Source organism: Cohnella laeviribosi DSM 21336, assembly GCF_000378425.1.
GTDB classification, from domain to species: Bacteria; Bacillota; Bacilli; order Paenibacillales; family Paenibacillaceae; genus Cohnella; species Cohnella laeviribosi.
In genome coordinates, this window is record NZ_KB899814.1 from 54,463 (window position 1) to 139,198 (window position 84,736).

Below are 84,736 nucleotides of genomic sequence, written 5' to 3' on the forward strand. Positions count from 1 at the left end.
CAAACTTGAGCAAACGCCTCCATGCCAAGTACACCCGCCCATATCTGCTTCGCGGCTTAAAAATTGACCGTCCGAATCAGGTCTGGGGTATCGACATTACGTATCTGCGGATGGGCAAGGAATTCATGTACCTATTCAATATCATCGACTGGTACAGCCGCAAAGTGATCGACTATGAGCTGTCCAGCACGCTCGAGAAAAGCTTTGTGCTGAAGTGCCTCAAACGCGCATTCAGCCGCTGCAAGCCGGAAATCATAAACAGCGACCCTCGCTCATGCCGATCTCAAATCCAAGAACTTCCCGGTCACCGGTTTTCCGGATGCCGATGGCCACGACAAGCGCCATGCTGCGTACCCGGCCGCCCTCGCGTACTTTCGGGAACGTGGCATCCAACCAGACATACGGAAATTGTCCCTCGAGCGGGCGTTCCTTAAAGCCCACTACGACATCATCGAGCTCTTTGCAAATTCGGGAGACTTCGCTTTTACTTGTCAAGACCGATTGAAAATTCCTCAAAATAAACGGTTGAAAATTCCTCAGTAAGAGCGAGAGAGGGCGTCCCCCTAGGGGACGGCGCGGCAATCGAATTAACCGGTTTGTGCCGGTTTTTCACTTGCGGTTCAGGTCTGAAGAAGCCGGCTTTTTTCTTTTCCTTAATGCGGTAGCTCTCCCCATTAATGTTGTTCGTGGTCGAATGATGAAGCAGACGGTCCAGAATGGCAGTTGCCAGCACGGAGTCTCCAAATATCTCACCCCACGAACCGTAAGATTTGTTGGAGGTGAGAATGATGGAACCCGTTTCATAGCGTTCCGAGATGATTGGGAAGAAAAAATGCGCTGCAGTATCCTCCATCTTCCGGTACCCGATCTCATCGATGATGAGCAGATTCGGCTTGGTGAAGATCTTCATTTTCTGTTTAATCGTGTGGTTCTGGTGCGCCTGTTGCTGCGTCGTCTGGATCATGTCATGGGAAGTGATGAAATAAACGGTGTACCGCTGCTTAATCGCCTCCAGCGCCAAGGCAACGGCCAGATGGGTTTTCCCGACTCCAAGCGGTCCTAGAAAGATCAAATTCTCCTGATGCTCGATAAACAGCAGGGTGGCCAGATCCCGAATACGGCGTTCATCGATGGACGGCTGGAATCCGAAATCGAATTGGTCCAGCGTCTTATGGAAAGGCAGATGGGCCATTCGCGTTTTCATCCGGATAAACCGTTCCCGTTTGGCCGCAAGCTCCTCCTGCAGCAGCTTGTCCAAAAACTCCAGATACGTTATATTGTGTTTAGCCGCTTCTTCAGCGTGGGTATGGAGGATTTCCGGTATCCGGCTTCCATCCGAACTGCTGGAAAGCGTCCTGGAGGCGTTCCTGCAGGATCATTGCACGGTCACCGCCTCATTCAGGAGCTGCTCATAGACGGACAAGTCTTAGTTCCCAAGTTCTAACGCTGGATCCGAGCAGACCATGGCGGACGAGACCGCCGGCGTGACGATCTTCCCCCGAGGCCCCCCCTCACTCGACCAGTTCCATGGGAGGGGGCGGTTCCGCGCTTGCATAAACTTCGCGAAAGGTTCCCAAATACAAACATTTACGATTAATAAAGCAACACCAAGGGATTAAGCTTCATTGTTAACCCCCAAAATACACTGAAAAAGTTTTACCCATACTCCTATTGTCGATTCGTCAATTTGTTTAGACGCTCTCTCTCGAAGCAATTGTGTTTTAGTACGTTGTGCAAGCTCTACCTTCCAACCTTTTTGCAATTCTATATTATTTGACGAAACATATGCCTCAATCTGCTGTACTATCGGAATACCTGGTCGAACAACATCAATGAATTCTTCTTCCAAATCTGCTGGTCTCGGTAACATTCGTGTAACGACGTTAGCCAAGAAATCAAGGGGTATAAAATCCTCAATTTCCGCATTTTCCAATTCAACATAATCGTTCACAACAATGACGTTGTTAGGACTTGATTCGAATATGCCTTCTTTTAACTTCTTAGCCCCACTCAATCCTTGAGCATCGCCGTCAAGCAACACGAAAGGTAGTGTTTGCTCTCTCCCGGTAATAATGGATACTACTGCTGTAATACCCTTGACACCTCCAGCAGGTATAAAGACAATTTCTCGATTGGGGAGAATCAACCCTTTACCTATAAGAAAGTTTTTAATAGCGCTTAAATAATATTGATCTGAGGTTCCCTCAACGATAACGCTTATACAACCTTGCAATAAAGTATCTGATACCGAAAGCCCTAACGCAGCATGAACTGGATAAATAGATTGCGTCTGCTTAATTTGCCCTTCTGCCGCCCGCAGGTTAGCAGAAACAGCAGTTGAACCAGTCGAATCTATGTAAACCGCCTTCACTCTGTCTAAATGATTTGGATCAACCATAAACGGTGAGTGTGTTGTATATAAAATTTGATTTGTTTTTGAGAGGTTATCAAAGAAAGCAAACAAGTCTCTCTGTGCAATTGGATGCAATGAATGTCCTGGTTCGTCGAGGAGTAGAATAGCTCCTTTGTGTGACGATTGACTTTCTACTAAGAATACAAGATAAAAACTAAGAAACCATTGCAGTCCAGTACTCCTGCTCTCCAACTCTATATCCTCTGGTCTCTTGTCATCCGATACCCATATACGAAAATGGTTACCGTCAGCTTGAAATCTAAAACGATAATCTCCTTGTTTCCACCATTCTCGAAATCTTGATGTTAATTCTGTAGAGGCAGATTGGAGTAAAACATCTCTTTCCTTCTTCTTCTCTGCTACTGCTTCTATTTGCTCCTGTGTAGGAGATGACCCTTGTGGAAAGTCTTGTCCCAAATCCAATATTTCTTGGGGCTTTAACTTTACAAAATTGAAAAGAACTTTCAAGGTTCTGGCTTTCGCAGCTTCCTTTACACCAAGGTCACTCCGATTCATGTTTTGAATTACGTGCGGTAAATATATCTCAGAATCAAGATTCCCATAGTTAGAATAATATACGAAAGTGGGCAAATTATCTAAGATCAGATTAATTACTTCTTCGTTGTCCGTCGGCTCCGGTATATTAACCGCTTCAATAAACTCATCAATTTCATCTATTAACTGCCCAAACCTAGGTGATATTGAAGAACGCCTTGCAGCCTTAGTTAAATCAATCTCATTAAAAATTGTCTTAATTTGAGTGAGCACTGTTAGACCAATTGATGGCTCCGTAATGCCCTCCAGTAATGTAAGTGCAGTAGATAGTACATGTAAAATGCTTTCCTTCAGCGGCTCATCAGCCTTAATTGTGGTCGGGATTTCATTAATATTTTGTATGGTCTGTACAATCAAATCACGGATAGTCTGAGTTTTAGGTTCCGTTGGTCCCTTCGCTTCTGGAAACCCTACGTAGTACTCTCCATCAAAATCTCTTTTCACAATGACCTGATTAATTTGCTCTCTTGGCAATCTTGTAATCGCTGAGATGGTCCCACTTAATTCGTCCGAGAGTTGAAATCTAGCCTGAATAAACACTGGCTTCTTTTTTTGCGCACGAATGATGTGATATTTGTCGCGTGGATAATCTTGAATTGGGTTAATCTCACCGTCTTTTGCCGGATTTAGCTTCCATAATGGTACAAGCAAATTTGTTTTTCCTGATTCATTAGTGCCTATAAATGCTGTGACATCATTGGTATTTATCCACCCGCTATCCTCAACTGATCGAAATTGTGTTACACGGAAACTTATTAGCTTCATTTGTACGCCCCCTTTAATAACACAAAGGAAGTTATTGAAATATCTTAATTTTACACAATTTCCTTTTATTTAACTAGAATTAATAGCAAAAACCTCAAATAAACATTACACGTTGAAACATGATTCATATTCATAGTTACAATCGATTTTCACGAGTCTGTCTGCGCGACGATCTTTCAACGAAATAGCTCCCACGAACTTTCCGCTCCCCGTGCGCGGTTAATGCCAAAAATTTCGCCTCATTTATGATACGGTTCACCGTATCTATTGATAGGGTAAACTAAACAGAAAAGGAGGGGCAAAATTTCCGCCTCTCCTTAAATTATGTGTATGTGTTAATTTGTCGCTGTGATTACTCTCCAAGGCTAGCATTTAGCTTACGGAGCATTTCAAATGTGTTCATATAATCAACCCCCATAGCTCTACAGGCATTAGGGATCAAAATTCTTCTCCTAGCATCCCTGCTATACTGTTCTTGAGTAACTACAACACAATTATACGCTTTAGCAAAAGCAACTACCCAGCTGTCCGCAACATCTGCAAACTCTGTTTTGGCATAGTCATGATATTGATTTTCTCCCATAGACCAGTCAATTAACTGACGATATGCTTCGAATACTTCTTCATTTTCAGTCGAGGCAAACCAGTGATCAAATTCCGAGAGTGCCCACTTATTTAAGGCATCTTCTTGGCCTGAATTCATCAGCTCATCCTTAACTCTATCAATACTTACTATATGACCTCTATCTGCTAACTCCAACAGGACACGCCAAAAACAAGGTGCGATGTCAAAGGCATAGTACCTCCTGTGTGCTTCGACTAGAACATTAGTATCTAAAACAAATCTTAATGATTCTGTCATGAATACACCTCAATTCCAAGGTGTTTCGCATACTCCGCAAAGGTATCTCCTTTAAGGCCTGTCAGTCTATATGCTTCGTTATATTGCAAACGCCCTTCCTTTGCACTTGTAAATACAGCTTCCGCAAAACGCCGGCCAATTCGGAAGTGTTGGTTGAAATAGAAGTTACCCCCACCTTCACCATCTTGAGCTTGTTTACGCTCAATTTCCATCCATGCACGATAAAAATCAAAAAACTCATCTCTAGATATTAACATCAAGTCTAATGCTCTTCGAGCTGTTACAATGCTGCTCACCTTGAAATGTCTTGCCAAAAGGTTGAACCGATCAGGGGCATTATTGATACCCTCCCATACCGATCTCAACTCATCTTCTGGCACGAGAAATTCTGCTGCTGTTTGATTACAAGCTTGCTCAATCTCTTTATCAGAAGGCTGTAAGTTAGAAAGATCAAAGGCTGCACTTGCCCCGAACCAGATGTGAGCTAATTCATGAGCAATCGTAAACATCTGAGCAGCCTTGCCATCAGCTCCGTTAATAAATATTAGCGGGGCATATTCGTCCACAAGTACAAAACCCCTGAATTCATTCACATCCAGCTTCCTGTGAGTGTTATTCCCTACTATTCCATTTCTAACAACCAAGATACCTATATTTTCGATTTTAGTCAGTAACATTTGGAGAGCTTCCTGCCAACTTCTACAGTCTGCTGCCCAACCATTTTCAATTTCCAGAGTCCTTCTAATATCTTGGGCCACGTCCTTGGTTTTATCCGTCAATTGGCAGGATCCAACATAGGATAGCGGCTCTTGACCCATATCCAATAAATAATCACGCATCCATGCTTGCCGTCGCTGCATCATCTGAACCGTTTCCAACAAGTCAGGACTTGGTTTAGAAGCATAAGTATCGTCAATTGTTCTGTAATGTGGAATAGGCAACTGTATTTGTGGTGGTTTAGATAAAAAGAAAAACCCGAGTGGTGTGGAAGTGGCTTTAGCAAGCTGTTCCAGCTGTTTTAATGTTGGTTGTGTTTCATTGTTCATCCAACTCATCAACTTCGGGAACTTCTTTTCAATCGTCTCAGCTATATCTGCACGTTGTAAAGCCCATCGAATCACTTCCGGGTTCACTGCAACTCTTGCCACTTCCGCCACCTCCTTTTTAGTTCATTTTATGCTATTTCATTGGTATTTGGAATTACAATTTTTAGCTGTAGCTATTCAACCAATATCACCGATTAACAAATTCCAGCAATATTATGCCCAAAGATTAATTCAAGCCTTCACAATTTCCAACAACTTCTCATAGCTATTCACAATATCGTACTTCAGCTGTCCTGTATTCAGCTTAGCAAAGTGTTTCCGGGCACATTCAATCTTCGCCTTTTCCACTTCCCGTAGTTCCATGGATTCCATGGAGCCTTTCGTCTCCGCGATGAAGTAAATGTACTTCACATCGCCTTCTCTGAACACAATCGCCCAGTCCGGGTTGTAATTGCCCATCGGTGTCGGGATAAAAAATCCCCGCGGCAGCTTGGCATACACTCGAACTTCATTGCTGACATCAAGCTCTTTAGCAAATGCACGCTCGATCTTGGAATCCGTCACGACATAGTCGTAAACGTGCTTCTCAACCGGAATCGCATTTTCCCCTAGTTTCCCTGATAATGTATTTTTCGTAAATACGTCCGCTTCGAATTTATCATTGAGAACATCATAAGTGATGGACTCAATGATTGTCGTCGCTTTCTGCTCGTTGATCAGCTTGGCAGCTCGAAGCATGAATTCTTCGGGGTTTACGCGGAACTGTAAGAATGTCGCTTCTTTGATTCCCGTTAAAATGGCTACGATCGTCTTTCTCGTCAGCCGCGTTTCGTCCATGAGCTTTCCGACCAGATCATATTGCACCCGGAAATCCGGTTTCACTTCCACAACCTCAGTCTTGGTTTCACGCGTTTGAAAGGCTTCCCCCGATTTTAACTGTTGTTGGGACTCAATTCGATTCATTTCGCCATGCCTGATTGCATATCGGATCGCAGGCACTTGTAAATGGTTGTCCAACGCCCACACACACTTTTTCACAAGTTCTTCGGAGTCAAATTTGACGGTATACACGGATTTGCGATTAATTTGGTTCCAAAGCTCTTGAAATTCCTTTTTATAAAAATTGTTATTGACCATAACGGAAGCAATATTACGGTTCCGTTCATTATCCGCCAGATTCGATTTGCCCTCTACATAAATCGACTTAACCAATTCGACCAACGGTTCCTGAAAGTCCGTCAATTCCTCAGGAAGTTTGAGCCCCTGATTTTCTACAGCGTTAAAATAAACATCCGTCAAATTGTACTGATCATCCACATAATCATTTTTAATAAACGTGTACAGTAACTTGCTTGCTAAGGTATCTTCTAATTTCAATTGCTCGCCGCGTGCATTGTTCAACACTTTATCCAAGAAGAAGTCGCGATCTGCTTTGCGTGGACGATCGGACAACGTTTCAGCGATTTCGTTTTGCAGCTGTTTCGCAAACTGCTCGTACGATTCACTGGCGATGACGGTCAGCACATTAATTTCATGAACATCGATACCCGATACACTCGAATCCATCCGTTCACCATTCTGATTGACACAAAGCCGGAGTCCCCGCCCGACTTCCTGACGTTTCTTAATGGTGGAATCGCTATGTTTCAGCGTGCAAATCTGAAACACATTCGGATTATCCCAACCTTCTTTAAGAGCAGAGTGGGAGAAGATAAACCGGGTTGGTTCCGCAAAACTTAGCAATCGTTCTTTATCCCGCATAATCAGGTCATACGCATCTGCATCATCGGAGTCGGTCTCTCTAGCCGATACCTTCGGATCGACATAACGATTGCTTTTCTTATCGATCGAAAAGTACCCTTTATGCGTTTCTTTCACTCGTATCCGATTCAAATATTGGATGTATGGATCATCGGTAAACAGCGACAATTGCTCATTGAGCAAAGCGGTGTATTCTTCCTCAAACATATCTGCATAGATGCCGTTTAATTCCGAACCATCCTTGTCATATTGGCGGTATTTCGCAACTTCATCGATGAAAAAGAGCGATAATACTTTAATCCCTTGATGAAACATCGCCCGTTCCTTCTCGAAATGCGACTTAATCGTTTCCCGAATCTGAATCCGACGGAAATGCAGTTCTCCTACATCTCCCTGAACGTCACCAGCGTATAAAGTTACACCGTTAATGAAGCTAATGCTGTTGTTTTGTCCGTTAATTTCGGACACTTTGTATCCCTTGTACTGCTCAAGTTCACCGGACAATTGGTACAGATCATCGTTCTGACTGATTTTTTGCGTTTTTCTTGCAAGGCCCGTTTTTGTCTTCACTTCGAATTCCAGCCGGGCCACCGGAGCCTGCTTCGTGCTCACATCGATGCCTTCCAGATACAGATAGCTGTCCGTGCCGGTTGTTCCTTTGGCCGAAATCCCCTTCACGCTGATTTTTTTCACCAGCTTTTTGTTGTATGCATCCAGAGCGTCGAGCCGATACACTTTGTTATAATCTTCACGATGCGTCGCCGAATAACGCAAGGTAAACAACGGATTGAATGCCTTCAGGGATTCTTTCGTCTGCTTGCCTTCAACCGATTGCGGCTCGTCAATGATCAGGATCGGATTCGTGCTCGCCAGAACGTCAATCGGTTTACGGCTGTTGAAGTCATCCAGTTCCATGTAAATCCGCCTTGCATCTTTTCCTCTCGCATTAAAGGCTTGCGAGTTGATAATCATGACATTGATCCCGGCGTCGCTGGCAAATTTCTCGATATGATGCAATTGCTTCGAATTATACACAAAGTATCGTGCCTTCGTGCCGTATTCGGACATGAAGTGATCTTCCGTGATCTGGAACGTCTTGAGCACACCTTCACGAATGGCGATAGAAGGAACAACGACAATAAACTTGCTCCATCCGTACTTTTGATACAGTTCAAACATGGTACGGATGTAAGTGTAGGTTTTGCCTGTCCCGGTTTCCATTTCGATCGTCAGATTATATTTGCCCTCAAGCTTTTCGGAGATTTTCAGACCGTTCTTCCGTTGCACCGTTTGGATGTTTTTCAAGATTTCTTGATCAATCAATTGAATGGTGTTGTTCTTGAATCCGATATTTGCTTGTTCGGCATTCGCGAGATCATCCATGACCATTTGTTCCGGCTTTTGTCTTCTGCCTCGGTCAAGTGTAAATCGGGACAACTCATTAGGCTGCCCCTCAAAGCAATCCACGATACTTTTTACGGCGTCCAACTGAAACTGCTGATGTTTGAATTTGATCTTCAATTTGAGCTCACCGCCTTACAGCACTTGGATTTCTGTGCCCGGAGAGAGCATTTTGAACAATTCTTCCACATTGATGCGTGCGGAATCATTTTCAAAGGAACTATCGCGGAATACAACCCGAAGCGGTTTTTCCGCTGCAATTTGTTTAATGACGGATTCCGATACGTTGTCATCAAAACATGCAATTAAAGAGTTTCCGGCGACGTAATGGACGGTCTTCCCTTCAATCTGTTTCGTTTCCATAGGCAACGAAAGCTCAAGGCCGAGTTCCAGCATGACCTGGATGAGCAAATCTTCCCCGGTACGATCTTCTTTGATATTGGAGGTGAGATCGAATATGTCCCCCTGCTTCAGCTTGTCCGGTGCATAGTAAACGTCCTTCATGTTCGAAGAGTCCACCCGGAACACCCGGAAGCCGTAATCGATGTCGGCACCGGTTTCCTCCTTGATCTTTTTCGCGGCACGGCGGATGCGTTCTTTGCCGATGTCACAGATATTTTTGTAACCTGCTTTATAAGCTTCGGAAGTTTCGTTTGTTTCTTCGGGTAATTGAACCATAATAAATTTACGATTCCCCTGATCTTCTGCATTAAGTTGCATTACTGCGTGAGCGGTTGTTGCCGAGCCAGAGAAAAAGTCGAGAACAATGTCATCTTTCTGGGGTGCAGTAGTTATTTCTAATATCTTTTTAATCAATCTTGTTGGTTTCGGGGTATCAAAAAAAGAGAACCCATCAAATAGTTTTTGCTGCTCCTTAGTACCTTCAGTTGTAGTACCACATCTAGTACCATCAAACCATGTGTTTTCTACTGACCCAAATTGTCGTTTCTCATTATAAAAAACCTTCAATTGCGGTCTGCTCTCACCGTTTTTTCCAAATATGATTCTATTGTCCGCCAGTAATTTTTTATAATTCTCTTCTTCAGTCCTCCAACATCTTCCGCTCGGTGGCCAAAATTCCTGCCCCGTGTTTGGATTAACTATCTTATAAGTTAGATTAGGCCTTACATTCGGTGCATCAAAAGGATCTGCCTTCCATTTGCCTCGCGGGTCATTATCTGGATTTTCAAACTTGCTTTCATCCAACGGGAGAGGATAAAATGCAAACGTCTTTTCCTTAAACCATGAATTTATATTTGATTCCTTGAGTCTTCTATTTTCTTGCCTACGTACCTTTGCGTAAACGATGATATACTCATGACTAGTACTCAAGTCAGTGTCATTTTGAATTGATTGCCTTGATTGCCAAGGAATTGCTGTAATAAAGTTGTTCGTTCCAAAAATTTCATCACAAATTTTTTTCACATTATCGAATTCATTATCATCGATACTGATAAATATTGCTCCATCATCTTTTAAGAGATTCCTTGCAATTTTTAATCTAGAATAAATCATAGTCAACCAATCACTATGGAACCGCCCATTGGACGATGGATTGGGAACCAACCGCATACCTTCTTCATTGATTTGTCCCGACTCTTCAAGATACTCTTTCGTATTCTTTTTGAAATCATCTTTATAAATGAAATCGTTTCCCGTATTGTATGGGGGGTCTATATAGATAATTTTAACTTTGTTCAGATACGACTCTTGCAACAGCTTTAATACTTCAAGATTATCACCCTCGATGTAAAGATTTTTAGTATTTTCCCAATCGACACTATCCTCTTTAATCGGTCGCAATGTTTTGTCGATAGGCGAATTAGCAGTAAGGATTGCCTCTTTCTTCCCCGGCCACGTCAATTGATACCGTTCCTTTTCACCTTCAACCAGGACATCGGAAAGTTCCTGCTTCAACAAATCAAAATCGACCGCACGCTTGATTTTTCCTTTTTCATCTCTGGCTTCGGTAATCACGTTGGGGAACAACTCTGCAATCTTGTCGATATTGACTTGAGTCAAATCGACTGACTTCATCGTCAATTTTTTCATAAGTACGCCTCCGATTACTCATCGAGTAGTTGTTTCAGTTCTTTTCGTTTCCGTTGTAGTTCCATGTTCAATTCAACCTTCTTGTTGAATTGTTTTTCAGCCCGCAGTTTGGACTCTAGCCGTTGGCATTCTTGCGTAAGCTTATCAATATGGGCTTGTCGCTCCAAAACCGCTGAAAGTTCAATTTCCGGCTTCATCTTAATGGGAAGCAGTTGACGGATGATGTTCTCGTAAACAGCCTTCAGATCAAGTCCTTGAAAGATGTTCAGCTCGATACTCTCCACCGGCTGCCAGTCCGTCTCATGGTAGGAACGAATGACAGACCGATTGTCGTCGGTCTGATTTCGCTCTTTATATGCGATGGCGAGCTTGGCCTGACCATCATATATCAAAACATGCAGAATGGGATAAGGGATCGCCTTATCTATACTCCGCAGCAAGTCAAGGGAGTATGTTTGCTCCTTCAAATGAATCTCGAATATCTGAAATTCTTCAATATCTTCTTTCGGTTCAAGTCGAATCGTGTCTTTGGAGAGCTTGTGCTTCCAGATGATCGATTCGACTTGTTCAGTAAACAGTTCCTTAAGATGATGATTTGCTCGCAGCTTCTCATAAAATTTGTTCTTCGGAATTTTACGGTTTACAAGCGTGCTTGATGGCAATTGAAACATCACGCATTCACCTGCCTGATAACGACAAAGGTGATGAGTTCAAAGTCCTCAAGCCCTTTAATCGAGTCTATAAGTGCTGTCGTGCCTCCCGAACTGAACAAGCTATCCAGATCGTTTTCTTCTTTCACCTGTACAATCGAGCGGATGGTCTCTTCCAACAGCATGGAATACATGTCCATCTTTTTGCCGTCTTTCGTCGCTTGATTGAAGCTGCGGCAAGCATCCATCATTGGTTCGGATTGGCCTCTGCACAGAGCTCGCAGGATATCAAGTGTCTTTTTGACATCCATATGATTGGTGACGACTTCACCATCTTCGCTCATGTAGACGAGATAGAAGGGATGTAACCGGTTCTGCTTGTCGGGATTCAGTTCCTCATTAACGTTGCGAAGAACAAAGATGACGCCGGGCTTTGCTCCCTTCTCTTCGTCAGCAGCCACAACCGCATGCAGTCCGCTCGGAACGGTATCAAGTTCTCCGTTCTCCTTTACATAGTTCACCAAGTCCATGCGAAAATCGTTCAGGCCCAAATCGGTGATGGAGACGCCCGTGTTCATATCATCCAGATCGACGACTTCCTTCTGTAAACGATGAAGTTGCTGCTTCCGATATTCCAGATCGCTGGATTGATTGAACAGAACGTTATCATCGCCGGTTGCCGTCATATCCATGATGACCATGCGATTCTCGACCCTTTCTTTCAACTGTATGTATTCATCCAGCGTCATGTTGGGCCAGAAGTTCACCAATTGAATTTCCTTGTTCTGCGAACCGATCCGGTCTATTCGGCCAAATCGTTGAATAATCCGCACTGGATTCCAGTGAATGTCATAGTTGATAAGATAGTCGCAATCTTGCAAGTTTTGCCCCTCAGAAATACAATCGGAAGCAATGAGCAGATCAATCTCGCCTTTGACATCCGGCATGGTCAGATTCTTCTCCTTGGATCGAGGCGAGAAGCAAGTCAGCAATGTGCTGATGTCATTCCGCAAACCAGCGGTGTTTTTGTTCTCATCGCTGCCGACGATTTTGGCCGTGTCGATATTGTACTTCGCCTTCATGTACGCAGATAAATGCGTGTACAAGTACGCCGCGGTATCCGTGAACGCACTGAAAATGATGACTTTGCGGTTGCCGGGATTGATCGGATGATTGATTTTATGATCAATCACCTGCTTCAACGTGTTTAGCTTAGCATCATGTTCAGGCGTTACTTTCTGCATTTCGGTCAGCAAGGCGGAAAGAATGTTGTGATCATTCATCAAATCTTCTTTCCAGCGAAGAACATCCATATCGGACAAATTGATCTTGATTGTATCCCCGATGCTGAAATCATCGTCCAACCAGTCGTCATCGTCAAGATTGGCATCCTCAATATCGGTATAACCTACAGCATCGGACTTCCCGCTTCGCTCGAATGCTTCGATTTGCTGAAGCGTCTGATCGATTTTGGAGACAATCTTGGAAAGGGTCAATCGGAACGACTCCACCGAACTTTCCAGGCGTTTCAGCAGGTTGATCCGCATCAAAATCTGCAGACTGCCTTCGCGATCCATCTGCCTGAAGTTCCCGCTCCCGCCCCTTACGCTGGTGTCATACAACTCTTCATAGAAACGCAGTCGGCTCGGTTGAATATATTTGAATGGTGCATAGATGCCGAGATTGATTCTGGACAATTCTATAAAAATTTCATTATACCCGATAACATCCGCTCTGTCGGTCAAATCGCAAAACTTCGAGAGAGGCGGCAGCCGTCTGGGGAACTCGCCGATCTCCTCCGCTTTGTAATACTTCTGGATATGCTTGCGTGACCGGGCGATCGTCAAGCTGTCCAACAGTTCAAAAAAGTCGAAGTCGAGCATACCAAGAAGCGTCTCCGTTGTACGTTCAGCAACATCCATCTTAGACCACTGGTTAAACGCGGACTGGGCTCGTTTGAAGATGTCGTTAATCCCCCGCTCCGTGCCCAACTTGCTGTTGATTTCCTCTGGATTTCCTTCATAAGCCAAGGCAAGCTGGTTGCGAAGATCCATGAACTTGTTGTTCACCGGAGTAGCGGAGAGCATGAGCACTTTCGTTTTCACGCCGCTTTTTAACACTTTCCGCATCAACTTCTGATACCGCGTCTCTTTATCTTTCTTGGCTTCGTTGTTGCGGAAGTTATGCGACTCATCAATGACGAGCAGATCGTAATTACCCCAGTTCAACCGGTCAAGCGGGATATCGTTTGATTTGCCTCTTTCCCGCGATATGTCCGTATGGTAGAGTACATCGTAACGGAATCTGTCGGCATACAGGATGTTGTTGGTTACATTCTGTTTATAGGTAAGCCAGTTGTCGCCGAGTTTCTTGGGACATAGCAACAATACGGACTTGTTGCGAAGTTCATAGTATTTGATGACACCAAGTGCCGTGAATGTTTTTCCTAGACCGACGCTGTCTGCCAGGATGCATCCATTATACTTTTCCAGTTTATTAATCGCACCAAGAACCGCGTCTTTCTGGAAGTGATAGAGACGTTTCCAGATTTCCGTCTCTTTGAATCCAGTTGCTTCGTTGGGCAATATGTCTTCTGTGATGTCCGATAGGAACTCGTTGAAGATATTGTACAAAATGACGTAGTAAATGAACTCCGGAGAGTTCTCTTTATACACCGATGAAATATGCTCCACAACTTGGTTCGTGACATCTTCAAGCTTGCTTTTGTCATTCCATACCTGATCGAACAGATCGAAATACATTTTGGTAAACGGAGCTTCTGTGAACTTGTTCACCATCTTGGAGAGAGCATTGCCCTTTTCATAACCAAGATCAACGGTTGTAAAGCCATCAATCGGCATATAGGTGATCGACTCGTCAGCAGTCTGCACATTCAACATGCCCTGCATCGAACCTGAAGTTCGATTCGATTTGAACGTGACTTTTCTGCGAATCCAGTCGCTGCACTCTTTTGCAATTGCTTTGAGCGTCAATTCGTTTTTGAGCCGGATTTCAAATTCGGTGCCATACAAGCTTTTTTCCCGGTTCCGTTTCGGGATGTAAAATTCCCGCTTCTCCTTTTTTATGCTATCCGCAATAAAAGTGGGAGAGGTGAAAATGAACCGGACTTCTTCCACCTGATTCAGTTCTTTCATTAAGGCTTCATATGCATAAATGGAGAAGCATGATGCAGCAATCGATACTTTGCTGCCTTTGCGAACCTCAAGTTTCAAATTTTCACCGAGAAGATTGTCGATATTATTGATGATTTCCATGGTTCACCTCTTGTTCCACCCGAAACCACACAACCACAATTCGATATCTTTCATTGAAATTCCTTGTTAAAAGTAGTTCGTAATTCCTATTCAGGAAAACTTCTTTTCGCTAATGTCTATAGTAACTTGAATTGGGTGTTGATATCGAAAAAATGATTTTTCCGGTTCGGCATCGCCTGACATGGGCAATAATACCAATGAAATAAGCCAAAAGTCCGTAAAACCAACATTAAGTGATCCTGATTTGGCTGTTATTTTCAAAGATGACCTGAAGGAAACGCACGCCAAGCAGGAACAGCTTCAAAAGCGGTTGGAAGCTATTGAAGCTGAACTGGATGGGCAAAACAAAAAGCCGGTTGACCCTGACTCTTTGCAAAATCTGCTTAGTCTAATCAAAGACGCATTGCTAAAAGCAGATGCGGATGAACAAAAGGCATTACTTCGATTGATGGTTGAAAGTATCCGTATAACCAAGGATGCCCCCAAGCGAGTCGGTCGGCAGATTACCCAAATCAACCTTCTATTCGACTTTACTATCGAAACATTACAGAAGGATTCCTCGATACTCCTTACCCGCCTAGCGGCGATCCAAGAATGTGACTTTATTTCCCCGCTTGAACCTTATGTGCTGGACAATCTGAACAGCACCCATACCGAAAGCCTGAGGGACTTGATGAAGTCCCTTAATATTTTACCTTTAGCGATGATACGGTTCCCCCCGATTAATCCGAAACGCCCTATAAACCTGTTCCACCAGAATAAGCCGCATCAACTGGTGCGGGTAGGTGAGCCGGCCGAAGGAGAGCTTCTTGTCGGCGCGCTTCAGTACGGCGTCGGACAAGCCCAAGGAACCCCCGATGACGAAGGCGACGTGACTGGTGCCGTAGGTGCCGAGCTTGTCGAGGTGGGCGGCGAGATCTTCGGAGGACCAGAGTTCGCCGTCGATGGCGAGGGCGATGACATGGGCGTCGTCTTTCAGGTGGGAGAGGATGCGTTCGCCCTCTTTGTCCTTGACCTGACGTTCCTCGGCGGGACTGAGGATTTCGGGAGCTTTCTCGTCGGAAACTTCGGTGATGGTGATGCGGGCGTAAGGCCCGAGGCGCTTGACGTATTCGGCGATACCTTGAACGAGATATTTCTCTTTGAGCTTGCCGACGGCTACGATTTGAATATGCAAGATGAGTTCATCCTTTCCAGCCAAGCTGCGGCTTGTGACATGTGTACGAGTTATGTAACGGAACGGTTAGGCGCAGATTGCAACGCAGACACCGACGCGCCGCAAGCGACGTTTAGCGAGTGTAATCAATTGCGGCTGTTGGAAGGGAAAGGTTTCCAAGCCGGATCTAGAGTTTCTCCAACGCCAGTTCGCCCGTGCTTGGGTTGATCAGTTTCAGACGGGCCTCGTAAGCTTCGCCGGCGGTATTCTTGAACTTAAGCCTGCCCGTTTTGCCTTTTTCGATCAGGCTGCGGACCATGGCGTCGGTGAGCGTGCGTCCGAAGCTTTCCTTCCAGATGACGAAGGAGCAGCCGCTTCTGTAATGGCTGCAGCCGTAACCTTTGCGGCCCATGAAGATGTGACCGCCGCAGCCCGGGCGCGGGCAAGCCGCGATAAATGCGGGGGCAGAAGCCGTAAGAGCGGAAGCGGCAGTAACGGTGGTACTGCTTCTGCGCGCGGATGCAGTTGCAGGAAACATTGAGGTTTCAGCCGAGTTCGCGATGCCTCTTGCAGCCGAAGAAGAGCCTGCGGCTGAAGTTGTTCCCGCAGCTATAGCCGAAGTTTTGGCCGCAATTGCTGCGGTTACGGTCGAAGCTGCGGACGCGGACGGGCTCCCGCTTCGGCTTCCGGCCCCGCTTCTGCGCCCAGCCCGGTCCGTTGCCGCGCCCGTATCGCTTGCAGCGCCATGCACGCTGCCGCCCGCGGTCCGCCCGCGCCGGGAAGAAGCCGCAGCATCGCCGGCAGGCGCAGTGGTCCCGGCGCGGCGGCGGGAAGCGCTCGAAGCGGCGCTGCCCGAGCCGGACTTGCCCGCCCGCCGCGCCTTGCCGCGGGTGGGCGCGGGTCCGTCGCCGCGCCCGAACGCAGTGCGGACGGCGGGCGGCTGGGCGCGCACCTTGTCCACGATCTGCACCGCGAACCGCTTCACCTGGTTCATGAACGCCTCCGCCGACGCCTGGCCGCGGGCGATCTCGTTCAGGCGCTTCTCCCAATGGCCGGTCATCTCCGGCGAGGTGAGCAGCTCAACCCCGGCGCCGCGGATGAGCTCGACCGCCGTGCGCCCCTTGGGCGTGATGACGATCTTCTTTCCCTGCATCTCGATGTACCCGACCTGCTTCAGCCGCTCGATCGTCGCCGCTCTCGTGGCCGGGGTGCCCAGCCCCGAGTCCTTCATCGCTTCCCGCAGCTCGTCGTCCTCGATCTGCTTGCCCGCGCTTTCCATCGCCTTGAGCAGCGTCCCCTCCGTAAAAGGCTTCGGAGGCTGCGTCTCCTTCTCCTTCGCCTCGGCGCTCGCGCAGACGACCGGCTGCGACGCATCCAACGCAAACGGCGCCTCCGTCTCTTCCAGCAGCGACTCCGCCGGCTCCCGGTCACCGCCAGAGGCGCCCGCCGGATCATCTCCGCCGGACCGCCGCCCGCGCCGGCCGCCCTTCGCTCCGTCGCCGTCCTTACCAACGCCGTCCCCCGCCAACAGCACCTTCCAGCCGAGCGACAGCAGCTGCTTGACCGTCGTCTTAAACCGCTCCTGCTCGACTACGGTCACCACCGTATGCACCTTGTACTCTGCCGCCGGATAGAAGTGCGACAGGAACCGCCGCACGATCAAATCATAGATTTTCCGCTCGTCCGGGCTCAGCGCCCCCGCCCGCTTCATCGTCGGCATGATCGCGTGATGATCCTCGACCTTGGCCGGGTTGCAGACGCCCCGGTTGCCCTTGTGCACGAGCCGCTTGTCCGCCTTCTCCGCAAACGCCCGGTACGCTTCCGTCCCCCGCAGCGAGTCGAGAACGCGGTGCATTTCCGGAATGTTTTCCTCGTTCACATAGTTGGAGTTCGTGCGCGGGTACGAGATCACCTTGTGCTTTTCATAGAGCGCCTGCGCGATGTCGAGCGTCTTTTTCGCCGAAAAACCGAACTTGCCGTTCGCATCCCGCTGCAGCAGCGTCAGATCGTACAGCTTGTACGGATACTCCTTCGTATCCTTAACCTCATAGCTCTCGACCGCGCCCGTCTTGCCCTTTACCTTGGCCGCGATCGCCTCCGCCTTCGCCGGGTCGGCGATCCTGTCGCCCTGCCACAGGCCGCGGTACGCCGTCGCCCCCTGCTCGAAGAACCCCGTCACCTCGTAAAACTTCTCCGACCGAAACGACTCGATCTGCTTTTGCCGATCGTAGATCAGCGCCAGCACCGGCGTCTGCACCCGGCCCACCGACAGCAGCTCGTTGTGCCTTGTCGTAAACGCGCGCGAACCGTTCATCCCGATCAGCCAGTCCGCCTCGCTCCGCGCCCGCGCCGCCTCGGTTAAGCTGTCGTACGCCGACTCGTCCTTCAACTCCGCAAACCCGCGCCGTATCGTCTCCGCCGTCAGGTCCGAAATCCACAGCCGCCGCACCGGCTGCTTCAACCGCAAATACCGCCGGATCAGCGAAAAAATGAGCTGCCCCTCCCGCCCGGCGTCGCACGCGTTCACCAGCAAGTCGCAGCGCGAAGCCAGCTCGCGGATGACCGCCAGCTGATCCTTCGTCCGGGGATTCGGCAGCAGCTTGAACGTCTCCGGAATAATCGGCAAATCGTCGAAATTCCACTTTTTATACTTGTCGTCGTAACGATCCGGCTCCGCCAGCCCGACCAGGTGGCCGATCGCCCACGTAATGATGTACCGCTCCCCCTCCAGATACGTGCGCCTATTCGCCGCCTTCGGCTCGATGACCGCCGCGATGCTGCGACCCATATCGGGTTTTTCCGCGATAACCAGCGTTTTCACAAGGCATGTCCCTTTCCGGATTCATGTCGACCGCCGCGTCCGGTCTTTCACTCTTGCTCCTATTCTAACACATCTCTCCCCGCCCCCGGTTAGCGGCAGTCCGAAGCGGTCCCTGACTCAACGGAAGTGCGGCGGCATGCGGCTTGTTATATACTGATTCCATTGGGGAAAAAGAAAACCTCGCGCGAAGGAGCCGCAAAGCATGAACGACGATACGTTATCCTGGCCCGATACGATGCGGATTGTCGATCGGACGGACGACCTCTCCGAGCCCGATCCTTTATATTCGTTTGCCCTGGACGAGCTGCTCTGCCGAAAGGCGGGCGCAAGCGGGGCGGCGTTCTGCCACCTGTGGCGCCATCCGGCCGCCTTTGTCATGGGACAGCGCGACATCCGCCTGCCCCATGCCGCGGACGCGGCCCGCTGGGTCGAATCGCAGGGCTATCGGGTCGCCGTCCGCAATTCCGGCGGGGCGGCCGTCCCGCTCGACCCCGGCACCGTCAACCTCTCGTTCATCCTGCCGAAGGAAGACGGGGCGGACGCGCACTTCCGCCGCGACTTCGAACGGATGTACGCCCTCATCCGCGAAGCCCTCGCCTTCACCGGCTGCACCGTCGACAAAGGCGAGATCCGCGGCGCCTACTGCCCCGGCGACTACGATCTGAGCATCGCCGGGCGCAAATTCTGCGGCATCGCGCAGCGGCGGCAACTGCGCGCCTATGCCGTGCAGGCGTTCGTCGTCGCGGCGGGCCGGGGGGCCGACCGGACGCGGCTTGTGCGCGCGTTCTACGAGCGCGCCGCCTTAGGCGCGGACCCGTCCGCTTACCCGCAGGTGACGGACGGCAGCACCGCCAGCCTCGAGGAGCTGGCGGGCCTCGGCCCGGACGCGGCGCACACCTTCGCCGATGCGGTCAAGCGGACGATCGGCCGCCTGCAGAGCGCGGCGGGTACGCCCCTCTCCGCCAGCGACGCGGAGCTGCCGCCTCCCGCCGAAGTCCGTACCGTAGCCGCCTCGCTTCGGGCTCGCTACCCGTTGCGGGCCTGACGGAAACGGCCCGCCGGGCAGCCCTTGCGGAAGCAACGGGCAAGCGGGCGGCGGCCAAAAAAGGAACCGCCTACGGGGATTAGGCGAATGTTTTCCCGATCAAAATCGTCAGCTCCACGGTAATCTTCGCCGAATCCATGTCCAGCATCTTTTGCAGCCGTTCCTCTGTCGCTCCCCAAGACAAGGGAGTCATCCGGACCAAGTGTCCGATAAGCGCGCGATCCAGCGCTACGCGGTAACGAACATGCTCCATGTCCAGAAGGTCAAAGTGATCGGCAAAATGCTTCACCGTGCCTTCATTCGAATATTCCCGTCTTGGGGTGTGCCCGTAGAAAACCTCCCTTACTTCTTTGAGATAGTTTTTCTCCGGAATCACCTTGATGACGGTTCCGTCGTTCGCAAGCATTCGGTTAAATTCGGAATAGTTGGATGGAGACAAGGTGTTCAGTATGAAATCGAATTGTTGGTTTGCAAACGGACACTTCGCAAGATCCGCAACGCACCAAATCGAATCCGAATAAGCTTTTGAGGCGGCCAGAATTCCCTCTTTGGAAATATCCACGCCTACGCTCAAAAGGCCGTTTGCCGTATGCGGGCTCACCTTTTCCCTTATGCCGGATAAAAGCGATCCTTCCCCGCACCCGGCGTCCAGAATGCGAATGCGCTGCTTTTTCGTACCGGATTCTTGCTTGATCCTGCGGCTTATTCGTTCGATCAACGGCTCGAAAAAGCCGTTTTGGCACATCGTCTGCCGGGCCTGGAACAGGCGTTTATCGTATTTCGTTTTGGGGGAACGGTTTAGAAAATTTAGGTATCCTTTCCTGGATACATCGAAACAGTGGTGGTTCGTACAGATTAGACTCTTCAGTTGGTCCATCTTCATCGGCATGAAACAGATCGGACATCTGAACATGCCTTCACATTCGGACATAAGCTTTGCCTGTATCGTCTTTTTGCTGTCGGACACAAAAAAGCACCCCAATTCATTCGTAGTCGGTGAATGAAAAAAGGCGCAGCCAAATAAACCCGTGCCGCTCCAAAAAAATCGGCAGGGCTCAACATGGTCTGCACCTTACATTACCGCAAACGAATGAACGAGATGCCCATTTGAACGACTTTCTCCTCTGATAAAAATAAAGGATCTACTTTGATTATATCAAAACCAAGAATCATTTCGACAGGAATGTGCTTATAAATTTGGTGATGTTTTTCGCTTTAAGCACTTTAACGTTTCTTGTTAATAGATGGTTATCGCTGACAATCCAAGTATGGCCTTTCGAGTTTCTCCTGCGGATCGCAAGGAAGTTGTATGGGCTTCCCGAATAAATCTTAAAGCCTTTCGCCCGGCTGTTAGAACAAAACTTCACGTATTCCCCCCGGTTTCGATCCGGAAAACCGACCTTGTCGAACACGCTCCGTTTGATGAGAAGGGTCGCGCCTTGAACAAGGGAAGCATACCGGTTTCGGATGGCGCTGTCTGGCGTAATTGGCAAACAGATTCCGCAAGTAGTTTTGGCGATTCGTTCAGGTAATATGGAAACTCCCTGTTTGGTGATCGCATGTTTGGGGCCGGCTTCCATTACATCGCTCCCCTTGCTGTGATGGATCAATTCTACCTCACGTTACCATATGTAAACGGAAGGTATGAGTAACGGCATATCCACATGGAGAACAAGCACAAAAACTTGCGGTTTCCAACCCCGGCTATTCCGCGGGCAATTCAACGATGAAGGCCGTCCCCCGCCCCGGGCTGCTCGCCGCTTCAATGGAGCCGCTATGAGCAAGCACGAACTGCTTCGCAATGGCAAGGCCGAGACCCATTCCGCCGCTGTTTCGCGTGCGCGCCGCTTCCGTCCGATAGAACCGGTCGAAGATAAACGGGAGATGCTCGGGTTCAATGCCCGGTCCCGTGTCGGCAATCGTAATCCGCATGCGCGCGGGTTTTCCGTTCCCCGCTTCCACCCTCTCGGCCGTTACGGTGATTTCTCCGCCGGAAGGGGTGTAGCGGACAGCATTGATCAGCAAGTTTAAAAAGACTTGGGTCATCCGGTGCGGATCCATCACGATCACGGTTTGATCGGTCCGAACGTTCAGCGTAACGGCAATGGATTTGGCGTCCGCATCCGGTCTTATCCGGTCAACGGTCCTTTCCAGCAGCGCGGCGGCATCGGCCGGTTTTCGCTCCAGCGGCAGCTTCCCCGCTTCGGCCAGCGACAGCTGGTGGAGGTCGTCGACAAGACGGGACAGGCGGATCAATTCATCCTGCAGAGGCAGCAAGCTTTCCGGCTCAACGGCCCGTCCGCTCTGCTGGATCAGTTCCATATGGCCGCGAAGGACGGTGAGCGGCGTTCGCAGCTCGTGAGCGATGTCTGCGGTCAGATTTTTGCGGACAGCCTCGGCCCGCTCCAGCTGAGCGGACATCTCATTAAAAGCCCTCGCGACTGTGCCGTACTCGTCTTTGGAAACCACCGGCACCTTGATTCCGAATTCCCCTTTGCCGAGCCGATCGATGGCGGGAAGGAGCCGCATGAACGGATCGGTAAGCCGTTTCGACAGCCAGAACGCGATCAAGAGAGACAGGATGGCAAAAACAATCGTGCTTGCGAACAAAAGAAACGTAACCGAGTCGCGGATTCCGAACCTCAGCTTGGAGACGTTGGCTACCTCCGAATCATAATAGTATAAGAAGGCAATGGTTTTCCCCGCCATCTGCAGGTTTTTCCGAATGCCTAATCGGATCACCTCTTCATCGGAGGCATTTCCGGCCGCATAAAGCGGGGTTCGTTCGGGCGACAATAAGCGAATACTGGCATCCCACCGCCCGCGGTTCCAATCTTCTCCGATCCGGAATTGCTCCACCCCGTTCCAAGAGCCTCCGTTTTTTTCGTAAAAGCCTTGAAATTGCCGCGACAGAACCCCGATTTCCCGCGTTCGGTCGGCTAGATCCATATGCTCCAGCACGCCCCTTACGACGAACTGGGTGACCAGAATAAAGAGCAGACTCATCGCCATAATCAGGGAGGCCATCGCCAAAAACAGCTTCGTTCTCACTTTCATAACCGGTCACCAAACCGGTAACCGAACCCGTAAACCGTTTGAATGTATACCGGATTCGACGGGTCGTCTTCAATCTTCTTGCGCAGCCGGCTGATATGGGCGTCGATGGTTCGTTCGTCGTTCAACACATCGTCTTCGAGCGCGGCTTGCAGCAGCTGGAGTCTGCTGTACACGATGCCCGGCTTGGCGGCAAGCGTAAGCAGCAGCTTGAACTCCGTCGGGGTCAGCGGAATCTCTTCTCCCCTTTTCCAGACGCGGCACTGCGTCTCCGATATCGTCAGTTCTCCGCGCTCCAGGGTTTCCCGCGCGATGTCGCGACCGTCCATCCGGCGAAGCAAAGAGCGAATGCGGGCAACGAGCTCCCGCAAAGCGAAAGGCTTGGTCAAATAATCGTCGGCGCCGACTTCAAGACCGATAATTCGGTCGGTGACGTCCGTTCGGGCCGTAACCATAATAATGCCCATACGGCTGATTTTGCGAAGCTCCCGGCACACGTCGATCCCGCTCATTTCCGGCAGCATCCAGTCCAGCACCACGATCGAGGGCTTTTTCAATTTGGCTATATGCAGCGCTTCGGTTCCGGTTTTTGCCGTAATAATCTCAAATCCTTCCGCTTGCAGGTACGGCTTCATGAATTCGATGACCTTCTCTTCGTCATCCACGAGCAGCAAAGTATGCGGCAACGCTGATCACGGTCCTTTACACTCGGGTATGGGTATGGTTCATGTCCATATTATACAGGGGATTGCGGAAGGCGCCGAAATTTCACGGAAACCGTAAAGCTTCGTCACAAGTTCACAACATCTTCTTGTTAGTATGGGTTTGGTTGTTCCAGATCAAAGCGCTGCGCTCAAAAAACATTCGGGGGGACTTCATGAGATCATGATGAAGAGAAAGATCGGGCTAAAAGGCATGAAATGGTTAAAGATCATCCATCTTGTTTTGGTGGTGCTCATGCTGGGGGGAATCGTCAGCTCCGTGGCGATCCGGCTCGGGGTTCATCCGGAAAGCTATGAGGAAACGGTTCTCGTGTATCGCGTTTTACAGACCGTCAGCGATCAAATCATACGGTATGGAGGCTTCGGCATTTTATTGATCGGTCTCGTCTATAGCATTTGGACGAACTGGGGGTTTTTCAAGCACAAATGGATTCTTGTGAAATGGATCGTTTTTATTGCCCAAACCGTGTTTGGCATCCAATTTATCGACCGGTGGATGGTCGAGAACCTCTCTTTACTGGAAACGGAAAAAGCCGCCGCTTTAAGCAATCCGGTTTTCCTTCACAACGAGACGCTGATCCGGTATGGAGCCATGACTCAAACCGGGCTGCTTCTCTTCTTGATTGCCATATCGGTTTTTAAGCCGTGGCGGAAGAAATCGGACAGTGGGGTTCGTGAAAAGGCGGCGAGACGCTCGGCATGAGGCCCGGTTTGAACGAAAAGGGAAAGCCGCTCAAGGGGCTTTCCCGTTGGGTTTGTTCTTGACAATCGTGTTCGTCATTGCGTCCAGCAGCCAATTGAGCGTCACGGGATCCGTGAAGCCCCATTTGCTATCGACGACAAAGGCTTAGGGGAAGCCTGCCGAACTTGCGATGCTCCCACTGTTGAAGATGAGATCGGATCGGAGTCGGGCTTTGACTTGGATCCAGATTGGTTCCGTTGCGGGTCCTACAGCTGCTGTGCCTTCCGTCGCTCTGCGATCTGCCAACTTTCAAGTGCTCGGTAGTGGTCAAGGTTCGGTCACAACTGCTGGGTATGTTGCCGAATTTCCAGCGTTAATCGACGCCATTGCCACTGGAAAGCTTAAAGTGAACGCGGTACCTTTCCCGCTTTCCAGAGTGGAGGAGGTTTGGAATGCACCTTCTGGCCCCGGGCAACGAGTTGTGTTCGTCCCGACGGAACTCTCAATTTTTACCAGGTCCAAATAGTTTATATAAATAGTAGATATTTTAATCTATCCATACTTATAATAGACTATAATAAGATTAGAATAGAGACAGAAAACGTGTGTTCAAAGGTGGCGCCTTGCTTATCGACATCTAAGCAGGAGCGCCTACTCCTTTTTGTAAATATAAGGATAAGGAAGGTTGTCATGAGCAACATACAGAACAAAACAGACGTGATCTTAATCGGTGCCGGCATCATGAGCGCGACTCTGGGATCCTTGCTGAAAGAGTTGGCGCCCGAATGGGAAATCAAAGTGTTTGAGAAACTTGCGAACGCGGGAGAAGAAAGCTCCAACGAATGGAACAACGCAGGTACGGGCCATTCCGCTCTGTGCGAGCTTAACTATACACCCGAAAAATCCGACGGATCCATCGATATTAGCAAAGCAATCAAAATTAATGAACAATTTCAGCTTTCCAGACAGTTCTGGTCTTATCTTGTAAACAGCAATCTGCTCCGCAATCCGCAGGACTTTATCATGCCCATTCCTCATATGAGTTTCGTGCAAGGGGAAAAAAACGTCGCCTTTTTGAAAAAGCGCTATGAAGCCTTGTCAACCAATCCCCTGTTTCAAGGGATGGAATTTTCCGACGACCCTGAAAAACTGAAGGAATGGATTCCGCTGATCATGGAAGGCCGCACATCGAACGAACCGATCGCGGCAACCCGAATCGACTCGGGAACGGATGTCAACTTCGGCGCGTTAACCCGCATGTTGTTCGACCACTTAAAGGGTCAAAACGTCGAGATCCGCTACAAGCATCATGTTAAGGATATTAAGCGCGCCCGCGACGGCTCATGGGAAGTGAAAGTGCGCGATCTCGAAAACGGCAAAATCGAATACCATACGGCCAAATTCGTCTTTATCGGCGGCGGCGGCGGGAGTCTGCCTTTATTGCAAAAAACCGGGATTCCGGAGTCGAAACATATCGGCGGATTCCCGGTTAGCGGACTGTTTATGGTATGCAACAATCCGGAGGTTGTCGCGAAGCATCATGCAAAAGTCTACGGCAAGGCCAAGGTCGGCGCGCCTCCCATGTCCGTTCCGCATCTTGACACAAGATACATCGACAACAAAAAAACGTTGCTGTTCGGACCGTTTGCCGGCTTCTCGCCGAAGTTCCTAAAAACGGGTTCCAATCTCGACTTGATCCGTTCCGTAAAACCGGACAATATTCTCACGATGCTGGCGGCCGGCATAAAAGAGATGAAATTGACAAAATACCTGATCCAGCAAGTGCTGTTGTCGAATGAAAAGCGCATGGAAGAATTGCGCGAGTTTGTTCCGAACGCCAAAAGCGAGGATTGGAGTATCGTGGTGGCGGGCCAACGCGTGCAAGTAATCAAAGATACGGAGACCGGCGGCAAAGGCACGCTTCAATTCGGTACGGAAGTAATCAGCGCCGCCGACGGCTCGATCGCTGCGCTGCTCGGCGCTTCTCCGGGCGCTTCGACTGCCGTTCACGTTATGCTTGAGGTATTGGAAAAATGCTTCCCGCACCGCATGAAAGAGTGGGAACCGAAAATAAAAGAAATGATTCCTACGTATGGCGTGTCGCTGGCGAAAAATCCGGAGCTTTTCCAAGAAATCCAAACGTCAACCGCGCAAACGCTTGGTCTGATTGAAAAAGAAGTCGTCTATAGTTAAGATAAGCAGAATCGAACATAGAACCTTTGATCCGTCTTTGGATTGAAGGTTCTTTTTTTCAAAATTCGCAGTTCGAGAGGCGGCGAACCGTATCGTAAATAACGGCAATTTTTAGGTCAGACTCCTTGCAGGCGCGGATTTGAATATATATGAGTGAAGCGGCTAATTTTCATTTTGAGAGGCAAGAACGGAAGGGCGCCCGATTAGCAAATTCACTCAAAAAGGAGAGTTGACCCATGTCGGTTAACGAGCAATTGGAACAAGCCGAAGTACGGCGGCCAGCTGATTGCGGTCTCTCCGCAAAGCCCGGACAACTCGCTTTCGCAACAGGAGAAAGAAGAACTGACTTTCCAGGTGCTGAGCGATCCGAACGGTCGTGTCGCCGACAGATACAACGTTTTGTTTGAACTGCCTGATTATCTTCAGAATACCTTCAAAAATATACTTAAGCGGGATCTCGCCGAGTTCAATAAAACCGACCGCTGGATACTGCCGGTTCCGGCGACGTACATGATCGACAGGGAAGGAATTATTCGCTTTGCTCACGTCAACCCGGACTTCATGAAGCGGTTGGAGCCTCAGGAAATGATCGACCAATTGAAGAAGCTCTGATGCAACACCATTTGTTAGCGAACGCATTTCGCTTTTGCTGGTGCCACCGTAGGGCGAATTTTTTTGTAGTGGAACGACGGAGAGCCCTAGGGGGCTTGGTTAAGCGGGGAGGTGCGGCTATCCTTTCCAACCGCAGCTCGCTGCTCCTTGACTTGCTTCAACGCGGCGACGATCAGAAAGCTGACGATGACGAGTAGAAGCCAGGAGCTGATCTTACCGACATGGACGAGACGCCAGGTGTCGGATTGATTCGGGTATCTCCACGCGCTAAAGAAGGTGGCGATATTCTCCGCAATCCAAATAAAGAATCCGATCAGCACGAAGGAGAGGACTAGCGGCATCCGGTAGCGATGACGACCGACCTCATAAGTAACCCATGTTCGCCAAAATACGATCAGCACCAAGGCCGACAGCCACCAGCGAATGTCGATCCAATAATGGTGGGTGAAAAAATTCAGGTAGATGGAAGCGGCAAGCGGGGTGACCAGCCAGAGTGGAGGCCAACGAACAAGCTCGACCTTCAGGCGCCGCCAGGCCTGGCACAGGTAGCTGGCCACGCTGGCATACATAAATCCGCTGTAGAGGGGGACGCCGTTAACCTTCGTCCAGCCTTCTTCCGGGTACGACCAGGATCCCATGTGAACCTTGAACATTTCCAGAGCCAAGCCGATCAGGTGGAAGACGGTGATCACCTTCAGTTCGTCGCGGGATTCAAGTCCTGAACGTACCATCCATACCTGCATGGCCAGGCAGATGATCAGCAGCCAGTCGTAACGGTGCAGCCAGGGAAGGGGGATGAGCTGCGTCAGAGCCAGCGAAGCAAAGATGACCACGGGAAATATACAGGACAAAGCTTGCTGCCAACCGAAGCGTACCAACTGCTGCAGAGCATGCCATAAGCGTTTTTCCATAAACGTCCCCCCTTTTATCCATTTGATCCTTAAGTGTCTTCGTCGCTTCTGTATTCTAAAATATCTCCGGGCTGACATTCTAAAGCCTTACAAATCGCCTCTAAAGTTGAAAATCTAATCGCTTTTGCCTTTCCGTTTTTCAATATGGAGAGATTAGCCATCGTGATTCCAACCTTCTCCGCAAGTTCTGTGACACTCATTTTCCTTTTAGCTAGCATCACATCAATATGGATTATCAAGGCCATGTTATTCACCTCAGATCGTTAAATCATTTTCTGATTTTATATCTATGGCATTTTTTAATAGCTTTTGAAGAACAGCAGCAAAGACTGCTATCACAATTGAAGCAAAAATAAAGACCAATCCGAGTGCTACGATCCCTGGGGCGTCGTCTTCCTGCGCCATGAGATATAAGAGTGGCATGACGGCCACATACAAGATACTGATTGTGATGGCACAGTTTTTTATATTTTTTAAAGCCTTAACAGATGAGTCCGAGAAAGCCTTGTTCTTGTCGATATAGTTTAAAAGTTTTAAAGTCTGATGCAGAGCAAAGAAAAACGGTATCGCCGCTGCATACACAACTATTAGAACGGGCAAATAAACCAACTCCGGATAATGTTCCGCTGCTTCATTGGCTATCCCAGGCAGCCCAAATATGCACAAAGCAAGTACCGCAATTCCCATAAGGAAAACAACACCCTTTAAGAAAATCGTTGAACCTTGTTCACGTTTCATAAAAAGCACCTCACGTATTTATCGTCCACTCAAATTTAACACGAAGTTTATCGTTTTACAATAAATTTTTATCGATATATATTATATAAATATTGTTAAATCCGGTGGCACATTTGATGACGGCGGCCAATTGCGGATTTGGAAGCCGTTATGATTACCGTTGGCGTAATCAGCGTACTGTCCCTATTGACCTTAAGCCGGGAATTCGTAGCGGCAGGAGTCCCGGGTATCGCCTCTTATCTAGTTTCAGGACTTATGATAAAGCGGAGTATACAAGGGGGAATTGAAGTCCGGACGGAACGAGCGGATTGACGAAGAATTGGACTTGCAGCGGTTCTTCATTGGAGCGAAGGTATGCTATACTCGGGGTATGATCAACGATACGCATCAACAGGAGCCGGAAGCGGCGGGCAAAATGTGCCGGCAATGCCGCACGTTCAAGCCGCTTGCGGAGTTTCCCGCCAGGAGCGGCAGAAGAGCAGGACGCAAAAGGCGCAGAGGCACGTGCCGGTCATGCCGGCAGAAAGCGCGCAAGCTCGAAGCCCCGGCCGGCGGGACCGTTGCCGAGACGGAGGCGGATAAGCCGAAGCGGCGCAGAGGCCCGCAGCCGCCCGCGGCGCGTGCCGCGTCAGACCCGATACAGGCTAAGCCAAAGCCGAATAGAGCGAAAACCGATCCCCGCGATCCGTCCGGTCTGAGACCGACAAGACAGGGCTTCATTCGCATGCTCGGCAAGAGCGATAACGGCCGCCGCTGGTATCAGGAGATCGAGCCGGATTTGGCGGTTACCCTCGTGCGGGAAGGCGCCGCCGTCGTCGCGGGCCGCCATACGATCCGGCGCCTTTACAGCAATAAGGAGTTTCGCCGCCTCATTCTGATGCGGGACAACTACACGTGCCGTTACTGCGGACAATATGGCGATACGATCGACCATTTGCTCCCTCGCGCCAAAGGCGGCCATACGACTCCGGCCAACTGCGTCTGCGCCTGCAACGAATGCAACCAATCCAAGGCGGACCGCGATCTCGACGAGTTCATGCGCGCCCTGGATTGATCGCCGTGCAACGCCGCCGAAGAAGTGCGGACCGAGGTTGGAACGAATCGAGCCTCGCCCCTCTTCCCACGTTCAAGATCCCGGACGCGACGGCTCCTGTTTCGGCTCCGCCACGATATTTTGTACCCGACCCACCTGGCCGTCCGTCAGCCTGACCTTGATTCCGTGCGGATGAAACGCGGATTTGGTCAGCAGCTCCTTGACGATGCCGCGCGTCGTCTTGCCCGTTCGCTGGTCCTGCTTAAGCACGATGTCCACTTCCAGCCCCGGCCGGACGTCGCTGCGGTTTTTTCCGTTTCCCGGCATATATGGTTCCCTCCGAACGAGATCAATGTCTAACTTTTGCATTTTACCATAACCGCGGGGCGGTCTTGAAATTTCAGCAAGCCCAAACCGCGCCCGCACCGCCGCAAGGCTTTGCAATCGAAATTCGGCTGCCGGATCAGCTCAAATACCGGTCGGGCACGTATTCGATCTTGGATTGGGCTTCGATGGTCAGTTCCTGCTTTTCATCGTCGTACGCAACCGGCCCTTCGTTGACATAGAACCAGGTCTTTACGGTCGGCTCGTTCTCCTCCGAGCAGTCGCGGAACACGAACACATTCAGCTCGTGCGCAAGCTTCAGCAGCTCCTCGATTTCCGGACCGCGGGGCGTCGAAACCGTAAACCGGTAGCCGCCGTCCGCCTTTTCCTCGAGCTTGTAAGGGACCGCCCGCTTGCCCGTGTCGATAAAGATTTTGCCGCCTACGGCGTGCTTAACGACAAACGTCTCCTTCATGTCCAACCCCTCCTCTCGTTATAACGAAATCACCGGACCGCGCTTCATCGCCCCTTCCGGGTTGCCGCCTGACCGGGCGCTTTCCTCTCCTCTCCGGCCTTACGGCAGATCGATCAGCATGAAAAAAGCCTGCTCCCCGCCTGCCTTAAGCGCAAGCTCCGGCTCGTCCGTAATCCGCGCCTCATCGAGGGCGCCCAGTGTCACCCCGTTGACCGTCAGGCTTCCTTCGATCACGAACAGGAACACCCGCCGCCCGGCCTCCTGCCGGAACGCAAGCTCCCGCCCCGACTCCAGCCGGCTCAAATAAATCGTCATGTCTTGTTCGACCTTGACGACGCCCTCCGAAGGAACGGCGGCCGCGACCGGCAGCAGCGCATTGACCAGCTTCGCCCGATCGTACCGGGCCGTCTCGTACGAAGGCGGCAGCCCGCGCTCCCGCGGCATGAACCAGAGCTGAAGCAGATGAAGCCCTTCGGTATCGGAAGGATTGTATTCCGCATGAATGACGCCGCTGCCCGCCGTAATCCGCTGCACTTCACCCGCCGAGGCGATCTCGATATTGCCGAGATTGTCCTCATGGCGGATTTGCCCCGACAAAATGATGGTAACGATCTCCATGTCGCTGTGCGGATGCGCGCCGAAGCCGCGGCCCGGGGCGATGTAATCGTCATTGCACACGCGCATCACGCCGAAGGCGCTGTTGTCCGGATCGACATATTCCCCGAACTGAAAGCTCGGCCGGCTTTTCAGCCAGCCCAAATCCACCTTATAGCGCGTTTTCTCCGGATAAACCTGAATCACGTGAACCCCTCCTTTTCTTTCCGTTAGAAAGATACTAACCAAATTGTAGTCTATCGGGCGTCGGACCACAACTCCCCGCTCCGCCGGGCGCGCAAACTTCGATTCCCGATTCATCAACGCGTCCCGCTTATCGAAAACACACGCAGCAATCCGTAAATCAGGCCGCTGTAATCAACCCGGCGCCGGCAAAACCTTGAATCCGGACCTATAGCGCCTATCGATCCGGCGGCAGCGCGGCGGTTGCGGCGTCCATCGCTGAGTTTCGCTTGCCTCTATGTCCGTTCTCTTTCGGCCCCAATAAAACGGCTGTCCGCAAAGAGCCTGTAAAGTAAAGACTCTTTAGGGACAGCCGTTTGTTTTTTTCGGCTGCGCGCTCCACCGGTGCGCAAGCCCGCCTTGCCCGCCGGTCCGCTCGGCCGGTTGCCCCGCGCGCATTCCCGCGGTTCGTGCGCTCATGCTTTCCGGCCGCCTTGCCCCCGCGGCCCATGCGGGCGCCCGCCCGGGCCCGCGCCAGCGCCTGCGGTCCGCCCGCGAGCGCCGGACCGGTGCGGGCACGTCCGGAACACGCAGCGCTCGTGTCCTCGGTCGCGCATCAAGCGCTCACGACCGAAGCCGAAGCGCCTTGCTGCAGCTGGTACATTGCGTAATATTTGCCCCCGAGCTCCATCAGCGATTCGTGGTTGCCCCGCTCCACGATTTCCCCGTGGTCGAGCACGAGGATTTGGTCCGCCTGGCGGATCGTCGACAGCCGGTGGGCGATGACGAACGTCGTCCGCCCCTTCTTCACCACATCGAGCGCCTGCTGGATGATCGCTTCCGTCTCGGTGTCGATGCTGGCCGTCGCTTCGTCCAGAATCAGAATCGCCGGATCGTAAGCAAGCGCCCTGGCGAACGAGATCAACTGCCGCTGGCCGGCCGACAGCGTGCTGCCCTTCTCCAGCACCGGCTCGTCGATGCCGCCGGGCAGGCTCATGAACATGTCGTACGCGCCGACGTCCTTGAGCGCCTGAACGACCTTTTCCCGGCTGATCTTCGGATTGTTCAGGCTGACGTTCGAAGCGATCGTGCCGGTGAACAGGTACGGGTCCTGCAGCACAATGCCCATATGCTGGCGAAGCAGCTGCTTCGGAATGTCCCGCACGTCGACGCCGTCCACCTTGATGCTGCCGTGCTCGATGTCGTAGAACCGGAACAGAAGGTTCAGAATCGAGCTTTTGCCCGAGCCGGTATGGCCGACCAGCGCCACCGTTTCGCCTTGCTTGGCTTCGAACGAGATGTTTTTCAGCACGTAATCGTCATTCTTGTAGGCGAAGGTGACGTTCTCGAACCGAACCTCCCCTTTGTAGCGTTCCATTTCCCCCGTGGCCACGTCGACGCCCGGTTCGTCCAGCAGCCGGAATACCCGCTCCGCCGACACGCGCGCCGTCTCCAGATTGGCAAGCTGGTTGACGATGCCGACGATCGGCTGGAACATCCGGTTCATATAATCGATAAACGCGTACAAGACGCCGACCGTCACGATCGAGCCGAGCCAATCGCCCCAGAACAGCCAGACGACCACGATAAACAGCACATTGCGCACGACATTCACCAAGTTGTGCGAAGTGAGCGAGTTCAGGTTCAGCAGCTTGTTCTGGTACGTGAAGAACTCCCGGTTGAGCTCCTCGAATTCCTGCATCGTTTTCTCTCTGCGGCGGAACGCCTGGATGATCGGCATTCCTTGAATCGATTCGTTGATCATCGCATTGATGTCGCTCAGCTTGTTGCGGATGACCTGGTTATAACGCGCGGCGAATTTGCGGTACACGACGATCCACACAAGGAGAATAGGAACGAGCGGAAGCGAGATCAGCGCAAGCCTCGGCTCCAGCAGGAACAGCGCGCCGTAAATGGCGGCCATGTACACGACGCCGGAGAAAAAGTTCGCCAGCACCGCCACGAACAGTTCCCGCACCGCCTCCGTGTCGTTCGTGATGCGCGAGACGACCTTGCCCGCCGGCAAGTTGTCGAAATACTGCACCGGCAGACGCTGCGTATGCGCGAACACGTCCTCCCGCATCCGCTGCACGATGCGGTTGGCCGACTTCTGCAGCAGCAGGCGCTGGCCGTAGGTGAAGCCGGCCGCCAGCACCAGAAGGCCGAAATAAGCGGCCGCCATCGCAAGCAGGCCCGGAATCTCCGGCTTGTAAAACCGGTACAGCTCGGACACGGAAAGCTCCGTCACCGGGTAGGTCGCCGTTTGCCCGTCACTTGCGGTAACCGTCAGCTTGCCGTTTGCCGCCTCGCGCTTGCCGTCAAACGCAAGATCGCCTTCGAGAAAATAATATTTTCGTTCAACCTGCAGCACCCGGGCGGTTTCGCCCCTGGTCTCGCCATCGGCAAAATGGTCCTCTCGTTTGTACCGCTTTCCGTTGTACGTTACGGTATATTTGCCGTCGGATAAGACCTCGTGCCATTTCTTTTCAATGCCCAAAATGTTGTTGTCGATCATCCGCTTCGCGATGAACGGACCGGCCAGCTCCACGCAAACCGCCAGCATCAGCAGCCCGAGCGCCGCGGCGATCGGCTTTTTGTACAGCAGGGCGTAGCGGAATAACCGTTTGCCCGTACTCCCCATAAACCATTCACCTTCCTTGGTTGTTGGCGTTTCGACTTCGGCGTTTCAAAAATTTCAATGACGCTCCTGCTTTTCGTTCGCCCCCGATTTGGGCGTCTGTGACGTCCCTTTGACCGCTCGTAGCCTTATGACGCCTCGACAAACGCCTCCAGCTGCTGGCGATCGTACTGCTCCCTGTACCAGCCGCCGCGCCGCAGCAGCTCCTCGTGCGTTCCTTCTTCCACGATCCGCCCTTCGTCAAGCACGATGATCCAGTCCGCATGCTGAACCGCCGACAGCCGGTGCGTCGCAATGAGCGTCGTCTTGCCCGCCCGTTCCTTGCGGATGCCGTCGATGATTTCGGCTTCCGTCTTCGCGTCGACCGCGGACAGCGCGTCGTCCAAAATCAGAATTTCCGGGTTGGCGATAAGCGCCCGCGCGATGCTGACCCGCTGCTTCTGCCCGCCGGACAGCGCCACGCCCTTCTCGCCGACCAGCGTCTCCAGCCCATCCGGCAAAAACGCGATGTCCTTGGCGAACGAAGCGCGCTCCAGCGCACGTTTCAGTTCCTCCTCCGTCGCGTTGTCGCGGCCGAACAAAATATTTTCGCGGATTGAACGCGAGAACAGAATCGGCTGCTGCGGAACGTAGCCGATCCAGCCGATCAGCCTGTCGATGGCGATCTGTTCGAGCGGCACGCCCGAAACCGAGATTTCGCCGCGGCCGAGCGGGTATTCGCGCAGAAGCTGCTTCAGCAGCGTCGTCTTCCCGCTTCCGGTCCGCCCTACGATGCCCAGCGTCTTTCCCCGTTCCAACGTGAGCGAGACGTCGACCAGATTGTCGACGGCGGAGCTGGGATAACGGAAGGAAACGCCGCGGAACGCGATCGCCCCGGGCTTCTCCAGCTCGACAAGACGCTCTCCGTCCTCCACGTCCGGCCGGTATCCGAGCGTCTCGTTCACCCGGTCGAGCGAAGCGTTGCCCCGCTGCATGACGTTGATCAGCTCCCCGATCGCAAACATCGGCCAGATCAGCATGCCGAGAAAGACGTTGAAGGACACCAGCTCGCCAAGCGTAATCTCGTTGCGGAACACCAGGTACCCACCATAGCACAGGCCGATCAGATAACTCAGATTGACCAGAATTTTGTTCGTCGGCTCGAACAGCGCGTCGATCTTCGCGACCTCGATGTTTTTGGCGAGCACCTCGCTTGTTTTCGCATGGAACCTCTCCCGGTCCGCTTCCTCCTGCACATACGCCCGGATCACGCGTACGCCGGACACCGATTCCAGCACCTGGTCGTTCAGTTCGCCGAACGCGTTCTGGGCGCGCGTAAAGCGCTCGTGAATCTTTTTGCCGAACGTCTGCATGAGCACCGCCAAGAGCGGCAGCGGCAGCAGCGCCGCCAGCGTCAGCTTCCAGCTGATCAGCACCGCCATCATGAACAGAACCGTCAGCATGAACAGCGTCGAATCGATCAAGGTCAAAATGCCGAAGCCCGCGGTGTTCGAAATCGCCCACAGGTCGTTGGTCGCGCGGGCCATCAAGTCTCCCGTCCGGTTCCGCTCGTAGAAGGTCGGCGTCATTTTCAGAAAATGGCGCATGAGCCGCTTGCGCAGCAGCCTCTCCAGCAGGAACGCCCCGCCGAAAAGCTTGCGCATCCAGATGTAATTGATGACGTAGCCGAGCGCCGTCAAGCCCGCCAGCAGAAGCAGCGTCTCGTAAAACCGCGCCTGCCCGATCGTGCCCTGATGGATGCCGTCAATGATCGAGCCCAGCATCTTGGGCGGAATGACGTCGATGACGCCGGCCAGCGTCAGCAGAACGACGGCCACCAAATACCGGCGCCAATGCAGACGGAAAAACCATCCCAGCTTTCGCAATACCGTAAACATCTATTCTCCTCGCCTCTCTTTCTTGCCTTGCCTTTTTTGCCGAACGGCCGCGCCGGTCGGTCCAGAGTGCATCCGCCTTAACGGAGAAACAAAAAAACGTACCGCTCGTAAGCGATACGCCCTCTTCCGACAAAACCACTCGAACATTTGTTCGATCTTGTCGATGCAAAAAGGGCGCACGATTACGAGAACGTAACCATGCGCCCGACTGTTATCCGGATCAATCGTGCGCGAATGGATTACGTTCGACGTCATACCGGCGGCGGCCTGCCGTTGGAACACCCATATGGTTAAGCATCGAACGCACCCCTTTCTGAAATTGAAATCTATTTGACACTTTACCATCGCGTGGAAGTGCTGTCAATTGGTTTTTTTCCATTTGGCACATTTTTTGTTTAGGAGAAGAAATCGCCGACTTAGGTCAGAACGTCCGACAACGGCCCTGATTATGACTCGATGAGCGGAGCCGAAAACGCAAAAAACCCCCGATCCCGCAAGATCGAAGGTTCTCTCGATGCGTATGCGCTTGCGCCGCCTTTTCTCGCCGCATTACACGACCAGCACGACGGCCGGCTCCTCGCACCACTCGCAGCGCTCCGGCGGCTTCCAAGCGGAAAACGTCGTCGTTCTCAGATCCACCAGGTCCGGCGCATCCTCATATTCGTCGACGAACTTGTCGATCGCAAGCTCCACATGCTCCTTGCAAACACAATACATGCTGCCTAATCCTTCCTACTCGATGTCATCGTCTTTCTCTGTCAGCGTGACGCCGACCTCCTGCTTCTTGCCGTCGCGATAGTACGTTACCGTCAGCGTTTCCCCGATTTTCTTGTGATTATACAAATATTTGCGCAGCTCCATCGTGCTGCCGATATCGGTGTCGTCGAGCCTTACGATCAAGTCGTTCAGCTTAAGGCCCGCCTTCTTCGCCGGCCCGACCGCTTCCAGCACGACTACGCCTTTCTTCACGCCATCGGGCACGATAAGCGGCGGCGCATCTTCGTCTTCGCCCGCTTTGGCCGATTCTTCGGAATCCCCGGATTCCTCGCCGAACGGATCGTCATCCTCCGCGTTGTAATCAAGGTATACCGACAAATCCATCGAATAAACGCCGAGATAGGGACGCCGCACTTTCCCGTGCTCCTCCAGCTCCCGAACGACCGGCATGACGTCATGGATCGGCAGCGCGAACCCGATCCCTTCGACCCCCATGTCCGCCACCTTCATGCTGTTGATGCCGACCAGTTCCCCGTCCAGATTGACGAGCGCGCCCCCGCTGTTGCCGGGATTGATCGGCGCGGAGATTTGAATGACCTCTTCTTCCCAGTCGTACACGCCGTCCTGATTGAGCGACACCGGAATCACCCGGTTCAGGTTGGAGACGATGCCGTCTGTCAGCGAATCGCTAAAGCCGAGCGGGTTGCCGATGGCGATCACCGTTTCCCCTTCCCTCAGCTTCGTCGAATCGCCGATCTCGGCCACCGCGTCGATACCCTTGCCGTCCACCTCGAGCACGGCCAGATCGGTGATCGTGTCCTTGCCGACGATGGACGCCTCCTTCTTCTCGCCGCTCAGCAGCATAATCTGCACGTGCTTTGAACCCTGGATGACGTGCGCGTTCGTAATGATCCGGGCTTTGCCGCCCTTCTTCTCGTAGATGACGCCGGAACCGAGACTTGCGTTCGTCATCGCATGATGGTCTTCTTCGTCCGGTTTCGGCTTCTCCGTCCGATTGATGATGCTGACGACGGCGGGACGGACCTTGGCCGCGGCGTTGATGATCCGCTCCGACGTTTCGACGATCGGCGGGCCGCTATAGGCGGCCGGCAGACTTTTCGGCTCTCCCTCCCGCATGATAAACGTAAACAGAAAGGCCACCACAAGCGAGCTGACGAACGATGAAATCAGCGCAACGCGAAACATCGACCCTTGCCGGTAGCCGCCGCTTCGCGATGACCCTTGCCATCCCCGATGCCAGTTGCGGACTCTGCGCCTTACGCGGGTGGAAAAAAAATCATCGTCAAAGAAGCTCATGCGATGCACCTTCCTTTAGGGAGTGCTGCTCCCTATGCCGTAAACGGGAAACGTTCAATCGATTCCCCTCTATCGATCAGCGATTTGTCTAAAATACTAATCCAATTGAAGGCGCGAAGCAAGAGCGCCTGATCCTGTATTGGCTATGTAAAGAAAGGAAATAAAGCCAATTGTGCCGAGCCCGCTTCAAGGCTACACCTCGTCCCAGGGCGTCGGGCGATCCGCATACGTCTCGCACAGCGCAAACTCGTGTTTTTGATAGAAAAATCCGTTGTCTTCCAAAATAGTATTCACCGTCAGCTTCGCCAAGTCCATCAAGTTGTGCTCCTGGCTCAGATGGGCGAGATACACCCGGCGGAGATCGCCCGACTCGAGCAGCCGGCACAGCGCCTCGCCGGCCGCATCGTTGGACAGATGGCCGCTGTCGCCGAGAATCCGGCGTTTGATATTCCACGGATAACGCCCCATCCGCAGCATATTGATGTCGTGATTCGCTTCCAGCACCAGCACATCCGATTGCTTCAGCTGCTGCATCACCTTGTCGCTGACATACCCGAGGTCCGTAGCCAGACTCAGCTTGCGCCCGGAGGACTGGAAGCAATAGCCGACCGGTTCCGCCGCGTCGTGCGAAATGGCGTACGATTCGATCCGCAAATCGTAAAGCTCCATCGCGCTCCCCGTGGGCAGGATATGCCGCTGGTCGTCAGGCAATTCGCCGATGCTTTTGTACATCGCCGCCCACGTCTTCTCGTTCGCATACACCGGAAGCCGGAACTTGCGAGCCAACGCTCCAAGTCCCCTAATATGGTCGGAATGCTCGTGCGTCACGAGGATCGCGTCCACATCGGCGCCGGTCAGATCCCGTTCCTTCATGAGTTCTTCCACTTTTTTTGCGCTCAGGCCGACATCGACCAGCACCGTTGCCGCGTCCGAGGAGACGACGGTGGCGTTGCCGGTCGAGCCGCTGCACAATACGCTAAATCGCAATCCCATGTTGAAATTCCTCTCTCTCCCAATCCCGCTGCCTATGAAGCCCGAAAACGGCGGCGCGGGGAAAGCCGTTTTCGCTGATGACAACCGCACGCCGAACGAAAGTCCGTAAAGCCGGAACGTCAGGAACCGCCGCCGTCCGCTCCCTGGCTTTTGGCGGCGTCCGATTTGTCGGTTACCACTTCGCTGCTGATCGCGTGCACATAGTAAACTTCACCGTCTTCTAGCAAAACCCTCCACGAAGGGGCGGCCACCTGCGTTTCCGAATCGAAAATCGTTTGGCCGTGGTAGCCGAGCTGGATTTCTTTAATGATCGATCCGGCGGGCAAATAGTTCTCGATCAGGTTTTTGACGACTTTCGCCGCCGGCAGCACCTTTTGGGCGGAACCGCCTTCCGACGGCAAAATGGAGATGATATCCTGCGTGTAGCCGTTGATTTTCTGGTTGCTGTAATGCAGTTCGAGCTGCACGTCGAAGATCGGCCGTCCTCCCTCCGTCCGGTCCAACACGAACACGCCTTCCCGGCTCGCCCAGTTGTCGTAGCGGTATTTGTCCAGATCGGGAATAATCCCGCCCAACTCCTGCTTCAGCTCCTGCTCGACGAACACGATCCTTGAATCCCGCGGCGGATCGATCGGGATGACGTTGCCGCTGCCCTCCCGTTCCAGCTTATAGGTAATTTCCTGCATCGCCGGCGTTTCGGTCGGGATCTGGGCTTCCACTTTGATCGATTTTTCCTGCATTACCTGCTGCGTCTCGGGAGGCAGCGAGGTCCAGTCGACAGCCGAATCGATCCGCTCCTGCCAATTCAGCCACAGCTGATACCCGAGCAGCATGTTAAGCAGCAAAAAAGCCAGAATCAACACGCTTTTCGTGCGTCCCCAGTCCATCTCGCCCCTCCTTTGACTTTTGCAAGCCTTATGTTAACCGAACGTGCGAACTTCCCCCGTCGTCAGCCGGATCGCCCATACCGGAGTCAGCAGGACCGACTTGTCCTCCAGCTTCGGCCGGTACGCCGGATAGATCGTTTCGACGACGCCGCCGCTTGCCGTCTCCCGGATCAGCCGCTTCAGCGCGTCTGCCGCCGGCAGCTTGCGCTGTCCCGTCTTCGTCGGCTCCATATCCAGCGTGATCAGCGACCGCTCGTACGAGGACACGACGCCCTGCTGAATCGAAAGCTGCATATAGCCGAAGCGAAACCGCTCGTCCGATTGAATCGGCAGGCCGTTGTAATACTGCTGGAACCAGACCGCGTTCGCGCCTGCGGTCGCTTCCGTCCGCACCAGCCGATGCATGCCGTTCCAGCCTCCGTGCTGGTTCACAAATTGAACCGCGCTCGCGATATTGTCCGTCAGGTTGTTCTCGCTGTCGGTCGGAGCGACCGGGTCGGTGTACGTCAGCCAGCCGCCCGCCTGTTCCACCTTGAGGCCGCGCTTGCCGTCGGTGTAAATTTGCGTGCCGTCCTGGCGGTCCTGGATCGTACGCGTCGTGGTCGGGTCCAAAAACAGGTTGCGCTGCATCTGATCCGGCGTAAACCGGCTGTAAGCCGCCTTCAGGACGGGGTAGCTTTTGGCCTGAACGGGCACGTAGATGCCGTTCCAATATTGAAACGGCGTCCAATATTGGCCGAAGCCCGTATACTGCTGCACGTCCTGAACCGTCAAATCGGCGCGCTGCGATTCGTACACGCTGCGGCCGTCGGAGCTGAAGAAGAACGTGCGCACTTCATCCCGGTCCTTCCGCGCGAATATCCAGATGCGGGTGATGGAATCGCCCGAGAAGAGAAAATCGCCGTCGATTTTGAATACCCGCTGCAGCAGCTCGAACGGCACGGGGCGGCCGAAGCGCACCTCGACGCCCAAGTCCTCCTTGCGCACCAGGTCCCAATCCGTCGTCTGGACGGCATCGCGCTGGAAGCCTTTGAATTCGCGGCTTTGCAATTTGGTCAGCACGATCTGGTAGAAGGTGTCCTGCGGGTAGAAGACCGTATGCCGGTCCTCGCCCATGTGAAGCACAAGCTGCTCGGGAAACAGCAGGTTTTCGACCTTTTCCTCCGGTCCGAGCGGCTCCATCTTGACATAATCCTGTTCGGTGCCGATCTTGGTTTCCATGCCGGGCGTGCTGTACATCAGGAAATAGCTCTGCACGAGGCTGAGGACGACAAGAAACGCCAACAGCGCGGTTTTCGCGTTCTCGATCACGCGTGCTCACTTCCTTCCTGCGTCGCCGGCAAAGTTACGGTAACTTTCGTCCCGATGCCGACCTCGGATTCGAGCTGGATCGTGCCGCCGTGGGCGCGGATAATTTCCCGGGCAATGGACAGGCCCAACCCGGTTCCGCCCATCCCCCGGGAGCGGGCTTTGTCGACCCGGTAAAAGCGTTCGAAAATGCGCTCGATATCCTTCTTCGGAATGCCGATTCCCGTATCCTGTACGGCGATTTCCAACTGTCCGCCCTCGTTCAGCCGGGCCGACAGGTTGACCCGTCCGCCGTCGAGCGTATATTTGATGGCGTTGGACACCAGGTTGTCCAGCACCTGATCGATGCCGTCGCGGTCCAGCCACACCTGCGGCAAGTTCGACGCAACCTGGACGCCGGCGGTGATCGCCTTTTGCCGGAGCTGAAGCGAGAAGCGGTCGACGACATCTTCCATAATCTCCTCGACGTCGACCATCTGCCGCCTGAGCGGAGCCTGCTTCGAATCGAACCGCGACAGATGCAAGAGGTCGGTAACCAGACGGATCATGCGCTCCGTCTCGCTGCGAATGACGCCGACAAAGCGCTCGGCCAGCGGCGGATCGCTCAGCGCGCCGTCGTCCAGCGCTTCGGCATAGCTCTTGATCGTCGTTAGCGGCGTGCGAAGCTCATGCGACACGTTGGCGACGAATTCGCGGCGCGCCTGCTCCAGCTTCTCCGCCTCGGTAGCGTCGTGCAGCACCGCAATGGCGCCGACGACCCCTTTGTCCCGGCGGCGGATCGGCGTCAGCGTCACGCGGAACAGCAGCGATTCCTCGTCGTCCTTCGCCGGCCGCTCGATCAGCAGGGTAAACTCCTTGCCTTGCAGCGTCTCGGCGATGGATTCCTTGTCGATGTTCAGGCACTCCGACACGGTCATGCCTTCGATTTGCTCGAGCCCCAGCATGCTTCGCGCGCGCCGGTTGGCCACAATGACGCGGCCGAGCTCGTCGGTCGCCAGCACGCCGTCGCTCATGTTCGCCAGAATGGAGGCGATTTTCTCCTTTTCTTCCTCATTGACGGACAGCGCCTCGCTCAGGCGGTCGGTCATTTCGTTAAACGCCATGCTGAGCTGACCGAGCTCGTCGTTGCCGAACACCGGCACCCGCTCGTCGAAATTGCCCTCGGCCACCGCCGAGGCTTGACGCGTCAGCGCCTTGATCGGCTGGGTGATCGTGCCGGCCAGCAAAATGCCCAGGATCGCGGTCAAGCCGAGCGCGAGCAGCATGCCCGAGACGAAAATCCGGTTCACCCGGTCGATCGTCTCGTACATTTCCTTCATCGAGGCGACGATATAGACCGCGCCTACGATTTTCCCGCCGCTGATGACCGGCTTGGCGATCACCTTCTTGCGGACGTTGTCCTCGTCGATAATTTCCTCGGAGTTGTCGCTGATGCCCTGCAGCGCGCGGCTGACGAGCAGCGACGTGTTTTTGCGCCCTACGTACGATTGGTGGGACTGCATCGACGTCGTCAGCACCCGTCCGCTTGCGTCCAGCACCTGCGTCTCCGCGCCGTTAATGCTGAACAGGCTGCTCACCAACTGGCTCAGCTCCGTGCTCGCGTCCTCCGAACGGCCGCCGGAATCGGTCTGCTGCTTGACAATGGCGGGTCCCGCCAGCACCGTCAACAGCTGCGCCTGCGCGTTGATGTTGCTCGTAAACGAATTAATCAGCGAGCTCTTCATCGTACTTATAAAATAAACCCCGATCAGCTGCACGGCGATCAGGATCAAAAGCAGTACCATAACGATGAGCTTCATCTGAATGGTACGGAACGGGCGGAACGGCTTCATCCTCCGTACCCGCCCGTCATCTTGGGATTGCGCATCAAATAGCCGAGCCCCCGCCGGGTCAGAATCATTTCCGGCTTGCCGGGATCATCCTCGATCTTCTCCCGCAGCCGGCGGATCGTGACGTCGACGGTGCGCACGTCGCCGAAATATTCGAAGCCCCATACCGCCTGCAGCAGATGCTCGCGGGTCATCACCTTGCCGCAGTTGCGGGCAAGATAATGCAGGAGTTCGAATTCGCGATGCGTCAAGTCGAGGGGCTGACCGTTCTTGTACACGACGTACATGTCGGTATCGATGAACAGATTGAACAGCTTAAGGCCCTGCCGCTCGTTCTCCGGCGAGGCGTCCCCCTCGGTCCGCGGCATTCCTTCGTTGCGCTGGCGGCGCAGATGCGCCTTGACCCTGGCGAGCAGCTCCCTTGTGCTGAACGGCTTGGTCACATAGTCGTCCGCTCCGAGCTCCAGTCCAAGAACCTTGTCGAGCTCCGTATCCTTCGCCGTCAGCATGATGATCGGCACCGAAAGCCGGCTCCGCACCTCGCGGCACACGTCCATGCCGTCCTTCACCGGCAGCATCAGATCGAGCAAAATAAGATCGGGCCCGGTCTCGAAAGCAAGCCGGACGGCCTCCTCGCCGTCGAAGGCGCAGACGACCTCGTAACCCTCTTTTTCCAGATTAAACTTCAAAATATCCGCAATGGGCCGTTCGTCGTCGACCACTAATATTTTTCCTGGCATGCCGAAACGCCTCCCATCTCCCGGAAAGCTGCTATGATCTTTTTATTTTACCATATCCCTATCGTCTTCCCAACGCCGCCTTCAGTCGAGAGAATGCGGGGGCCGCCCCCCAGACTCCTTCGTTTCCCCGTGAAGCGGAATCTCCGTCCGGTTCGGCGGCTGCGCGAAGAAAAACGCCTTCCCTTGCGGAAAGGCGCTTGAAACGGGTTCGTTACAGGTAGCTTAATGGATTGCGGATGCTGCCGTTCAAATGAATTTCAAAATGAAGATGAGTGCCGGTAGACCTTCCGGTGCTGCCCATGATGCCGATGACGTCGCCTTTGGAAACGACTTGCCCTTTCTTCACGTTGATGCTCTTCAGATGGCCGTAAAGCGTCTTGAAGCCGTTGTTGTGGTTGATGATGATCGCGTTGCCGTAGCCGGATTTCGTGCCGACGAATTCGACCGTTCCGTTGTCCGCGGCCATGATGCTTCTGCCGCCGACGATGTCGATGCCTTTGTGCGTCCGGCCCCAACGCTTGCCGAAGTAACTCGATATCTTGGCCCCCGACACCGGCCAGGCGAACGCTCCGGAGCCTTCGCTCGGGATGACCTTCGTTCCTTTCAGAATGACCGTCGATACGGCGGGAACGAGCACTTCGCTGGAGACCATCTCCTCCTCGACGGCCACGCCGTTCCGCTTGACGAGCCGGTAGGTGACTTTGCGCTTGCCGTACGTGCCTTCGCGCACCGTCTTCGATTGTCCGAGCTTCAGCTCATCCGTCTTGCGGATTTCGATCGGCGGATCGATCACTTCGATTTCCGTTACCTGCTCTTTCGTCTCGACGTTTAACACGGGCCGGGTCTGGGTAAGATCCAGCACGTCGCCGACATCGATCCGGTCGTCCTCGATCCACGTGTTGTTCGCGTAAATGAGCGATTCCGACACGCCTTCCTTCTTGGCGATACAGCCGATGCAGTCGCCCGGTTGGACCGTGTACGTTCTCGTCTTGGGATTGCCCGTCGTCAGGAGCTTGTACAGTTCGTCGGGATCGTCCACCTCATCCGTCTCCAGCTCGACGGGAATCAGGGTGACCTGCTCCTTGAATTGGATCGATTCGACGATTCGCTGCTCCTTGTCGTCCGATGCGGAATTCGCCGCAGTCGCCCTCGGGGCCGAAGACCCCGCGCTAAACGCCATCGCCCGTACGCCTGTCTTGACCTCCGCCGTAGGCGAAACAAACTTCTGTTTGACACGCTCCAAAATGGCGTTGGCGGTCTCCCGGTCCTTTACGACGCCGACTTCCTTGCCGTTCACCAGCAGCTTGACGCCGACGGGATGCGTTTTCAGATTGGCGGCGACCGCTTGAAGAGTCGACTCGTCGTCCGGAACTTTTCCGTAAGCCGTCTTCAGCTCGTAGCTCACCTGGTTGTCATCCAGCTTGTACCGGACGTCGCCTTCCGCCTCGGCCAGTTCCTGCGCCTTGCTCTTCAACAGATCCTGCACCAGCTGCTTGTCGCTGATTTCGCCGACCGGCTCTCCGTTCAACCAAACCTGGTAGTAGGAGGTCGAGTTTGCTTTCATATATTGCAACGAACCGACGAACACGGCCGCAACCGCGACAAGCGCGGCAGCGGTGGCGATGACCGGCTTTTTATAATATTGCCAAAAACGAGCGGACTTCAGATTCCGGATTCGCCGTCCAATGGAAGACAATACGTTTCCGATTCGGCCCGCTTTTCCAAAAACGGCCATGATAATCTCCTTTTCGCTTCCATTCCCTAACTTTTACCGTTTCTTTTGTCGCAACTTGTCTACTACTTTAGCACATGTTTACCAGGACCTTCAATGAATATAGCAAAGCGTGAGAGAATTCTAATAATAGTCAAAAGGACCTCCGAAAAGCATTCGAAGGTCCTATCTACCGGGTTTTACGGTCTATAGGTCCTGCAAACTTAGGGGTCCGGCGTCTCCGCGGATTCCCCCAGCAGCTCCATCATCCGCGCGTATTCCTCATCGGTCAGCGCGCCGCGCAGCATCTTTTCCAATGCCGTCATTTCCTCGTCCGTTACGCCTCCCGACAAGTAGGAGGTTAGCTGCTGAAGCTGCTCCGAGCTTAGTTTGGCGACGACAAGCGCGTACAGCTCCTGCCGCTCCTGGTCGGTCAGACCGCCAGCTACGCCCGCCTGCTCCTCCGCGCTCCATGCCGGCGCCGCATCCGGTTCAGCCGGTCCGGTTCCGGTCGTGCCGCTGCCGCCGGAGGTCCCTTCCGCGGAACCGCCCGCTTCCCCGGTCGCGCTGTCCGCTTCGGCTCCCGGCGCCTCCGGTTTCGTCTCGCTTCCGCCGTCCGGCGCCGCGCCCTCTTCGCCGATCGTTGACGCGCCCTCCTCGCGATCCGGCGTCTCCCCCGCTTCGGTTCCCGGCGACGAAGAACCGGAAGAATCGGCCGCCTCCCCGTTCGCGGCCGCACTGCCGGCGCTTGCATCCGGTTCGGGCCCGTTGGATGCGCTCGGAGAAGGCCCCGGTTCCGGGCTGCGTTCGTGATCCGCCGCAACCGGTTGCTCCGCTCCCCACAGCCGTCCCCATACGCCAGACAACGCGAACGGCTGCACGTCCAGCGGAATATTCATCTGCTTCAGCAGCGATTCCACGTAACTGTTCACGATATAGCCTGTCGTCCAGATGCACAGAAAGCTGAGCAGCAGAGCGGTCGCGGCCAATCGGCCAAGCCAGCTGATCCATTTCCACATCGGTTTGCCCTCCTGCCAAAACTATAGTTTCATAGTTTTCAGTATGGGCAAACCTTGCATCTCGCATTCTCCCGGGCGGCCAAAAAACGGCTCTCTTACGTTTTCAACCTAACTTTTCTCAACCGCGATGTGGCAAGCAGGCTGACGGCGAATCCTGCGGCGAAGCCGACCGCATAGCCGATTCGCGCTTCTCCTGCATGGATCAACCCGGCCCCGATCATGCCGCAGAACATGGAGGCCAGCGCAATCGCGCCGATTTGGCAAACAAGCTCAAGCCAGCCGAACAGGATCAGCTTCCCGTTGTTTTCCGGTTTGTTGCGTTCATAGCTCCACATGCCTCCCGCCGCAAGCGCGGCCGCAAGCAGCAGAAAGACAAGGGTTTTTTGCCACGTAACAAAATCATGTTGGAGAAAAAAGAAATGCGAGAGATTAAGCGCATCCTGAAGCTCTTCATAGAAGAACGTATCGGGAAACCCGCGATCGTTCCACATGATCCGGACGCTCTCGTCCAGAAGGGCGTAGGTTCCGATCGGAAGGATGCCGAGCAGCACCAAGAACACCGATTGGGACGGCGCCGTGCCGGTGACCGTTCCGATCAGAACGGCGGCGGAATAAGCGGCCAGAAGCAGCGCAGCCGAGTAACCGATCTCCGTCAGGTGGTAGTTCAGGCTGAAAAGAGGAGCCATCGGGGAAGCCGCCACGACGATCATATCGATAGCCGTATTCAGCACGAGCGACCCTGCGATCAGCGAAGCTCCGAACAACCATTTGGTGAAAAAGATCCGGCGCCTGGAGTACGGAAGCGAAAATAGAAACTCCTGCGAGCCGTTGCGCCGCTCCGTTCCGAACTGCACAAGGGCAAGCACGCAAACGGCAAGCAGCAGCCACACCCGGCCGAACGACTCCAGATCACCGTTCTGATACGCAGCCAGAATGTCTCCCGACCCGGCGTATCTTTCCGCCCGGCCAACGGCAGCGGGGTCCAGAATCCATTGATTCAGCCGGCCGAATCCGAGCGCGAGAAAATGGACAACCGGCACGCCCCATACAAACAGCCTCGCCTGCGCATATTCGCGGCTCCATAACGCTTTAGCCCACATTCGACGGCCCTCCCAGCTTCCATGCGAACAAATCCTCAAGCCGCAGCGGCAGCGGCTCCATAAGCAGCGGTTTCATCGCTTCCAGCTCCCCGTAAGCGGAGGAGGACGGCGCCCGGCTGACCAGCAGCGTGTATACCCGGCCCACATGCTCCAGCACTTTGACTTCCGGCGAAGCCAGCCATGCTGCCGGAGCTTCGCCCCGGAACACAACCTGCAGCTTCGCAATGCCTGCGTTCGCTTCGTCCCCCGTTTCGTAGGTTTCGACCGTTCCGTCCTTTAGCAGCAGCACCTTGTCCGCGATCCGCTCCAGCTCATCCAGCAGGTGGGAGGAGATGATCAGCGACGTCCCGTCGGCCGCCGCCTCCATCAACAGGGTGAGCACCTGCTTCTTGGCGATCGGATCGATGCCGTTCGTCGGCTCGTCGAGCAGCACGAACTGCGCGCGGGTGGCGATTCCGAGCCCGGTGCTGAACAGCATTTTCATGCCTTTGGAAAAATGCCTGATATTCTTGTCCAGCGGCAGCCCGAACCGCTTCATCGTCTCCTTGAAAAACAACATGTCGAACCGGGGATAGATGTTCGCGTACAAATCGGCGCAGCCATATGCCGTGTATCCGTATAAAGCCTCGGGCGAATCCGGGATAAAGACGACTTCCCGCTTCGCCTCCGGATGAGCGGCGATGGACGTTTCCCCGTAGCGCACTTCCCCGCTGTCCGGTGTGAAAATGCCGGCCATCGTCTTCAGCAGCGTCGTTTTGCCCGAGCCGTTGCGGCCGACCAGCCCTGCGACCTGCCCGGGACCGACGGAGAAGCTGACTTGGCGAAGCACGGGCTTGCGGTCAATCGTCTTGCGCAGATTGCAAACCGTGAGCATCTTCTTCCCTCCTGTAACGTCCGATCTCTTCCTCTACCCAACGTTTCAACTGGTCTTCTCCTATGCCAAGATGATGCGCCTCCACCACGAGCCGGCGCAGCTGCTCCCGCAGCCCGGTCAACCGCTCCTGCAGCATGCCCGGCGCATCCGCCGCTTTGGCGACGTAGGTGCCTTTGCCGCGGACCGTCACGATCACGCCTTGGCGTTCCAGTTCCTGATACGCCTTGGCGACCGTATTGTGGTTCACGAGCAGCATGGCCGACAATTCCCGGACCGAAGGGATTTTGTCGCCTTCCGCAAGCGCCCCTTTGGCGATGAGCTCTTTGATCTGGCTCACGATCTGCTCGAAAATCGGCAGCAGACTCCGCTCATGGATTTGAATCATGCGGCACTCGTTCAACTCCTCTCCGGCATGGCGCAAAGCGCTCTGCATAAGCTTGTCGATTAATTTAGCGCTTTAACGTTAGATGTACGCCAATCTCCGCCGCCGCAAACTGTACCACATTTACTAGTACACATTGTACAGTTGTTGTTCGTTGGATTCAAGCCGGTTTGCTCCCAAGCCGATGCTCCTCAGCGGGATTGTGCGGGAATGCCTCGTTTCGATAGTTGCCTAAAAAGCAATTACATTTCCTGCTTTCCGCTCTTTCGCCTGTGCAGTTGCTTTTATAGCAATTAGAGGCCCGGACGTACGGAATTTCAGCTTCGAAACGATTGCAATTGCTTTTATGGCCATTCAAGCGCGGCCTTCCGCCGGAAGTGCTGTTGCAGTTGCAATAAAGGCACTTATTTCGCAATAGCCAAAATCGGGCGCAGACTCGCTAGTCGAGCCGCACCTCGCCCAGCGCCGCCGGCGGCAGACCGGAACACCGCAAGCGGGCAAAAAAAACCGCCCCCGCAGAGCGTAACGCTCCGGCCGGGGACGGCTCGGCCGTCATATCGTATGTTACTCTTCGTAGATCGGGAGAACCTGGTTCGTCTGGTCGCGGTTGCGGCCGACGGAGAAGATCGCGATCGGGATGCCGGTCAGCTCCGATACGCGTTCCACGTATTTGCGCGTGTTCTCCGGCAGGTCCTCCAGCGTCTTCGCGCCGGAAATGTCTTCGCTCCATCCCGGCAGCTCCTCGTACACCGCTTCGCATTCCGCCAGCACCTTCAGGCTGGCCGGGTAATGATGGATGATTTCGCCGCGGTAGCGGTAAGCCGTGCAAATCTTCACCGTATCCAGCCCGCTGAGCACGTCAAGCGAGTTCAGCGACAGGCCGGTGATGCCGCTGACGCGGCGGGCATGGCGGACGACGACGGTGTCGAACCAGCCGACGCGGCGCGGGCGGCCGGTGACGGTGCCGTACTCGTTGCCCTTGTCGCGGATCCATTGGCCGAGCTCGTCATGCAGCTCGGTCGGGAACGGACCGTCGCCGACGCGCGTCGTGTAGGCCTTGGCCACACCGATGACTTGCCGGATCTTCGACGGTCCGACGCCGGACCCGATGCACACGCCGCCGGCCGACGGGTTCGAGCTCGTCACGAACGGGTAGGTGCCCTGGTCAATGTCCAGCATGACGCCTTGAGCGCCTTCGAATAGCACCTTGCGGCCCGCGTCGATGGCGTCGTTCAGCACGACGGACGTATCCGTAACGTACGGGCGAAGCTTCTCGGCGTGCTCCAAATATTCGGAGATAATCCGATCGGCGTCGAGCGGCTCGCCCTGGTACACCTGGGTGATCACCTGATTTTTCTCCTCGATGAGGCGGCGGGCCTTCTCCGTAAATTCCTCGGGATCCATCAGATCGGCGACGCGGATGCCGTTGCGCGCGGCTTTGTCCATGTAGCAAGGACCGATGCCCTTGCGGGTCGTGCCGATTTTGTTGTCGGCTTTGCGGTCTTCCTCAAGCGCATCCAGCACCAAATGGTACGGCATGATGACATGCGCGCGGTCGCTGATCCGCAGATTGTCGACACTGAAGCCGTTGTCGCGAATGTATTGAATTTCTTCGACCAGAGCGGCCGGATTGATCACCGTTCCGTTTGCGATCACGCACAATTTGTTTTTGTTGAAAATTCCGGAAGGAATCATCGTCAATTTATACTTTTTATTCTCAATGAGGATGGTGTGTCCGGCATTGTTGCCACCCTGGTAACGGGCCACGACATCCGCCTTTTCGGCCAGAAAGTCCGTGATTTTGCCTTTGCCCTCGTCTCCCCATTGCGTTCCTACAACCACAACCGTAGACAATGCAATCCCTCCATCCGGCGGTCCGCTGATTGCCGGCAAGATGATGCTCCCCTTGCGAAAATGTTGGCCCGCAGCCGGACAGGAAGGCACACGCAAACGCACCGGAGACGGCATTCGTCCCGATGCGCAACCAAACGTCCGCAAGGCGGCATGATTAGTGTAGCAATCCGCGCACTTGAAGTCAACCAAGAAAGACGAACAATTGTGCAGGCGCCTATACAATCGTTCGGGAATTTTGGCCGATTTTTCGTTTAAAGCGTTCTCTCCCCGAAACACGGTTGCATTTGCAATGCTTTTCGTTCCTTCGGTGCGTCAACATGATCTTTTACAGGTCATCCGTAAGGGCTCGCAGTCCCCAAAAAAACCGCCCTCGTCAGAGGACGGCCAAAGCCTGAACGATTCTATGGGATGAGATCAACATCACGCGCTGCCGGCCAGCGGATCGCCGTGCGTCCGGTCGAGACTGACGAATTTATTGAAATTTTTCAGGAAGACCAGCTCTACCGTGCCGACGGGGCCGTTCCGCTGCTTGGCGATGATGATTTCGATAATGTTCTTTTTTTCCGTGTCCTGATTGTAATAATCGTCACGATACAAGAAGGCGACGATATCGGCATCCTGCTCGATCGAACCCGACTCCCGCAGGTCGGACATCATCGGGCGCTTGTCCTGCCGCTGCTCGACGCCCCGCGACAGCTGCGACAGCGCGATAACGGGCACTTCCAGCTCCCGCGCGATCTGCTTGAGCGTCCGCGAGATTTCGGACACTTCCTGCTGCCGGTTTTCGCCCGGCTTGCCCCGCCCTTGAATAAGCTGCAGGTAGTCGATCACGATCATGCCGAGGCCTTTTTCTTTCTTGAGCCGGCGGCACTTGGCGCGGATGTCGGCAACCGTAATCCCGGGCGTGTCGTCGATATAAATTTGCGCCTCGGACAGCGCGCCGATCGCCATCGACAGCTTCTCCCAGTCGTCCCCTTCCAGGTATCCGGTCCGCATCCGTCCGGCGTCCACGTTCGATTCCGCGCAGATCATCCGGCTTACGAGCTGGGAAGCCGACATTTCCAGACTGAAGATCGCCACGGTCTCTCCGGCGCGGACCGCGACGTTCTGGGCGATGTTCAGGGCGAAGGCGGTTTTGCCTACGGAAGGGCGCGCGGCGACGATGATCAGGTCGCTGCGCTGAAAGCCCGACGTCATTTTGTCGAGATCGGGAAATCCGGATGGAATGCCCGTCGTGCCGCCTTTATGGTTGTAAAGGAATTCGACCCGTTCGAAGACGTCCATCAAGACGTCGCGGATGCTGACGAATCCGTGCGCGGCCCGCCGGTTGGACAGTTCCATGATCCGCTGCTCGGCTTCGTTCAGCAGCGCTCCGACATCGTCTTCCGCCGTATAGCCGCTGGAGACGATTTGCGTGGCGGTGCGGATCAGCCGGCGCAGCATCGATTTCTCTTCGACGATCTGAGCGTAGTAATCGACGTTCGCAGCCGTCGGAACTGCGTTCGCAAGCTTCGCCAGATAGCTGACTCCGCCGATTTCCTCCAGCTGCCCGCGGTCCTGAAGCAGGGCGGTCAGCGTGATCAGATCGAGCGGCTCGTTCTCTTCGTTCAGATCGATCATCGCTTCGAAGATGCGCTGGTGGGCGACGCTGTAGAAATCCTCCGCCTTAAGACGCTCCATCGCCGTAATCAGCGCTTCGCTCTCCAGCAAGATGGCGCCGAGCACCGCCTGCTCCGCTTCCAAGTTCTGCGGCGGAATCCGGTCGAACAGATGAGGTTCCCCGCTTGCGTTCATGACGTTTATTCCTCCACGACCTGCACGTTCAGCGTGCCTTTCACTTCGGGATACAATTTAAGCGGAACTTTCGTGACGCCAAGCGTGCGAATCGGCTCGTCCAGGTCGATCTTCCGTTTGTCGATTTTAATATTCATCTTCTCCAGCGTCTCCGAAATCTGCTTGCTCGTAATGGCGCCGAACAGCCTTCCGCCTTCGCCGGCCTTCGCCTTGATCACGATCGTCATCTCGGACAGCTTCGCGGCAAGCGCCTGCGCCTCTTCCTTCTCCTTCGCCTTGCGTTTTTCGGCGGACGCCTTCATCTGATCCAGCGCCTTCTTGTTGCCTTCCGTCGCGATTTGCACGTAGCCCTTGGGCAGCAAGAAGTTGCGCGCGTACCCTTCGGACACTTCCTTGATTTCGCCCTTTTTGCCTTGACCCTTTACATCCTGCAGAAAAATGACCTTCATTCCAGAATCCCCTCTTCCTCTTCAAGTTCTTTGAGCACTTGCTTGAGTCTGGCCGCCACTTCCTGCAACGAGCCCTGAAGCTGGCACGCCGCGTTGGAGAGATGCCCGCCGCCGCCGAGCCGTTCCATGACGACCTGAACGTTGATTTGGCCGAGCGAACGGGCGCTGATGCCCACCAGTCCGTCCGTCCGCATCGCGACCACGAACGAAGCGCGGACGCCCGACATATTCAGCAGCGTATCGGCGGCCTGCGCGATCAAAAGCTGCGTAACCGGCTGGGCGTTCGTGGCCACGGCGATGGCGATGTCGTCGCGGTACATTTCGGCGTGCCGGATGATTTCCGCTTTTCTGACGTATTCCTCGAGATTCTCCTTGAGCATGCGCTGGATCATCGTGGAGTCGGCCCCGTTGCGTCGCAGGAACGACGCCGCCTCGAACGTGCGCGAGCCTGTGCGCATCGCAAAGCTCTTCGTGTCGACGGTGATGCCGGCGAGCAAAGCGGTCGCTTCCCGCACGTCCAGCACGACCCGGTCGTGAATGTACTGCAGCACCTCGGTAACCAGCTCGCAGGTCGAGGAGGCGTACGGCTCCATATAAATAAGCACGGCGTCATCGATAAATTCCTCGCTGCGCCGATGGTGGTCGATGATGACAATCCGCTCCGTCTGCTGCAGCAGCTTCGGCTCCTCGACCATCGAAGCCCGGTGCGTGTCGACGACGACGACAAGCGACCGCTTGCCGGCCATCGCCAAGGCCTGTTCCGGGGAGACGAATCTTTTGAACAGCTTCTCGTCCTCGCGAATCATGTCCATCATCCGCTCAATCGCCGGATTGACCGATTCCAGCACGATATACGCTTCCTTGCCGAACTGCCGGGCCGCCTTGACGACCCCGATCGCCGCGCCGATGGCGTCCATATCCGGCATTTTATGCCCCATGACGACGATATTGTCGCTCTCTTTGATCAAATCGCGCAGCGCATGGGCAATCACCCGCGCCCGCACTCGCGTGCGCTTCTCGACCGCGTTGCTTTTGCCGCCGTAGAAGCTTTGCCTTTCGCCGACCTTGACGACCGCCTGGTCGCCCCCGCGTCCGAGCGCAATGTCAAGGCTGCCTTGCACCAGATGCCCGAGCTCCTCGAAATTGTCGGTCCCCGAAGCGAAACCGATCGAAAGCGTCATCGGCAGCTTCTGGTCCATCGTAATCTCCCGCACTTCGTCGAGCAGCTCGAACCGGGATTGTTCCAGCTTGCGCAGCGCCAGCTGGTTGGCAATGACCATATACCGGTCCGACGACAGCCGCCGGAGCAGAAGCCCGTATTCTCTCGCCCATTCGTTGATCTTGCCGGTGACCTTGGACAGCATCAGCGCCCGCTGCTGCTCATCCATCCCCTGGGTAACTTCCTCCAGGTTATCCATCATCACGATGCCGAGCGCCAGCTTTTCATTCTCGTACTTTTGCTTGATCGTCCAGCTGTCCGTGATGTCCGTTACGTACATAACCCTCTCCCGGGTGCGGAACAGCATTTCATACACCCGGCCGTTAATTTGGATCTCGCCGCGGTTCGGTTCTCTATCTTTGACGGGAACGTGCAGTCCCGGAAAAATATCCGTCAACGCCATGCCGACCACGGACGGCCGTCCCGTAACATGCGACAGATAAGCGTTGTGCCATTGAACTTCCTGTTCTTCGTTGTAGAGCACAATGCCGAACGGAAGCGTACCGACGACGTCGTTTCCGACACCCTTGATTCGGTAGGAGAGGGTAAGCACGTAATCGTTCAATTCTTTGCGAAAGGCGCGTTCCGCAAGCACCGCGTACACGGCCACACCGGCGCCCAGCACCAGCGCAATCAGGCCGGTCACCCACTGGTACCAGGCCAAAACGGCCGTCAGCAGCAAAATGAGGACCAATGCCCATACATTGTGCATGCCGTGCCATCGCTGAACGAGAAACTTGGGCATGTAAAGCTCCGCTCCCTTGCTCGGTGAATTCGCGATATCCGTCCGCTCGCAAATTTACATTCGGGTGAAGTTCTTCCTCAGCGGAAAGGCCACGTCCAGCAGCCCGATCAGGTAAAACGGAGGATAAAGAAGGATCGGCACCGCAATCAAAACCGGTACGGCTTTATGCCAGCCCTTGACGCTGGCGAGGTAGAAGAAAAAGGCGATCGCCTGGATCGTAAAAGCAAACCGCAATACCGGCACCGCATTGGCCGTGACCATGCTCAGAAAGTTGTTGCTGTCCGCGGGAATGACGAAGCTGAGCACAAGGGCGATCAGGTAATAGAAAACCATGCTGCGCGGCAGCATCCACGTCCTCATCTGCGGCAGCGCCGGCGTCTCGATCCCGCTTATCGCCAAGGCCCGCCGCGACAGAATATGCGTAACGGAGGCCAAAGCAAACGACGCGAGCAGGAGCAGCGCCGGCAGCATCGTCACGATGGCGTTGCTCAGCTGGTCGACCGTATCCGAGGCCCAATCCTCCGGCAAGAGCGTGCCCGAAGCATTGAGCGCGCGGGCCGTTTCTTCCAGCAGTTGCGTCAAATAGGACGACAAGTCCAGATCGAACTGCATCGACAACACGATCAATTCCAGCAGCAGTTGCGCGAGCAAAACCACAAATCCGATCAGAATGACTTTTTTCGGGGCCGTTCTTTTTTTGTACAAGTGACCCATCACGATCGACGGAATCAGGAAAAATAAGCCGAACGTCAACGCAACCGGAGCGTAGGAACCCGACAGCAAAAAGGCGGCGGCGACAACGCACGCCATATGCGCGGCAAACGAGAGCGGCTTAAGCATCGTATACAGCACGACCATCGGGGTCATCAGCAAAAACAAGGTCACGATATTGAGCATCGTCGGAATGCTTAACAGCAGAAACAGCGCCGCCGCGCTCCAGGCTACGGACTTCCAGCCAATATTCAATGGGGTCACCTCTTGCGAATATGATCTTCGAGCGCAGACAGATCCCTGTATTGATCCTCAAGCTGATGGCCTTCTTGCTTCAGCTTGGCCAGCTTTTCGGCAATCGCATGATCCAGTTCCCGGTACGGAACGCCGAGTCTGCGTCCCAGAATATACCCGCTGGCGATCAATCCGGCCAAACTGTCCGAAATGCGCAAAGCGCTTCCGTCCCACATCGCTTTGAACAAGCGGGAAACCTGATCGAGCAACTCCGTCTTCAGCCATTCGATAAGCTTGGCTCGCGTGGCGACATCCAGTTCGCGTTCCATCGCCTAAACCCGTCCCTTCTTCGGATCCTTAATCGTCCAAACTTCGGGTGTCTGACCGTAAAAGCTGCAATCTTCATTATAGCATAAAATGAGCGGCCACCAAGCATTCTCCGATGCGCCGGGCGCCGCCGTAAGGCTCCTCAAATGCGCAAATAACGGCCACCCGAGTGACCGTTATTTCGTTCAAATCTGGGCCCTTAAGCACGGCCCCGATCAATGTTTTCGCTGCAAGCTCTCGGCGTTCCGGTTCGGCGCCAGCATCAGCCGCTCGCAATAATCGATAATGTCGCTGCGCCGGACGATGCCGATAAACCGGCTCATGTCGTCCACAACCGGCACGAAGTTCTGGGTTTTGGCCAGGGAGATCAAATCTTCCATATTGGCATCGATCCGGACGGGAAATACGTTCCGGCGGAATTCGATTTCGGATAACTGAACGCGGTGCGCGGTATCGAAACGGACGTCGGGGTTGTTTTTAAAGTACCAAAGCAGATCTCCCTCGGTCACCGTGCCGACGTATTCGCCGTTCTCGCCGAGGACGGGGACCGCGGTATAGCAGTGGCGCTCCATCCGCTCGAGCGTCTGCCTCAAGGTCGCGGTGACCGGCAGACAGACAACCTCCTGCTTCGGCAGAAGAAAAAAAGCGATGTTCATCCTTTCCTCTCCCCTGTCGCGACGGTTTCAAACAAAAGCGCCGAAGCCAACCTTGCTCCGGCCGTTTCATTATAACATGAGCGTGCGATGTCTCACCATGTTTCGCTCCGTGATTTTCGTTCGAGGCCCGAAGCCGCCAGTACCATGCAGGAATGGAAAAATCAAAAACCCCTCCGGAATGCGCAGAACATTCCGAAGGGGTCCGCATGATCGCCGATTACTCGGTGGTGTAAGGCAGAAGCGCCATTTGGCGGGCGCGCTTAACCGCGACCGTCAGCATGCGTTGGTACTTCGCCTTCGTACCGGTTACGCGGCGGGGCAGGATTTTGCCGCGCTCGCTGATGAACTTGCGGAGCAAGTCCAGGTCTTTGTAATCGATGTGCGTGATTTTATTCACCGTGAAGTAGCACACTTTGCGGCGCTTGTTGCGGCCGCGGCGGAATTTGCGGGGTTCGCGTTGTTCGCGGCCTTCGCCTCCGGCAGCGCGATTTTCGCGGGGTGCGCGCTCTTCACGAGCAGCTTGTGCAGTTTGTTGTTGTTCGCTCACGTTTTCTCCGTCCTTCCTGTCTTAGAATGGCAAATCATCGTCCGATATATCAATCGGCTTGCCGTCATCAGCAAACGGGTCACCGCTGTTGCCGCCGCGCGAACCGAAGCTCCCGCGGTTTCCGCCGCCATACCCGCCGTAAGTTCCCGATCCGGCTCCGAAATCGTCCCGTCCCTGTCCGCCGCTCTCGCGGTTCGGCGATTCGAGAAAACGGACGTTGTCCGCAATCACTTCCGTTACGTATACCCGGCGGCCTTCGTTGTTTTCGTAGTTGCGCACTTGAATGCGCCCTTCCACGGCGGCCAGACGGCCCTTCCGAAGGTAATTCGCGCAGGTTTCGGCCAGTTGGCGCCACGTTACGATCGGGATGAAATCCGCTTCGCGTTCTCCCTGATCGCGGGAAAACGGGCGGTCAACCGCAAGCGTAAATTGGGCAACGGCCACGCCCGAAGGCGTATAACGGAGTTCGGGATCCCTGGTCAGGCGTCCGATCAGAATGACCCGGTTCAACACGGTGGATTCCCCCCTACTCATGACGGCTCAGGCGGGTTGCCGCCAGGCTGTCGTGCAGTGTTCAATCAAGCAACGACGTCTTTGACAATGATGTGGCGAATGACTTCGTCCGTAATCTTCAGGACGCGTTCCAGTTCGGCCACAACCGAAGCAGGCGCCGAAAACTGAACCAGCACATACGTGCCTTCGCGGTACTTCTTGATCTCGTAAGCGAGGCGCTGCTTCTTCGGCGCTTCCGCTTTCAGGATCTCGCCGCCGCCGCTCGTGATGATGCTTTGGAATTTCTCCGTGACAGCAGGAACGGCTTCTTGGTCCACGTCCGGGCGGATGATGTACATCAACTCGTATTTGCGCATGTTCCTTCTACCTCCTTTTGGTCTTTGGCCCCCCGCTTGGCATACCGCGTTATGCGGCCGAGGAGCAAGGAGTACACGATGGCTAAAACCGAAATCGCATACCTAATCAGAGTAACACAACACCGATAAAATCTCAAGAGATTGCTATAAACCCGAATGCGCAAGCTGCCGGCGGCCGGCTTGTTTCCGGACCCGAATAGGCTTGCCGCATTTGGCGGAACACTAACGGTCGGAGGTGAGCCCGATGGGTGAATGGAGCGAATTCGAGCCCGGCGACCGCGCGCCCAACGAAGGCGTGTATATTGAAGTGGGCGAAGCGTCGTTTCATACCGGCATACAAAATCCGAAACGCGTGCATCTGAAAAAGGGCGAGCGGTTCCCCGATACCGCGAACAAAAACCGCAAGTGGAAAAGATTCGAACGATGACGTCTTATGGGATTTCGTTATTTTTCACGGCGAAGGAATAAAGAAAATCGATTCGGGACACTCTAACTGTCGGCGACGAACAGAGAGGTGTGGTTCCATTGAACCCATTCAGGCAACAGCCGTCAACAGGCAAGCCGGAGGAAAGCTCGTACCAAACGGAGTAGGACGGGAGTGTTGCGCCAAAGACACGTTCTAGGCAACACCTAAGCCCTAAAGGGCCCTGCAATCCGAATCGCTGGTGAACGACCGGGCTCAAACGGCTGCGCATCTCAAAGGACGCACAGCCGCTTATGCCAAAACCGTCCGGTTCGTTCCGGATGTCGCGGTCTTCACGAAAAGGCAACGTTTCGGCAACGGCTTCAACATCAATCGTCGCCCGAAGGGCCCCTTAACGGGGTCCTTTGTCATTTAAGCAAAAAACAACCGCCCCGGCGGATCGGAAGCGGCTCTCTTCGTCGATGTCGATATGGAAAATAAAAAACAGCTCGTGTCGAGCCGCATTTCTCCTGATGATCGTCGGTGGCGGAGAGGGTGGGATTCGAACCCACGCACGCCTTGCGACGCCTAGTTGATTTCGAGTCAACCCCCTTGGACCACTTGGGTACCTCTCCGCAACAGGAGTTATCATATCATATTCTTGTCCGTCTTGCAACTGTTTTCGCGGCTATTTTTCCGTTTCCGCCGCCGTTTCGCCGCCGCCCGAGCGGAGCACTTTTTTCATACTTTTCTCAAATTTGGCACGGGGTAGCAAAATGCTGTGCTTGCACTTCACGCACTTGATCCGGATATCCATCCCCATGCGAATAATTTCCATTTCGTTCGCCCCGCATGGATGCGGCTTTTTCATCTGAACGACATCGCCGAGCTGAAATACTTTTTTATCCATTTACCCCACCACCCGTTCGCTTGCCTCGCGCGAAAAATAACGCGGATTTTCCGCCGCCTCGAACGCTTTTTTCAATTCGGCGTTAAGCCGTCTGGAGACGGAGCCTTGCGTGTTCGGTTTGCATACGGCCGTAATCCGCAGGACAACATCGCTTGCGCCCATCGATTGAACGCCCAGCAGCTCCGGCTTGCCGATGACGTTCGGGTCTTCAAAGCGGTTGAGGACGCTGCGGATCGTGTCCGTCGCCTCATCCAGCGAATCGGTGGCCGCAACCGAAAAATCGACGACGGCCAGCGATTCGTGAACCGAATAATTGGTTACATCCACAATCGATCCGTTCGGAATGATATGCACTTCGCCCGTCCAGTTGCGGATTCTCGTCGAACGCAGGCCTATCATTTCCACGGTGCCCTTGAATTTTCCCGTTTCGATCACGTCGCCTACGGAAAAATGATCCTCCAAAATGATGAAGAAGCCGGATATGATGTCCTTCACCAGACTCTGCGCTCCAAAGCCGATCGCAAGCCCGACGACCCCGGCCCCCGCAAGCAGCGGTCCGAGACTGATATGGAATTCGCTCAAAATAAGCAGAATCACAATGAAGTTGATGGCGTAGCCGGCCGTGTTTTTGAGCAGCTTGCCTACGGTTTGCACGCGCCGCGTGCGGATTTTCAGCCGCTTGGCGGAGCGCGCGTGCGTAAACTGGTCGATGATCCGGTTGACCATAATGCGGGCGATCCGGCTGATCACCAGAATCATCACGATTCGCAGCAGCACTTCCAATGCCGCCATCCACATCGAGGTATCGGTGACCGTCGCCCAGATGCCTTCCACGAATTGCTGCCAAAGACCGGTGTTGTCCGCCAGCGTCTGTTCCCAATCATTTGCCGCAGTCATCGATCGATCCCTCCGCTCCTACATGATTTGTTCGTAACCGCCCTCCGCTGCGGGACGGAATAGCCCCCGGATTTCCACCTGCTCGTTTACGATCACTTGCCGGACCGTATCCAGCGCCTCTTCGGAAAATTCGATGGACAAGGCGCAGCCGGCCGTAATCTCTTTCGGCGTGGGACGGATATCTATCTCCACGTCGGCGTATTCCAGCAGCATCTCCGCTCTCAGCGCCTGCTGAGTGGAATCGAATGCGATCAAGATCGGATTCATAGCGTTTCGGCACCTTTCTCCTATTAATCGCTCGCCGGCTTTTCCAATGAGTATAAAAGCATGGCTGCGTCCATATACTAATAACAACTTATGGGAGGAGGCGAAGCAGACGAATGAACGGCGCTTGGGAGAAGCGGCAGCATTCAACGGTTGATCCGGCTGCGCTCTCTTTAAAAATCCATTACCACGACCCTACCGTTCTTCGCAAGCTGACGGAACGGATAGGAAGCCAATTGAAGCAACTGCCGCCGGACAGGCCTATCGCCGTCGTCTGCGTCGGCACAGACCGCTCGACGGGCGATTCCCTCGGCCCTCTTGTCGGCAGTCTGCTTTCTCGGGAACCGAACCCCAAATTCGAATTGTACGGCACCTTGGACGAACCCGTCCATGCCATGAACTTGAACGACACGCTGCTTCGCATCAAGGGCGCTTCCCGCAATCCGTTTGTCATTGCCGTGGATGCATGTCTCGGACAAGTTTCCAGCGTCGGCTGCATTCAGTTCGGATTAGGTCCCGTTCACCCCGGAGCGGGCGTCAACAAAGAGCTTCCTCCCGTCGGCGATATTCATATCACCGGCATCGTGAACGTCGGCGGCTTTATGGAGTACTTCGTGCTGCAGAACACCCGTCTGAACCTGGTGATGAAGATGTCCGACGTGATCGCCCAGAGCATTCTGGACTCGATCCGCTCAGCGAGAACGGAATCTATTCCTTTTGCATTGCCTGAATGATAGCGGTTTTCTCTTCCGGTGTAAGCATGTACGCCGATTGGCCTTTGTCGAGCGGCTTGGCATACAAAAAAGCCTGATCTCGGCTGTGAATGCCCGTAATGACAACGCCGTCCTGCTGATCGTTGACAATCGCCACGGAGAAGCTCAAATCGCTGCCCGTATCCGAAAACGCATTGAACCGATGAACGCCGACCTGCCCCTTGAGCGAGGCCAGGCGTTTGTCTTGTTTGGCCAGGCGATCGTTCAGTTCGTCCTGACGCTGCCGGACATCGCTCACTTGCCGATGCAGCAATTCAAGCACGTCTTCCAACGCCGGCACGCCCGTCTCTCCCACAAGCTGGCGATGCGCTTTCCGCAGCTTGCGAACCTTGCTTCCCAGCACGATCAAGCCGATCAGCGCAACGACGGACAACAGGCCTTCCAATGCCACAATACCCAACCAAAACTCCTCATCCAGCCCGAACATGCTTGTCTCCCCCATGCTATCCAATCGATGTAGATGTATTTATTTGTTTCGCAGCATGACCGATATTTGGTTTACCGCATCGACCAAGGATACGATTTCCGATTCGGTCGTGAAATATCCCGGGCTGGCGCGAACGGCCCCCGTTTCCAGCGTCCCGGCGCTCTCATGCCCCAGCGGCGTGCAATGGAATCCGGCACGGACGGCGATGCCGAATTGCCGGTCCAGCAGAAACGCGACTTCGGACGGGTCCGCTCCTTCCAGCAGAAACGAGACGATCGCCGTCCTCTCCGTATGGATATCCGGCCCGAGCAACGTCACGCCGGGAACCGATTGCAGCCCCTCCATCAACTGCCGCGTCAGCGCAAGCTCGCGGGCATGAATGCGGGCTGTCGTCTCCTCAAGCACGAACCGGACCCCTGCGGCAAGCCCCGCGATTCCGACCGTATTCGGCGTGCCGGCCTCATACCGGTCCGGGCGGACCGCCGGCTGCTCCGGAGATTCGGAGCGGCTGCCCGTTCCGCCTTGCATAAGCGGCTCCAGATCCAGCTCGGGGTGAATGTACAGCCCCCCGGTCCCCTGCGGCCCCAAGAGCCCTTTATGGCCCGGAAAAGCAAGCAGATCGATCCCCATCGCCCCCACGTCGATTTCCAGCACGCCGGCGCTTTGCGCGGCATCGACGAGCAGCTTCGCCCCATGCTTGCGCGCGATTGCGCCGATTTCGCCGATCGGCAAAATCGTGCCGAACAGGTTCGAACTGTGTCCGGCGACAATCAGCCGGGTATCCGGCCGAACCGCATCGCGCAGCTTGTTAAGGTCCAGAACCCCCCGCGCATCGGTGGCGACGTACGTCACCTTGATTCCCAGCTTTCGTTTCAACGCTTCCAGCGGCCTGCGCACGGAATTGTGCTCGACCGACGTCGTCACGACATGGTCGCCCGGCCGGAGCATTCCGGTCAGCGCCATGTTCAGGGCATGCGTCGTATTCAACGTAAACGCGATATCGTTCGGATTCGCGATACGAAACAGCTTCGCGAGCGCCTTGCGTCCCTCGAACAGAACCCTGCTCGCCCGCACCGACATCTCGTGGCCTCCCCTTCCCGGGTTGGCGGCGGCTTCTCTCATGCTCCGTTCCATCGCTTCCATGACCTGCGGCGGCTTTGGCCAGGAGGTGGCTGCGTTGTCCATATAAATGATCGGTTTATCCATTTTATTCCCCTTCATCGTCATCCTGACGCAAGGATAGCATACCTCAGTTTAATCTTTCGGAGGAAAGATTACAACTTGGGTATGCCATCCGATTGTCATTATGCCAACGCCTGAAGAATTTCCAAAATCCGCTCCAGATCGCTTTTGTTGAAATAAACCAATTCGATGCGCCCTTTATCCTTGTTCGCTTTGATCCGCACCGTCGTCTTGAATTTTTCCCGAAGCCTCTCTTCCAGCTCGTCAATGTACGGATCGCGTTTTTTCGCCTTCGGCTTTGCCTTGCCTTTCCCCTTGACGTCCAGCTGCTGAACGGCGTCTTCCAGCTGGCGCACGCTCCACGCATGGTCGACGGCCAGTTTCGCCAGCTCTTTTCGTTTAGCGTCTTCTTTGACGCCGGCGAGCGCCCTGGCATGTCCCATGCTTAATGTTCCACGTGAAACATGTTCCTTGATTTCATCCGGCAGCGTCAGCAGCCGCAGAAAGTTCGCGATATGCGACCGGGACTTCCCGACCTTCAAGGAAAGCTCCTCTTGCGTTAGCGAAAACTGGTCCATAATCGCTTGATAAGCAACGGCGATCTCAATCGCGTTCAGATCCTCGCGCTGCAGGTTTTCGATCAGGGCGATTTCCATCACCTGCTGATCGCTGTACGTGCGGACAACGGCCGGAATCGTCGGATTGCCCAGCATCTGCGAGGCGCGGAACCGGCGTTCCCCCGCTATAATCTCATAGCCGCGCAGTGCCGCCCGCACCACGATCGGCTGAATGACGCCATGTTCCCGAATGGATTCGGCCAGCTCCTTAATCGCGTTTTCGTCAAACGTTTTGCGCGGTTGATAAGGATTGGCCCGCAACTGGGAAAGAGGAATTTCCACGATTTTATCGTCTTCATTGATGGACAGAGACGTGATTAAGGCATCCAGACCCTTACCTAGCCGCTTGCTCATACGTTATCACTTCCTTCGCCAATTCGAGATAAACCTCGGCGCCTTTGGATTTGGGATCGTAGGTGATGATCGATTGACCATGCGAAGGAGCTTCGCTCAGTCGGATATTCCGGGGAATAATGGTTTGGTAAACTTTTTGCTGAAAATACTTTTTGACCTCTTCGATGACTTGGATGCCCAGATTCGTCCGCGCGTCGAACATCGTGCACAGCACGCCTTCGATTTGCAGCGACGTGTTCAGATGCTTCTGCACCAGCCGAATGGTGTTCAGCAGCTGGCTGAGCCCCTCCAACGCGTAATATTCGCACTGGATCGGAATCAGCACCGAATCCGCCGCCGTCAGCGAATTGATGGTCAAAATGCCGAGAGACGGCGGACAGTCGATCAAAATATAATCGTAATCATTGCGCACCAGCGCCAGAGCCTTCTTCAGCCTGATCTCTCTTGAGATTGTCGGAACGAGCTCGATTTCCGCACCGGCCAATTGGATCGTCGCCGGAATGATCTTCAAGTTGGGAAGCCCCGTTTCTACAATCGCCTGGTTTGGATGAACATCATTGATCAGTATGTCGTAGATGCAATAGTTGACGTCCGCCTTGTTGATCCCGACCCCGCTGGTCGTGTTCCCTTGGGGATCGATATCAACGATTAGCACCTTACGGCCCAATGTCGACAAACACGCGCCCAGATTGACTGATGTCGTCGTTTTGCCGACACCGCCTTTTTGGTTGGCTATGGCGATAATTTTAGACAAGCTCATTCACCTCAATATTTACTGCTCCTGCATGCAGGGGAAAGCCGACAGAAAAAGCGGCCCGCAAACGGCACCGCATGTGAATGGATGTTGGTGATCGTTAACGCTTCGGTATATGGATGACGATTTCGATATGGTCCTCGCAATCCCGCTCGCTGGCTTTAATCGGTATGCCGGAGCCGGTCACCATCTCCACCGACTGGCGGATCGTATTTAGCGCAAGCCGTACGTCCTTCGTGAAAGACACTCTGCGCGTCTTCGGTTTCTGATTAGCCTGAAGAAGGAACGCGATCCTTGTTTCCGTCTGCTTGACGTTCCACTCTTTGTCGATGATTTCCTGCAGCACTTTGTTTTGAAGTTCTTCGTCGGGCAGCGCCAACAAGGCGCGCGCATGCCGCTCCGTGATTTTGCGTTCGAGGAGCGCCTGTTTGACGGTGTCGCCCAATTGAAGGAGACGAATTTTATTGGCAATCGTGGATTGGCTTTTGCCCAGCCGCTGCGCAAGGCTTTCCTGCGTCAACTGATGAAGATCCATCAGCTTCTGATACGCTGTCGCTTCTTCGATCGCCGTCAAGCCTTCGCGTTGAAGGTTTTCGATCAACGCCATCGAAGCCGCCTGCGAGTCGTTGATTTCCCGGACGATAGCCGGAATATTGGCCATGCCGAGCTTGACTACGGCGCGCCAGCGGCGCTCTCCGGCGATCAGCTCGTATTTGCCGTTCCGTTGACGGACGACGACCGGCTGAATGACGCCGAGCGTCTTGATCGTCTGGCATAGTTCATCGATTCGTTCGTCGTCAAATATCGATCGGGGCTGGTACGGGCTCGGAACGATGTCCGAAACGGGTATTTGTTTCACTTCTTCCTGGCCGCTCCGATCCGACAAGCCGAAAAGACGCGACAACGGTTCTCTCATCTTCTTTTTACCACCACGTTCGTATTATATAGGAGATTCAAGACAAGCGGAACTTATTGGGTGTTGGAAACAACGGCTCGCGGGAAATCCGGCGCAGAACACCTTGGCATCGTGACGAAAAAGCGCCGCATTTCCGCGCCTGACCGGCGCATATGCGGCACGTCGCTTCTCTCCGTTCGTAATTATACTAATTCGATGCGAAGCGCCGTTTTCCTGCTCGTGAAAAAACTTTCACAGCTATGCCATTTCTTCTTTCCCGCTTTCCCGAAAGAAGCGCGTCCGTTTCCGCGGCAACGATGGAAAAGAACCCTAACCGCTTGTCTTTGCCGAATGCCGTCCAGGACGACTATACCTTCGCGTCGTGAAGGGTTCGTCCGTTACTCCCTTAAAGGATCGCCGGGGGCAAAAAGATTTGCGCCTCTTGCTCCAAAAGAACAACCACTCGCATTTGGATTCGGAAACACAAAAATGTTCCACGTGAAACAAGAATAGTATAGCATCTCTTTGTTTCACGTGGAACATTATGATTTGAAATGGATCAGAGACGGATCGCGTTTCGCAGCAAAGGCGTCTTTAACGGGATTCCGGCTTTGCGCGGATACGCCTTCGGAGTCGGCCCCTTTTTCACCATGACGATCAGGTGGCGTTCCGAACGCTCGTTGGGCAGCTCCAGGCGTTTCGTCTGGTGAACGGCCGCATTGAGCTTTTCGATGCTGAACCGCCCCTCATCCAATTCTTCCGCAATGTCGGAGCCCTTCATCGCTACAAAGATGCCGCCCGGTTTCACAAAAGGAAGGCAAAGCTCGTTGAGCCCCGCGAGGCGGGCGACCGCGCGCGCCGTTGCGACATCGTGCCGGTCCCGGTGCTCAGGCAGCCGAGCGACATCCTCCGCCCTGCCGTGTAGGCAAGTTACATCCGCAAGGCCAAGCGACGAGACGACTTCCTCCAAAAAACGAATGCGCTTCGCTAAGGAGTCGACGATGGTCACCCGAATGCGCGGAAACGCAATTTTAAGCGGAATCGAGGGAAAGCCGGCTCCGGAGCCGATATCGGCCAGGCTGACCGAACCGGAAAGATCGGCGACGGTCGACACGGTTAGCGAGTCGTAAAAATGCTTCTCATAAACGGCCGACCGCTCCGTAATGCCGGTCAAGTTCATCTTCTCGTTCCACTCGATCAGCAGCCGGTAGTACGCCTCGAATTGTTCCAACTGGTTATCGCTTAGCGCAATGCCGATTGCAGAAGCCCAATCCTTCAGCCAAATCTGCGTATTATCCATGCTTCACCCGAGCCGCCGTTACCCGATTGTAGTGTTCCAAGTGGACGAGCAAAATCGAAAGATCCGAGGGCGTCACGCCGGAAATGCGGGAAGCCTGGCCGATCGAGATCGGACGGATTTTGTCGAGTTTTTGCCTTGCTTCCGTCGCCAGCCCGTGGATGCTGTAATAGTCGATGTCTTCGGGAATCCGCTTTTTCTCCATTTTCGCCAGCCGCTCCACTTGCTGAAGCTGCTTTTCGATATAGCCGGTGTATTTCGTCTGGATTTCCACCTGTTCCTTCATGTCGTCCGTCAGATCGTAAGGCGACGGGGACAGGGCTTCCAGATGCGCATACGTCACTTCCGGGCGGCGCAGCAACGTCAGGCCGTCGACCGCGTTCGTGATCGGCGCGGACCCGACGGACGCCAGCATCGCCTGCACTTGCTCGTCGGGGCGGAATTTCGTTTCCTTCAGCCTTTCCAGCTCCGCCTCCACCAGTTGTTTCTTTTTCAAAAACCTTTGGTAGCGTTCCTCGGAAATCAAGCCAATCTCGTAGCCGAGCGGAGTGAGGCGCAGATCGGCATTGTCGTGGCGAAGCAGCAAACGGTACTCCGCGCGCGAAGTCAGCAGGCGGTAAGGCTCGTTGGTACCTTTCGTCACCAGATCGTCGATCATGACGCCGATATACCCTTGGGAACGGCTGATGATCACCGGCTCCAGCCCTTTCGCCTTGCGCGCCGCGTTAATGCCCGCGATAATGCCTTGGCCCGCCGCTTCCTCGTAACCGGATGTGCCGTTGATCTGCCCGGCGGTGAACAAGTTGGGCACCAGCTTCGTCTCCAGCGACGGCCAGAGCTGCGTCGGCACGACCGCGTCGTATTCGATGGCATAGCCGGTACGCATCATTTTCACGTTTTCCAGGCCGGGAATGGAGCGAAGAATTTGCAATTGCACTTCCTCCGGCATGCTCGTGGAAAGTCCCTGCACATAATATTCCTTCGTATGGCGGCCTTCCGGCTCGAGGAAAATCTGATGCTTCGGCTTGTCGGCGAACCTTACGATCTTGTCCTCGATCGACGGGCAGTACCGCGGTCCCGTTCCTTCGATCGCACCCGAAAACATCGGCGCGCGATGCAGGTTCTCGTTGATGATGCGGTGCGTCTCTTCCGACGTGTACGTCAGCCAGCACGGCAGCTGTTCCTTTTCCCGTTCTTCGTAAATCGTCTCGAACGAGAAGTATTTCGGATTCGAATCGCCGGGTTGAATTTCCGTCTTGGAAAAGTCGATCGTATCCTTGTGCACTCGCGGCGGCGTTCCCGTCTTGAACCGCACCAGCTCGAAGCCGAGATCCTTAAGCGATTGCGACAGCTTCACGGAAGGCTGCTGGTTGTTGGGTCCGCTCTCGTACATCAGCTCGCCGATAATGACCTTGCCGCGCAAATACGTCCCCGTCGTCAGCACGACGGTCTTGGCCCGGTATTCCGCGCCGGTCTTGGTCACGACGCCGCGGCAGACGCCGTCTTCGACGATCAGCTCCTCCACCATTCCCTGACGAAGCGTAAGCCGCTCCTGTTTCTCAATCGTTTCTTTCATCGTATGCTGATACAGAAACTTGTCCGCTTGCGCGCGAAGCGCGTGAACGGCGGGCCCCTTGCCCGTATTCAGCATCCGCATTTGAATGAACGTTTTATCGATATTGCGTCCCATCTCGCCGCCGAGCGCGTCGATTTCCCGGACGACGTGGCCTTTGGCCGGACCTCCGATAGACGGGTTGCAAGGCATAAACGCGACCATATCCAAATTGATCGTCAGCAGCAGCGTTTCGCAGCCCATCCGGGCCGCAGCCAGCGCGGCTTCGCAGCCCGCGTGGCCGGCGCCGACGACCACCACGTCGTAATTTCCTGCTTGATAACTCATGCCTGAGCCTCCTTTAGCTAACCATTATATCACTTGCCCAAACAAAATTTAGAGAAAATTTGATCCAGCAGCGACTCGCCGACGGAATCGCCGACGATCTCGCCTAGCGTCTCCCATGCGGAAGCCAAGTCGATCTGGATCAGATCGACCGGCACGCCCGAATCCGCGGCGCCAATCGCGTCCTTCAGCGAAGAAGCAGCCCGATGAAGCAGCGAAATATGGCGGGCGTTGCTTACATAGGTCAGATCCTCCGACTCGACGCCGCCGCTCAAAAACAGCTCGGACACGGCCCGCTCCAAATCCTCAAGGCCGGTCCCTTCCTTGGCAGACAAATAGACCATGCGTTTTTCCGGGAACCGCTGCCGGATCCAATCGGTGTCGAGCCTTCCTTCCAGATCGATTTTGTTGACGACGATAATGACCGGCCGGTCCTTCAGCTCGTCGAGAAGCTTCAATTCGTCTTCATGGAGCGGTTCATGGAAATTCAGCACGAGCAAAATCAGATCCGCTTCGTTCAACGCCCCGCGCGAGCGTTCGACGCCGATTTTCTCCACGACGTCGCTCGTTTCCCGAATGCCGGCCGTATCGAGCAACCGCAACGGAATGCCGGCAATCGACACCGACTCCTCGATAATATCGCGAGTCGTGCCGGGAATATCGGTTACGATCGCCTTGTTCTCCCGCGCCAGCGCGTTGAGCAAGGAGGATTTGCCGGCATTCGGCCGGCCGACGATCGCGGCGACGATGCCTTCCCGTAATATTTTGCCTTGATTTGCGAATTGCAGAAGCCGCTCGACTTCCTTCAGCACGTCCGTACAGCGCTCCCGGATCATCCCGGCTGTCACCTCGGCGACGTCGTGCTCCGGATAATCGATATTGACCTCCACATGCGCAAGCAGTTCGATCAGCTTCGTCCGCAGCGGAACGATCCGTTTCGACAGCGCCCCCTCGGATTGCCGTCTTGCCACCTGGAACGCCCGTTCCGACTTCGACCGAATCAGGTCCATCACCGCTTCGGCCTGCGTCAAGTCAATGCGTCCGTTCAAAAAAGCCCGCTTCGTGAACTCTCCGGGCTCGGCCAGCCGCACGCCGCTGCGCAGCACGAGCGCCAGCACCGCCTGCACCGCCACGATCCCGCCGTGCGTGCTGATCTCCACCACATCCTCGGCCGTAAACGACCTCGGCCCTTTCATCACCGACACCAGCACTTCGTCGAGCACTTGCCCGTTTGCCGGATCCACAATTTTGCCATAGTGTATCGTATGCGATTCCGCTTTGCGCAAATCGGTTTTCGACCGGAACAGCGGCGCCACCTTCGCGATCGCTTCGGGGCCGCTGACCCGGATCACGGCGATACTGCTCTCGCCCATCGCCGTCGCGATCGCCGCGATTGTGTCTTCTGTCATGCCGTATCGCCTCCTGCGGAAACTTCCGCCCAAACGTTAAAAAACGCAATGCTCCGCCAATACCGCGGGTGCCATTGCGTAGTCGGGTCCGTTATTTCAAAGCAATGACGATGCTTCGGTTCGGTTCATCGCCTTTACTGTACGTTTTCACGTGAGGATGGGATTGCAGGCGCGCGTGAATGATTTTGCGCTCCTGCGAACTCATCGGTTCGAGAACAATCTCCTTGCGCGTCCGAACGACCTGGCTTGCCATCCGATCCGACAGCGACTCCAGCGTTTTTCGCCGGCGCTCGCGAAAGTTCTCGGCATCCAGCACGATTTTCAGGTGACGGTCGGAATGCCGGTTGGCCACGATGTTCATGAGAAATTGAAGGGAATCGAGCGTCTGCCCGCGCCGGCCGATCAAGATGCCCAGATCCGAGCCCGTCAAGTTGACCCGGACGCCGCCCGGCTCATCGATCCGCTCCACTTTCACCTTCACGTTCATCGCCTCGGTCACATCGTGAAGAAAACGCAGCGCTTCTTCCACACCATCCGGAATCAGCTCGATCTCGACCTTCGCTTCCTTGACGCCGAACAGGCCGAACAATCCCTTGCTGGGCTGCTCCAGCACCGAATATTTGACCCGGTCTTGTCCGACGCCGAGCTGATCAAGACCGTTTCTTAGCGCTTCTTCTACCGTTTTTCCTGACGCCACCAGCTTTTGCATGAACTTTGGCCTCCTTGCCAGAAGTTACTTCCGGTTTCGAGGAACGATCACGACCATACATGAAATAGTTTTGAACGATCGTGTAAAGGTTGCTGTAAATCCAGTAAAGCGGCAGCGCGACGGGGAACGAAAGCGCCATAACGAAAATCATGATCGGGAAGATGAACATCAGCACTTTCATCGGTCCCATCTGCTGCTGCGGCTGCAGGACGACCATCATCCAGGACTGGATGAACGTCGTAAGCGCCGCGACGACAGGAACCAGATAATAGTACCATGTGCCGGATTGCGACGGGGCCAATCCGAGCTCGAGCCCCAGGAACGAATGGGTCCGGATCGCGCTGTTCATATAAATCGAGTTGTAGAGCGCGATGAAAATCGGCATTTGAATCAGCAGCGGGAAGCATCCCGCCAGCGGATTGACCTGATGCTCCTGATAGAGCCTCATCATCTCTTCCTGCATTTTCTGCGGATTGTCTTTATGCTTCTCCCGCAGCTTCATGATTTCCGGCTGCAGCTTCTGCATCGCCTTCGTATTCTTGTACTGCTTGATCATAAGCGGCAAGATCAGCGTCCGCACGATAATCGTAAGCAGCAAAATCGATAAGCCGTACGACCCGTTGAACCAATCCGCAAACGTATCCAACATTAGAGAGAACCAGTAGACGACGTTGCGCTGCCACCAGTTGCCCTCCAGCATGCTTTCCGTTGTCGTAGCCTGGGTCGGAGAAGGCGCGCAGCCCGACATCAACAATAAAAGAACCGCCGACAGCAGCACACCGCTGACGACCCACCATTTGCGATTTCGCAACAACACCAAAAACTCCTCTCGAGCATGTGCGTGGACCAAACTGTAGCGCTTGTCCCAAAAACGCTTGCATATACCCGTTTTATCCAAACGGCTCTAACATTCAATATACCATAATATTAAAGACAATGGAAAGCGCGCGGAAAACCGTTTTTCGACTTCGGGTAACCGTTTCCGATCCCTTTTCCGTTGTCGTTTTTGGCGGACGGCGAAGACCCTTTGAGCAAACCGGCTTTGCGCAGCACATGCAGCACGCTTTTTTCCATTTCCCAATACGAAAGGGAAAGCGCCGGCTTGCGCACGATCAGGATGAGATCGGTCCCTTCCTCCAGCCGGTGGGCGTGATGCCGCACGATTTCCTTAACCATTCTTCGCATCCGGTTGCGAACGACCGCTCCGCCCAGCTTGCCGCTTGCGGAAACGCCCAGCCGGAACCGCTCGGTCTCGGGATGCTTGCGCCAGTAAACGACGAACTGCGAATTCGCGAACGAACGTCCCTGCCGGTATATGCGATTGAAATCCTCCCTTTTCCGAAGCCGCAGCTTTCTTTGCATTTCACACCGCTCCATTGCCTGTTATCGCGCATCGACCAAGACGCATTTCTTCATTATCATCGTCCACAAATAAAGAAAAAAGACCACCTCTCGTGGTCTTTATCCTTAAGCGGACAGCACTTTCCGTCCTTTTTGACGGCGAGCTTTCAGAACTTTGCGTCCGTTCTTGGTGCTCATGCGTTTGCGGAAGCCGTGAACCTTTTTCCGCTTGCTGACATTCGGCTTAAATGTCGGACCCACCGTTCAATACCCCCTATCATAAAAACTCAGGTTTTTCTATTAAAACACAAGATCGGTAAAATGTCAATCCAACCTCCAACGAAGCCGGGAAACGGAAAACGAGAGGCTTGCCAGCGTTATTCACATGTGTATAAATAAAACGCATTTTGGCGGTTATCCGGGTATTTGTCGAATTATCACACAATTTATCAACAATATCTAGTGTTGTGCACAGAATTCATCCACAAGTTATTGAATTTGTGGATAACAGGGTCAAATTCATTGAATTTCGCGGGTTGATCTGCTATGATTAGTTCGATATTTTTCCGTGGATAACTGATTTGCGGTTTAAATTTATTAACAACCTGTGTATAAAGTTGTGAACAACATCCCCTTCTTATGGACATTTAGATAAAGAATTCAGGGAATTATGTGGATAACTTGTCGATCTCGCCTTTTTTTCGACATTTCCGCTCCCTTCGTCCGCCTGTTGGGTTAAAGGAGTGACTTCATGTGGACAACCGAAGCAGCGAGATCTGGCAGCAAGTCTTGTCGGTCATTCAAACCAAGCTGAGCAAGCCCAGCTTCGACACGTGGTTCAAAGCGACCAAGGCGACCTTCCTGAGCGAAGGGATGGTTCTGGTCACGGCTCCCACGACGTTCGCGGCCGAATGGCTGGAAACCCGTTACACGAAGCTGGTCGTTTCCACGCTCTCCGAATTTTTGGGGAGACCCGTGGAAGTGAAATTCACGATCGAAGAGAATCGACCGACAGACCCGCCAGCGCCATTTCTTCAAACTCCAGTTGTCAAGCCCGCGCCTTCCGAAGAGAACGTCTCCATGCTCAATCCGAAGTATTTGTTCGACACGTTCGTCATCGGGGCGGGCAACCGTTTTGCGCATGCCGCATCGCTCGCCGTCGCAGAAGCGCCGGCCAAAGCGTATAACCCGCTGTTTCTCTATGGAGGCGTGGGACTCGGGAAAACGCATCTCATGCACGCGATCGGGCACTACATATTGGAACACAATCCGCATATGAAGGTGCTCTACATCTCGTCCGAGAAATTCACGAACGAGTTCATCAACGCCATCCGGGACAACCGCGGCGAAAGCTTTCGCAACAAGTACCGGAACATCGACGTGCTGCTGATCGACGATATTCAGTTTCTGGCAGGCAAAGACGGAACGCAGGAAGAATTTTTCCACACGTTTAACGCCTTGCACGAGGAACACAAGCAGATCGTCATTTCCAGCGACCGCACGCCGAAGGAGATTCCGACGCTGGAAGAGCGGCTGCGTTCCCGCTTTGAATGGGGACTCATCACCGACATTCAGCCGCCGGATTTGGAAACGAGGATCGCCATTCTCCGCAAAAAGGCGAAGGCGGAAAACCTTGATATTCCAAACGAAGCGATGGTGTACATCGCCAACATGATCGACTCGAACATTCGGGAGCTGGAGGGCGCCCTCATCCGGATCGTCGCCTACTCGTCCCTGACGAACCAGGACGTCACGACGCATCTGGCTGCGGAAGCGCTCAAAGACATCCTGCCTTCCAACCGAAACCGGGTGATCACGATTCAGGACATCCAGCAGCGGGTCGGCGAATTCTACGGTCTCAAGCTGGAGGACTTCAAGGCGCGCAAACGGACGAAAGCCGTCGCTTTTCCGCGGCAGATCGCCATGTATTTGTCGCGCGAGCTGACGGACTATTCCCTGCCGAAAATCGGCGAAGCGTTCGGAGGACGGGACCATACGACCGTCATCCACGCCCATGAGAAAATCAGCAACCAGCTCAAAACGGACCAGGAATTATACAAGATCATTCAAACGTTGACGGAGAAAATCAAAAATCTGACTTGATTCGGCATCAGAAACGAAATTGCGCAGTGGAAAAACGGAAAGCCTGTACACAAAAGATGCACATGTGGATAGGCTCCGTTTTCGCGTTTTTTCGACTTATCCACATATCCACTCGGCCTACTACTACGACCTTAAATATTTAAATATGCTACTTTAAGCAAAAAAATGACGAGGTGCGTCAATGAAACTGACCATATCACGCAACGAATTGAACGAAGCGGTGCAGCAGACGGTCAAAGCCGTTTCCTCCAGGACCACGATTCCGATTTTGAGCGGCATTAAGATCGACGCCGACGCACAGGGGATTACGCTTACCGCCAGCGATACCGATATATCGATTCAAAGCTACATTCCCGCAGAAACGGCGGACAAGCACATCGCTACCGTCACCCAAAGCGGCAGCGTTGTTTTGCCCGCTAAATTTTTTGCCGAAATCGTGCGCAAGCTTCCCCATGAAGAAGTGAACATCGACGTAGGCGAACGGTTCCAAACCGTGATCCATTCCGGATCGAGCGAAATCCAGATCGTCGGCATGGATCCGGAAGAGTTCCCCGTTCTTCCCGTGTTGGAAGAGGACAAAGTATTCAGCGTGCCGGGCGACCTGCTCAAATCGATGATCCGCCAAACGGTGTTTGCGGTTACGACCAACGAATCGACGCCCGTATTGACCGGCGTGCTGTGGAACCTTCAGGACGGCGTGCTCAAATTTCTGGCGACCGACCGGCATCGTCTGGCGACATCGTCGATCAAAATCGACGCCGATCCGGACATCCGCTTCGGCAATGTCGTCATTTCCGGCAAAACCTTAAACGAGTTGTCGAAAATCATCCCCGAGCAGAACACGCTGATCGATATCGTCGTCGCGGACAGCCAGGTGCTGTTCAAGCTGGGCAACGTGCTGTTCTTCACGCGGATGCTGGACGGAACGTTCCCCGATACCACCAAGATTATTCCGACCAGCTACAAAACAGAACTCGTTCTTCACACCCGGGCGCTCGGCGATGCGCTCGACCGCGCGTACTTGCTGTCCCGGGAGGAGAAGACGAACATCGTCCGTTTGACGACAACGGAAAACGGGAATGTAGAAATTCTATCCAGTTCTTCCGAACTGGGACGGATGCAGGAGCAGCTTGAAGCGGTGGAATTGACCGGCGAGCCGTTGCGGATCGCCTTCAACTCGAAATATATGCTGGACGTGCTCAAGGTAACCGACAGCGAGCAGCTGTTTATCGGCTTTACCGGACCGATGAGCCCGATTATTATCAAGCCGCGGGACCACGACAACGCCCTGCATCTTATTCTTCCTTATCGGACCACGAATTGAGGCGAGAAGCGATGAAGGAAATTACGATCACCACGGAATATATCACGCTCGGTCAGCTGCTCAAGCTGACCGACTGCGTCGGAACCGGCGGAGAGGTAAAACGGTTTGTCAAAGAGACGCCGATCCGGGTCAACGGCCAGCCGGAGGATCGCAGAGGGCGCAAGATCGTGCCGGGCGATTCGGTCGAGGTGGAAGGCTTCGGCGCGTTTGTCGTACGAACCGGATAGATGCCGCGGGAAAGGAATCAGGGCATGCAGCTGAATCGGTTGGAATTGCAAGGCTACCGCAATTACGAACGGCTGACGCTGGATACAAGCGCCGGCGTCAATATTTTGGTGGGTCCGAACGCGCAGGGAAAAACCAACCTGCTGGAAGCGATTCACGTCCTGGCTCTGACCAAATCCCACCGCACGTCCAAGGATAAGGAGCTGATCGGCTGGAATCAGCCCTTTGCCCGGATCCGCGCCGAGCTGACCCGCAAATACGGGAAGATTTCGATGGAGCTGCAGCTGTCCCCCCAAGGCAAGCGGGCGAAGGTCAACGAACTGGAGCAGCGCAAGCTGAGCGGGTTCGTAGGGACGCTTAACGTGGTGCTGTTTGCGCCGGAAGATCTCGATATCGTCAAAGGTTCGCCGGGTGTGCGCCGCCGGTTCATGGATATGGAGATCGGCCAGGTGCACCCCGGCTATTTGCACGACTCGCAGCAATATCAGAAAATCATGCAGCAGCGCAACAATTACCTGAAATCCACCGACGCCTCCAAAGCTTCGCAGGCGATGCTGGACGTGTGGAATGAACAATTGGTTTCCTTTGGTGTTAAAATGATGCAAAAAAGGAAAACCTTTATACGTAAGCTGCAGGGATGGGCAGAGAAAATCCATTACGGCATTACGGCCGGAAGCGAACAGCTGACGGTTGAATATCGCCCATCGTTCGGAATCGACGATGACGCCGGCTTCCAAGATGAAGCTTCTTTATTCCAGCAATTTATGTTAAAGTTAACACAAGGCAAAGAGCAGGAGTTTCGCCGCGGCACGACGCTCGTAGGTCCGCACAGGGACGATTTGGCGTTCTACATTAACGGGAAGGACGTGCAATCCTTCGGGTCGCAAGGCCAGCAGCGGACCGCGGCTTTGTCGCTTAAGCTGGCGGAACTGGAGCTTATGCGCGAAGAGATTGGAGAATATCCGCTGCTGCTGCTGGACGATGTTTTGTCGGAGCTGGACCAGCAGCGGCAAACCCAGTTGATCGAGACATTCCAGAGCCGGGTTCAGACGTTTATTACGACGACCGGACTGGAGAGCGTAAATATGAACCGTTTGAAGGATGCGGCCGTTTATGAAGTCCGTGGAGGAGAAATCGTCGGCTGAAAGAACGGTCCGTTCTGCGGACCGGGAGCGAATCATGCAACGGGAGGCGCGGCATGTACATTCATCTCGGCGGAGAGAAAATCATTCGGACGTCGCAGCTTGTGGCTATTTTTGATATTTCCATCGAGCAGTCCTCCAAGCTGTCCAGGCAATTCGTGGCGCATGCCCGCAAGAACCGCGAAGTGGAGACCATCGGGGATGAAGAGCCGAAGTCGATCGTCGTCACGGAAGAGAAAGTGTACTATTCGCCCATTTCCTCGTCCACGTTGAAGAAAAGGGCCCATCAATTGCTTGATCTATAGCGGGACTTAACGGCGCGTCGGCGCCGTTTCGCCTGTCGGTCCCGGGGTGGCAATGCGTTAACGAAAGAAGGCGGTGGAGGGTTTGTCCGTGAATACGCAACAGCATACGTATGACGAGAGTCAAATTCAGGTTCTGGAAGGCTTGGAAGCCGTACGCAAACGTCCGGGTATGTATATCGGTTCGACTAGCGGCAAAGGCCTGCACCATCTGGTGTGGGAGGTTGTCGACAACAGCATCGACGAAGCATTGGCCGGCTATTGCACCCGGATCGATGTGACGGTCCACGAGGACAACAGCATTACGGTTTCCGACAACGGCCGGGGCATTCCGGTCGGGGAGCATCCGAAACTGAAAAAATCGACGCTGGAAGTCGTCATGACCGTGCTTCACGCCGGCGGCAAGTTCGGCGGAGAAGGCTACAAGGTCTCCGGCGGCTTGCACGGCGTCGGGGTCTCGGTCGTCAACGCCCTTTCGGAGCATGTGACGGTCCGCGTCAAACGGGACGGACACATTTACCAGCAGGAATACCGCCGCGGGGTGCCGCAGTACGATATGATCGTCGTCGGCGAAACGGACGAAACCGGGACGCAGACCCGTTTCAAACCCGATCCGGAAATCTTTACGGAAACGACCGAGTTTGACTACGATACGCTGGTCGGACGCATTCGCGAGCTCGCGTTTCTGAACAAGGGAATCGAGCTTAACATCAAGGACGAAAGAACGGGCATGAGCGATACGTTCAAGTTTGACGGCGGCATCAAGGAGTTCGTCACGTACTTGAACCGCACGCGCGAGCCTTTGCACGAACAGCCGATTTACGTGGAAGGCAGCAAGGATTATATCCAGTGCGAAATCGCCATGCAGTACAACGACGGTTATACGGAAAATATCTATTCGTTTGCCAATAACATTCATACGCACGAAGGCGGCACGCACGAGTCCGGATTCAAAAGCGCCCTTACCCGCGTCATCAACGATTACGCCCGCAAATCGGGCATGATCAAGGAAAACGAAGCGAACCTGACCGGGGACGACGTGCGCGAAGGGCTGACGGCGATCATCTCCGTCAAAATCCCGGAACCGCAATTCGAAGGCCAGACGAAGACAAAGCTCGGCAACAGCGAAGTTCGCGGCATCGTGGAATCGCTGTTTGCCGACAAGCTGATGGAATTTCTGAACGAGAATCCGTCCGTCGCGCGCAAAATCGTCGAAAAATCGCTGCAGGCTTCGCGGGCCCGCGAGGCTGCGCGCAAGGCGCGGGAGCTGACCAGACGCAAAAGCGCGCTTGAGGTGAGTTCGCTTCCCGGCAAGCTGGCCGACTGTTCCTCCAAGGACGCGTCGATCAGCGAACTGTTCATCGTCGAGGGCGACTCCGCGGGCGGATCGGCCAAATCGGGGCGGGACCGGAACTTTCAGGCGATTTTGCCGCTTCGGGGCAAAATTTTGAACGTCGAGAAGGCGCGCCTTGACCGCATTCTGTCGAACATGGAAATCCGCGCGATCATTACGGCGCTGGGCACGGGTATCGGCGACGACTTCGATATCACGAAAGCCCGGTACCACAAGATTATCATCATGACGGATGCCGACGTCGACGGAGCGCATATCCGCACGCTTCTGCTCACCTTCTTCTACCGGTACATGCGGCAGCTTATCGAAGAGGGCTACGTCTATATCGCTCAGCCGCCTCTTTTCAAGATCGAGCGCAACAAGGTGGTTCGCTACGCCATGAACGAAGCCGAACGGGACCGGATCATCGCCGAATTCGGCGAAGGCGCCAAGGTGAACGTTCAGCGGTACAAAGGTCTGGGCGAGATGAACGCGGATCAGCTGTGGGACACGACGATGGACCCGAACAACCGCACGATGCTGCAGGTCCGCATCGAGGACGCGATGAAGGCCGATCTCATGTTCGATATGCTGATGGGAGACAACGTCGAGCCGCGCCGGGAGTTTATCCAACAATACGGCAAGTTCGTGAAAAATCTGGATGTTTAAACCTTGCGGCCAAAACCGCGATTTCACCCGCCATCGCACCGGACCCGACAAGGGGTATGCCCCGCGGGCGGGTGCGAAACGGCGGGTTGTTTGTTTTCAGCTCCCTTAGGTTCGGCGGCGGAAGCGGCCGTAAGCGGCGGCGTACCGGTAAATGCGCCGAAAGACGGCGGCGTCCGGGAGCTTGCGAAACAGAAACGGATCGGGAAGCGTGTTGACTTCGAGAATCCAGGGTTTCAGATTTGCGTCGACGGCAATGTCCACTCCGATTTCCTTGATGCCGGGAAACGCTTTTTCAAGCGTCTGCGCGACTTTTTCTCCCAGCGCCATGAGCGTGTCCCGATACGATTTCATCTTCTCTTTGTCGCTGAAATAGCCGTTCATCAAGGTTTCGAAGGGATGCGGAGTGCCGCCGTTGTGATAATTGGTCACGATTTTCCGGGGATGGGCGAGCCGGCCGATAATGCCGGTCGATTCCCAGTTCGACGAAAGATTGTGCTGGACCATTACGCGAAAATCGAACCGGCGGCCTTCATGCTTAAGCAGCTCAATGCCCTGCTGGCAAATATACCTTTTTCGGAACTTGAGGCGAAGAAGCTTTCGGTACATGCCGTCAAAGGAGCGGAACCGGAACTTGCGTTCGCCGGACTGCAACAGATACGGCAGCACGTATTTCGCCTTCCATTCCAGGCGGATGACGCCGTAACCGAACGTGCCGCTCACCGGCTTGACGTAAATCATCCCGTATTTGTGAAGCAATTCGTTCACCGTATTCCGGCTGAACAGACGGGTCTCCGGAATATACTCTTTCAATTCGGGGTCCGCAAGCAGCGCATCGGTTTTGGCCCGTTTGCTTTGGACACGGCGGATCGGCATCCGGCTCATCCAACCTTTCCCGTAACATTATGCTATAATGGAATTATTCATCCTTTTTACAGTATGACGGCTGAACGGTTGTGGTGTTCGTTGGTAACGAAGAAGGAGGATCTTCATGACGGAAGAACAACGCTCCCAAATTCGCGACCGTGATATCGGTCTCGAGATGCGGGAATCGTTTTTGAATTATGCCATGAGCACGATCGTAGCTCGTGCTCTGCCTGACGTTCGGGACGGATTGAAGCCGGTGCACCGCCGCATTTTGTACGGCATGTCGGAACTTGGGGTTACGCCGGACAAGCCGTTCAAAAAATCGGCGCGGATCGTCGGCGATGTCATGGGTAAATACCACCCTCATGGCGACTCTGCGCTTTACGAAGCGATGGTCCGGATGGCGCAGGATTTTTCCATGCGCTACATGCTTGTGGAGGGCCAGGGCAACTTCGGGTCCGTCGACGGCGATATGGCGGCTGCCATGCGGTATACGGAGTCCCGGCTGTCGAAGATCGCGATGGAAATGCTTCGCGACATCAACAAGGAGACGGTCAACTTCGTTCCGAACTACGACGGGGAAGAAACCGAGCCGGAAGTTTTGCCGTCGCGGTTCCCCAACCTTCTGGTCAACGGTACGACGGGGATTGCCGTCGGGATGGCCACGAACATTCCTCCGCACAACCTGACCGAAGTCATTAACGGCGTTCAAGCGCTGATCCGCAATCCGGAGCTGACGGCGCTTGATTTGATGGAATATATCAAGGGACCGGATTTCCCGACCTCGGGCATTATTTTGGGGCGGGAGGGCATCCGTTCGGCCTATATGACCGGGCGCGGCTCCATCACCATCCGGGCGCGGACCGAGATCGAGGAGGTAAACGGCAAGGCGCGGATCATCGTGACGGAAATTCCGTACCAGGTCAACAAAGCCCGCTTGGTCGAAAAGATCGCGGAACTGGTTCGCGAAAAAAAGATCGACGGCATTACCGACCTGCGCGACGAATCGGACCGCAACGGTATACGGGTCGTCATCGAGCTTCGCCGGGACGTCAATCCGAACGTCGTGCTGAACAATTTGTACAAGCACACGTCCATGCAATCCTCGTTCGGCATCAACATGCTCGCGATTGTAAACAAAGAGCCGAAGATTTTGAACTTGCGGGAAGTTCTGCAGCATTACCTCCAACATCAGGTCGAAGTCATCCGCAGGCGGACGGAATACGACCTGAAAAAGGCCGAAGCCAGAGCCCATATTCTCGAGGGATTGCGGATTGCGCTGGATCATCTGGATGAAGTCATCGCGCTCATTCGCTCTTCGCAATCCGACGAAGATGCCCGCAACGGCCTGATTGAACGGTTCGGCTTGTCGTTCGATCAGGCGCAGGCGATTCTCGATATGCGTCTGCGCCGTCTCACCGGCTTGGAACGCGAGAAAATCGAGCAGGAATATAACGAATTGCTGCAGAAGATAGCCGAATACAAAGCGATTCTCGGTGACGAACAGCTCGTGCTGAACATCATCCACGAAGAGCTGGAAGAGATTAAAACCAAGTACGGCGACGAGCGGCGGACGGAGATTACGGCCGTTGACAACGAGATTCTCGACGAGGATCTCATTCCGCGCGACGATGTGGTGATTACGATGACGCACACGGGCTATATCAAACGATTGCCGGTGTCGACGTATCGCAGCCAAAAGCGCGGCGGCCGGGGCGTTGTCGGAATGGACACGAAGGAAGACGATTTTATCGAGCATCTGTTCGTCTCCAACACGCACCATTACCTGCTGTTCTTTACGAACCGGGGACGGGTGTTCCGGCTGAAGGCGTACGAAATTCCGGAATTGAGCCGGACGGCGCGGGGAACGCCGATAATCAACCTTATCCAGATCGATCAGGGGGAAACGATCAATTTCGTGATTCCGGTCGAGTCGATGGAGTCGAACCGCTATTTGTTCTTCGCCACCCGGAACGGGATTGTCAAGAAGACCCCGCTGGACGATTACGCCAATATCCGCAAGGTCGGGTTGATCGCCATTTCCCTGCGCGAAGACGACGATCTGATCGGCGTGAAGCTGACCGACGGCAACCAGGAAATCGTTATGGGCACGGCGCAGGGCATGTCCATTCGCTTCTCCGAGCAGGACGTGCGCCCGATGGGCCGTGCGGCGACCGGCGTCAAAGGCATTCAGCTCGAAAAAGGCGACACCGTCATCGATATGGACGTCGTCGATCCGGACCGGGATGTGCTGATCGTGACGGCCAAAGGCTACGGCAAGCGGACGCCGATGACCGAATACCGCAGCCAGACGCGCGGGGGCAAAGGCATCAAGACGCTTCACGTAACGGAAAAGAACGGATCGGTCGTCAGCCTTAAAGTGGTCAAAGACGATGAGGATTTGATGATCATCACGACTTCCGGCACCTTGATCCGGACGAGCATGTCGGGAATCAATACGATGGGCCGCATTACGCAAGGCGTAAAGCTGATCAATATTAGGGACGACGAAGCGGTTGCGTCCGTCGCGCGGGCGCCCAGCAGCGAAGATACGGGAGAGTCGGAACCGATTAACGATGAGAGCGAATAACCGGGTTGGTCGGGAGGTAGAACGTCATGCCGGTGTTGTCCGTAACACAGGTACGGGAAGGCGACTGTCTGGCCGCGGATGTGCTGACGCCGTTAGGCAGCCTTCTTTTTCCCGAAGGAAGGGTTTTGTCCGGGCGGGATCTGGAGATTTTGCGCGCGTTTCTCATTGCGAATGTAGACGTACGTCGCGACGGTCTGGCCGAAACGAAGGAACAAGCGGAGGAGACGGCCCCCGAAGCCGCGCTTTTGCCGCTGCAGCAAAAGTTTTTGGAGATGGAGCGATTGCTGGAGCGCTCGGCGGCGTTGACGGGACCCGGACAAAAATTGCCCGTGCTTGAGCTCCGCAACAAACTCCAGGAGCTGCTCGGCAGCATCGACGAATATAATGTTTTGACATTCGTTCCTCCCCCAACCGTGAAGCCGGCCGAAAGGTGGATCCGCAACAGCGTTCTTGCGGCGCTCACCTCCTATAAGCTGGCCAAATGGTGCAAGCTGCCGGAAAAGGATTGGCTGCAAATTGCGTTTGCGGGTCTTTTGCATGATATCGGCAATGTCCGCATCGATCCGGCGATCTTTCACAAGCCGGGCTCATTAACGCCGCAGGAAGTTCAGGAGATGAGGCAGCATACGGTGTACGGCTTCCGCTTGCTTGAGGGCGTTCCTTCCCTGAATCAAGGCGTGGCGCTTGCGGCTCTGCAGCATCATGAACGATTGGACGGAAGCGGCTATCCCATGAAAATCACCGGCGACAAAATTCATCCCTATGCCAAAATCGTCGCCATTGCGGATATGTATCATGCGATGACGACGGCGCGCAATCAGCGGCAAGCCCAGTCGCCCTATCTGGTGCTGGAGGAATTGCAGTCCCAATCGTTCGGCAAGCTCGATCCGCTGTTCGTGCGGACGTTTATCGAACGGGCGACGCATTTTCACAACGGCATGCTGGTTCGGCTTAACGACAACCGGGTCGGCGAGATCGTTTTTACCGACGCTCAACATCCGACTCGACCTATGATCTCCGTTTCCGGAGAAATTATTAATCTGAACAAGCAACGCGATCTGTATATCAGTTCGATCTACTCCGCCTGACGGGAGCGGGCGCAGGTTAAACCGGATAACGGCCGAAAGGCGGTTTCCGGTTTTTGTTTTTTGAAGACTAAGCGCGGACGTTCGGGCGCCGGAAAAAGCGGTCCGAGGCGAAGCGGAGATCGAAAAGATTGTAAAAATATTCCATTAATAAATTTTAAAAAAAGGTATTGCATAGGCGAATGGATCGTGATATATTATTTGAGTCGCCGCTGAACGGCGGCGCGAAAGCGAAGGCCTACGGGCCAAGCGATTGCTCCTTGAAAACTGAACATCGAGCGTAATTCGAAACACCGTCAAGCAAGAGTTTTCTTGCGAGACAAGCCAGAAGAATTTGGAGCCAAACGGCTCTTCGATAAACCGGTCCGTTGGACCTTTTATGGAGAGTTTGATCCTGGCTCAGGACGAACGCTGGCGGCGTGCCTAATACATGCAAGTCGAGCGGACCTTCGAGGGAGCTTGCTTCCGAGAAGGTTAGCGGCGGACGGGTGAGTAACACGTAGGCAACCTGCCCTTTAGACCGGGATAACATTCGGAAACGGATGCTAAGACCGGATAAGCAGCCTCATCGCATGAGGGGGCTGGGAAAGACGGAGCAATCTGTCACTAAAGGATGGGCCTGCGGCGCATTAGCTAGTTGGTGAGGTAACGGCTCACCAAGGCGACGATGCGTAGCCGACCTGAGAGGGTGAACGGCCACACTGGGACTGAGACACGGCCCAGACTCCTACGGGAGGCAGCAGTAGGGAATCTTCCACAATGGGCGAAAGCCTGATGGAGCAACGCCGCGTGAGTGAGGAAGGCCTTCGGGTCGTAAAGCTCTGTTGCCAGGGAAGAATAAGGTCCAGTT

Annotated in this window: 73 protein-coding genes, 1 tRNA gene, 1 rRNA gene and 5 pseudogenes; 17 read left to right on the forward strand and 63 right to left on the reverse strand. The window is 54.3% G+C overall.

Translation table 11 applies throughout. The annotated features are described in order from the left end of the window. Positions 1-275 (forward strand): annotated as a pseudogene (locus F560_RS24955) (DDE-type integrase/transposase/recombinase); the annotation flags it as partial. Here the strand turns inward: F560_RS24955 and F560_RS0106560 are convergent. The 11 genes and pseudogenes from F560_RS0106560 to F560_RS0106610 all read right to left on the reverse strand — a co-directional run. Next, positions 268-486, reverse strand: a pseudogene (locus F560_RS0106560) (transposase); the annotation flags it as partial. The pseudogenes F560_RS24955 and F560_RS0106560 sit on opposite strands and share 8 nt — an antisense overlap. 133 nt (positions 487-619) lie before the next feature. Further along, positions 620-1,379 (reverse strand): annotated as a pseudogene (istB, locus tag F560_RS24160) (IS21-like element helper ATPase IstB); the annotation flags it as partial. A 236-nt stretch (positions 1,380-1,615) separates the two neighbouring features. Then, positions 1,616-3,733 carry an AAA family ATPase gene (locus F560_RS0106570; protein WP_019004923.1) on the reverse strand — a complete coding sequence of 706 codons (2,118 nt, stop codon included), beginning with the start codon at positions 3,731-3,733 and terminating at the stop codon, positions 1,616-1,618. 352 nt (positions 3,734-4,085) lie between these two features. After that, a complete protein-coding gene (locus F560_RS0106575) occupies positions 4,086-4,595 on the reverse strand; it encodes a DUF4411 family protein (RefSeq protein ID WP_019004924.1) in 510 nt (169 codons plus the stop codon). After that, a complete protein-coding gene (locus tag F560_RS0106580) occupies positions 4,592-5,743 on the reverse strand; it encodes an ImmA/IrrE family metallo-endopeptidase (protein WP_019004925.1) in 1,152 nt (383 codons plus the stop codon). The genes F560_RS0106575 and F560_RS0106580 overlap by 4 nt, the downstream gene beginning before the upstream one ends. Positions 5,744-5,872: 129 nt before the next feature. After that, positions 5,873-8,923 carry a type III restriction-modification system endonuclease gene (locus tag F560_RS0106585; protein ID WP_019004926.1) on the reverse strand — a complete coding sequence of 1,017 codons (3,051 nt, stop codon included), beginning with the start codon at positions 8,921-8,923 and terminating at the stop codon, positions 5,873-5,875. 15 nt (positions 8,924-8,938) lie between these two features. Continuing rightward, entirely contained in the window at positions 8,939-10,855 is a 1,917-nt protein-coding gene (locus F560_RS0106590) for a site-specific DNA-methyltransferase (RefSeq protein ID WP_019004927.1), read from the reverse strand. A gap of 14 nt (positions 10,856-10,869) precedes the next feature. Further along, positions 10,870-11,526: a DUF4391 domain-containing protein gene (locus F560_RS0106595; protein WP_019004928.1), complete on the reverse strand. Its 657-nt coding sequence runs from the start codon at positions 11,524-11,526 to the stop codon at positions 10,870-10,872. Continuing rightward, positions 11,526-14,780: a helicase-related protein gene (locus F560_RS0106600; protein ID WP_019004929.1), complete on the reverse strand. Its 3,255-nt coding sequence runs from the start codon at positions 14,778-14,780 to the stop codon at positions 11,526-11,528. The genes F560_RS0106595 and F560_RS0106600 overlap by 1 nt, the downstream gene beginning before the upstream one ends. 697 nt (positions 14,781-15,477) lie before the next feature. Then, positions 15,478-15,957 carry a 23S rRNA (pseudouridine(1915)-N(3))-methyltransferase RlmH gene (gene rlmH / locus F560_RS24960; RefSeq protein WP_083932027.1) on the reverse strand — a complete coding sequence of 160 codons (480 nt, stop codon included), beginning with the start codon at positions 15,955-15,957 and terminating at the stop codon, positions 15,478-15,480. Positions 15,958-16,123: 166 nt separating this feature from the next. Further along, the gene (locus tag F560_RS0106610) at positions 16,124-18,757 is read right to left on the reverse strand and encodes a type IA DNA topoisomerase (protein WP_019004931.1); all 2,634 of its coding nucleotides are present in this window, start codon (positions 18,755-18,757) and stop codon (positions 16,124-16,126) included. Between the two features lie 202 nt (positions 18,758-18,959). Between F560_RS0106610 and F560_RS0106615 the strand changes: the two genes are divergently transcribed. Next, positions 18,960-19,802, forward strand: coding sequence for a lipoate--protein ligase family protein (locus F560_RS0106615; protein WP_019004932.1), 843 nt, complete (start codon positions 18,960-18,962; stop codon positions 19,800-19,802). Between the two features lie 79 nt (positions 19,803-19,881). On the opposite strand, the gene F560_RS0106620 is transcribed toward F560_RS0106615, so the two are convergent. The 5 genes and pseudogenes from F560_RS0106620 to F560_RS0106635 all read right to left on the reverse strand — a co-directional run bounded on the left by F560_RS0106620 (position 19,882) and on the right by F560_RS0106635 (position 23,542). Beyond that, on the reverse strand, positions 19,882-20,547 hold the full coding sequence (locus tag F560_RS0106620) for a methyltransferase domain-containing protein (protein WP_342662932.1): 666 nt from the start codon (positions 20,545-20,547) through the stop codon (positions 19,882-19,884). A gap of 66 nt (positions 20,548-20,613) precedes the next feature. After that, positions 20,614-20,733 (reverse strand): annotated as a pseudogene (locus F560_RS26510) (putative RNA methyltransferase); the annotation flags it as partial. Between the two features lie 238 nt (positions 20,734-20,971). Next, positions 20,972-21,382, reverse strand: coding sequence for a glycosyltransferase family 2 protein (locus tag F560_RS22705; RefSeq protein ID WP_019004934.1), 411 nt, complete (start codon positions 21,380-21,382; stop codon positions 20,972-20,974). A gap of 124 nt (positions 21,383-21,506) precedes the next feature. Further along, entirely contained in the window at positions 21,507-22,859 is a 1,353-nt protein-coding gene (locus F560_RS0106630) for a sensor histidine kinase (RefSeq protein WP_019004935.1), read from the reverse strand. Then, entirely contained in the window at positions 22,856-23,542 is a 687-nt protein-coding gene (locus F560_RS0106635; RefSeq protein WP_019004936.1) for a response regulator transcription factor, read from the reverse strand. Before F560_RS0106635 ends, F560_RS0106630 begins: the two co-directional genes overlap by 4 nt. A gap of 199 nt (positions 23,543-23,741) precedes the next feature. Here F560_RS0106635 and F560_RS0106640 point away from each other — a divergent pair, with 199 nt between their 5' ends. From F560_RS0106640 to F560_RS24965, 3 genes are all read left to right on the forward strand, one after another. After that, a complete protein-coding gene (locus F560_RS0106640; protein WP_019004937.1) occupies positions 23,742-24,281 on the forward strand; it encodes a hypothetical protein in 540 nt (179 codons plus the stop codon). 426 nt (positions 24,282-24,707) lie between these two features. Next, entirely contained in the window at positions 24,708-26,453 is a 1,746-nt protein-coding gene (locus F560_RS0106645) for a malate:quinone oxidoreductase (RefSeq protein ID WP_281167164.1), read from the forward strand. 210 nt (positions 26,454-26,663) lie between these two features. Next, a complete protein-coding gene (locus tag F560_RS24965) occupies positions 26,664-27,065 on the forward strand; it encodes a redoxin domain-containing protein (RefSeq protein ID WP_083932029.1) in 402 nt (133 codons plus the stop codon). 86 nt (positions 27,066-27,151) lie between these two features. Here F560_RS24965 and F560_RS0106655 read toward each other — a convergent pair whose 3' ends face one another. Genes F560_RS0106655 through F560_RS0106665 form a run of 3 tightly spaced genes read right to left on the reverse strand, consistent with a single transcriptional unit; the run spans position 27,152 to position 28,714 of the window. Continuing rightward, positions 27,152-27,976, reverse strand: coding sequence for a DUF817 domain-containing protein (locus tag F560_RS0106655; protein WP_019004940.1), 825 nt, complete (start codon positions 27,974-27,976; stop codon positions 27,152-27,154). A gap of 29 nt (positions 27,977-28,005) precedes the next feature. Then, positions 28,006-28,221, reverse strand: coding sequence for a helix-turn-helix domain-containing protein (locus F560_RS0106660; protein WP_019004941.1), 216 nt, complete (start codon positions 28,219-28,221; stop codon positions 28,006-28,008). Between the two features lie 10 nt (positions 28,222-28,231). Continuing rightward, a complete protein-coding gene (locus F560_RS0106665; RefSeq protein WP_019004942.1) occupies positions 28,232-28,714 on the reverse strand; it encodes a DUF2975 domain-containing protein in 483 nt (160 codons plus the stop codon). A 283-nt stretch (positions 28,715-28,997) separates the two neighbouring features. On the opposite strand from F560_RS0106665, the gene F560_RS26210 reads away from it, so the two are divergent. Beyond that, positions 28,998-29,768, forward strand: coding sequence for an HNH endonuclease (locus F560_RS26210; RefSeq protein ID WP_019004943.1), 771 nt, complete (start codon positions 28,998-29,000; stop codon positions 29,766-29,768). 72 nt (positions 29,769-29,840) lie between these two features. On the opposite strand, the gene F560_RS0106675 is transcribed toward F560_RS26210, so the two are convergent. The 27 genes from F560_RS0106675 to rpsF all read right to left on the reverse strand — a co-directional run bounded on the left by F560_RS0106675 (position 29,841) and on the right by rpsF (position 58,120). Continuing rightward, a complete protein-coding gene (locus tag F560_RS0106675) occupies positions 29,841-30,074 on the reverse strand; it encodes a YwbE family protein (RefSeq protein ID WP_019004944.1) in 234 nt (77 codons plus the stop codon). Between the two features lie 136 nt (positions 30,075-30,210). After that, positions 30,211-30,546, reverse strand: a complete 336-nt coding sequence (locus F560_RS0106680; protein ID WP_019004945.1) for a hypothetical protein — start codon at positions 30,544-30,546, stop codon at positions 30,211-30,213. Between the two features lie 99 nt (positions 30,547-30,645). Then, on the reverse strand, positions 30,646-31,347 hold the full coding sequence (locus F560_RS0106685; protein ID WP_019004946.1) for a pirin family protein: 702 nt from the start codon (positions 31,345-31,347) through the stop codon (positions 30,646-30,648). A 592-nt stretch (positions 31,348-31,939) separates the two neighbouring features. Next, positions 31,940-33,964 carry an ABC transporter ATP-binding protein gene (locus F560_RS0106690; RefSeq protein ID WP_019004947.1) on the reverse strand — a complete coding sequence of 675 codons (2,025 nt, stop codon included), beginning with the start codon at positions 33,962-33,964 and terminating at the stop codon, positions 31,940-31,942. A gap of 125 nt (positions 33,965-34,089) precedes the next feature. Beyond that, entirely contained in the window at positions 34,090-35,838 is a 1,749-nt protein-coding gene (locus F560_RS0106695) for an ABC transporter ATP-binding protein (protein WP_019004948.1), read from the reverse strand. Between the two features lie 549 nt (positions 35,839-36,387). Then, entirely contained in the window at positions 36,388-36,555 is a 168-nt protein-coding gene (locus tag F560_RS25520; RefSeq protein ID WP_019004949.1) for a CxxH/CxxC protein, read from the reverse strand. A gap of 15 nt (positions 36,556-36,570) precedes the next feature. Continuing rightward, positions 36,571-37,872, reverse strand: a complete 1,302-nt coding sequence (locus F560_RS0106705) for a S1C family serine protease (RefSeq protein WP_019004950.1) — start codon at positions 37,870-37,872, stop codon at positions 36,571-36,573. Positions 37,873-38,064: 192 nt separating this feature from the next. Beyond that, positions 38,065-38,865: an MBL fold metallo-hydrolase gene (locus tag F560_RS0106710; protein ID WP_019004951.1), complete on the reverse strand. Its 801-nt coding sequence runs from the start codon at positions 38,863-38,865 to the stop codon at positions 38,065-38,067. Between the two features lie 119 nt (positions 38,866-38,984). Next, complete coding sequence (gene yycI / locus F560_RS0106715) at positions 38,985-39,752, reverse strand: two-component system regulatory protein YycI (protein WP_019004952.1); 768 nt, start codon at positions 39,750-39,752, stop codon at positions 38,985-38,987. A 33-nt stretch (positions 39,753-39,785) separates the two neighbouring features. Continuing rightward, positions 39,786-41,063, reverse strand: a complete 1,278-nt coding sequence (locus tag F560_RS0106720) for a YycH family regulatory protein (protein WP_019004953.1) — start codon at positions 41,061-41,063, stop codon at positions 39,786-39,788. Next, entirely contained in the window at positions 41,060-42,892 is a 1,833-nt protein-coding gene (gene walK, locus F560_RS0106725; RefSeq protein WP_019004954.1) for a cell wall metabolism sensor histidine kinase WalK, read from the reverse strand. The genes F560_RS0106720 and walK overlap by 4 nt, the downstream gene beginning before the upstream one ends. Next, entirely contained in the window at positions 42,889-43,629 is a 741-nt protein-coding gene (gene yycF, locus F560_RS0106730) for a response regulator YycF (RefSeq protein WP_026298134.1), read from the reverse strand. The genes walK and yycF overlap by 4 nt, the downstream gene beginning before the upstream one ends. Positions 43,630-43,840: 211 nt before the next feature. Then, positions 43,841-45,364, reverse strand: coding sequence for a M23 family metallopeptidase (locus F560_RS0106735; protein WP_019004956.1), 1,524 nt, complete (start codon positions 45,362-45,364; stop codon positions 43,841-43,843). 200 nt (positions 45,365-45,564) lie between these two features. Beyond that, positions 45,565-46,359 (reverse strand): hypothetical protein, encoded by a 795-nt coding sequence (locus tag F560_RS0106740; protein WP_019004957.1) that lies wholly within the window; start codon positions 46,357-46,359, stop codon positions 45,565-45,567. A 95-nt stretch (positions 46,360-46,454) separates the two neighbouring features. Next, positions 46,455-47,459 (reverse strand): ABC-2 transporter permease, encoded by a 1,005-nt coding sequence (locus F560_RS0106745; RefSeq protein ID WP_019004958.1) that lies wholly within the window; start codon positions 47,457-47,459, stop codon positions 46,455-46,457. Next, entirely contained in the window at positions 47,449-48,333 is an 885-nt protein-coding gene (locus F560_RS0106750) for an ABC transporter ATP-binding protein (protein WP_019004959.1), read from the reverse strand. The genes F560_RS0106745 and F560_RS0106750 overlap by 11 nt, the downstream gene beginning before the upstream one ends. Next, positions 48,299-48,718: a GntR family transcriptional regulator gene (locus tag F560_RS0106755; RefSeq protein ID WP_019004960.1), complete on the reverse strand. Its 420-nt coding sequence runs from the start codon at positions 48,716-48,718 to the stop codon at positions 48,299-48,301. The genes F560_RS0106750 and F560_RS0106755 overlap by 35 nt, the downstream gene beginning before the upstream one ends. A gap of 561 nt (positions 48,719-49,279) precedes the next feature. Beyond that, entirely contained in the window at positions 49,280-50,569 is a 1,290-nt protein-coding gene (locus F560_RS0106765; RefSeq protein WP_019004962.1) for an adenylosuccinate synthase, read from the reverse strand. 420 nt (positions 50,570-50,989) lie between these two features. Beyond that, positions 50,990-52,363, reverse strand: coding sequence for a replicative DNA helicase (dnaB, locus tag F560_RS0106770; RefSeq protein WP_019004963.1), 1,374 nt, complete (start codon positions 52,361-52,363; stop codon positions 50,990-50,992). Between the two features lie 5 nt (positions 52,364-52,368). Then, positions 52,369-52,812 (reverse strand): 50S ribosomal protein L9, encoded by a 444-nt coding sequence (gene rplI, locus F560_RS0106775; RefSeq protein WP_019004964.1) that lies wholly within the window; start codon positions 52,810-52,812, stop codon positions 52,369-52,371. Next, entirely contained in the window at positions 52,809-54,776 is a 1,968-nt protein-coding gene (locus F560_RS0106780) for a DHH family phosphoesterase (protein WP_019004965.1), read from the reverse strand. The genes rplI and F560_RS0106780 overlap by 4 nt, the downstream gene beginning before the upstream one ends. Positions 54,777-54,830: 54 nt before the next feature. Further along, positions 54,831-55,742, reverse strand: a complete 912-nt coding sequence (locus F560_RS0106785) for a DUF2232 domain-containing protein (protein WP_019004966.1) — start codon at positions 55,740-55,742, stop codon at positions 54,831-54,833. A gap of 5 nt (positions 55,743-55,747) precedes the next feature. Further along, complete coding sequence (locus F560_RS0106790; RefSeq protein WP_019004967.1) at positions 55,748-56,050, reverse strand: MazG-like family protein; 303 nt, start codon at positions 56,048-56,050, stop codon at positions 55,748-55,750. Between the two features lie 213 nt (positions 56,051-56,263). After that, positions 56,264-56,704, reverse strand: coding sequence for a CBS domain-containing protein (locus F560_RS0106795; protein ID WP_019004968.1), 441 nt, complete (start codon positions 56,702-56,704; stop codon positions 56,264-56,266). A 217-nt stretch (positions 56,705-56,921) separates the two neighbouring features. After that, positions 56,922-57,251: a 30S ribosomal protein S18 gene (gene rpsR, locus F560_RS0106800; protein WP_019004969.1), complete on the reverse strand. Its 330-nt coding sequence runs from the start codon at positions 57,249-57,251 to the stop codon at positions 56,922-56,924. Between the two features lie 21 nt (positions 57,252-57,272). Next, on the reverse strand, positions 57,273-57,764 hold the full coding sequence (gene ssb, locus F560_RS0106805; RefSeq protein WP_019004970.1) for a single-stranded DNA-binding protein: 492 nt from the start codon (positions 57,762-57,764) through the stop codon (positions 57,273-57,275). 65 nt (positions 57,765-57,829) lie between these two features. Beyond that, positions 57,830-58,120: a 30S ribosomal protein S6 gene (gene rpsF, locus F560_RS0106810; protein WP_019004971.1), complete on the reverse strand. Its 291-nt coding sequence runs from the start codon at positions 58,118-58,120 to the stop codon at positions 57,830-57,832. A 244-nt stretch (positions 58,121-58,364) separates the two neighbouring features. Between rpsF and F560_RS0106815 the strand changes: the two genes are divergently transcribed. Then, positions 58,365-58,547, forward strand: a complete 183-nt coding sequence (locus F560_RS0106815; protein ID WP_019004972.1) for a YjzC family protein — start codon at positions 58,365-58,367, stop codon at positions 58,545-58,547. A 520-nt stretch (positions 58,548-59,067) separates the two neighbouring features. Here the strand turns inward: F560_RS0106815 and F560_RS0106825 are convergent. The 4 genes from F560_RS0106825 to F560_RS0106840 all read right to left on the reverse strand — a co-directional run bounded on the left by F560_RS0106825 (position 59,068) and on the right by F560_RS0106840 (position 60,597). After that, positions 59,068-59,158: transfer RNA gene (locus F560_RS0106825), tRNA-Ser, on the reverse strand. 53 nt (positions 59,159-59,211) lie between these two features. Then, positions 59,212-59,433, reverse strand: coding sequence for a DUF951 domain-containing protein (locus F560_RS0106830; protein ID WP_019004974.1), 222 nt, complete (start codon positions 59,431-59,433; stop codon positions 59,212-59,214). Continuing rightward, on the reverse strand, positions 59,434-60,330 hold the full coding sequence (locus tag F560_RS0106835) for a mechanosensitive ion channel family protein (protein WP_019004975.1): 897 nt from the start codon (positions 60,328-60,330) through the stop codon (positions 59,434-59,436). 18 nt (positions 60,331-60,348) lie between these two features. Next, a complete protein-coding gene (locus tag F560_RS0106840) occupies positions 60,349-60,597 on the reverse strand; it encodes a putative Se/S carrier protein (RefSeq protein ID WP_019004976.1) in 249 nt (82 codons plus the stop codon). Positions 60,598-60,710: 113 nt separating this feature from the next. Here F560_RS0106840 and yyaC point away from each other — a divergent pair, with 113 nt between their 5' ends. Then, positions 60,711-61,328: a spore protease YyaC gene (gene yyaC, locus F560_RS0106845; protein WP_019004977.1), complete on the forward strand. Its 618-nt coding sequence runs from the start codon at positions 60,711-60,713 to the stop codon at positions 61,326-61,328. Here the strand turns inward: yyaC and F560_RS0106850 are convergent. The 12 genes and pseudogenes from F560_RS0106850 to rpmH all read right to left on the reverse strand — a co-directional run bounded on the left by F560_RS0106850 (position 61,303) and on the right by rpmH (position 72,510). Continuing rightward, positions 61,303-61,794 (reverse strand): DUF4446 family protein, encoded by a 492-nt coding sequence (locus F560_RS0106850; RefSeq protein ID WP_019004978.1) that lies wholly within the window; start codon positions 61,792-61,794, stop codon positions 61,303-61,305. The genes yyaC and F560_RS0106850 overlap by 26 nt on opposite strands. Before the next feature lie 39 nt (positions 61,795-61,833). Beyond that, entirely contained in the window at positions 61,834-63,000 is a 1,167-nt protein-coding gene (locus F560_RS0106855) for an aminotransferase class V-fold PLP-dependent enzyme (RefSeq protein ID WP_019004979.1), read from the reverse strand. A gap of 98 nt (positions 63,001-63,098) precedes the next feature. After that, positions 63,099-63,947, reverse strand: a complete 849-nt coding sequence (locus F560_RS0106860; RefSeq protein WP_019004980.1) for a ParB/RepB/Spo0J family partition protein — start codon at positions 63,945-63,947, stop codon at positions 63,099-63,101. Then, positions 63,928-64,701, reverse strand: a complete 774-nt coding sequence (locus F560_RS0106865; protein ID WP_026298137.1) for a ParA family protein — start codon at positions 64,699-64,701, stop codon at positions 63,928-63,930. Before F560_RS0106865 ends, F560_RS0106860 begins: the two co-directional genes overlap by 20 nt. Positions 64,702-64,801: 100 nt before the next feature. Beyond that, positions 64,802-65,617, reverse strand: a complete 816-nt coding sequence (gene noc, locus F560_RS0106870; RefSeq protein ID WP_019004982.1) for a nucleoid occlusion protein — start codon at positions 65,615-65,617, stop codon at positions 64,802-64,804. A gap of 538 nt (positions 65,618-66,155) precedes the next feature. Beyond that, positions 66,156-66,896 carry a 16S rRNA (guanine(527)-N(7))-methyltransferase RsmG gene (gene rsmG, locus F560_RS0106875; protein ID WP_019004983.1) on the reverse strand — a complete coding sequence of 247 codons (741 nt, stop codon included), beginning with the start codon at positions 66,894-66,896 and terminating at the stop codon, positions 66,156-66,158. Continuing rightward, positions 66,889-68,793, reverse strand: a complete 1,905-nt coding sequence (gene mnmG, locus F560_RS0106880) for a tRNA uridine-5-carboxymethylaminomethyl(34) synthesis enzyme MnmG (RefSeq protein WP_019004984.1) — start codon at positions 68,791-68,793, stop codon at positions 66,889-66,891. The genes rsmG and mnmG overlap by 8 nt, the downstream gene beginning before the upstream one ends. Positions 68,794-68,822: 29 nt before the next feature. After that, positions 68,823-70,199 (reverse strand): tRNA uridine-5-carboxymethylaminomethyl(34) synthesis GTPase MnmE, encoded by a 1,377-nt coding sequence (gene mnmE / locus F560_RS0106885; RefSeq protein WP_019004985.1) that lies wholly within the window; start codon positions 70,197-70,199, stop codon positions 68,823-68,825. Positions 70,200-70,290: 91 nt separating this feature from the next. Beyond that, complete coding sequence (gene jag / locus F560_RS0106890; RefSeq protein ID WP_019004986.1) at positions 70,291-70,908, reverse strand: RNA-binding cell elongation regulator Jag/EloR; 618 nt, start codon at positions 70,906-70,908, stop codon at positions 70,291-70,293. Next, positions 70,850-71,722, reverse strand: a complete 873-nt coding sequence (locus F560_RS0106895; RefSeq protein ID WP_019004987.1) for a YidC/Oxa1 family membrane protein insertase — start codon at positions 71,720-71,722, stop codon at positions 70,850-70,852. The genes jag and F560_RS0106895 overlap by 59 nt, the downstream gene beginning before the upstream one ends. Positions 71,723-71,928: 206 nt before the next feature. Continuing rightward, positions 71,929-72,270, reverse strand: a pseudogene (rnpA, locus tag F560_RS0106900) (ribonuclease P protein component); the annotation flags it as partial. Between the two features lie 105 nt (positions 72,271-72,375). Next, complete coding sequence (gene rpmH / locus F560_RS0106905; protein ID WP_019004989.1) at positions 72,376-72,510, reverse strand: 50S ribosomal protein L34; 135 nt, start codon at positions 72,508-72,510, stop codon at positions 72,376-72,378. Positions 72,511-73,002: 492 nt separating this feature from the next. On the opposite strand from rpmH, the gene dnaA reads away from it, so the two are divergent. The 6 genes from dnaA to gyrB all read left to right on the forward strand — a co-directional run bounded on the left by dnaA (position 73,003) and on the right by gyrB (position 79,347). Beyond that, a complete protein-coding gene (gene dnaA / locus F560_RS0106910; RefSeq protein WP_019004990.1) occupies positions 73,003-74,352 on the forward strand; it encodes a chromosomal replication initiator protein DnaA in 1,350 nt (449 codons plus the stop codon). A 181-nt stretch (positions 74,353-74,533) separates the two neighbouring features. Next, positions 74,534-75,676 carry a DNA polymerase III subunit beta gene (dnaN, locus tag F560_RS0106915; protein WP_019004991.1) on the forward strand — a complete coding sequence of 381 codons (1,143 nt, stop codon included), beginning with the start codon at positions 74,534-74,536 and terminating at the stop codon, positions 75,674-75,676. 11 nt (positions 75,677-75,687) lie between these two features. Then, positions 75,688-75,903 carry a S4 domain-containing protein YaaA gene (gene yaaA, locus F560_RS0106920; RefSeq protein ID WP_019004992.1) on the forward strand — a complete coding sequence of 72 codons (216 nt, stop codon included), beginning with the start codon at positions 75,688-75,690 and terminating at the stop codon, positions 75,901-75,903. Positions 75,904-75,927: 24 nt separating this feature from the next. Next, positions 75,928-77,046 carry a DNA replication/repair protein RecF gene (gene recF, locus F560_RS0106925; RefSeq protein ID WP_026298138.1) on the forward strand — a complete coding sequence of 373 codons (1,119 nt, stop codon included), beginning with the start codon at positions 75,928-75,930 and terminating at the stop codon, positions 77,044-77,046. A 53-nt stretch (positions 77,047-77,099) separates the two neighbouring features. Then, positions 77,100-77,348, forward strand: coding sequence for an extracellular matrix regulator RemB (remB, locus tag F560_RS0106930; protein ID WP_019004994.1), 249 nt, complete (start codon positions 77,100-77,102; stop codon positions 77,346-77,348). 88 nt (positions 77,349-77,436) lie between these two features. Further along, positions 77,437-79,347 (forward strand): DNA topoisomerase (ATP-hydrolyzing) subunit B, encoded by a 1,911-nt coding sequence (gene gyrB, locus F560_RS0106935; protein WP_026298139.1) that lies wholly within the window; start codon positions 77,437-77,439, stop codon positions 79,345-79,347. Positions 79,348-79,452: 105 nt separating this feature from the next. On the opposite strand, the gene F560_RS0106940 is transcribed toward gyrB, so the two are convergent. After that, entirely contained in the window at positions 79,453-80,229 is a 777-nt protein-coding gene (locus tag F560_RS0106940) for a YheC/YheD family protein (protein WP_019004996.1), read from the reverse strand. Positions 80,230-80,335: 106 nt separating this feature from the next. On the opposite strand from F560_RS0106940, the gene gyrA reads away from it, so the two are divergent. The 3 genes from gyrA to F560_RS0106955 form a co-directional block, all read left to right on the forward strand. Further along, the gene (gyrA, locus tag F560_RS22715; RefSeq protein ID WP_019004997.1) at positions 80,336-82,801 is read left to right on the forward strand and encodes a DNA gyrase subunit A; all 2,466 of its coding nucleotides are present in this window, start codon (positions 80,336-80,338) and stop codon (positions 82,799-82,801) included. A gap of 26 nt (positions 82,802-82,827) precedes the next feature. Then, positions 82,828-83,889 (forward strand): HD-GYP domain-containing protein, encoded by a 1,062-nt coding sequence (locus tag F560_RS0106950; RefSeq protein WP_019004998.1) that lies wholly within the window; start codon positions 82,828-82,830, stop codon positions 83,887-83,889. Between the two features lie 373 nt (positions 83,890-84,262). Beyond that, positions 84,263-84,736: ribosomal RNA gene (locus F560_RS0106955) — 16S ribosomal RNA — on the forward strand; the annotation flags it as partial.

What these genes read in the sequence shown, in the direction of transcription:
- F560_RS0106840 (WP_019004976.1), bottom strand. Translation starts at nt 60,597, where the DNA reads ATGAATCCGATCTTGATCGCATTCGATTCCACTCAGCAGGCGCTGAGA.
- walK (WP_019004954.1), bottom strand. Translation starts at nt 42,892, where the DNA reads ATGAAGCCGTTCCGCCCGTTCCGTACCATTCAGATGAAGCTCATCGTT.
- F560_RS0106595 (WP_019004928.1), bottom strand. Translation starts at nt 11,526, where the DNA reads ATGTTTCAATTGCCATCAAGCACGCTTGTAAACCGTAAAATTCCGAAG.
- rplI (WP_019004964.1), bottom strand. Translation starts at nt 52,812, where the DNA reads ATGAAGGTCATTTTTCTGCAGGATGTAAAGGGTCAAGGCAAAAAGGGC.
- F560_RS0106860 (WP_019004980.1), bottom strand. Translation starts at nt 63,947, where the DNA reads ATGAGCAAGCGGCTAGGTAAGGGTCTGGATGCCTTAATCACGTCTCTG.
- F560_RS0106640 (WP_019004937.1), top strand. Translation starts at nt 23,742, where the DNA reads ATGATGAAGAGAAAGATCGGGCTAAAAGGCATGAAATGGTTAAAGATC.
- mnmG (WP_019004984.1), bottom strand. Translation starts at nt 68,793, where the DNA reads ATGAGTTATCAAGCAGGAAATTACGACGTGGTGGTCGTCGGCGCCGGC.
- F560_RS0106590 (WP_019004927.1), bottom strand. Translation starts at nt 10,855, where the DNA reads ATGAAAAAATTGACGATGAAGTCAGTCGATTTGACTCAAGTCAATATC.
- F560_RS0106575 (WP_019004924.1), bottom strand. Translation starts at nt 4,595, where the DNA reads ATGACAGAATCATTAAGATTTGTTTTAGATACTAATGTTCTAGTCGAA.
- yycF (WP_026298134.1), bottom strand. Translation starts at nt 43,629, where the DNA reads ATGCCAGGAAAAATATTAGTGGTCGACGACGAACGGCCCATTGCGGAT.
- F560_RS0106665 (WP_019004942.1), bottom strand. Translation starts at nt 28,714, where the DNA reads ATGAAACGTGAACAAGGTTCAACGATTTTCTTAAAGGGTGTTGTTTTC.
- F560_RS0106950 (WP_019004998.1), top strand. Translation starts at nt 82,828, where the DNA reads ATGCCGGTGTTGTCCGTAACACAGGTACGGGAAGGCGACTGTCTGGCC.
- F560_RS0106755 (WP_019004960.1), bottom strand. Translation starts at nt 48,718, where the DNA reads ATGATTCAAATCCATGAGCGGAGTCTGCTGCCGATTTTCGAGCAGATC.
- dnaN (WP_019004991.1), top strand. Translation starts at nt 74,534, where the DNA reads ATGAAACTGACCATATCACGCAACGAATTGAACGAAGCGGTGCAGCAG.
- F560_RS0106655 (WP_019004940.1), bottom strand. Translation starts at nt 27,976, where the DNA reads ATGGAAAAACGCTTATGGCATGCTCTGCAGCAGTTGGTACGCTTCGGT.
- yycI (WP_019004952.1), bottom strand. Translation starts at nt 39,752, where the DNA reads ATGGACTGGGGACGCACGAAAAGCGTGTTGATTCTGGCTTTTTTGCTG.
- F560_RS22705 (WP_019004934.1), bottom strand. Translation starts at nt 21,382, where the DNA reads ATGGAAGCCGGCCCCAAACATGCGATCACCAAACAGGGAGTTTCCATA.
- F560_RS0106815 (WP_019004972.1), top strand. Translation starts at nt 58,365, where the DNA reads ATGGGTGAATGGAGCGAATTCGAGCCCGGCGACCGCGCGCCCAACGAA.
- F560_RS0106735 (WP_019004956.1), bottom strand. Translation starts at nt 45,364, where the DNA reads ATGGCCGTTTTTGGAAAAGCGGGCCGAATCGGAAACGTATTGTCTTCC.
- F560_RS0106620 (WP_342662932.1), bottom strand. Translation starts at nt 20,547, where the DNA reads ATGTGCCAAAACGGCTTTTTCGAGCCGTTGATCGAACGAATAAGCCGC.
- F560_RS0106695 (WP_019004948.1), bottom strand. Translation starts at nt 35,838, where the DNA reads ATGTTTACGGTATTGCGAAAGCTGGGATGGTTTTTCCGTCTGCATTGG.
- F560_RS0106675 (WP_019004944.1), bottom strand. Translation starts at nt 30,074, where the DNA reads ATGCCGGGAAACGGAAAAAACCGCAGCGACGTCCGGCCGGGGCTGGAA.
- F560_RS0106795 (WP_019004968.1), bottom strand. Translation starts at nt 56,704, where the DNA reads ATGAACATCGCTTTTTTTCTTCTGCCGAAGCAGGAGGTTGTCTGTCTG.
- F560_RS0106710 (WP_019004951.1), bottom strand. Translation starts at nt 38,865, where the DNA reads ATGGGATTGCGATTTAGCGTATTGTGCAGCGGCTCGACCGGCAACGCC.
- mnmE (WP_019004985.1), bottom strand. Translation starts at nt 70,199, where the DNA reads ATGACAGAAGACACAATCGCGGCGATCGCGACGGCGATGGGCGAGAGC.
- recF (WP_026298138.1), top strand. Translation starts at nt 75,928, where the DNA reads ATGCAGCTGAATCGGTTGGAATTGCAAGGCTACCGCAATTACGAACGG.
- F560_RS0106660 (WP_019004941.1), bottom strand. Translation starts at nt 28,221, where the DNA reads ATGGCCTTGATAATCCATATTGATGTGATGCTAGCTAAAAGGAAAATG.
- dnaB (WP_019004963.1), bottom strand. Translation starts at nt 52,363, where the DNA reads ATGAACGCAAGCGGGGAACCTCATCTGTTCGACCGGATTCCGCCGCAG.
- F560_RS0106830 (WP_019004974.1), bottom strand. Translation starts at nt 59,433, where the DNA reads ATGGATAAAAAAGTATTTCAGCTCGGCGATGTCGTTCAGATGAAAAAG.
- F560_RS0106705 (WP_019004950.1), bottom strand. Translation starts at nt 37,872, where the DNA reads ATGAGCTTCTTTGACGATGATTTTTTTTCCACCCGCGTAAGGCGCAGA.
- yyaC (WP_019004977.1), top strand. Translation starts at nt 60,711, where the DNA reads ATGAACGGCGCTTGGGAGAAGCGGCAGCATTCAACGGTTGATCCGGCT.
- F560_RS0106850 (WP_019004978.1), bottom strand. Translation starts at nt 61,794, where the DNA reads ATGTTCGGGCTGGATGAGGAGTTTTGGTTGGGTATTGTGGCATTGGAA.
- jag (WP_019004986.1), bottom strand. Translation starts at nt 70,908, where the DNA reads ATGCAAAAGCTGGTGGCGTCAGGAAAAACGGTAGAAGAAGCGCTAAGA.
- remB (WP_019004994.1), top strand. Translation starts at nt 77,100, where the DNA reads ATGTACATTCATCTCGGCGGAGAGAAAATCATTCGGACGTCGCAGCTT.
- rsmG (WP_019004983.1), bottom strand. Translation starts at nt 66,896, where the DNA reads ATGGATAATACGCAGATTTGGCTGAAGGATTGGGCTTCTGCAATCGGC.
- F560_RS0106690 (WP_019004947.1), bottom strand. Translation starts at nt 33,964, where the DNA reads ATGGGGAGTACGGGCAAACGGTTATTCCGCTACGCCCTGCTGTACAAA.
- F560_RS0106835 (WP_019004975.1), bottom strand. Translation starts at nt 60,330, where the DNA reads ATGACTGCGGCAAATGATTGGGAACAGACGCTGGCGGACAACACCGGT.
- F560_RS0106600 (WP_019004929.1), bottom strand. Translation starts at nt 14,780, where the DNA reads ATGGAAATCATCAATAATATCGACAATCTTCTCGGTGAAAATTTGAAA.
- yaaA (WP_019004992.1), top strand. Translation starts at nt 75,688, where the DNA reads ATGAAGGAAATTACGATCACCACGGAATATATCACGCTCGGTCAGCTG.
- gyrA (WP_019004997.1), top strand. Translation starts at nt 80,336, where the DNA reads ATGACGGAAGAACAACGCTCCCAAATTCGCGACCGTGATATCGGTCTC.
- rpsF (WP_019004971.1), bottom strand. Translation starts at nt 58,120, where the DNA reads ATGCGCAAATACGAGTTGATGTACATCATCCGCCCGGACGTGGACCAA.
- F560_RS0106745 (WP_019004958.1), bottom strand. Translation starts at nt 47,459, where the DNA reads ATGTGGGCTAAAGCGTTATGGAGCCGCGAATATGCGCAGGCGAGGCTG.
- F560_RS0106740 (WP_019004957.1), bottom strand. Translation starts at nt 46,359, where the DNA reads ATGTGGAAATGGATCAGCTGGCTTGGCCGATTGGCCGCGACCGCTCTG.
- F560_RS25520 (WP_019004949.1), bottom strand. Translation starts at nt 36,555, where the DNA reads ATGTATTGTGTTTGCAAGGAGCATGTGGAGCTTGCGATCGACAAGTTC.
- F560_RS0106780 (WP_019004965.1), bottom strand. Translation starts at nt 54,776, where the DNA reads ATGCCCAAGTTTCTCGTTCAGCGATGGCACGGCATGCACAATGTATGG.
- F560_RS0106855 (WP_019004979.1), bottom strand. Translation starts at nt 63,000, where the DNA reads ATGGATAAACCGATCATTTATATGGACAACGCAGCCACCTCCTGGCCA.
- F560_RS0106940 (WP_019004996.1), bottom strand. Translation starts at nt 80,229, where the DNA reads ATGAGCCGGATGCCGATCCGCCGTGTCCAAAGCAAACGGGCCAAAACC.
- F560_RS0106570 (WP_019004923.1), bottom strand. Translation starts at nt 3,733, where the DNA reads ATGAAGCTAATAAGTTTCCGTGTAACACAATTTCGATCAGTTGAGGAT.
- F560_RS0106615 (WP_019004932.1), top strand. Translation starts at nt 18,960, where the DNA reads ATGAACGACGATACGTTATCCTGGCCCGATACGATGCGGATTGTCGAT.
- F560_RS0106630 (WP_019004935.1), bottom strand. Translation starts at nt 22,859, where the DNA reads ATGAAAGTGAGAACGAAGCTGTTTTTGGCGATGGCCTCCCTGATTATG.
- F560_RS0106790 (WP_019004967.1), bottom strand. Translation starts at nt 56,050, where the DNA reads ATGGAACGCGAACTGGATGTCGCCACGCGAGCCAAGCTTATCGAATGG.
- F560_RS0106750 (WP_019004959.1), bottom strand. Translation starts at nt 48,333, where the DNA reads ATGCTCACGGTTTGCAATCTGCGCAAGACGATTGACCGCAAGCCCGTG.
- noc (WP_019004982.1), bottom strand. Translation starts at nt 65,617, where the DNA reads ATGAGAGAACCGTTGTCGCGTCTTTTCGGCTTGTCGGATCGGAGCGGC.
- F560_RS0106680 (WP_019004945.1), bottom strand. Translation starts at nt 30,546, where the DNA reads ATGAAGGAGACGTTTGTCGTTAAGCACGCCGTAGGCGGCAAAATCTTT.